The 113,402-nt window shown below is 74.8% G+C and carries 102 protein-coding genes, 3 pseudogenes and 1 riboswitch (2 of these 106 running past the window's edge); of the genes and pseudogenes, 57 read left to right on the top strand and 48 right to left on the bottom strand.

Annotation, left to right across the window (positions count from 1 at the left end; all coding sequences use genetic code 11):
* Together IF129_RS06545 and IF129_RS06540 are read left to right on the top strand one after the other, a co-directional pair.
* Positions 1-327, top strand: partial view of a DUF3224 domain-containing protein gene (locus tag IF129_RS06545; RefSeq protein ID WP_191208518.1) — the 3' portion only. Its footprint begins 84 nt before the window's first position; only the last 327 of its 411 coding nucleotides appear in the window; the start codon falls outside the window, past its left edge; the stop codon is at positions 325-327.
* Positions 328-597: 270 nt separating this feature from the next.
* The gene (locus tag IF129_RS06540) at positions 598-1,068 is read left to right on the top strand and encodes an ATP-binding protein (RefSeq protein WP_191208517.1); all 471 of its coding nucleotides are present in this window, start codon (positions 598-600) and stop codon (positions 1,066-1,068) included.
* Between the two features lie 28 nt (positions 1,069-1,096).
* On the opposite strand, the gene idi is transcribed toward IF129_RS06540, so the two are convergent.
* Both idi and IF129_RS06530 read right to left on the bottom strand, forming a co-directional pair.
* Complete coding sequence (gene idi, locus IF129_RS06535) at positions 1,097-1,657, bottom strand: isopentenyl-diphosphate Delta-isomerase (protein ID WP_191208516.1); 561 nt, start codon at positions 1,655-1,657, stop codon at positions 1,097-1,099.
* 89 nt (positions 1,658-1,746) lie between these two features.
* Positions 1,747-2,676, bottom strand: coding sequence for a cation diffusion facilitator family transporter (locus IF129_RS06530; protein ID WP_191208515.1), 930 nt, complete (start codon positions 2,674-2,676; stop codon positions 1,747-1,749).
* A 453-nt stretch (positions 2,677-3,129) separates the two neighbouring features.
* Here IF129_RS06530 and IF129_RS06520 point away from each other — a divergent pair, with 453 nt between their 5' ends.
* The 11 genes from IF129_RS06520 (at position 3,130) to IF129_RS06470 (ending at position 14,941) form a co-directional block, all read left to right on the top strand.
* Positions 3,130-4,929 carry a DUF5941 domain-containing protein gene (locus IF129_RS06520; protein ID WP_191208742.1) on the top strand — a complete coding sequence of 600 codons (1,800 nt, stop codon included), beginning with the start codon at positions 3,130-3,132 and terminating at the stop codon, positions 4,927-4,929.
* Complete coding sequence (locus IF129_RS06515; protein ID WP_191208513.1) at positions 4,926-5,675, top strand: phosphocholine cytidylyltransferase family protein; 750 nt, start codon at positions 4,926-4,928, stop codon at positions 5,673-5,675. Before IF129_RS06520 ends, IF129_RS06515 begins: the two co-directional genes overlap by 4 nt.
* Positions 5,663-6,724: an iron-containing alcohol dehydrogenase family protein gene (locus tag IF129_RS06510; RefSeq protein WP_191208512.1), complete on the top strand. Its 1,062-nt coding sequence runs from the start codon at positions 5,663-5,665 to the stop codon at positions 6,722-6,724. The genes IF129_RS06515 and IF129_RS06510 overlap by 13 nt, the downstream gene beginning before the upstream one ends.
* Positions 6,702-7,484 (top strand): CDP-alcohol phosphatidyltransferase family protein, encoded by a 783-nt coding sequence (locus tag IF129_RS06505; RefSeq protein WP_191208511.1) that lies wholly within the window; start codon positions 6,702-6,704, stop codon positions 7,482-7,484. Before IF129_RS06510 ends, IF129_RS06505 begins: the two co-directional genes overlap by 23 nt.
* Positions 7,481-8,380 (top strand): glycosyltransferase family 2 protein, encoded by a 900-nt coding sequence (locus IF129_RS06500; RefSeq protein WP_191208510.1) that lies wholly within the window; start codon positions 7,481-7,483, stop codon positions 8,378-8,380. The genes IF129_RS06505 and IF129_RS06500 overlap by 4 nt, the downstream gene beginning before the upstream one ends.
* 63 nt (positions 8,381-8,443) lie before the next feature.
* A complete protein-coding gene (locus tag IF129_RS06495; RefSeq protein ID WP_191208509.1) occupies positions 8,444-9,388 on the top strand; it encodes an ABC transporter permease in 945 nt (314 codons plus the stop codon).
* Positions 9,375-10,190, top strand: a complete 816-nt coding sequence (locus IF129_RS06490) for an ABC transporter ATP-binding protein (protein WP_191208508.1) — start codon at positions 9,375-9,377, stop codon at positions 10,188-10,190. The genes IF129_RS06495 and IF129_RS06490 overlap by 14 nt, the downstream gene beginning before the upstream one ends.
* 212 nt (positions 10,191-10,402) lie before the next feature.
* On the top strand, positions 10,403-11,383 hold the full coding sequence (gene hpnC / locus IF129_RS06485) for a squalene synthase HpnC (RefSeq protein WP_191208507.1): 981 nt from the start codon (positions 10,403-10,405) through the stop codon (positions 11,381-11,383).
* On the top strand, positions 11,380-12,393 hold the full coding sequence (gene hpnD, locus IF129_RS06480; RefSeq protein ID WP_191208506.1) for a presqualene diphosphate synthase HpnD: 1,014 nt from the start codon (positions 11,380-11,382) through the stop codon (positions 12,391-12,393). Before hpnC ends, hpnD begins: the two co-directional genes overlap by 4 nt.
* Positions 12,390-13,871: a hydroxysqualene dehydroxylase HpnE gene (gene hpnE, locus IF129_RS06475; RefSeq protein ID WP_191208505.1), complete on the top strand. Its 1,482-nt coding sequence runs from the start codon at positions 12,390-12,392 to the stop codon at positions 13,869-13,871. The genes hpnD and hpnE overlap by 4 nt, the downstream gene beginning before the upstream one ends.
* Positions 13,868-14,941 (top strand): polyprenyl synthetase family protein, encoded by a 1,074-nt coding sequence (locus IF129_RS06470; RefSeq protein ID WP_318153588.1) that lies wholly within the window; start codon positions 13,868-13,870, stop codon positions 14,939-14,941. The genes hpnE and IF129_RS06470 overlap by 4 nt, the downstream gene beginning before the upstream one ends.
* Before the next feature lie 79 nt (positions 14,942-15,020).
* On the opposite strand, the gene IF129_RS06465 is transcribed toward IF129_RS06470, so the two are convergent.
* The gene (locus IF129_RS06465; protein ID WP_191208503.1) at positions 15,021-15,827 is read right to left on the bottom strand and encodes a tyrosine-protein phosphatase; all 807 of its coding nucleotides are present in this window, start codon (positions 15,825-15,827) and stop codon (positions 15,021-15,023) included.
* A 92-nt stretch (positions 15,828-15,919) separates the two neighbouring features.
* On the opposite strand from IF129_RS06465, the gene IF129_RS06460 reads away from it, so the two are divergent.
* From IF129_RS06460 to IF129_RS06445, 4 genes are all read left to right on the top strand, one after another.
* On the top strand, positions 15,920-16,558 hold the full coding sequence (locus IF129_RS06460) for an alpha-ketoglutarate-dependent dioxygenase AlkB family protein (protein ID WP_191208502.1): 639 nt from the start codon (positions 15,920-15,922) through the stop codon (positions 16,556-16,558).
* A gap of 232 nt (positions 16,559-16,790) precedes the next feature.
* Positions 16,791-18,515 carry a sensor histidine kinase gene (locus IF129_RS06455; protein ID WP_191208501.1) on the top strand — a complete coding sequence of 575 codons (1,725 nt, stop codon included), beginning with the start codon at positions 16,791-16,793 and terminating at the stop codon, positions 18,513-18,515.
* A gap of 46 nt (positions 18,516-18,561) precedes the next feature.
* Entirely contained in the window at positions 18,562-18,978 is a 417-nt protein-coding gene (locus IF129_RS06450) for a roadblock/LC7 domain-containing protein (protein ID WP_191208741.1), read from the top strand.
* A gap of 327 nt (positions 18,979-19,305) precedes the next feature.
* Positions 19,306-19,869, top strand: a complete 564-nt coding sequence (locus tag IF129_RS06445; protein WP_191208740.1) for a GAF domain-containing protein — start codon at positions 19,306-19,308, stop codon at positions 19,867-19,869.
* A gap of 24 nt (positions 19,870-19,893) precedes the next feature.
* On the opposite strand, the gene IF129_RS06440 is transcribed toward IF129_RS06445, so the two are convergent.
* The 3 genes from IF129_RS06440 to IF129_RS06430 form a co-directional block, all read right to left on the bottom strand.
* Positions 19,894-22,008 carry a putative bifunctional diguanylate cyclase/phosphodiesterase gene (locus IF129_RS06440; RefSeq protein WP_224754552.1) on the bottom strand — a complete coding sequence of 705 codons (2,115 nt, stop codon included), beginning with the start codon at positions 22,006-22,008 and terminating at the stop codon, positions 19,894-19,896.
* Between the two features lie 71 nt (positions 22,009-22,079).
* Positions 22,080-22,892 (bottom strand): SAM-dependent methyltransferase, encoded by an 813-nt coding sequence (locus tag IF129_RS06435; RefSeq protein WP_191208500.1) that lies wholly within the window; start codon positions 22,890-22,892, stop codon positions 22,080-22,082.
* Positions 22,893-23,208: 316 nt separating this feature from the next.
* Complete coding sequence (locus tag IF129_RS06430) at positions 23,209-23,841, bottom strand: D-glycero-alpha-D-manno-heptose-1,7-bisphosphate 7-phosphatase (protein ID WP_224754483.1); 633 nt, start codon at positions 23,839-23,841, stop codon at positions 23,209-23,211.
* Between the two features lie 87 nt (positions 23,842-23,928).
* On the opposite strand from IF129_RS06430, the gene IF129_RS06425 reads away from it, so the two are divergent.
* A complete protein-coding gene (locus tag IF129_RS06425) occupies positions 23,929-24,183 on the top strand; it encodes a DUF6480 family protein (protein WP_191208499.1) in 255 nt (84 codons plus the stop codon).
* A 62-nt stretch (positions 24,184-24,245) separates the two neighbouring features.
* Here the strand turns inward: IF129_RS06425 and IF129_RS06420 are convergent, their stop codons facing one another.
* The gene (locus tag IF129_RS06420; RefSeq protein ID WP_318153587.1) at positions 24,246-25,331 is read right to left on the bottom strand and encodes an NAD-dependent epimerase/dehydratase family protein; all 1,086 of its coding nucleotides are present in this window, start codon (positions 25,329-25,331) and stop codon (positions 24,246-24,248) included.
* Positions 25,332-25,485: 154 nt separating this feature from the next.
* Here IF129_RS06420 and IF129_RS06415 point away from each other — a divergent pair, with 154 nt between their 5' ends.
* The 3 genes from IF129_RS06415 to IF129_RS06405 all read left to right on the top strand — a co-directional run bounded on the left by IF129_RS06415 (position 25,486) and on the right by IF129_RS06405 (position 27,590).
* Positions 25,486-25,848, top strand: coding sequence for a DUF6343 family protein (locus IF129_RS06415; protein ID WP_191208497.1), 363 nt, complete (start codon positions 25,486-25,488; stop codon positions 25,846-25,848).
* 57 nt (positions 25,849-25,905) lie between these two features.
* Positions 25,906-27,081 carry an anhydro-N-acetylmuramic acid kinase gene (locus IF129_RS06410; protein ID WP_191208496.1) on the top strand — a complete coding sequence of 392 codons (1,176 nt, stop codon included), beginning with the start codon at positions 25,906-25,908 and terminating at the stop codon, positions 27,079-27,081.
* A 62-nt stretch (positions 27,082-27,143) separates the two neighbouring features.
* Positions 27,144-27,590: an SRPBCC family protein gene (locus IF129_RS06405; RefSeq protein ID WP_191208495.1), complete on the top strand. Its 447-nt coding sequence runs from the start codon at positions 27,144-27,146 to the stop codon at positions 27,588-27,590.
* 110 nt (positions 27,591-27,700) lie between these two features.
* Here IF129_RS06405 and IF129_RS06400 read toward each other — a convergent pair whose 3' ends face one another.
* The gene (locus tag IF129_RS06400; RefSeq protein WP_191208494.1) at positions 27,701-28,900 is read right to left on the bottom strand and encodes a zinc-dependent alcohol dehydrogenase; all 1,200 of its coding nucleotides are present in this window, start codon (positions 28,898-28,900) and stop codon (positions 27,701-27,703) included.
* Between the two features lie 177 nt (positions 28,901-29,077).
* On the opposite strand from IF129_RS06400, the gene IF129_RS06395 reads away from it, so the two are divergent.
* Positions 29,078-29,533 carry a hypothetical protein gene (locus IF129_RS06395; protein WP_191208493.1) on the top strand — a complete coding sequence of 152 codons (456 nt, stop codon included), beginning with the start codon at positions 29,078-29,080 and terminating at the stop codon, positions 29,531-29,533.
* 154 nt (positions 29,534-29,687) lie between these two features.
* On the opposite strand, the gene IF129_RS06390 is transcribed toward IF129_RS06395, so the two are convergent.
* The 5 genes from IF129_RS06390 to IF129_RS06370 all read right to left on the bottom strand — a co-directional run bounded on the left by IF129_RS06390 (position 29,688) and on the right by IF129_RS06370 (position 34,349).
* Positions 29,688-31,043, bottom strand: coding sequence for a transglycosylase family protein (locus IF129_RS06390; protein ID WP_191208492.1), 1,356 nt, complete (start codon positions 31,041-31,043; stop codon positions 29,688-29,690).
* 111 nt (positions 31,044-31,154) lie between these two features.
* On the bottom strand, positions 31,155-31,958 hold the full coding sequence (locus tag IF129_RS06385; protein WP_191208491.1) for a DUF6227 family protein: 804 nt from the start codon (positions 31,956-31,958) through the stop codon (positions 31,155-31,157).
* A gap of 247 nt (positions 31,959-32,205) precedes the next feature.
* The gene (locus IF129_RS06380; protein WP_191208490.1) at positions 32,206-32,433 is read right to left on the bottom strand and encodes a DUF2277 domain-containing protein; all 228 of its coding nucleotides are present in this window, start codon (positions 32,431-32,433) and stop codon (positions 32,206-32,208) included.
* A gap of 66 nt (positions 32,434-32,499) precedes the next feature.
* Positions 32,500-32,769 (bottom strand): DUF1876 domain-containing protein, encoded by a 270-nt coding sequence (locus IF129_RS06375; RefSeq protein ID WP_191208489.1) that lies wholly within the window; start codon positions 32,767-32,769, stop codon positions 32,500-32,502.
* A gap of 95 nt (positions 32,770-32,864) precedes the next feature.
* Positions 32,865-34,349, bottom strand: coding sequence for a glycine hydroxymethyltransferase (locus tag IF129_RS06370; protein ID WP_318153585.1), 1,485 nt, complete (start codon positions 34,347-34,349; stop codon positions 32,865-32,867).
* 29 nt (positions 34,350-34,378) lie between these two features.
* Positions 34,379-34,472: riboswitch (ZMP/ZTP riboswitch) on the bottom strand.
* A 188-nt stretch (positions 34,473-34,660) separates the two neighbouring features.
* Between IF129_RS06370 and IF129_RS06365 the strand changes: the two genes are divergently transcribed.
* A complete protein-coding gene (locus tag IF129_RS06365; protein WP_191208487.1) occupies positions 34,661-35,314 on the top strand; it encodes a TetR/AcrR family transcriptional regulator in 654 nt (217 codons plus the stop codon).
* Here the strand turns inward: IF129_RS06365 and IF129_RS06360 are convergent.
* A complete protein-coding gene (locus tag IF129_RS06360; protein ID WP_318153584.1) occupies positions 35,300-36,169 on the bottom strand; it encodes a MaoC family dehydratase in 870 nt (289 codons plus the stop codon). The two genes, IF129_RS06365 and IF129_RS06360, sit on opposite strands and share 15 nt — an antisense overlap.
* A gap of 5 nt (positions 36,170-36,174) precedes the next feature.
* Entirely contained in the window at positions 36,175-37,524 is a 1,350-nt protein-coding gene (locus IF129_RS06355; RefSeq protein WP_191208486.1) for a 3-oxoacyl-ACP reductase, read from the bottom strand.
* A gap of 163 nt (positions 37,525-37,687) precedes the next feature.
* On the opposite strand from IF129_RS06355, the gene IF129_RS06350 reads away from it, so the two are divergent.
* A complete protein-coding gene (locus IF129_RS06350; protein WP_191208485.1) occupies positions 37,688-39,601 on the top strand; it encodes an AMP-dependent synthetase/ligase in 1,914 nt (637 codons plus the stop codon).
* 56 nt (positions 39,602-39,657) lie between these two features.
* On the opposite strand, the gene IF129_RS06345 is transcribed toward IF129_RS06350, so the two are convergent.
* Positions 39,658-39,891 carry a hypothetical protein gene (locus IF129_RS06345; RefSeq protein ID WP_191208484.1) on the bottom strand — a complete coding sequence of 78 codons (234 nt, stop codon included), beginning with the start codon at positions 39,889-39,891 and terminating at the stop codon, positions 39,658-39,660.
* 199 nt (positions 39,892-40,090) lie between these two features.
* On the opposite strand from IF129_RS06345, the gene IF129_RS06340 reads away from it, so the two are divergent.
* A complete protein-coding gene (locus tag IF129_RS06340; RefSeq protein WP_191208483.1) occupies positions 40,091-40,513 on the top strand; it encodes an HIT family protein in 423 nt (140 codons plus the stop codon).
* Positions 40,514-40,522: 9 nt separating this feature from the next.
* Here the strand turns inward: IF129_RS06340 and IF129_RS06335 are convergent, their stop codons facing one another.
* Genes IF129_RS06335 through IF129_RS06325 form a run of 3 tightly spaced genes read right to left on the bottom strand, consistent with a single transcriptional unit; the run spans position 40,523 to position 43,902 of the window.
* Positions 40,523-42,088 carry an ATP-dependent DNA ligase gene (locus IF129_RS06335; RefSeq protein ID WP_191208482.1) on the bottom strand — a complete coding sequence of 522 codons (1,566 nt, stop codon included), beginning with the start codon at positions 42,086-42,088 and terminating at the stop codon, positions 40,523-40,525.
* Positions 42,089-42,143: 55 nt separating this feature from the next.
* On the bottom strand, positions 42,144-42,878 hold the full coding sequence (locus IF129_RS06330; protein WP_191208736.1) for an ABC transporter permease: 735 nt from the start codon (positions 42,876-42,878) through the stop codon (positions 42,144-42,146).
* A gap of 37 nt (positions 42,879-42,915) precedes the next feature.
* Positions 42,916-43,902 carry an ATP-binding cassette domain-containing protein gene (locus IF129_RS06325; RefSeq protein WP_191208481.1) on the bottom strand — a complete coding sequence of 329 codons (987 nt, stop codon included), beginning with the start codon at positions 43,900-43,902 and terminating at the stop codon, positions 42,916-42,918.
* 98 nt (positions 43,903-44,000) lie between these two features.
* On the opposite strand from IF129_RS06325, the gene IF129_RS06320 reads away from it, so the two are divergent.
* The 6 genes from IF129_RS06320 (at position 44,001) to IF129_RS06295 (ending at position 50,381) form a co-directional block, all read left to right on the top strand.
* Positions 44,001-44,771 (top strand): TetR/AcrR family transcriptional regulator, encoded by a 771-nt coding sequence (locus IF129_RS06320; protein WP_191208480.1) that lies wholly within the window; start codon positions 44,001-44,003, stop codon positions 44,769-44,771.
* Positions 44,758-45,249: a DUF309 domain-containing protein gene (locus IF129_RS06315; protein WP_191208479.1), complete on the top strand. Its 492-nt coding sequence runs from the start codon at positions 44,758-44,760 to the stop codon at positions 45,247-45,249. Before IF129_RS06320 ends, IF129_RS06315 begins: the two co-directional genes overlap by 14 nt.
* A gap of 422 nt (positions 45,250-45,671) precedes the next feature.
* Entirely contained in the window at positions 45,672-46,226 is a 555-nt protein-coding gene (locus IF129_RS06310; RefSeq protein WP_191208478.1) for a hypothetical protein, read from the top strand.
* An 80-nt stretch (positions 46,227-46,306) separates the two neighbouring features.
* Complete coding sequence (locus IF129_RS06305) at positions 46,307-47,707, top strand: hypothetical protein (RefSeq protein WP_191208477.1); 1,401 nt, start codon at positions 46,307-46,309, stop codon at positions 47,705-47,707.
* Positions 47,704-48,807 carry a DUF917 domain-containing protein gene (locus tag IF129_RS06300; protein ID WP_191208476.1) on the top strand — a complete coding sequence of 368 codons (1,104 nt, stop codon included), beginning with the start codon at positions 47,704-47,706 and terminating at the stop codon, positions 48,805-48,807. Before IF129_RS06305 ends, IF129_RS06300 begins: the two co-directional genes overlap by 4 nt.
* Positions 48,804-50,381: a helix-turn-helix domain-containing protein gene (locus IF129_RS06295; protein WP_191208475.1), complete on the top strand. Its 1,578-nt coding sequence runs from the start codon at positions 48,804-48,806 to the stop codon at positions 50,379-50,381. Before IF129_RS06300 ends, IF129_RS06295 begins: the two co-directional genes overlap by 4 nt.
* Here IF129_RS06295 and IF129_RS06290 read toward each other — a convergent pair.
* Together IF129_RS06290 and IF129_RS06285 are read right to left on the bottom strand one after the other, a co-directional pair.
* The gene (locus tag IF129_RS06290; protein ID WP_191208474.1) at positions 50,370-52,103 is read right to left on the bottom strand and encodes a hydantoinase B/oxoprolinase family protein; all 1,734 of its coding nucleotides are present in this window, start codon (positions 52,101-52,103) and stop codon (positions 50,370-50,372) included. The genes IF129_RS06295 and IF129_RS06290 overlap by 12 nt on opposite strands.
* Complete coding sequence (locus IF129_RS06285; RefSeq protein WP_191208473.1) at positions 52,100-54,142, bottom strand: hydantoinase/oxoprolinase family protein; 2,043 nt, start codon at positions 54,140-54,142, stop codon at positions 52,100-52,102. Before IF129_RS06285 ends, IF129_RS06290 begins: the two co-directional genes overlap by 4 nt.
* Before the next feature lie 503 nt (positions 54,143-54,645).
* On the opposite strand from IF129_RS06285, the gene IF129_RS06280 reads away from it, so the two are divergent.
* The 4 genes from IF129_RS06280 to IF129_RS06265 all read left to right on the top strand — a co-directional run bounded on the left by IF129_RS06280 (position 54,646) and on the right by IF129_RS06265 (position 58,060).
* Positions 54,646-55,224, top strand: coding sequence for a hypothetical protein (locus tag IF129_RS06280; RefSeq protein WP_191208472.1), 579 nt, complete (start codon positions 54,646-54,648; stop codon positions 55,222-55,224).
* Entirely contained in the window at positions 55,221-56,435 is a 1,215-nt protein-coding gene (locus tag IF129_RS06275; protein ID WP_191208471.1) for an MAB_1171c family putative transporter, read from the top strand. The genes IF129_RS06280 and IF129_RS06275 overlap by 4 nt, the downstream gene beginning before the upstream one ends.
* A gap of 105 nt (positions 56,436-56,540) precedes the next feature.
* Positions 56,541-57,524 (top strand): DNA-binding protein, encoded by a 984-nt coding sequence (locus IF129_RS06270; protein ID WP_191208470.1) that lies wholly within the window; start codon positions 56,541-56,543, stop codon positions 57,522-57,524.
* Positions 57,521-58,060 (top strand): DUF3574 domain-containing protein, encoded by a 540-nt coding sequence (locus IF129_RS06265; protein ID WP_318153583.1) that lies wholly within the window; start codon positions 57,521-57,523, stop codon positions 58,058-58,060. Before IF129_RS06270 ends, IF129_RS06265 begins: the two co-directional genes overlap by 4 nt.
* An 89-nt stretch (positions 58,061-58,149) precedes the next feature.
* Here IF129_RS06265 and IF129_RS06260 read toward each other — a convergent pair whose 3' ends face one another.
* Positions 58,150-58,710 carry a hemerythrin domain-containing protein gene (locus IF129_RS06260; protein WP_191208469.1) on the bottom strand — a complete coding sequence of 187 codons (561 nt, stop codon included), beginning with the start codon at positions 58,708-58,710 and terminating at the stop codon, positions 58,150-58,152.
* A 226-nt stretch (positions 58,711-58,936) separates the two neighbouring features.
* Between IF129_RS06260 and IF129_RS06255 the strand changes: the two genes are divergently transcribed.
* Positions 58,937-59,353 carry a DUF2795 domain-containing protein gene (locus IF129_RS06255; RefSeq protein ID WP_191208468.1) on the top strand — a complete coding sequence of 139 codons (417 nt, stop codon included), beginning with the start codon at positions 58,937-58,939 and terminating at the stop codon, positions 59,351-59,353.
* Here the strand turns inward: IF129_RS06255 and IF129_RS06250 are convergent.
* Entirely contained in the window at positions 59,310-60,479 is a 1,170-nt protein-coding gene (locus IF129_RS06250; RefSeq protein WP_191208467.1) for an SDR family oxidoreductase, read from the bottom strand. The two genes, IF129_RS06255 and IF129_RS06250, sit on opposite strands and share 44 nt — an antisense overlap.
* Positions 60,480-60,886: 407 nt before the next feature.
* Here IF129_RS06250 and IF129_RS06245 point away from each other — a divergent pair, with 407 nt between their 5' ends.
* Positions 60,887-63,169 carry a catalase gene (locus IF129_RS06245; protein WP_191208466.1) on the top strand — a complete coding sequence of 761 codons (2,283 nt, stop codon included), beginning with the start codon at positions 60,887-60,889 and terminating at the stop codon, positions 63,167-63,169.
* Positions 63,170-63,201: 32 nt separating this feature from the next.
* On the opposite strand, the gene pdxR is transcribed toward IF129_RS06245, so the two are convergent.
* Positions 63,202-64,719 carry a MocR-like pyridoxine biosynthesis transcription factor PdxR gene (pdxR, locus tag IF129_RS06240; RefSeq protein ID WP_191208465.1) on the bottom strand — a complete coding sequence of 506 codons (1,518 nt, stop codon included), beginning with the start codon at positions 64,717-64,719 and terminating at the stop codon, positions 63,202-63,204.
* A gap of 106 nt (positions 64,720-64,825) precedes the next feature.
* The gene (locus IF129_RS06235; protein WP_191208464.1) at positions 64,826-67,096 is read right to left on the bottom strand and encodes an MMPL family transporter; all 2,271 of its coding nucleotides are present in this window, start codon (positions 67,094-67,096) and stop codon (positions 64,826-64,828) included.
* A gap of 248 nt (positions 67,097-67,344) precedes the next feature.
* Here IF129_RS06235 and IF129_RS06230 point away from each other — a divergent pair, with 248 nt between their 5' ends.
* Positions 67,345-68,184: an AfsR/SARP family transcriptional regulator gene (locus tag IF129_RS06230; RefSeq protein ID WP_191208463.1), complete on the top strand. Its 840-nt coding sequence runs from the start codon at positions 67,345-67,347 to the stop codon at positions 68,182-68,184.
* 152 nt (positions 68,185-68,336) lie between these two features.
* Here IF129_RS06230 and IF129_RS06225 read toward each other — a convergent pair whose 3' ends face one another.
* Positions 68,337-69,746 carry a DUF2252 domain-containing protein gene (locus tag IF129_RS06225; protein ID WP_191208462.1) on the bottom strand — a complete coding sequence of 470 codons (1,410 nt, stop codon included), beginning with the start codon at positions 69,744-69,746 and terminating at the stop codon, positions 68,337-68,339.
* Between the two features lie 178 nt (positions 69,747-69,924).
* Here IF129_RS06225 and IF129_RS06220 point away from each other — a divergent pair, with 178 nt between their 5' ends.
* From IF129_RS06220 to IF129_RS06175, 10 genes and pseudogenes are all read left to right on the top strand, one after another.
* On the top strand, positions 69,925-70,896 hold the full coding sequence (locus IF129_RS06220; protein WP_191208461.1) for an MBL fold metallo-hydrolase: 972 nt from the start codon (positions 69,925-69,927) through the stop codon (positions 70,894-70,896).
* Between the two features lie 99 nt (positions 70,897-70,995).
* A complete protein-coding gene (locus IF129_RS06215) occupies positions 70,996-72,516 on the top strand; it encodes an ATP-binding protein (protein ID WP_224754482.1) in 1,521 nt (506 codons plus the stop codon).
* A pseudogene (locus IF129_RS06210) lies at positions 72,513-72,936 on the top strand (roadblock/LC7 domain-containing protein); the annotation flags it as partial. The gene IF129_RS06215 and the pseudogene IF129_RS06210, both read left to right, overlap by 4 nt.
* Positions 72,917-73,279: a DUF742 domain-containing protein gene (locus IF129_RS06205; RefSeq protein ID WP_191208459.1), complete on the top strand. Its 363-nt coding sequence runs from the start codon at positions 72,917-72,919 to the stop codon at positions 73,277-73,279. The pseudogene IF129_RS06210 and the gene IF129_RS06205, both read left to right, overlap by 20 nt.
* The gene (locus IF129_RS06200) at positions 73,257-73,880 is read left to right on the top strand and encodes a GTP-binding protein (RefSeq protein ID WP_191208458.1); all 624 of its coding nucleotides are present in this window, start codon (positions 73,257-73,259) and stop codon (positions 73,878-73,880) included. Before IF129_RS06205 ends, IF129_RS06200 begins: the two co-directional genes overlap by 23 nt.
* Entirely contained in the window at positions 73,877-75,070 is a 1,194-nt protein-coding gene (locus IF129_RS06195; RefSeq protein WP_191208457.1) for a cytochrome P450, read from the top strand. Before IF129_RS06200 ends, IF129_RS06195 begins: the two co-directional genes overlap by 4 nt.
* Before the next feature lie 245 nt (positions 75,071-75,315).
* Positions 75,316-76,275, top strand: a complete 960-nt coding sequence (locus IF129_RS06190; protein ID WP_191208456.1) for an SIS domain-containing protein — start codon at positions 75,316-75,318, stop codon at positions 76,273-76,275.
* Complete coding sequence (locus IF129_RS06185; RefSeq protein ID WP_318153582.1) at positions 76,268-77,266, top strand: ROK family protein; 999 nt, start codon at positions 76,268-76,270, stop codon at positions 77,264-77,266. Before IF129_RS06190 ends, IF129_RS06185 begins: the two co-directional genes overlap by 8 nt.
* Entirely contained in the window at positions 77,263-78,204 is a 942-nt protein-coding gene (locus IF129_RS06180) for a 1-phosphofructokinase family hexose kinase (RefSeq protein ID WP_191208455.1), read from the top strand. The genes IF129_RS06185 and IF129_RS06180 overlap by 4 nt, the downstream gene beginning before the upstream one ends.
* Positions 78,182-79,039: a class II fructose-bisphosphate aldolase gene (locus IF129_RS06175; RefSeq protein ID WP_191208454.1), complete on the top strand. Its 858-nt coding sequence runs from the start codon at positions 78,182-78,184 to the stop codon at positions 79,037-79,039. The genes IF129_RS06180 and IF129_RS06175 overlap by 23 nt, the downstream gene beginning before the upstream one ends.
* A 71-nt stretch (positions 79,040-79,110) precedes the next feature.
* Here IF129_RS06175 and IF129_RS06170 read toward each other — a convergent pair whose 3' ends face one another.
* Positions 79,111-80,556 carry a glyceraldehyde-3-phosphate dehydrogenase gene (locus tag IF129_RS06170; RefSeq protein WP_191208453.1) on the bottom strand — a complete coding sequence of 482 codons (1,446 nt, stop codon included), beginning with the start codon at positions 80,554-80,556 and terminating at the stop codon, positions 79,111-79,113.
* Between the two features lie 99 nt (positions 80,557-80,655).
* Between IF129_RS06170 and IF129_RS26895 the strand changes: the two are divergent.
* Positions 80,656-80,748 (top strand): annotated as a pseudogene (locus IF129_RS26895) (hypothetical protein); the annotation flags it as partial.
* Between the two features lie 41 nt (positions 80,749-80,789).
* Here IF129_RS26895 and IF129_RS06160 read toward each other — a convergent pair.
* Positions 80,790-82,316, bottom strand: coding sequence for a cryptochrome/photolyase family protein (locus tag IF129_RS06160; protein ID WP_191208452.1), 1,527 nt, complete (start codon positions 82,314-82,316; stop codon positions 80,790-80,792).
* A gap of 156 nt (positions 82,317-82,472) precedes the next feature.
* On the opposite strand from IF129_RS06160, the gene IF129_RS06155 reads away from it, so the two are divergent.
* Positions 82,473-82,889, top strand: coding sequence for an OsmC family protein (locus tag IF129_RS06155; RefSeq protein ID WP_191208451.1), 417 nt, complete (start codon positions 82,473-82,475; stop codon positions 82,887-82,889).
* Positions 82,890-82,959: 70 nt separating this feature from the next.
* On the opposite strand, the gene IF129_RS06150 is transcribed toward IF129_RS06155, so the two are convergent.
* From IF129_RS06150 to IF129_RS06135, 4 genes and pseudogenes are all read right to left on the bottom strand, one after another.
* Positions 82,960-83,859 carry a TIGR01777 family oxidoreductase gene (locus tag IF129_RS06150; RefSeq protein ID WP_191208450.1) on the bottom strand — a complete coding sequence of 300 codons (900 nt, stop codon included), beginning with the start codon at positions 83,857-83,859 and terminating at the stop codon, positions 82,960-82,962.
* A 172-nt stretch (positions 83,860-84,031) separates the two neighbouring features.
* Positions 84,032-84,608 (bottom strand): annotated as a pseudogene (locus IF129_RS06145) (Dps family protein).
* A 51-nt stretch (positions 84,609-84,659) separates the two neighbouring features.
* Positions 84,660-86,261: an NAD(P)/FAD-dependent oxidoreductase gene (locus IF129_RS06140; protein WP_191208449.1), complete on the bottom strand. Its 1,602-nt coding sequence runs from the start codon at positions 86,259-86,261 to the stop codon at positions 84,660-84,662.
* Positions 86,258-87,469 (bottom strand): lycopene cyclase family protein, encoded by a 1,212-nt coding sequence (locus IF129_RS06135; protein WP_318153579.1) that lies wholly within the window; start codon positions 87,467-87,469, stop codon positions 86,258-86,260. Before IF129_RS06135 ends, IF129_RS06140 begins: the two co-directional genes overlap by 4 nt.
* Before the next feature lie 146 nt (positions 87,470-87,615).
* On the opposite strand from IF129_RS06135, the gene IF129_RS06130 reads away from it, so the two are divergent.
* Positions 87,616-88,374, top strand: a complete 759-nt coding sequence (locus tag IF129_RS06130; RefSeq protein ID WP_191208447.1) for a class I SAM-dependent methyltransferase — start codon at positions 87,616-87,618, stop codon at positions 88,372-88,374.
* On the opposite strand, the gene IF129_RS06125 is transcribed toward IF129_RS06130, so the two are convergent.
* The 5 genes from IF129_RS06125 to IF129_RS06105 form a co-directional block, all read right to left on the bottom strand.
* Positions 88,347-89,348: a DUF5914 domain-containing protein gene (locus IF129_RS06125; RefSeq protein ID WP_318153578.1), complete on the bottom strand. Its 1,002-nt coding sequence runs from the start codon at positions 89,346-89,348 to the stop codon at positions 88,347-88,349. The genes IF129_RS06130 and IF129_RS06125 overlap by 28 nt on opposite strands.
* Positions 89,345-90,325 (bottom strand): phytoene/squalene synthase family protein, encoded by a 981-nt coding sequence (locus IF129_RS06120; RefSeq protein ID WP_191208446.1) that lies wholly within the window; start codon positions 90,323-90,325, stop codon positions 89,345-89,347. The genes IF129_RS06125 and IF129_RS06120 overlap by 4 nt, the downstream gene beginning before the upstream one ends.
* Positions 90,322-91,866, bottom strand: a complete 1,545-nt coding sequence (gene crtI, locus IF129_RS06115) for a phytoene desaturase family protein (protein WP_191208445.1) — start codon at positions 91,864-91,866, stop codon at positions 90,322-90,324. Before crtI ends, IF129_RS06120 begins: the two co-directional genes overlap by 4 nt.
* Complete coding sequence (locus tag IF129_RS06110) at positions 91,863-93,023, bottom strand: polyprenyl synthetase family protein (RefSeq protein WP_191208444.1); 1,161 nt, start codon at positions 93,021-93,023, stop codon at positions 91,863-91,865. Before IF129_RS06110 ends, crtI begins: the two co-directional genes overlap by 4 nt.
* Positions 93,024-93,285: 262 nt before the next feature.
* Entirely contained in the window at positions 93,286-93,525 is a 240-nt protein-coding gene (locus IF129_RS06105) for a hypothetical protein (RefSeq protein ID WP_191208443.1), read from the bottom strand.
* A 160-nt stretch (positions 93,526-93,685) separates the two neighbouring features.
* Between IF129_RS06105 and IF129_RS06100 the strand changes: the two genes are divergently transcribed.
* Positions 93,686-94,609, top strand: coding sequence for a MerR family transcriptional regulator (locus IF129_RS06100; RefSeq protein WP_191208442.1), 924 nt, complete (start codon positions 93,686-93,688; stop codon positions 94,607-94,609).
* Positions 94,610-94,864: 255 nt separating this feature from the next.
* Positions 94,865-96,565 carry a chitinase gene (locus tag IF129_RS06095; protein ID WP_191208441.1) on the top strand — a complete coding sequence of 567 codons (1,701 nt, stop codon included), beginning with the start codon at positions 94,865-94,867 and terminating at the stop codon, positions 96,563-96,565.
* Between the two features lie 71 nt (positions 96,566-96,636).
* Here IF129_RS06095 and IF129_RS06090 read toward each other — a convergent pair whose 3' ends face one another.
* Genes IF129_RS06090 through IF129_RS06065 form a run of 6 tightly spaced genes read right to left on the bottom strand, consistent with a single transcriptional unit; the run spans position 96,637 to position 104,290 of the window.
* Positions 96,637-97,302 (bottom strand): hypothetical protein, encoded by a 666-nt coding sequence (locus IF129_RS06090; RefSeq protein ID WP_191208440.1) that lies wholly within the window; start codon positions 97,300-97,302, stop codon positions 96,637-96,639.
* Positions 97,299-100,430: an amino acid adenylation domain-containing SDR family oxidoreductase gene (locus IF129_RS06085; RefSeq protein WP_191208439.1), complete on the bottom strand. Its 3,132-nt coding sequence runs from the start codon at positions 100,428-100,430 to the stop codon at positions 97,299-97,301. The genes IF129_RS06090 and IF129_RS06085 overlap by 4 nt, the downstream gene beginning before the upstream one ends.
* A 47-nt stretch (positions 100,431-100,477) precedes the next feature.
* Complete coding sequence (locus IF129_RS06080; protein ID WP_191208438.1) at positions 100,478-101,506, bottom strand: zinc-dependent alcohol dehydrogenase family protein; 1,029 nt, start codon at positions 101,504-101,506, stop codon at positions 100,478-100,480.
* A 1-nt stretch (position 101,507) separates the two neighbouring features.
* On the bottom strand, positions 101,508-102,305 hold the full coding sequence (locus IF129_RS06075) for a HisA/HisF-related TIM barrel protein (protein ID WP_191208437.1): 798 nt from the start codon (positions 102,303-102,305) through the stop codon (positions 101,508-101,510).
* Positions 102,306-102,308: 3 nt separating this feature from the next.
* Entirely contained in the window at positions 102,309-103,577 is a 1,269-nt protein-coding gene (locus tag IF129_RS06070; protein ID WP_191208436.1) for an FAD-dependent oxidoreductase, read from the bottom strand.
* An 8-nt stretch (positions 103,578-103,585) separates the two neighbouring features.
* Positions 103,586-104,290 (bottom strand): hypothetical protein, encoded by a 705-nt coding sequence (locus tag IF129_RS06065; protein ID WP_191208435.1) that lies wholly within the window; start codon positions 104,288-104,290, stop codon positions 103,586-103,588.
* A gap of 457 nt (positions 104,291-104,747) precedes the next feature.
* On the opposite strand from IF129_RS06065, the gene IF129_RS26890 reads away from it, so the two are divergent.
* Entirely contained in the window at positions 104,748-105,248 is a 501-nt protein-coding gene (locus IF129_RS26890) for a helix-turn-helix transcriptional regulator (protein WP_318153576.1), read from the top strand.
* A 15-nt stretch (positions 105,249-105,263) separates the two neighbouring features.
* Here the strand turns inward: IF129_RS26890 and IF129_RS06055 are convergent, their stop codons facing one another.
* On the bottom strand, positions 105,264-106,217 hold the full coding sequence (locus IF129_RS06055) for a methionyl-tRNA formyltransferase (RefSeq protein WP_191208434.1): 954 nt from the start codon (positions 106,215-106,217) through the stop codon (positions 105,264-105,266).
* 247 nt (positions 106,218-106,464) lie between these two features.
* On the opposite strand from IF129_RS06055, the gene IF129_RS06050 reads away from it, so the two are divergent.
* The 3 genes from IF129_RS06050 to IF129_RS06040 all read left to right on the top strand — a co-directional run bounded on the left by IF129_RS06050 (position 106,465) and on the right by IF129_RS06040 (position 108,618).
* Positions 106,465-107,817 carry a lysine N(6)-hydroxylase/L-ornithine N(5)-oxygenase family protein gene (locus tag IF129_RS06050; protein ID WP_191208433.1) on the top strand — a complete coding sequence of 451 codons (1,353 nt, stop codon included), beginning with the start codon at positions 106,465-106,467 and terminating at the stop codon, positions 107,815-107,817.
* Positions 107,818-107,900: 83 nt separating this feature from the next.
* Positions 107,901-108,110: an MbtH family protein gene (locus IF129_RS06045; RefSeq protein ID WP_191208432.1), complete on the top strand. Its 210-nt coding sequence runs from the start codon at positions 107,901-107,903 to the stop codon at positions 108,108-108,110.
* Positions 108,111-108,135: 25 nt separating this feature from the next.
* Positions 108,136-108,618, top strand: a complete 483-nt coding sequence (locus tag IF129_RS06040; RefSeq protein WP_318153575.1) for a GNAT family N-acetyltransferase — start codon at positions 108,136-108,138, stop codon at positions 108,616-108,618.
* 102 nt (positions 108,619-108,720) lie between these two features.
* Here the strand turns inward: IF129_RS06040 and argB are convergent, their stop codons facing one another.
* The 4 genes in view from argB to IF129_RS06020 are tightly spaced (each overlapping or abutting the next) and all read right to left on the bottom strand, a layout consistent with a single transcriptional unit that may run on beyond the window.
* Positions 108,721-109,626: an acetylglutamate kinase gene (argB, locus tag IF129_RS06035; RefSeq protein ID WP_191208431.1), complete on the bottom strand. Its 906-nt coding sequence runs from the start codon at positions 109,624-109,626 to the stop codon at positions 108,721-108,723.
* Positions 109,623-110,636 (bottom strand): 3-deoxy-7-phosphoheptulonate synthase, encoded by a 1,014-nt coding sequence (locus IF129_RS06030; protein WP_191208430.1) that lies wholly within the window; start codon positions 110,634-110,636, stop codon positions 109,623-109,625. Before IF129_RS06030 ends, argB begins: the two co-directional genes overlap by 4 nt.
* Complete coding sequence (locus IF129_RS06025) at positions 110,636-112,036, bottom strand: MDR family MFS transporter (RefSeq protein ID WP_191208429.1); 1,401 nt, start codon at positions 112,034-112,036, stop codon at positions 110,636-110,638. The genes IF129_RS06030 and IF129_RS06025 overlap by 1 nt, the downstream gene beginning before the upstream one ends.
* On the bottom strand, positions 112,033-113,402 hold the end of the coding sequence (locus IF129_RS06020; protein ID WP_191208428.1) for a non-ribosomal peptide synthetase. The gene runs 8,605 nt beyond the window's last position; 1,370 of the gene's 9,975 nt are visible here — the last part of the coding sequence; the start codon falls outside the window, past its right edge — the gene reads right to left on this strand; it ends in the stop codon at positions 112,033-112,035. Before IF129_RS06020 ends, IF129_RS06025 begins: the two co-directional genes overlap by 4 nt.

Here is a 113,402-nt window from a genome sequence, read left to right as displayed (position 1 = left end):
GGGGTGTCCACGATGGAGAAGCGGTTCGACGGCGAGGTGGCGGGGCGCTCGACCACGTTGTTCACCGCCGCCTTCGACGAGTCCACCGCGGTGGGCACGTACGTGGCGATGGAGTCCTTCGACGGGGCGCTCCACGGCCGGACGGGCCGCTTCAACTTCGCCCACGCCGCGACCACCCTGGGCGACGGCGGCCGTGCGGGCGAGTTCTTCGTCGTCGTTCCGGGCAGCGGCACGGGCGACCTGGCCGGCATCACCGGAGGCGGGGGCGTCGCGGTCGAGGCGGACGGCACGCACCGGATCTGGTTCGACTACGAACTCGGCCGGTAGCCCCCACCGCTCTCCGGGCGGACGGACCGGACTCGGGTACGAATCCGGGCATGCGGCCCGGAAAGCCGCAGAAACCTTTCAGGAGCCGTCGTCGTGCGGTCCCGCGCGATCCCGGTCCGTCGGCACACGTCGGAAGACGCCCAATTGCGTGCAGGTCCCTCCCCGGCGGCGGCCCGGGCCAACACTCGGGGGGAAGGAGGCCCCCCGACCTCGGTACGACGGCTGGGCGGGCCACGGACGCACGACGGACGAGGGCGGGTGCCGGTCACGATGGAGAGCAGCGGGAGAGCCCTGCAGCCACCGCCACGCGGCGCGGAGGCCCACCAAGGCGCCTGGCGGTTCACCGCCCCCGCGCTGGACACCTCCGTGCCGCAGGTGCGGCACGCGGTGCGGGACCTCATCCGGCGGCAGCGGGCCCCGGTCTCCCCGGAGATCCTGGACGGGCTGCTGCTCATCGTCTCGGAGCTGGTGACCAACTCCGTGCGCCACGCGGCGCTGCTCTCCCCCCGGCTCGGTGTCGAGGTCTCGCTCGGCGACGGGTGGGTGCGGGTGGCCGTCGAGGACGGCCACCCCTACCGACCGAAGGCGCTCGCCTCCGACCCCGCCGAGGAGCACCTCGGCGGGCGGGGGCTGCTCCTGGTGAAGGCGGTGGTCGCCGAGTCGGGAGGCGCCTGCGACGTGGAGCCGACCGCGACCGGGGGCAAGATCATCTGGGCCGCCCTGCCGCTCCTCGCGGCCTGACGGACGCCGCCACCGGGGCCTCGGCCGTCTACCAGCCGCCGAGGCCGCCGGTGGCGGCCCGGATCCCCGGACGCGCGGCGTCCAGCACCGTCATGAACCACGCGGAGAACACGTCCCTCTCGTGCCGCGCCTTGAGCTCCTCCGGGGTGACGAAGGCCGTCTCGGCGACCTCCTCCGGGTCCGGGGCCAGGGGCGCCCGGAGCAGTCCCGCGAAGAGGTGGTTGTACTCCTGCTCCACCAGCCCCGAGAGCGGGTCGGGGTGGTTGTAGGTCACCGTGCCCGCCTCCGCCAGCAGGGCCGGGGTCACGCCCAGCTCCTCGCGTACCCGCCGGGCGGCGGCGGAGAACGGCGGCTCGCCGGGGAAGGGGTGGCCGCAGCAGGTGTTGGACCACACACCGGGGGAGTGGTACTTGCCCAGCGCGCGCCGCTGGAGCAGCAGCCGGCCGTCCTCGTCGAAGAGGAAGACGGAGAACGCGCGGTGCAGGCGGCCCGGTGCCCGGTGGGCGGAGAGCTTCTCCGCCGTGCCGATCGTCGTGCCCTGTTCGTCGACGAGTTCCAGCATGATGGGGGCCGCGGTGTCGTTGCTCATGTGGTCTTTCTATCCGACGTGCCGCCACCGGACGGGACCGCGCCCCCCACACGTCGTCCGTCTCAGTGGCGGATCGGCGGATCGGCGGATCAGTGGCAGACCCTCGCCTCGTGTTCGGCGTGGCCGTGCGGTTCGAGCTGGAACGTGCAGTGCTCCACGTCGAAGTGGGTGCCCAGGCAGTCGCGCAGATCGTGCAGGACGCGTTCGTTCCCCTCGGTGTCCAGCACGACCTCGTCCACCACCACGTGGACCGAGAGGACGGGCATGCCGGAGGTGATCGTCCACACGTGCAGGTCGTGCAGGGCCTCGACCCCGTCGACGGCGAGGATGTGCCGGCGCACCTCGTCCAGGTCGACGTCCTTGGGCGCCGCCTCCAACAGGACGTCCAGCGCCTCACGCGCCAGCTTGACGGTGCGCGGCACGATCATCAGCGCGATGACCAGGGAGGCGATCACATCGGCCCGGGTCCAGCCGGTGACGATGATCACCACGGCCGCCACCACGACGGCCAGCGAGCCCAGGGTGTCCGCCAGCACCTCCAGGAAGGCCCCCCGGACGTTGAGGCTCTCCTTCTGCCCGCGCATCAGCAGACTCAGCGAGACGCAGTTCAGGGCCAGGCCGACGAGGCCGATGACGACGGTCGTCCCGCCCGGCACGTCCGCCGGGTCCTGGAACCGCTCCACGGCCTCCACGAGGATGTAGCCGCCCACTCCGAGCAGCAGCAGGCAGTTGAACAGGGCCGCCAGGATCTCCACCCGCGCGAACCCGAACGTGCGCCGGCCGGACGCCGGCCGGTTCGCGAAGTGGATGGCGGCCAGGGCCACGGCGATGCCCGTCGCGTCCGTCGCCACGTGACCGGCGTCGGCCAGCAGGGCCAGTGAGCCCGTCAGCCAGGCGCCGACGACCTGCACCCCGAGCAGGGTCACGGCGATCAGCAGCGCCGTGAGCAGCCTTCCCCGGTAGGCCGTGGACGCGGTCCCCTCCGGGGGTGGACCGCCGTGCTGGTGCCCCGCACCCATGTGAACTCCGCCTCCCACTCGCACCGAGCGCGCCGACGTGCCGCGCCGTGGACGATCGTTTCGCCGCCCACGGTCGTCCAGTGAACTACGGACGGGGGGTATGTGCAACGCGGCGCTGAAACCCGTTGTCATGTGCGCTGAGCTGGGCTTTTGTCGTCGTCCGCGCATGCGTCCCCGCGCCGCGCCCAGCCGTCGGCCGGAACCCCGGACCCCACCGCCCGGTCCCGGTCGCGGGCCGGGGCCACGCCGGGGCCCGCCGGGGCGGGGCACGTCACGGCGGCAAGTCCGGTCGGGTGAATGCGTGGTGAACAGCAGCTTCCGGCGATCGGATAGCCTCTGGCGAGGCGCTGCCCCCCGAACGGGCGATGGCGCGCCCCTGTGCGCTGCCCTGCCGTCGTCCGGAAAGGGCCGGACCTCCCCGGACGGGGACCGCTGACAAGGGAGTGAGTTCGTCTGTCGACCGCCATCCTCACCGGTCAGCCGGCCGTCGGCTCGCCGCTGGTAGCGGACCTGGGCTCCCTCGGGTTCACGGTGCACGCCGCCTCGGGGCCCGCCGACGTCCTCGCGCGGTTGGCCGACGTCCCCGCACCCGAGCGCGTGGCCGTCGTCGACCACCGCTTCACCGGGCACCCGCACAGCCTGCGCCTCGGCCTGACCGACCCGCGTCATCCCCTCGCCGCGCTCCCCGGAGCCGTCACCGCGCGGCCCGCCGCCCGGGCGCGGCTGCTCCGCGCGCTGGAGGCGGCCGGGTCGGACGGCGCGTCGCTGCCCGACCGCGCCGCCGAGCTGCTGGAGGCCGACGGGGTACCCGTGTACCGCCCCGAGCTGGGCGTCCTGGTCGCCACCGTGCCCGCCGACGCCGCCGAGCTGGCCGCCGCCCGCGAGCGCACCGGGGCCGTCGACGAGGAGGAGGTGCGGCTGCGCTCGGCGGTGAAGCCCCGCGACGGCTTCTTCACCACCTTCTGCGTCAGCCCGTACTCGCGGTACGTGGCACGCTGGTGCGCCCGGCGCGGCATGACGCCCAACCAGGTCACCACCCTCTCCCTGCTGACCGCGCTCGTCGCGGCGGGCTGCGCGGCCACCGGCACCCGGCCCGGCTTCGTCGCGGCCGGGGCGCTGCTCCTCGCGTCCTTCGTCCTGGACTGCGCCGACGGGCAGCTGGCCCGCTACGCGCTGCGCTACTCCACCCTCGGGGCCTGGCTGGACGCCACGTTCGACCGGGCCAAGGAGTACGCGTTCTACGCGGGCCTGGCCCTGGGCGCCGCGCGCGGCGGCGACGACGTGTGGGGGCTCGCGCTCGCCGCGATGGTCGTGCAGACCGTGCGGCACGTCGTGGACTTCTCCTTCGCCGAGGGGGACCACTACGAGCGGCCGCGGGACGGTGGGCGCCCCGAGGCCGCCGCGTCCGCGAGCCCCGCCGCCGCGCTCTCCGGCCGGCTGGACCGCGTCGGCTGGACGGTGTGGGCGCGCCGCATGGTCGTCCTGCCCATCGGGGAACGCTGGGCGCTGATCGCCGTCCTGACCGCTCTGACGACGCCGCGCCTGACCCTCACCGTCCTCATCGTCGGCTGTCTGTTCGCCGCCTCCTACACCACCGCCGGCCGGGTGCTGCGTTCGGTGACGCGGCGCACGCGGCGCACCCCGCAGGCCGCCCGCGCCCTGGGCGACCTGGCCGACACCGGGCCGCTGGCGGCCCTCGCCGCCCGGCTGCCGCTCCCGCTGCCCGCCCTCGCGGCGGCCGGGGCGGGCGCCGCCCTGGTGCTCGGCACCGCCCTGGCGGCACCGGTCGGCAGCGGGTGGCCGGCGCTCGCGGCGGGCGGCTACGCGCTCCTGTCGGGCGCGGCCGTGGCCCGTCCGCTCGCGGGCCCGCTCGACTGGCTGGTCCCGCCGCTGTTCCGGGCGGCCGAGTACGGCACCGTGCTGGTACTCGCCGCGCGCTCCGAGGTGAACGGAGCGTTGCCCGCGGCTTTCGGGCTGGTGGCGGCCGTCGCCTACCATCACTACGACACGGTGTACCGCATCCGCGGTGCGGCCGGGGCGCCGCCCCTGCTGCTCGTGCGTGCGGTCGGGGGGCACGAGGGCCGGACACTGGCCGTCGCACTCGCCGCCCTGTGGTCCACGGGGGCCACCTTCCCCGTCGCGCTCACGGTCCTCGCGGGGGTCGTGGCGCTCGCGGTGCTCGCCGAGAGCATCCGCTTCTGGGTGTCCTCCACGGCACCCGCACTACACGACGAAACAGGAGTACCCGCATGATCGGCCTCGTGCTGGCCGCCGGCGCCGGACGGCGTCTGCGTCCCTACACCGACACCCTCCCCAAGGCTCTGGTGCCCGTCGGTCCCGAGGGGGAGGCCGAGGCGACCACCGTGCTCGACCTGACCCTGGGCAACTTCGCCGAGGTGGGCCTGACCGAGGTCGCGATCGTCGTCGGCTACCGCAAGGAGGCCGTGTACGAGCGCAAGGCGGCGCTGGAGGAGAAGTACGGCCTCAAGCTGACGCTCATCGACAACGACAAGGCCGAGGAGTGGAACAACGCCTACTCCCTGTGGTGCGCCCGTGACGTCATCAAGCAGGGCGTGATCCTCGCCAACGGCGACACCGTCCACCCCGTCTCGGTCGAGAAGACGCTGCTGGCCGCGCGCGGCAAGGGCCGGATCATCCTCGCCCTGGACACCGTCAAGCAGCTCGCCGACGAGGAGATGAAGGTCGTCACCGGCGAGAACGGCGGCGTCGCGAAGATCACCAAGCTGATGGACCCGGCCTCGGCGACCGGCGAGTACATCGGCGTCACCCTGATCGAGGGCGAGGCGGCCGCCGACCTGGCCGACGCGCTGAAGACGACCTTCGAGCGCGACCCGGACCTCTACTACGAGGACGGCTACCAGGAGCTGGTCAACCGCGGCCACGTCGTCGACGTCGAGCCCATCGGCGACGTCAGGTGGGTCGAGATCGACAACCACGAGGACCTCGCCAAGGGCCGGGAGATCGCGTGCCAGTACTGACCCGGCTGATCCCCTCGCCGGTCGTCGTCGACATCCGGCCCGGGGCGCTGAACGACCTGGCCTGCGTCCTGGCCGACGAGCGCATCTCGGCCTCCGGGAAGCTCGCCGTGGCCATCAGCGGCGGGTCCGGCGCGGCGCTGCGCGAGCGGCTCGCGCCGGCGCTGCCCGGCGCCACCTGGTACGAGGTCGGCGGCGGCACCCTGGACGACGCGATCAAGCTGGCCGACGCCATGAAGTCCGGCCACTACGACGCCGTCGTCGGCCTGGGCGGGGGCAAGATCATCGACTGTGCGAAGTTCGCCGCCGCCCGGGTCGGGCTGCCGCTCGTGGCGGTCGCGACGAACCTGTCGCACGACGGCCTGTGCTCGCCCGTCGCGACCCTGGACAACGACGCCGGCCGCGGCTCCTACGGGGTGCCGAACCCCATCGCCGTCGTGATCGACCTCGACGTCGTCCGGCAGGCGCCGCCGCGCTTCGTGCGCTCCGGCATCGGGGACGCCGTCTCCAACATCTCCGCCGTCGCCGACTGGGAGCTCTCCCACCGGGTGACGGGGGAGAAGGTCGACGGGCTGGCCGCCGCCATGGCGCGTCAGGCCGGCCAGGCCGTCCTGCGGCACCCCGGCGACATCGACGACGACGGCTTCCTGACGGTCCTGGCCGAGGGGCTGGTCCTCACCGGCATCTCCATGTCCGTGGCGGGCGACAGCCGCCCGGCCTCCGGGGCGTGCCACGAGATCAACCACGCCTTCGACCTGCTCCACCCCCAGCGCGCCGCGAGCCACGGCGAGCAGTGCGGCCTCGGCGCCGCCTTCGCCATGCACCTGCGCGGGGCCGCGGAGGAGTGCGGGCTCATGGTCCAGGTCCTGCGCCGGCACGGCCAGCCCGTCCTGCCCGCCGACATCGGCTTCACCGTGGAGGAGTTCGTCAAGGTCGTGGAGTTCGCTCCGCAGACCCGTCCGGGGCGCTACACGATCCTGGAGCACCTCGACCTGTCCACCGACCAGATCAGGGACGCGTACGCCGACTATGCCAAAGCCATCGGTAGCTGAACTCCGCCCGGTCGTGCACCCCGAGGGGGTCAAGGACCGGCGCAGCGGTGAGCACTGGGCCGGACGCCTGTACATGCGGGAGATCTCGCTGCGGTGCGACCGGTACCTGGTGAACACCCGGATCACCCCCAACCAGCTCACCTACCTGATGGTGGTCGCCGGGGTGCTCGCCGGCGCGGCGCTGCTGATCCCCGGGCTGACGGGGGCGGTCCTCGCCGCCCTCCTGGTCCAGCTGTACCTGCTGCTGGACTGCGTGGACGGGGAGATCGCCCGCTGGCGCCAGCAGACGTCCGTCACCGGCGTCTACCTCGACCGGGTCGGCCACTACCTCGCCGAGGCCGCCCTGCTGACGGGGTTCGGCCTGCGCGCGGCGGACCTGTTCGGCACCGACGGCGAGGCGAACTGGATGTGGGCGTTCCTGGGCGGCATGGCCGCGCTCGGCGCCATCCTGATCAAGGCGGAGACCGATCTGGTGGACGTCGCGCGGGCCCGCAGCGGCCTGCCCGCCGTACAGGAGGCGGCGGCCGTCCCCCGCTCCTCCGGACTGGCCGTCGCCCGCCGGGCGGCGGCGGCGCTGAAGTTCCACCGGCTGGTCGGCGGCGTCGAGGCGTCGCTGTTCATCCTGCTGGTCGCGCTGGTCGACTTCGCCGTCGGCGGGCTGTTCTGGACCCGGCTGGGCGTGGCCGTGCTCGCCGCCGTCGCGGTGCTCCAGACCGTGCTGCACCTGGTGTCGGTCCTGGCCTCCAGCAGGCTGCGATGAGCGGCTCCGGGCGCTTCGCCCTCGGGGCGGTCGTCCTCACCATGGGCAACCGCCCCGAGGAGCTGCGCGCCCTGCTGGAGTCCGTGGCCCGGCAGGAGGGCGAGCCGGTGGAGGTCGTCGTCGTCGGCAACGGGGCCCCGCTGCCCGAGCTGCCGGAGCTCCCCGGCGGGCTGCGCACCGTCGAACTGCCGGAGAACCTGGGCATCCCCGGCGGCCGGAACGCCGGGATCGAGGCGTTCGGCCCCGGCGGGCGGGACGTGGACGCCATCCTCTTCCTCGACGACGACGGGCTCCTGCCGCTGACCGACACCGCCGAGCGGTGCCGGGAGGCGTTCACCGCCGACGCCCGCCTGGGGATCATCAGCTTCCGCATCGCCGACCCGGAGACCGGCGTCACCCAGCGCCGGCACGTGCCCCGGCTGCGCGCGGCCGACCCGCTGCGCTCCTCACCGGTCACCACCTTCCTCGGCGGGGCGAGCGCGGTGCGCACCGCCGTCGTCCAGGAGGTCGGGGCCCTGCCCGGCGACTTCTTCTACGCCCACGAGGAGACGGACCTGGCCTGGCGGGCCCTGGACGCCGACTGGGACATCGCCTACCGCGCGGACTGCGTCCTGCACCACCCCACGACGCAGCCCAGCCGGCACGCGGTCTACCACCGCATGGTGGCCCGCAACCGGGTCTGGCTGGCCCGGCGGCTGCTGCCCGCCGCCCTCATCCCGCTCTACCTGGGGGTGTGGGTGCTGCTGACGCTCGCCCGGCGGCCCTCGAAGGCCGCACTGCGCGCCTGGCTGGGCGGATTCCGCGAGGGCTGGGCGACGCCGTGCGGTCCCCGCCGCCCCATGCGCTGGCGTACGGTGTGGCGCATGACCCGGCTGGGGCGACCTCCCGTCATCTGACAAGCTCGGGTCTGAGACCATTCAGCTCCCGACCCCTCCACACAAGAGGACGAAAGTTTCCCCGTGAGCGAGTCAGCGCACGATCGTGCGGTCGTCGTGAACGCACCCCCCTCCCCGGATGACGGGCTGACCCCGGCCCAGCTGGCGGCCAAGTACGGCCTGACGGTCAGCGGGGCCCGGCCGTCGCTGCCCGCCTACGTGCGGCAGCTGTGGGCGCGCAGGCACTTCATCGCCGCCTTCTCCCGGGCCAAGCTCCAGGCCCAGTACAGCCAGGCCAAGCTCGGGCAGCTGTGGCAGGTCGCCACCCCGCTGCTCAACGCCCTGGTGTACTTCTTCATCTTCGGCGTGCTGCTGGGCGCCAGGGACGGTGTGCCCGGCGGGGAGCAGAACTACATCCCGTTCCTGGTGACCGGCGTCTTCGTCTTCACCTTCACCCAGCAGTCGGTGCTCTCCGGGGTGCGGGCGATCTCCGGGAACGTCGGACTGGTGCGGGCCCTGCACTTCCCCCGTGCCTCGCTGCCGATCTCCTTCGCCCTGCAGCAGCTCCAGCAGCTGATGTACTCGATGATCGTCCTGCTGGTGGTGCTGCTCGCGTTCGGGCAGGTCCCGGCGTGGTCCTGGCTGCTGGTGCTGCCCATCCTGGTGCTGCAGTTCGTCTTCAACACCGGCGTGGCCATGATCATGGCCCGCTTCGGCAGCCACACCCCGGACCTGGCCCAGCTCATGCCGTTCGTGCTGCGGACGTGGATGTACGCCTCGGGCGTGATGTTCCCCCTCCAGCACATGATGACCGAGCGGGCCTCGCTGCCCACCTGGGCGGCCGACCTCGCCGCCGCCAACCCGGCGGCGGTCTTCATGGACCTCATGCGCTTCGCGCTGATCGACGACTACACCTACGCCGATCTGGCGCCCTTCCCGTGGCTGCTCGCGCTCGGCTGGGCCCTGTTCGCCGGTGTGCTGGGCTTCGTCTACTTCTGGAAGGCCGAGGAGCGGTATGGCCGTGGCTGAAACGACACGTCCGACGGACACGGTGGGACCCGCGGCGGGCGACGGGCGCCGGCCGACGGTCATCGCCGACGACGTCCACATCGTCTACCGGGTCTACGGCGCGGGCGGCGGCCGGGGGAGCGCCACCGCCGCCCTGAACCGCATCGTGCGCCGCAGGCCGAGCGGCCGGGTGCGCGAGGTGCACGCCGTCAAGGGCGTGAGCTTCACCGCCTACCGGGGCGAGGCCGTCGGCCTGATCGGCTCGAACGGCTCGGGGAAGTCCACGCTGCTGCGGGCCATCGCCGGGCTGCTGCCGGTGGAGAGCGGCAAGGTCTACACCGACGGGCAGCCGTCCCTGCTAGGCGTGAACGCGGCGCTGCTCAACGACCTGACCGGCGAGCGCAACGTCGTGCTCGGCGGGCTGGCCATGGGCATGTCGCGCGAGGAGGTGCGGGAGCGGTACGAGGAGATCGTCGACTTCTCCGGCATCAACGAGAAGGGCGACTTCATCACGCTGCCGATGCGCACCTACTCCTCCGGCATGGCCGCCCGGCTCCGGTTCTCCATCGCGGCGGCCAAGCGGCACGACGTCCTCATGATCGACGAGGCGCTCGCGACCGGTGACAAGAAGTTCCAGAAGCGCTCGGAGGCCCGCATCCGCGAGCTGCGCAAGGAGGCCGGAACGGTCTTCCTCGTCAGCCACAACAACAAGTCGATCCGGGACACCTGCGACCGGGTGCTGTGGCTGGAGAAGGGCGAGCTGCGCATGGACGGTCCCACGGAGACGGTCCTGAAGGCGTACGAGGAGTTCACGGGCAAGTAGCCGCCGGTGCGTCGCGGCGTCCAGGCCCCCGTCCCGCGGGCGGGGGTCTTGACGCGTGCCGTCAGCCAGGTGGCGGGGCCTGTGCGGCGGAGGCCGACATACAACATATGGTGATCGGAGTCGTGCACCAATCTGGCGTGTCCGATATGACGATTATCTTGACGTCGGGTGAGAAACGGAGACGTGACGGCGATGGCGACGGGGAGTCCGTGATGACGGCGCAGGACCCGGCGGGCCCGCGCACCGCCGACGGCGACCATCGGCCCGGGGGCGCGCACCGCGACGGCACCCAGGAGACCCTGGCCAAGGCGGCCCGGGAGAACTTCCCCGTGGCGCCCCGCTTCCTCCCGGCCGCCTGGCGCGACGACCTCATGGCCGTCTACGGCTACGCCCGGCTCGTCGACGACATCGGCGACGGCGACCTGGCCCCCGGCGGCGACGACGCCCGGTGGCTGGGCGTCGCACCCGAGCACGCCGAGGACCGCACGGCCCTGCTCGACGCCGTCGAGGCCGACGTGCGGCGGGTGTGCGCCGCCGCCGATGCGCCCGGCGACGCGGAGCCGCCCCGGCACCCGCTGCTGCGCGCCCTGCGGCCCGCCGTCCGCCGCAACGGCCTGACGCCGGGACCGTTCCTCGCCCTCATCGAGGCCAACCGCCTCGACCAGCACCGCCGGACGTACGCCACCTGGGACGACCTGCTGGCCTACTGCGAGCTGTCCGCCAACCCCGTGGGCCACCTGGTGCTCGCCGTCACCGGCACCACCAGCCCCGAGCGCGTCCGCCGCTCCGACGCCGTGTGCACCGCGCTCCAGGTCGTCGAGCACCTCCAGGACGTGGCCGAGGACTTCGGCCGGGGCCGCGTCTACCTCCCGGCCGAGGACATGGACCGGTTCGGGGTGCGCGAGCGGGACCTGGCCGCGCCCAGCGCCTCCGCCGCCGTGCGGACGCTGGTCGCCTTCGAAGCGGAACGTTCCCGCGTACTCCTGGACGAAGGCGTCCCCCTGGTGGGCAGCGTCTCCGGACGGCTGCGTGTGCTGCTCGCCGGATTCACCGGCGGCGGCCGGGCCGCCCTGCACGCGATCGCCGCCGCCCACCACGACGTCCTGGCCGGTCCCCCCAGGGCCGGCCGCCTCACCCTGCTGCGCGAGATGACGGCGGTCCTGGCGGCCGCCCGGCGAGGAAGCCCACGATGACGCCACCGCCCACCTCCGACACGACGCACGCCAAGGCCGCCGCGAACCCCGCGAACCCCGCGGAGGACGCCCCCGCCGCGTCGCCCGCGGTGCTCGCCGCCTACGGCTACTGCGAGGCCGTCACCGTCCAGCAGGCCCGCAACTTCGCGTTCGGCATCCGGCTGCTGCCCCCGCCGCAGCGGCGCGCGATGTCGGCCCTCTACGCCCTCGCGCGGCGTGTGGACGACATCGGCGACGGCGAACTGGACGCGGACACCAAGACCGCCCGGCTGGCCGGCACCCGCACCCTGATCGCCCGCGTCCGCGACGGGGACGTCGCCGAGGACGACACCGACCCGGTGGCCGTCGCGCTGGCCGACGCCGCCCGCCGCTACCCCGTCCCGCTGGACGCCTTCGACGAGGTCGTCGACGGCGTGCTCATGGACGTCGGGGAACGCACCTACCGCACCTGGGACGACCTGCGCGACTACTGCCGCTGCGTCGCCGGGGCCGTGGGACGGCTCTCCCTCGGCGTCTTCGGCACCCGCCCCGGCGCCCCCGGGGCGGAGCGGGCCGAGGCCTACGCCAACACCCTCGGTCTCGCGCTCCAGCTCACCAACATCCTGCGGGACCTGCGCGAGGACGCCGCGTTCGGCCGAAGCTACCTGCCGTACGAGGAGCTGGTCGCCTTCGGTTGCGTGGGCGCCTTCCGCACCGCCACGCCACCGCCGGGCGCCGACCTCGCCGGGCTCGTCCACCACCAGGCCCGCCGGGCCCGCGAGCTGTTCGCCGAGGGGTACCGGCTGCTGCCGATGCTCGACCGGCGCTCGGGGGCCTGCGTCGCCGCGATGGCGGGCATCTACCGCAAGCTCCTGGACCGCATCGAGGCCGATCCGGCGGCCGTCCTGCGGGGCCGGGTCAGCGTCCCGGCCGGGCAGAAGGCGCTCACGGTCGTGCGCGGGCTCTCCGGCGTCGACGGACTCGTCGTGGGCCGGCGCGTGCGGCGGGAGCTGCGCGGGAGCGCCGGGTGACGCGCCCGGCCGCCCCGCCCGACCAGGGCACCCCGGAGGGACCGGGGACGCGGGGGCGCGCCACCGTCGTCGGCGGCGGTCTCGCCGGGATCACCGCGGCGCTCGACCTGGCCGACGCGGGGCTCAGGGTCACCCTGGTCGAGTCGCGTCCCCGGCTGGGCGGGCTGGCCTTCTCGTTCCTCCGGTCCTCCCCGGTGGGCGAGCTGAGCGTCGACAACGGGCAGCACGTGCACCTGCGGTGCTGCACCGCCTACCTGGCCCTCCTCGACCGGATCGGTGCGCGCGGGCTCGCCCCGCTGCAGCGACGGCTGGACATCCCGGTGCTGGACGTCGGCCGCGCCCGGCCCCGGCTGGGCCGCATCCGCCGCACCGCCGCCCCGGTGCCGCTGCACCTGGCCGCGGCCCTGGCCGCCTACCCCCACCTGCGCCCCGCCGAGCGCCTGGCCGCCGCCCGCGCCGCGCTCGCCCTGCGCGGCCTGGACCCGGCCGACCCCGCCCTGGACGCCGTGGACTTCGGCGGTTGGCTGCGCCGCCACGGCCAGTCCGAGCGCAGCATCGCGGCGCTGTGGGACCTGGTCGGGGTGGCCACGCTCAACGCCCGCGCCGAGGACGTCTCCCTCGCGCTGGCCGCGATGGTCTTCCGGACCGGTCTGCTCACCGCGCCCGGCGCCGCCGACCTCGGCTGGGCCCGGGTCCCGCTCGGCCACGTGCACGACACGCTCGCCCGCCGGGCCCTGGAGCGGGCCGGGGTCCGCGTGCGCACGGGCGTGCGGGTCGCGGAGCTGAACGCGGCGGCGGACGGGGGCTGGCAGCCGCTGACCGCGCGCGGCCGCCGGGCGGACGCCCCGCCACCGGCCGACACGCTCGTCCTGGCCGTGCCCCAGGACCAGGCCGCCGCGCTGCTCCCGCCGGGCGCGCTCGCGGACCCCGGGCGGCTGAGCCGGATCGGGACGGCCCCCATCCTCAACGTGCACGTCGTCTACGACCGGACGGTGCTGCACCGTCCCCTCCTCGCCGCGCTGGGCAGCCCCGTCCAGTGGGTCTTCGACCGTACCGAGGCGTCCGGCCTGCCGACGGGGGCCGGGCAGTACCTGGCGCTCTCCCAGTCGGCCGCGCGGGAGGAGATCGACGAGCCCGTCGCCGTCCTGCGCCGGCGCTACCTGCCGGAACTGGCGCGCCTGCTGCCCGCCGCGCGCGGCGCGCGGGTGCGGGACTTCTTCGTCACCCGGGAGCGGAACGCCACCTTCGCCCCGACGCCGGGCGTCGGCCGCCTGCGGCCCGCCACGCACACCAGTGCGCCGGGTGTATACCTCGCGGGCGCGTGGTGCGCCACCGGGTGGCCCGCGACCATGGAAAGCGCGGTACGCAGCGGCCAGACCGCTGCGCGCGAGGCTCTGGCACGCCTCGGGCAGCCGCACGGCGACGCCCCCCGGGGGTCGGCGTCAGTACGACCGCTGAACGCTAAGGAGACCTTGTGAACCCGGTGCAACCGGCTAGCGCTGGCATCGACACCGCGGGGGTGACCGCACTCCTCCACCGTGGCCGCACACTGCCGCAGGCCGAGCTGCGCTCGGCCGTGGCCCGCCTCGCCTCTCCCATGGACACCGTCGCCGCCTACCACTTCGGCTGGATCGACGCCGAGGGCCGCCCGGCCGACGGCGACGGCGGCAAGGCCGTCCGGCCCGCCCTGGCCCTGCTCTCCGCCGAAGCGGCCGGTGCCGCGCCCGAGACGGGCGTGCCCGGCGCCGTCGCGGTGGAGCTGGTGCACAACTTCTCACTGCTGCACGACGACCTCATGGACGGCGACGAGCAGCGCCGCCACCGCGACACGGTCTGGAAGGTCCACGGGCCCGCGCAGGCCATCCTCGTCGGCGACGCCCTCTTCGCCCTCGCCGGCGAGATCCTGCTCGAACTGGGCACCCCCGAGGCCGCCCGTGCCACCCGCCGCCTCACCGCCGCCACCCGCGCGCTGATCGACGGCCAGGCGCAGGACATCTCCTTCGAGCACCGCGAGCGCGTCGACGTCGCCGAGTGCCTGGAGATGGAGGGCAACAAGACCGGCGCCCTGCTGGCCTGCTCCGCCTCCATCGGCGCCGTCCTCGGCGGGGCGGACGAGACCGCCGCCGACGCGCTGCACGCCTACGGGCACCACCTGGGCCTGGCCTTCCAGGCCGTCGACGACGTGCTCGGCATCTGGGGCGACCCCCAGTCGACGGGCAAGCTCACCTGGAGCGACCTGCGCCAGCGCAAGAAGTCCCTGCCGGTGGTGGCGGCGCTGGCGGCGGGCGGCCCCGCGGCGGAGCGGCTCGGCGAGCTGCTGGCGGCCGACGCCAAGAAGAGCGCGGCGGAGTTCGAGGACTTCGACGAGGCGGAGTTCGCGACGCGGGCCGCGCTCATCGAGGAGGCCGGGGGTCGCTCCTGGACCGAGGCGGAGGCCCGGCGCCGGCACGAGGTGGCCGTGCGCGCGCTGGACGGCGTCGACATGCCCGCGGGCGTGCGGGCCCAGTTCACCGACCTGGCGGACTTCGTCGTGGAGCGCCGCCGCTGACCCGCGGCCGACGCGCCGGACCGGGCCCCCGCCCGGGTCCGCGTCCGGCTCGTCCCCGGCCTCACTCCAGGCCCCGGCCTCACTCCAGGAAGTGCTCGCGCAGGCGCCCGCGCGCCGCGTCGTCGAGGCCCAGCCCGGCGCCGAGGTAGGTGTCCACGTCGCCCCAGCCCTCGGCGATCGCCGCGTAGGCGGCGGCGAGGTAGGCCGGGCGCGCGTCGAAGAACGGCGCGAGCAGCTCCCGCACCTCGGGGTCGATGGCGCGCCGCTCGCCCTCCTCGCGGTCCGCGTCGCCCCGGTGCACCTTGTAGCGCCGGTGCGGGTCGTTGGACAGGAGGTAGTCCGCCTCGATGGCCTCCCGCTCGACGCCCAGCGCCAGCAGCGTGATCGCGACGGACAGGCCCGCGCGGTCCTTCCCGGCGGCGCAGTGCACGAGCACCGGCACGCTGCCCGCCGCCAGGTCGCTCAGGACGCGCCGGTGCTCGGCGGTCCGGTTGAGCACGATGTCGCGGTAGGACTCCTGCATCCGCACCACCGCCCGGCCGCCGGCCAGCTCCTCGCGCAGCCGCTCCACCGCACCGTCCCGCACCAGCTGCCAGAACTCCGCGCCGTGCGCGGGGTCGCTCAGGGGTATGTTCACGTTCCGCACGCCCGGCAGGGCCACGTCGAGCCCGTCCAGCGCCCGGTCGGCCTCGTTGCGGAAGTCGTAGACGGTGTGCAGTCCGAGCCCGCCCAGGAACGCGGCGTCCTCCTCGGTGGCCCGCGCGAGGTGACCGCTGCGGTACAGCATGCCGTGCCGCACCCGGCGGCCGTCCGTGGTCGGCAGGCCGCCGAGGTCGCGGAAATTGCGTACACCGGCGAGGACGGGCTCAAGGGCTTCGGACGTCACAGGCGCTCCTAACGGCTCGACGGGGGCGGCTCGTCCGACGATACGGCACCGGGTTACCGGCAGGTCAGACCTCGTGCGCCTAGGCTGGACGGGTGACCGGTGAGCTGTTCCCCCGCCCCGCCGCCCAGATCGCCCCGGGGGCCGTCCACCTGCCGGGCCTGCTGGGCTCGGAGGCGCAGCGCGAGCTGCTGGCGGCGTGCCGGGAGTGGGCGAGGCCGCCGGCCGGGCTGCGGACGGTGCGGATGCCGCACGGCGGGCGGATGTCGGTGCGGCAGCTCAGCCTCGGCTGGCACTGGTACCCCTACGGCTACGCCCGCACGGCCGTGGACGGCGACGGCGCGCCCGTCAAGCCGTTCCCGCCGTGGCTGGGGGAGTGGGCCCGCGAAGCGGTCACCGCGGCCTACGGACGGCCGGACGCGACCGGCTACGACGTCGCGCTCGTCAACGTCTACGACGCCGCCGCCCGGATGGGCATGCACCGCGACAGCGACGAGCGGTCCCCGGCGCCGGTGGTCTCCTTCAGCCTCGGCGACACCTGCGTCTTCCGGTTCGGCCGTCCCGAGGGGCGCGGCCGTCCGTGGACGGACGTGGAACTGGCCTGCGGCGACGCCTTCGTGTTCGGCGGCCCCGCCCGGCTGGCCTACCACGGCGTGCCGCGTACCCGTCCGGGCACCGCTCCGCCCGGCCTGGGCCTGCGCGGCCGGGTCAACGTCACGGTGCGGCAGCACTGAGACGCACGCCCCCGCCGTGACCTGAACCTGCTTCCGGCCGGTCCGAACAGCCGGGCGACGTTCTCACCCGTTCGGGGTTGGCGAGGGGTGGCGAATCCGCTGACCGGGCCCTTCACGGGCGGTGGGGCCCACTAGCGTGAGGCCCGCCGCTCCCCGGCGGGTGCCGCTCTCCCCGCCGGACCGGTATCCCCCCCGACCGCAGAGGACCGCGATGCCCGAACCCCCCAGCCGTGTGACGGAGAACAGAGGCGGAACCTCCCTCTCCGTTCTGTTCGCCGAACCGGAGTCCCGCCCACCGCACCCCGCGTCCGCCGAGGACACCGGACCGCCCCCCGGCGCGCCGCGCGGCAGCGGCACGGACGGGCCCGAGGCGCGCCGCCTGCTGCGCCTGGCGGTCCTGCCCGCCGGGCTCACCGCCGTCGTCGCCGCCGCCCTGGTCGGCTGGCTGCTGCGGGCGGGGGACGTCCTCACCGGACCGGCACGCGGCAGCGCGACGGTGGGGACGGTGCTCGCCACGGCGACCGCGCTGTGCTGCGCGATCGTGATGGGCGCCGCGTACGCGGCCTGGACGCAGGCGCGTTCCACCACCGCGCGCTACGCCGCCCTGCGCCGGGAGGCCGACCGCAACCAGGAGGCGCTGCGCGCGCTCCTGGCCCGGCTGGAGCGCGGCGACCCACCGGCCCGACCGGACCTTCCGCTCGTCCCCGAACCCGAGGGGGACGCCTTCGACCTGTTGGCCCACGCGTGCACGCTGGCGCAGCGCACCGCCGAGGCGGCCGTCGTCGAGGCCGCGTCGCTGGCGCGCGGGGGAGAGGTGGACGGCGAGGAGCGGGTGGAGGTCTTCGTCAACCTGGCCCGCCGTCTGCAGTCCCTCGTGCACCGGGAGATCGAACTGCTCGACGAGCTGGAGAACGACGTCGAGGACCCGGATCTCCTGAAAGGTCTCTTCCAGGTCGACCACCTCGCGACCCGGGTGCGGCGGCACGCGGAGAACCTGGCCGTGCTCGGCGGAGGCGTCTCCCGCCGCCAGTGGACGCGGCCGGTCCCGGCCACCGAGGTGCTCCGCTCGGCCATCGCGGAGGTCGAGCAGTACCCGCGGGTCAAGCTCGTCCCGCCCGTCCAGGGCACCGTGCGCGGCCACGCCGTGGCCGACGTCATCCACCTGCTGGCCGAACTGGTCGAGAACGCGACGGTCTTCTCCTCACCCCGGACGTCGGTGTCCCTGCGGGCGCAGTACGTCACGGCCGGGCTCGCGGTCGAGGTCGAGGACCGCGGCCTCGGCATGACGGGCGCCGAGCTCGCCCGGATGAACGCCCTCCTCGCCGATCCACGGCGGGTCAACGTCCGCGAACTGCTCGGGGACGGTCGCATCGGCCTGTTCGTCGTCTCGCAGCTCGCCCGGCGGCACGGCATCGCCGTCCGGCTCCAGGGCAACATCTACGGCGGCGTACAGGCGGTGCTCGTCCTCCCGAAGACGCTCCTGGGCGACCCGGCGGACGACGGGGCGGAGGCGGACGGTCTCCAGCCGGACGGCCTCCCCCCGGACGACGGCCCCGACGACCACCCGCCCGCACCGGACGGCTACGCCCCCGACGCCTCCTGGGCGCCGCCCGCGCTGCCCGGGAACGTTCCGCCGCCACCGGCCCCGCACGGGGCCACGCCGCTCGACGTCCCCGCACCCCGGGCGGCGCCCGCGCCGCCGTTCCCCTCGGGCGGGCCGTACCCGCACCCGCAGGACCGTCCGCAGCTGCCGCGCCGCCGTCGTCAGGAGCACCCGGTGCCCGAGCTGCGCGACCCGCCGCGGGGTTCCCGGGAGCACGACCACGATGAGCCCGAACCCGACCCCGGCCTCATCGTGGCGTACCGCCGGGGCACCGGCCTCGCCGAGGACCGGTCGACCGCCCGTCCGGTCGACCCCCTCGACGTCCCCGGCCTCTTCCCCGACGGCCTGCGCTGAGCCGCCCGCATCCCCGCCCGTCATGTCCAAGGAGACGAACCCCCTCATGGTGAGCGAAGCGCCAGCCGGGCCCCCCACCGACCTGTCCTGGCTGCTGGCCGGCCTCGTCGAGCGCGTACCGCACACCCGCAGCGCCCTGCTGCTCGCGGCCGACGGCCTGGTGAAGGCCGCGCACGGTCTGGAGGCGGACGTCGCCGACCACCTCGCCGCCCTGGCGTCCGGCCTGTACGCGCTCGCGCGCAACGCGGGCGTGCGGTTCGGTGGGGGCGGCGAGGTGCGGCAGGTACTCGTGGAACTGGACACCTCGCTGCTGTTCGTCTCCACCGCGGGTCGGGGCGCCTGCCTCGCGGTGCTGGCCGACCGGGAGGCCGACGCCGCCGTCCTCGGCTACGAGACGGCCATGCTCGTCAAGGGCGTCCGCCCCTTCCTGGCCACCCCCGCGCGGCAGCGGACGGGCGACTGAGCCGCCGTGCCCGCGGGAACGCTTCGGGTTCCGGCGGGACGGGCTGAGTGCCGGGGCGCTCGGCGCGGTCGTCCTCGCGGACACCCGCAGGCCGTCCGACCGCTTCCCGGCCGTGGACCTCTTCGACCGGCGGGGCCTCGGCCTCGTCGTGGCCGACGACGCGTGCGACGGAGGCCACCGCCGTCCGCCGCGGGAGGTCCACGCCGCCCTCGACCTCGGCCCGGAGGTACCGGTCACGCTGCGACGCGCGGCAGGGCGCCTCCGTCACCCGGGTCCTCGTCACCCTCGTCACGCATCCGCTCGCCACCCGGAGTACCCATGCCCCCGATGTCGTACGACCCGACCACACACCTGCTGCTCACGCCACGGGACGACGAGGCGCCCGCGCGGGCCGAGCGGCTGCGGGAGCTCGGACTGGGCGACTCCCCGCTGCCCGAGCTGGACGCGTTCGCGCGCCGACTCGCGCGCAGAACCGCCGCTCCGTACGCCATGGTCAACTTCATCGACCGGCAGCGGCAGTACTTCGCCGGCCTGTACACGCCCGCCTCCGACCGGGCGGAGGAGGCGGACGAGGCGCCGCCCGACTCCCAGGTCGGCCGCACGATGACCCGGGACCAGGGGTACTGCCCGCACGTCATCGTGCGCCGCAAAGCCCTGGTGCTCGAGGACGTCCGCGACTACCCGCGCTTCGCCGGGAACCCGGTCGTCGACGAGATCGGGGTCCGCTCCTACCTCGGCGCCCCCGTGATCGACCGGACCGGGACGGCCCTCGGCACCGTCTGCGTCGTGGACCGCGAGCCCCGGCCCTGGGGGCGGCCGGGCCTGGAGACCATCAAGGCCGTCGCCGCCGAACTCGCCGAGCGACTCCAGGTCCGCGAGGGCACCCGCTGACCGGCCGCACGGGCGGCCCCGGCGTCACTGCGCGGCGGCCAGCGGCAGGGGGACCGTGACCCGCTCGGGCGGCCCGGGGCGCGCGTAGTACCACCCCTGGGCCGAGTCGCAGCCCAGCTCCCGCAGATGGGCGGCCTGCGCCGCCGTCTCCACGCCCTCCACGGTCACCGAGAGGTCCAGCACGTGCGCCAGCGAGACGATGCCTTCCACGATCTTGAGGTCGACCGGGTCGGCCGGGTGCTGCTGGAGGCCCCGGGTGAAGGACCGGTCCAGCTTCAGCGTGCTCGCCGGCAGCCTGCGCAGGCTGGCCAGGTTCGAGTAGCCCGTGCCGAAGTCGTCCAGGGCGATGCCGACGCCCAGTTCGGCCAGCTGGCGCAGCGGTTTGAGCTCGGCGTCGTCCGCCCGGATCATCGCCGACTCCGTGACCTCCAGGCACAGCGACTCCGGCGGCAGCCCGGCGTTCTCCAGCACCGCGACGGTCTCCGACACCAGGTCGGGGTGGCTGAGCTGGCGCGGGGAGAGGTTGACGTTGACGCGCAGCGGGCGCGCGCCGCCGATACCGCGCACCTGCCACTCGCAGGCCTGGCGCACGGCCTCCTCCAGCACCCAGCGGCCCAGGGGCACGATGAGCCCGGTGTGTTCGGCCAGCGGGATGAACCGGTCCGGGCCGAGCACGCCGTGCCGGGGGTGCTCCCAGCGCACCAGGGCCTCGGCGCCCTCCACACCGCCGTCGCACATCCGCACCAGCGGCTGGTACTCGATGAAGAACTCGTGCCCCTCCAGGGCGGCGGGCAGCCGGTTGGTGAGGCTGTGCCGGCTGATGACCCGGGCGTCGGAGTCGGGGTCGGCCAGCTCGTAGCGGTTGCCGCCCTGGGCCTTCGCGCGGTACATCGTGATGTCGGCGCTGCGCAGCACCTCGGCCGCCGTCCGCTCGCCGGCCGGACCCTCCACGATGCCGATGCTGGCCCGCACCGGCAGCTCGCGGCCGTCCACCAGCACCGGGGTGGACAGCGCCTCCAGCGCGCGCTCGGCGAGATCGGTGATGTCCCGGGTGGAGTGCGGGTCGTTGATGAGGGCGACGAACTCGTCCCCGCCGATCCGCGCCACCAGCTGGCCCGGCCCCTTCACGCAGTTCTGCAGCCGCTCGGCGACGGCGACGAGCAACTGGTCGCCCACGGCGTGCCCCAGGCTGTCGTTGACGGTCTTGAAGCCGTCCAGGTCCAGGTAGCACAGGCCGAAGCGGGCCGCGTCGCCCTCCCGGGCGAGGGTCTGCTCCAGGCGCTCGAAGAACAGCGTGCGGTTCGGCAGGTCCGTCAGGGCGTCGTGCGTGGCCTCGTAGCGCAGCCGCAGATGCAGGAGCCTGCGCTCGGTGATGTCCTCCATCAGCGCCAGCATGAGGCGCGGCGTGCCGTCGGGGTCGCGCAGGAGCGAGACCGTCAGGTGGGTCCACAGTACGGTGCCGTCGGGCCGGTGGTACGGCTTCTCCGCCCGGAAGTGGTCGCGTTCGCCGCGCACGAGCTCGTCGTACAGGCGCCACACCGTGGGTCCGTCGTCGGGGTGGACCCAACTGGTGATGCGGCGGTCCCGCACGATCTCCTCGTTGCCCCCGAACATGCGGGTGAGGGCGCTGTTCACCTCGATCACCCGGCCGTCCAGGGTACCGATCCCGATGCCGATGGTGGCCCCCTCGAAGACGGCCCGGAACCGCGTCTCGCTCTCGTGCAGGGCCCGTTCGATCTCCGACTGCGCCTTCAGCGCCGCCCGGGAGAGGGCCTCCTGCTCCGCGCGGGTGCGCTCCTGGAGGGCGCGCGCGAACCCCGCCGCGATGGCGTGCTGGAGGCGCGCGCAGCGGGCCCGGCCCTCCTCGGCGGGCAGCCGGTCGGGGTCGGAGCAGTAGAGCAGCAGGTACGCGTCGACGACACCGAGGATCTGCGGGAGCGACTCCGGTGCGGTGCAGTGCGCCGCGACCAGCTCCTGCCCGACCGCGCGGGCCGGTACCGGGTCGAACGGACGGGCGTGCAGGGTTCGGCTCAGCAACTCCGCGAGCGGGACGAGGTGTTCCTCGAACTCCGCGCGCGTCATGCAGGTGGCCGTGGTCGGGTAGACGGCACGGCTCCAGATCGTCGCGAAGCGCCGCAGCCCGTCGGAGTGCGGGCCGGGACGGTGCGGGCGGGCGGCGCCCGGCCCGTCCGCGTCCTTCGGGGCTGTGTTCACGCTTTTCGTCCCACCCCTGCGAATCCGGTGAAGACCACCGGGTCCTCGTGCTCGGTCGACCCCTCCGGACGCCAGTTCGGCATGGCGACCAGACCCGGCTCGACCAGCTCGAACCCGTCGAAGAAACGGTCCACCTCGGCGGCCGAGCGCATCACCAGCCGGGAACCCACCTGCTTGTACACGTCCGAGATCTCCTGTCCCTGCCGGGCCGTGTGCGGACCCCCGTCGGTGGAGGCGTGCGTGAGGACGAGCAGGGAACCGGGCGCCAGCCGCTCCCGCAGCTCGGCGAGGGCCTTGTCCGGCTCCTCCTCGTCCTTGATGAAGTGCAGCAGCGCCACCAGCAGCAGGGCGACCGGCCGGTCCAGATCGAGCAGCCGGCCCACCGGTTCACTGGTGAGCACCGCCTGCGGGTCGCGGAAGTCGGCGGCCACGATGTCGGCCCTGTCGTTGCCGTCCAGGACCGCGCGGCTGTGCGCGACGGCCACGGGGTCGTTGTCGACGTAGACCACACGGGCCTCGGGCGTGGCGGCCAGGGCCACCTCGTGCACGTTGCCGAACGTCGGGATGCCGGAGCCGATGTCCAGGAACTGGGTGATGCCCCGGTCCACCGCGTACCGCACGGCCCGGCGCATGAAGGCCCGGTTCGCCTGCATGAGTTTCGGCAGGCCGGGGAACACCTCGATGGCCCTGCGCGCCGCCTCCCGGTCCACCTCGAAGTTGTGCGATCCGCCGAGGTAGTAGTCGTAGATCCGGGAAACACTCGGCATCGACAGGTCGATGCCCTGCGGTGCCCAGGAGGGACGTTCCATCAAAGACTCCTCATCACGATCGCCGGCGCATTGACGTTCGAGGGATGAGGCTACTGACCTGACGTGGGTGGGAGTAAGGAAACGGAGACTCAACCTCCCGATACTGTCCTGATGTTGAGGTATATGCCCGGTTCGCGGAGGTGAAATCCTCCGGACGTGCGCCGTGTTCCCCTTCCGTGCCTCCCGCCACCGCGCCGTTTCCCGCCGGAGGCTCCGGGTACCCCTCCGGCCGCACCACCAGGGAGGTGAGCACCGTGCCCGCACCGGGAGCGCTCCCCCCGACCCCGCGCCGCCCGCCCGGGCGGGGCCGGTGCCTTCAGGTCCGCTCTCCCAGGACGGCGCGGACGGCGCTGAGGAGGTCCGGTGCCACCATCGGCGCGGCGGCCACGTCCTCGGCCGAGGTCTGCGCTGTGGGGACCAGGACGGACGGGGCACCGGCCGCGCGGGCCGCGGCCATGTCGGATCCGATGTCCCCGATGACCGCGCACTCCTGCGGGCGCACACCCAGCCGCCGGGCGGCCTCGATCACGAGCCCGGGCCGGGGTTTGCGGCAGCGGCAGCCGAAGTCGCGGTCGTGCGGGCAGACGACCCAGGCGTCCAGCGGGCCGAGCAGTTCCTCCACCCGCGCGTTGATGCGGCGCAACTCCGGCCACCGCAGCCCGCCGCGCCCGAGGGCCGACTGATTGGTCACCACCGCCGTCCGCAGCCCGCGGACGCGCACCCGCTCCAGCGCCTCCCGCGCGGTCGGCATGGGCTCGACCCGGCGCCAGTCGGTGTTGCCGGGAACGTCCGCGACCAGGGTGCCGTCCCGGTCGAAGAGCACCGCGCGCACGCGGACCGCCTCTCCGGGCCGCCGGGCGGCTCCTCCGTCGCGCAGAGGTTCTTCCGCCCGCGCCGGACGAGGTCCCCCGGTCACCACGGCCCGGCGCATGTCACGCAACCTCGCCATCGAGCTCTCCTTCCGTCGTGCCGCCCGCCCGGAAGCGGATCGGCCGCGCGATGTGTAGGTTCCCGATCGGCGTGCACTCGCTGGACCATGAGCGACAAGACCTTCCCGACGCCCGAACCGGAACCGAGCCGCGCCGCCGGCGAGCACCCCACTCCCGGTGAGCGGGGCGGCAGCGGTGTCCCGCCGCTGGAGACACCGCCCGTGGAGGGCTCGACGTCCGGGGCCGGTCCCCGGGAGACGTACAACCCGAGCAGGGGGTGGGCCGTCGGCCCGCTGATCGTGGTCGCGCTGATCGTGATCGTCTTCGCCGGGTACTTCATCGCCCGGATCTTCGTGGCCTGAGCGGGGTTCCCCGACGGACCTGCTGGAAAACGCGGCTCACCGGCCGGTCGGTTCGGCCACGCTCAGGGGCGGCCGCGTACCAGGGCCGCCAGCTCCCGGAGCCGTCCGCCCGGCAGCGCGGGGCGCAGCGGCGGCGAGTCCATGCCCTCCCCGTGCCGGAACGCCGCGAGGAACTCCGTCAACGTCCCGGTGGCCGACGCCTTCGGCTCCCACTCCAGCTCCCGGCGGGCGCGCAGGGTGCTCATCAGCGGCAACCGCAGGAACGCGTCGAACAGGTAGGGGGAGGACGGCACCAGCCGCAGGTGCCAGGCCAGCGAGACCGCGGCCCGCAGGGGCGGCGCGGGCACCCGCACCGGCCGCGCCGAGAGCAGCCCGGCCAGCACACCGGCGTCCACCACCGGCTCGGCGGCGAGGTTGAACGCACCGGAGACCGGGCGCACGACGGCCCGCACGAACGCGTCGGCGGCGTCGGCGGTGTGCAGGACCTGGAACCGCAGCCCCGGCACCTCGGGGACGACGGGCAGCAGCTCGGGCCGGACCAGCGCGTTCGGGACCACCGGACCGCCGAACAGCCGCCGCTGCTCCATGGCGGACTCGCGCTTGAACATGAACGCCGGCCGCATGCGCACCGTGCGGATGCCGGGGTGGTCGCGCTCGAAGGTGTCCAGCAGCCGCTCGACGTACGCCTTCTCGCGCGAGTAGGCGGCCTCCGGCCAGCCGTGCGTGGGCCACGCCTCGTCGACGCGGGCCCCCGGGTCGTCCGAGGGCCCGGGGGCGTAGGCCCCGACCGAGGACGCGTACACCAGCGCGGGCACCCCGGCCGCCGCCATGGCCCGCAGCAGCCGCTCCGTGCCCCGCACGTTGGTCTCCCACGTGATCTGCGGGGCGTGCGTGGGCTGGATCAGCCACGCGAGATGGACGACGACGTCGGCGCCCCGCAGGAGGCCGGTGAGTTCGGCCTCCGACTCCGGCCGCCCGAGGTCCGCGCCCGCCCACCGCGCGCCCCCGGGCAGACCGCCCGGTTCCCGGCGGCTGATCCCCAGCACCGAGGCGACGCCCGGCTCCTCGGCGAGCCGTGCGAGCACGCTCGTCCCCACGTTGCCGGTGGCGCCCGTGACCACCACCCGGAGTCCGTCCGTCCCGCTCACGCTGTCCCCTTCCGCCGCAGGAGCGGCCGGGTACCCGCCGGGGCCTGAAGGAAAACGGCCCCCCGGCCGTCCCCGGCGTGCCCGGTACCCCGCGTCCGGGGGTTTCCTCCTCCCGGACGCCGGGTACCGCGCACGGCACAGTGAAAGGCGGACCATGCAGGAACCCGATCCCCGGCGTGACCGCGCCCCCGACCCCGAGCGTGAGGGCCTGCTCGGCCGCGTCTCGCCACGGACCGGCACCGAACCACTGCGGGCCCGCAGCCCCCTGCGGCTGCGGCTGCTGCTCGGCCTGCTCTTCACGCCGCTGTTCATCGCCGGAGCCCTGCTCTTCTGGTCCTGGTCGGCGGCGTCCGGCCCGCAGGACGTGCCCACCGACGCCTCCCTGCGCATCGTGGCCGTCGTCTTCAGCCTGCTGGCCCTCTTCTCCCTCGTCGACCTGCTGATCGTCCAGCGCAGGGTGCGCCGGGCACGGCGCCGCGCCGCGTGGGAGCACCGGGGCGGCCGGGGCGACACCTGAGCGCGGCACGTGCGGCGCCTGCGCCGCCCCTCCCGGTCGGCGGCGCACAATGCGGGCATGCGCGTGATCGGCATGCTCAGCGGCACCTCGTGCGACGCGGTGGACGCCGCGCTCGCCGACCTGACCTGTGACCCGGACGGCGAACTGACCCTGTGCCGCCGGGGTCTGCTCAGCGTCCCCTTCCCGCCGGACCTCCACGCCGAGCTCGCGTCCTGCCTTCCGCCCGCCGAGCCGACCTGGCGCCAGGTCTGTCGGCTGGACGCCGAGCTGGGCCGCTTCTTCGGAGCCGCCGCCGCCCGGGCCGACACCGAACTGGCCGGCGGTACGGCCGACCTCGTCGTCTCCCACGGCCAGACCTGCTACCACCTGACGCAGGGACCCCGGGCGCTCGGCACCCTGCAACTCGGCGCGCCCGCCTGGATCGCCGAGGCCACCGGGCTGCCCGTCGTCTCCGACCTGCGCACCCGGGACCTCGCCCGGGGCGGTCAGGGCGCACCGCTCGCCGCCACGTTGGACGCCCTCCTGCTCCCGCACGAAGGCCGCCCGGCCGCCCTCAACCTCGGCGGCATCGCCAACCTGAGCTTCCGGGACGGGGACGGGCAGGTGCTGGCCTACGACCTCGGCCCCGCGAACGCCCTGATCGACGCCGCCGCCCGCCACGTCAGCGGCGGACGCGCGCGCAGGGACGACGGCGGAGCCCGCGCGGCGCGCGGCAGCGTCCGGCCGGAGCTGCTCGCCGCCCTCCTGGCCGATCCCTACTACCGGCTGCCACCGCCGAAGTCGACGGGGCGGGAGCACTTCCACACCGCGTACCTGCTGCGGCACCTGCCCGAGCCGCCGCCCCCGGCCGACGACCTGCTGGCGACGGTCACCGAACTCACCGCGCGGCTGGTGGCCGACGCCTGCCGGCGCCACGGCCTGACCGCGCTCACCGTCTCCGGGGGAGGGGTGCGCAACCCCGTCCTGATGGCGCGCATCCGCACGCTGACGCGGCCCCTGCCCGTCGCCGACAGCTCCCTGGCCGGTCTCCCGGCGCAGGCGAAGGAGGCGTACCTCTTCGCGCTGCTCGGCTTCCTGACGGTGCACGGCGTCCCCGGGAACGTCCCCTCCGCCACCGGCGCCCGGGGCCCGGCGCTGCTCGGCTCGCTCACCCCCGGTGCCGGACCGCTGCGGCTCCCACCGCCCCTGCGCCGCGCGCCCACACGGCTGCGCGTCACCACGTCGGGGGAGTGAACCCCGAAGAGCCGGGTACGCGGCAGCGCAGTCCCCCACAAGATCGTTCATCAGGAGGCGCCATGTCGCACATCGAGGAATCCATCGAACTCGACGTCCCGGTCCGTGCCGCGTACAACCAGTGGACCCAGTTCGAGGACTTCCCGCACTTCATGGACGGCGTGGAGCGGGTCGACCAGGTGACGGACGCGTCGACGCACTGGGTGACGAAGATCGCCGGTGTGGAGCGCGAGTTCGACGCCGACATCACCGAGCAGATCCCCGACGAACGGATCGCCTGGACGAGCGTCAGCGGCCCCAAGCAGGCCGGCGTGGTCACCTTCCACCACCTCGGCGCCGACCGCTCCAAGGTGATGCTCCAGATGGAGTACGCCCCCGAGGCGTTCGCCGAGGCCGTGGGCGACACCCTCGGTCTGGTGCGCCGCAAGACCAAGGGCGACCTGGAGCGCTTCAAGACGTTCATCGAGAGCCGCGGCGCCGAGACGGGCGCCTGGCGCGGCGAGGTCTGACGCCGCGAGGGCGCGGTGAGGTCAGACACCGCGCCGCGACACGGGAACGGGACCGGGCGGATGCACCCGGTCCCGTTCCCGTGGGCCGTGCTCCTCCCATTGGCTCACGGTCAGGGCCGAAGCACCACCTTCACCGCACCGTCCTCCTTCTTCTGGAACATGGCGTAGGCCTCGGGGGCGCGGTCCAGCGGCAGGTGGTGGGTGGCGAAGTCGTCCACGCCCAGGGGGTCCCCGTTCTCCAGCAGCGGCATGATCTCCGGGATCCACCGCTTGACGTTGGCCTGTCCCATCCGCAGCTGGACCTGCTTGTCGAACAGCACGAGCATCGGCATCGGGTCCGTCATCCCGCCGTAGACGCCGGAGAGCGAGACGGTTCCCCCGCGCCGCACCATGTCGACGGCGAGGTAGAGCGCGCCCAGCCGGTCCACGCCCGCCTTCCGCACCAACGTGCCCGCCCACTTCTGCGGCAGGAAGCCGGTCATGTCCTGCATGGCCTTGGCGGCACCGGACCCCGTTCCGCCGTGCGCCTCCATGCCCACCGCGTCGATCACCGCGTCCGGCCCGCGCCCCCCGGTCGCCTCCCGGACCGCGTCGGCCACCTGCTGCCGGTCGTCGAAGTCGTTCAGATCGACCGTCTCCACGCCGCGCGCCCGGGCGCGTTCCAGCCGTTCGGGCACCAGGTCCACGCCGATGACCTGCGCGGCGCCCAGGTGCGTGGCGACACGGCAGCTCATGTCGCCGATCGGCCCGAGCCCCAGCACCGCCACGCTGCCGCCCTCGGGCACGTCCGCGTAGCGCACGGCCTGCCAGGCCGTCGGCAGCACGTCGGAGAGGAACAGGTACCGGTCGTCCGGCGGACCGTCGGGAATCCGCACCGGCCCGTACTGCGCCTGCGGCACCCGCAGGTACTCGGCCTGGGCGCCCGGCACGGCGCCGTAGAGGTTCGTGTAGCCGAACAGGGCCGCGCCCATCTTCTGGTCCCTGACCTGAGTCGTCTCGCACTGCGTCTGGAGTCCCTGGTCGCACATGAAGCAGTTCCCGCAGGCGATCTGGAACGGCACGACCACGCGGTCGCCCGGTTTCAGCGCGCTCACGCCGTTGCCGACCTCCTCCACGACGCCCATCGGCTCGTGGCCGAGGATGTCGCCGGGGTTCATGAGCGGGCCCAGCACCTCGTACAGGTGCAGGTCCGAGCCGCACAGGCCGCTGGACGTGATCCGCACGATCGCGTCCGTCGGCCTGACCAGTTCGGGATCGGGTACCCGCTCCACCCGCACGTCGCGCCTGCCGTGCCACACGAGGGCCTTCACGCCGCTCACCTCCGTCGTCGGCGGGTCGTCCCGGAAGTCTCCGGAGCCGGGCCGGGTACCCGGCCACCACCGGCCCAGTCGTCCCCGCCCGGCACGGCCGACCGGGTGTTTCCCCGCCCGGCTCAGGGGTACGCGACCGGCGGCGCACCCCGACCCCGTGCTGGAGGGAGACCGGTGATGACCGAGCCGAACGACCCCGGACGCCACCCCGAGGAGGAGGGCATCCCCGACCTCCAGGACGGTTCGCCGGAGGCCCGGCGGGCCGAGGATCCACAGCGGATGCCGGTGCCCGGCGACCGGCCGGTGGCCGCCGACCAGCACGGGACCACCGTCGCCGAGCAGCGCGAGGGCGAATCGCTGGACGACCGGCTCGCGCAGGAGGTGCCGGACGTCGGCGCGGACGGTGCCGCCGGCCCGCCGGACCCCGAGGCGGGTCGCCTCGACGACGCCTCGCCGCCCGGCCTTCCCTCCGGCGACCACGTCGTCGGCCGGGTCGGCGATAAGGCGACGCCCGCGGCGGGCCTGTCGGCGGAGGAGTCCGCCGTGCACGTCGAGCCGATCGACGAGGCCGACGCGCCGCCCCCGGACCCGGAGGAGAACCCGCCCGGCGGCGAGGACCGTCCGCCGGGCTAGGCCCGTTCGTCACCCGGACGCCCTGCTCGCGACGCCTCGCACGGCACCTCGCCGCGTGGTCGGAGTCGCCCGGGCACACCCGGTACGAGGGCGCTCCCGCGCCTTGCGAAGCACCGCACCGGACGCCGCTCGCGGACGGACGCCGCTTTGACGATCAGATGCCGACGCCGTGGTGACGCAGGTAGGCCACGGGGTCGATGTCGGAGCCGTAGCCGGAGCCGGTGCGTATCTCGAAGTGCAGGTGGGGGCCGGTGGAGTTGCCGGTGTTGCCGGAGCGGCCCACGCTCTGCCCGGCGTCGACCCGCTGGCCCGCCCGCACGGTGAGGGCGGAGAGGTGCGCGTACTGGCTGAAACGGCCGTCGTCGTGCTTGAGGACCACCTGGTAGCCGTAGGCGCCGGCCCAGCCCGCCGAGACCACGGTCGCCCGGGTCACGGCCTTCACGGACGTGCCCGTGGGCACCGGGAAGTCCACCCCGGTGTGGTATCCGGACGACCAGGAACTTCCCGTCACGCGGTAGGCGGTGCCCGGCGCGGCACCGGGCAGGGGAGAGCTGTACGCAGCCTGCGCCGACCGCTTCGGGGCCTGGCGGGAGGCTTCCGCGTCCTCCTTCTGCCGGGTCTTCTCGGCCTTCTTCTCCGGCTTCTCGGCCTTCTCGGTCTTCTCCGGCTTCTCAGCGGCGGGCTTCTTCGCCGTCGCCCGCTCCTGGCGGGGTGCCTCCGGCTTCTTCTCCGGCTTCTCCGTGCCCTCGCGCTCGGCCGCGGACTCCTTCTGTGCGGCGTCCGACGGCGCCGACTCCGGCTGCTTCGGGCCGTCGTCGGGCGTCGCGGGCGGGGCGGGGTTCAGGTGCAGGCGCTGCCCGGGAAGGATGAGGTCCGGGTCTGCGCCGACCGTCTCCCGGTTGCGCTCGTACAGGTGCGGCCAGCCGCCCCGGACCCCGTGGTCGGCGGCGATCGAGGACAGGGTCTCGCCCCGGACGACGGCGTGCGTCTCGTTGCCCCGCCGATGCTCCTGCCCGGCCGGGTCCTCCGTGCGCGGCTGCTCGGGAAGCCGCTGAGCCACCGAGCGCTCGGTGAGCGCCTCCCGTTGCGACTGGGGGCGCGGGGCGGACCGCGTGGCGCGGTCCTCGGCCGTCTCGCGGGTGAGGCCGGCCTCGGCGGAACACGTCGGCCAGGCGCCGGGGCCCTGTCCGGCGAGCACCTTCTCGGCCACCGCGATCTGCTCTTCCTTGGACGCCTGGTCCGCGCGCTCGGCGTACCGCGCGCCACCGAAGGCGAGCCAGGTCGACTGCGCGAACTGCAGCCCGCCGAAGTACCCGTTGCCGGTGTTGACGTTCCACCGGCCGCTGCTCTCGCAGGCGGCGACCTTCTCCCAGGTGTCCACGGGGGCTGCCTGGACGTGGCTGACGCCGATGAGCGGGAGGGCGATGCCCGCGCCCCCGGCGGTCACGGTGAGCGAGGCGCGGGACACCGGACTGGGCCGGTGACGACGGTGGCGACCACGCGGTGCCATGGGTTCCCTCCCCTACCTGCTGCACGGACTCCAACCATTCCCGTCGGGAAGGGAGTTGACGAGCGCGTCAAACGTAGAGCGGGTCGGCCGGACCCGGCAAGCGCTTCCGGATTATTCCCCGGTCCGGCCGCCCGCGCCATGGGCCGTCACATGTCGCTCGGCCGCGCGGTCCGCCGTCGCGGCGTCGGCGTACACCTCGCACACCAGACGACGGTCCTCGGTGAAGTCGTGCTCGAGTTCGTACAGGTTCACCTCCTTTCCGTCCGCCAGCAGGAAGGCGTGCTCGTAGACCGAGCAGAACGCGTTCGGCCCCGCCGGGCCGAACGGCTGCGGCACCCGGGAGATCTGATGGCGGGTCGCCGTCCTCAGCAGGTCCAGCGTCCGCGCGCCGGGACGGTCGGGGTTGACGGCCCGGCGCAGCAGCCGCCGGGCGTGGTCGGCCGAGTCGCGCTCGGTGTAGCTGTGCTGCCCGCCGCGGGGAGCGGGCAGGCCGAACCCGGGCCGTTCGACGCGGGTCCGCGCCCGTCCGGCGTCCCCCGCCCCGACGGGTGCCTGGGGCAGGGCCCCGCCCATGCGCTGGTGCACGCGGCTCTCCGCCTCCTGGAGCGCGGCGAAATCCGGGTAGACCTCGCACGTCACCTGCCCCTCCGCCTCGGTGTCGTGGCGTAGTTCCCACAGGTCCAGGACGCTGTGGTCGGCGAAGGTGAAGGTGTACTGGTAGGTCGAACAGCGCAGCCCGGGAGGCGGGTTCCTGTGCTGGCGGAAGGACCGGAGTCGAACGTCGCACCGGACGGCCGTGGCCAGCCGGTCGGTCAGCGGTTCGCTGATCTCGAAGGGGTTGCGTGCGCGGGCTATGAGCAGGGCCAGGTGGTCGCCCGGCGCCGGCCCGCCCGGGCGCCGCGCCGTGTCGTTCATCGGGTGCCTCCACGTGAGCAGGAGCGGAATCTCCCCGTCCACCCGTTGAATACCCAAAGTAGCGGCTGCGCGTCACCCGGTGCGCATATTGGCTGACATGTGCGGTTCGCGTGGCTCATGTGAGCCGCTTTGCCGGTCCGCGGCCCCCGCTTCGTCACGGTGAGTCAACATCCCCGTTCCCCTTCCGTGCGCCCGGGAGGACGCAAGGTGCGCGCCGGAAGCCCGCGGGGGCTTGCGGCGCGCGGCGTCACGGCTTCCTCGGCGCGGTCCCGCCCCGGACGCTCAGCGAGGCCAGCAGCTCCTCGGTGGCCGCCGTCACCTCGTCCACGGCACGCTCGAACGCCGCCGCGTTGTGCGCGGCGGGGTGACGGAAGCCGGACACCTTGCGGACGTACTGCAGCGCGGCGGCGCGCACGTCCTCCTCCGTGACCGCCTCGGTGTACGGGGGACGCAGCGTCTTGATGCTTCGGCACATACCTCGACGGTACGCCGCCGGTCGGACACCCGGGGCGCGGCGGCCCGGGGCGCCGACCGGCGCGGCTCAGCGCGTCAGGTGCGCCGGCTGGTGCGTGACCGACTCGATCTCGTGGCCGGCCTTGGCCAGGAGCTGGTGGGAGAGGTCCCGCAGGGCCCGGGCCGCCGCGATCTCCTCACCGACCCGCTGCTGGGCCGGGTCCGAGGGGTAGCGGTCGGCGCGGCCGTGGGACTTCAGCTCCGTGCCGTCCTGCAACCGCATCAGGCAGGACGCCCGCGTCTTGTCGCCGTCCTCCCAGAACTCCATCTCGACGTTCATACCGACGATCGTCTCCATGGCACTCACCTCTCACCGTGGCTTCTTCCAGGGTGCCCCCAGGGCGTGCGGGAAGCGACTTCGCGGCGGGCCCGCCGGGCGTCGGGTCGCCGTGCTCAGCCCAGGTCGACGCCCGGGTACAGCGGGTGCCTGCCGAGCAGATCGGCCGAGCGGCTCCGGATCTCCTCGGCCACGCCGTCGGCCAGCACGTGGCGGGCCTTGGACGCCGCGCCGGAGGGGGTGGTGCCCGGCGTCGTGCGGCTCAGCACCGTGTGCGTCAGGTCGGCCACCTCGTCCATCTCGGCCGCTCCGAAACCGCGTGTCGTCAGCGCCGGTGTGCCCATCCGCACGCCGGAGGTGTACCAGGCCCCGTTGGGGTCCTGCGGGACCGCGTTGCGGTTGGTGACGATGCCGGCCTCCAGCAGGGCCGCCTCCGCCTGCCGGCCGCTCAGCCCGTACCCGGACACGTCGAGCAGGACCAGGTGGTTGTCGGTGCCGCCGGTGACCAGCCGGCCGCCCCGGCTGCGCAGGCCCTCGGCCAGGGCCCGCGCGTTGTCCACGACGCGCTGGGCGTAGTCGCGGAACTCCGGCCGCCGCGCCTCGGCGAGCGCGACCGCCTTGGCGGCCATGACGTGCGGCAGCGGACCGCCCAGCACCATCGGGCAGCCCCGGTCGACCTGCTCGGCCAGGGAGTCGTCGCACAGCACCATGCCCCCGCGCGGCCCGCGCAGCGACTTGTGGGTCGTGGTGGTGACGATGGCGGCGTGCGGCACCGGGTCGAAGTCGCCGGTGAGGACCTTGCCCGCGACGAGCCCGGCGAAGTGGGCCATGTCCACCATGAGGGTCGCCCCGACCTCGTCGGCGATCTCCCGCATCATGCGGAAGTTCACCAACCGGGGGTAGGCGGAGTAGCCGGCGATGAGGACGAGCGGACGGAACTCCCGCGCGGCGGCGGCCACGGCGTCGTAGTCGAGCAGGCCGGTCGCCGGATCCGTCCCGTAGCTGCGCTGCTCGAACATCTTGCCCGAGATGTTGGGCCGGAATCCGTGGGTGAGGTGGCCGCCGGCGTCCAGCGACATCCCGAGCATCCGCTGGTTGCCCAGCGCGCGCCGAAGTCGCCCCCAGTCCGCCTCGCTCAGGTCGTTCACGTGGCCGGCCCCGGCCTCGGCCAGGGCCGGCACCTCGACCCGCCGGGCGAGCACGGACCAGAAGGCCACGAGGTTGGCGTCGATGCCGGAGTGCGGTTGGACGTAGGCGTGCCGCGCGCCGAACAGCTCCCGGGCGTGCTCGGCCGCCAGCGCCTCGACGGTGTCCACATTGCGGCAGCCCGCGTAGAAGCGGCGCCCGACGGTGCCCTCGGCGTACTTGTCGCTGAGCCAGTTGCCCATGGTCAGCAGGACGGCGGGCGAGGCGTAGTTCTCGCTCGCGATGAGCTTCAACGAGGCGCGCTGGTCGGTGAGTTCGGCGCCGATCGCGTCGGCGACCCGGGGCTCGACGCCCCGGATGACCTCCAGCGCGCTGCGGTAGGCGACGGTCTCCGGCGTCGGCCCGGCGGTGCGGGGGCCGTCGGACGGGGTGGGGTGCGCGGTCGGCTGGGCCACGGGGACCTCCTGGAGGCGGCGGGGTGTGTTCCGGCGGCCCAGGCGCGCGGCGGTGCATCGTCGTCGATGGAGCCGCTCCCCGATGGTCGGTCCCATCTTCTCGCGCCAGTCACGACTCGCGGCGAGGGTATCAAGACGTCGGCGGCGTGCGGGGCGGAGACGGCCGAGTCCGCCCGTGGTGCGGCCGCACCAGGACGTTCGCCGGGTCCCCGAGCCCCGGCCCGTCACGCGAGCTGGCAGAGGGCGGTGCTTACTGCAAAGTAATTTTACTGACGGGTAAGATCGGTGACGGGGTGAGTAGGCTGGCGAGGGTGACGGAGAAACGCAGGCGCCGGGTCCCCCGGCAGGTCCGGGAACAGCAGATGATCGACGTGGCCATCCGGGTGTTCGCCAAGCGCGGCTACCACGCCGCGTCGGTCGACGAGATCGCCGACCTCGCCGGGGTCTCGAAGCCGATGGTCTACCTCTACCTGGACTCCAAGGAGAACCTCTTCGTCGCCTGCGTGCGGCGCGAGTCCCAGCGCCTGGCCGGGGCCTTCCAGCAGGCGGCCCGCGAGAAGGCGAGCCCCGACGAGCGGCTGCGCGCCGGGCTGGCCGCCTTCTTCGGCTTCGTGCACGAGCACCGGGACAGCTGGGTCGTCCTGCACCGCCAGGCGTCCGAGCTCTCCGAGCGGATCGCCGCCGAGGTCTCCGCCGCCCGGCGGATGGTGATGGCCGAGGTGGCCGGACTGGTCCGGGACGGCATCGCCGAGAGCCCGAACCCGGCCCGGCTCGGCGAGGACGACGCCGACTTCGTCGCGCACGCGCTGGTGGGCGCCGCCGACTCGCTCACCGACTGGCTGGAGAACCACCCCGACGAGTCCCCCGAGCGCGTCACGCTGCGGCTGATGAACATGGCCTGGGTCGGCATGCGCAACGTGCTCGGGGGAGAGGTGTGGGCGTCGCCCGCGTCAGCGAAGCGGTGAGACCCGGCCGCGCAGGTGCTCCCGCGTGCCGTCCGCCGAGCGCACCGCGAAGGCGTGGCCGTCCCCGCGGGCGACGGCGCTGAACCGCGCCCGGGTCGGCAGCAGGACGGGGGAGCGGAAGTCCACGGTGACGCGGCAGGCGTCCGGGAGGACGTCGGCGAGCGCGGCCAGGGCCCGCGCCTTGGTCCACATGCCGTGCGCGAGGGCCCGGGGAAAGCCGAGCAGGCGGGCCGTGAGCGGATACAGGTGGATGGGGTTGCGGTCCCCGGAGACGGCGGCGTACGCGCGGCCGGTCGAGGCGGGCAGCCGCCAGCTCTCCGTGCGGTCGGGGCGTTCGACGTCCGGCAGCGCGTCGCCCGGCGCCTCCCCGGTCGGCCGTCCGCGCCGCAGGTAGGTACTGGTCGAGCGCCACACCACGTTGCTGCCGTCCGACGCCTCGGCGAGCATCCGGAACGCCGTCCCCCGGGGGTGGCCGACGCGGTCGCCGGTGCGCACCCGGTAGGTCAGCGCCTCGCCGGGGGCGAGCGGACGCGCGCACTCGACCTCGTTGGCGAGGTGCACCAGACCGAGCAGCGGGTACGGGAAGTCCCGTGCGGCCATCAGCTCCATGGCGAGGGGGAAGGCCACCAGGTGGGGGTAGGTCGGCGGCAGTGGCCCGCCGGTGGGGAAGCCGCAGACCTCCGCGTACCGGCGCACCCGCACCGCGTCCGCCCGCGCGGTCACCACCAGTTCCCGGCGGGGCGGCGGGCCGTCCCCGCCGCTCTTGGGCAGCACGGCACGGGCGTAGAGCGGCACCAGCGCGGGCACCGTGCGCAGTTCGCGGGTCGTCAGTGGCGATCGGGGGGCGGACGTCACGGCGCTCACGCTCCCAGCAGGGCCTGGCCGCACACGCGCAGCACCTGCCCGCTGACCCCGGCACTGCCCGGGGAGGCGAGGAACGCGACGGCCTCGGCCACGTCCACCGGCTGCCCACCCTGCGCGAGGCTGTTCATGCGGCGTCCGGCCTCCCGGACGAACAGGGGCACGGCCGCCGTCATCCGCGTCTCGATGAAGCCGGGCGCGACCGCGTTGACCGTGATCCCCCGGTCGGCCGTGAGCGGTGCCAGCGCCCGCACCAGCCCGATCAGCCCCGCCTTGCTCGCCGCGTAGTTGGTCTGCCCGACGTTCCCGGCGATGCCGGAGATGGACGACGTGCACACGACCCGCCCGCCGTCCCGCAGCACCGGGGCCTCCCCGGCCAGGAGCTCCTCCGTCATCCGCTCCACCGAGGTCAGGTTGACGGCCATGACGGCGTTCCAGCGGTCGGCGTCCATGCGGCCGAGCGTCCGGTCGCGGGTGATGCCCGCGTTGTGCACGACGACGTCCACCCCGCCGTGCTCCGCGCGCAGACGGGCCGCCAGGGTGCCCGGCGCCTCAGGCGCGGTGACGTCGAGTTCCAGCGCGCCGCCGCCGCACCGGGCCGCCACGGCGCGCAGCGCCTCGCTCTGTCCGGGGACGTCCAGACAGACGACGTGGGCTCCGTCACGGGCGAGCGTCTCGGCCACGACCGCGCCGATGCCGCGTGAGGCCCCCGTCACCAGGGCCACCCGCCCGGCGAGCGGCCGCTCCCAGTCGCCCGGTACGGGGACGCCGCCCGCCCCCTCGATCCGGAGCACCTGCCCGGAGACGTACGCCGAGCGCGGGGAGAGCACGAAGCGCAGGGTGGACTCCACGGCGTCCTCGGCCCCCGGCGTGACGTGCAGCAGGTGAGCGGTCGCGCCGCGCCGCAGCTCCTTGCCCGCCGAGCGCACGAAGCCCTCCAGGGCGCGCTGCGCCGCCGCGGCGCCCGGCGTACCGGCCCGCTCCGGGGGCGTCCCGACGACGACGAGCCGTCCGCACGGGGCGAGCGCGCGGACGCGCGGGTGGAAGAAGGCGTGCAGCGCCGCCAGGTCGGCGCTCGCGCCGATGCCGGTGGCGTCGAAGACGAGGGCGCCGGGCGGGTCGCCGCGCTCCGCCGTCGGGTCGAGCACGGGGACACCGATCGCGTCCAGCACCTTCCGCAGCGGCTGCCGGGCCCGCCCGCCGTCGGCGCCCCCGAGGACGACGGGCCCGACGGCGACGGGACCGCCCGGCTCGTGCCGCCGCAGGGTCTCCGGGCGCGGCAGCCCGAGCCGGCGGGCGACGAACGCCCCCGGCCCGGAGGCGGTCAGCCGCTGGTAGCGATCGGCCATGGATTTTCTCCTTACGCACAAGTAAGTTTACCCAAGAGTAAGAACCGTGTTCCCGGATCACAAGGAGAACCGTCCATGACGTCCCCCGGACGCCGTGTCGCCCTCCTCGAACGCTGAGCGTCCCCCACCCCCCCCACCCGACCTTCGCGAACAGGAGCCGTCCATGGGCGTACGCAAGGACCTGAAAGCAGCGAGCAGCCGCCGCGACCTGGCCACCCGGGTGTCGGTCGACGTCATCCGCGAGGGGGGCGTCGTGCGGGAGGCCCGCACGTCCCCCTTCGCCACCGCGCCGGTCGCCGGGAGCACGGCCGACATCCCCTTCACCAACGCCCGTGAGGCGCCCGACGCCGTCGTGGTCAAACGCAGGCGTGGGAAGACCTGGCACCCCGTCACCGCCGCCGAGTTCGCCCGGGAGGTCACCGGCGTGGCCAAGGGGCTCGTCGCGGCCGGTCTGCGCCCCGGGGACCGGATCGCGGTCATGTCCCGGACCCGCTACGAGTGGACGCTCCTGGACTTCGCGATCTGGGCGGCCGGCGGGCAGAGCGTGCCCGTCTACGCGACCTCCTCCGTGCACCAGGTCGCCTGGATCCTCCAGGACTCCGGCGCCCGGTTCGCCGTCGTGGAGAACGCCGAGAACCGGGAGACCGTCCTGACGGCCGCGCGCACGTTCGGCGGCGACCCGCGCGTGTGGCGGTTCGACGCGGGGGCGGTCGCCGAGCTCACCGAGGCCGGCCGGGACGTCCCCGACGACGCCGTCACGAAGCGCCGGTCCGCCCTGACCCCCGACACGGTCGCCACGGTGTGCTACACCTCCGGCACCACGGGCCGTCCCAAGGGGTGCGTCCTCACCCACGGCAACCTGCACGCCGAGGCGCACAACACCGTCCAGCTCCTGCACCCGGTCTTCCAGGCCGTCACCGGGCAGACGGCGTCGACCCTGCTGTTCCTGCCGCTCGCCCACATCCTCGGCCGGGTCATCCAGATCGCCTGCATGACGGCACGCATCGAGGTGGGCCACTGGCCGAGCATCACACCGGACGAACTACGGCCCGAACTGCGCAGGTTCCGCCCCACGTTCGTCGTCGGCGTCCCCTACCTCTTCGAGAAGATCCACGACACCGGGCGGGCGACGGCCGAGCGGATGGGACGCGGCTCCTCCTTCGACCGCGCCGACCGGGTCGCCGTGCGGTACGCCGAGGCGGCCATCGACGAGTTCCTCGGCCGGGGCAAGGGCCCCGGGCCCGGCCTCACCCTCGCCTGGGGCCTCTACGACCTGCTCGTCTACCGACGTGTGCGCAGGGAACTGGGCGGCCGGCTGCGGTACGCGATCAGCGGCGGCTCACCCCTGGACCGCGACCTGAACCTCTTCTTCGCGGCCAGCCGCATCATGGTCTACGAGGGCTACGGCCTCACCGAGACGACCGCCGCCGCCACCGTCATCCCGCCGCTCGGGCCCCGCCCCGGCACCGTCGGGCAGCCGGTCCCCGGCACCAGCGTCCGCATCGCGGACGACGGCGAGGTGCTCATCAAGGGGAGCATCGTCTTCACGTCCTACTGGAACAACGAGGCCGCCACCCGCGAGGCCCTGAACGACGGCTGGTTCGCCACCGGCGACCTGGGGGCCCTCGACGAGGACGGCTACCTCACCATCACCGGCCGCAAGAAGGACATCATCGTCACCCGCGGCGGCAAGAACGTCTCCCCGGCCGTGCTGGAGGACCGACTGCGCAGCCGCCCGCCGGTGGCGCAGTGCGTGGTCGTCGGGGACGACCGGCCGTGCGTCGGCGCGCTCATCACGCTCGACCCCGAGGCCGTGGAGCACTGGCTCGCCGTCCGCAAGCGGCCCCGCGACACCCCCTTCGCCGTCCTGCGCGAGGACCCCGAACTCCTCGCCGACGTCGGCCGGGCCGTCGACCACGCCAACGAGGCCGTCTCCCGGGCGGAGTCCATCCGCACCTTCCGGCTGGTGGAGGGGGAGTTCACCGAGGAGAACGGGATGCTGACACCGTCGCTGAAGGTCAAGCGGCAGGTCGTCCTCGCCCGCTTCGCCGAGGAGGTCGACGCCCTCTACGGCTGAGCGCCGGGTGTCCGGCCGTCAGGCGCCCGCCGGCGGGCCGGGCGGCCGGTCCGCCGTCAGGCGTGGTCGACGAGCTGGGCGTGGCCCTGGACGCGGGCGCAGTGCGCACAGCAGAAGAACCGGCCGTCCGACTGGACCCCGTGTCCGAGGATGCGGCACGAGCAGTTCTCACAGATGGGCGCCATCCGCTGGGCCATGCACTCCAGGCTGTCGAACACGTGGACCGCGCCCTGCGCGTGCACCTCGAAGGACATGTCGTACTCGTTGCTGCACACTTCGCACACGGCCACGGCTGCTCACTCCCACGCTGTTTCGACGGTGGCGGGTCCTCACGACGCCCGCCGCCGGGCCAGCATCGCCCCCGCCGGGCGGGCGCGGTCCCGCGACGCGAGGGGCCCGTCCGTCCGGCCGACCCGGGATCACCCGCGCGGACGACGCCGGTACCCCCGGCCGTGGGCGCCGCACCCGACGACACGCTTGACTGGGGGCATGAGCTGCCTCTTCTGCGCCGTCGTCGCCGGACGAACCCCCGTGCACCGGGTCTTCGAGGACGAGGTGGCCGTCGCGTTCCTGGACCACCGGCCGGTCTTCCCCGGCCACGTGCTCGTCGTCCCGCGCGACCACCACGAGACGCTGACCGACCTGCCGACCGATCAGATCGGCCCCTACTACCTGCGGGTGCGCCGGATCGCGGGCGCGGTCGAGCGGGGGATGCCGGCGGCGGGCACGTTCGTCGCGGCCAACAACCGGGTCAGCCAGTCCGTGCCGCACTTCCACACGCACGTCGTCCCGCGCAACCGCAAGGACGGGCTGCGGGGCTTCTTCTGGCCGCGCACCCGGTACGCGGAGGACGCCGAGGCGGCCGGCGTCGCCGCACGGCTGCGCGCCGCCCTGGACGCGGACGGGTCGTGACGGTGCGTCTCAGGACCTCCCGGGCTCCTCGCGGCCGTGCAGGGCCCGCACGGCCGCCACGGTGTCGGCCTCCTCCGGCCGTTTGTCCTCCCGGTACCGCAGGACCCGCGCGAAGCGCAGCGCCAGCCCCTCCGGGTAGCGCGACGAGCGCTGGACGCCGTCCAGGGCGATCTCCACGACCAGTTCCGGGCGCACCCGCACCCCCCACGGCTCGTGCGCCACGGCCAGTTCCGACAGCCGTTCCGTCTGCCAGGCCAGCAGGGCGTCCGTCAGTCCCTTGAAGGTCTTGCCGAGCATGGCGAACGTGCCGTCGGCGCGGCGTGCCCCCAGGTGGAGGTTGGACAGGGTGCCGGTGCGCCGCCCGTGGCCCCACTCGGCGGCCAGCACCACCAGGTCCAGGGTGTGCACGGGCTTCACCTTCAGCCAGGCCGCACCGCGCCGCCCGGCGCTGTAGGGGGAGTCGAGGGCCTTGACGACGACGCCCTCGTGGCCCCGCTCCAGCACGTCCTCGGTGAAACGGCGGGCCTCGGCGCGCTCGCGGTCGTCCGCCGGGTCGGACACGGCCAGCCGCCGGACGCGTAGCGGCTCGGGGACCACGGCGGTCAGCTCGGCGTGCCGCTCGCGGGCCGGCAGGTCGAGCAGGTCGCGGCCGTCCACGGACAACAGGTCGAAGAAGACGGCGGACAGCGGCAGCGCGGCACGGGCCGTGGCCACGTCCGTGCGGGAGCCGACCCGGCCCGCGACGTCCTGGAACGGTCGTGGCCGCCCCGTCGCGTCCAGGGCGATGACCTCCCCGTCCAGCACCGCCGAGCGGCACGTCAGCTCCCGGGCCGCCGCGACGACTTCGGGGAGCCGGTCGGTGATCTCGTCCAGCGTGCGCGTGTGGACGGCCACGTGGTGGCCGTCCCGGTGCACCTGCACCCGGATGCCGTCCAGCTTCTCCTCGACGGCGCACGGCCCCAGCCGCGTCAGCGCCTCCGCCACGTCCCGCGCGGTCTGCGCGAGCATCGGCTGCACCGGTCGGCCCACGGTGAGCCGGAACCGGTCCAGCGCGCGGGGGCCGTCGGCCAGCAGCGCCTGGGCCACGGCACCGAGCGAACCGCCCAGCATCACCGCCCGCCGCACCCGCACGGCCGCCACCCCGGCCGCCGCCGCCAGTCCCTCGACCGCGAGGGCGTCCAGGGCCCCCTGCCGCAGCTCACCGGTGAGGAGCCGGACGAGGAAGTCCCGCTCCCGCGCGGTGGCCGCGCCCAGCAGCCCGCGCAGCAGCCGCCCGCGTTCGCCCTGGGCCCCCTTGCCGGCGACGGCCGCGATCGCGCCGAGGGCCGCGTCCGTCTCCGCGACGGTCAGCGTCGCCGCCGTCCCGGTGGGCGTCGCCTCCACCGCGTCCCTGAGCGTCCGCCAGCCCACGCCGATGCGCCGCTGCGGCAGCCGTCCGGCCAGATAGGTGACGGCGACCGGGGCCTCGGCCGGCTCGGTGGAGCGGAACAGGTCGGCGAGGAGGGCCACCTTGGCCGAGCGGGCCGAGGCGGCGGCGACGGCGTTCGACGTCCGGGCGAGGTCGGCGAGCAGCATGCGTCCATCCTCACCCGCCCGCCCCCGGGCCGCAGCGCCACGGGGGCGGGCGGCGTCAGGCGGTGCGCCGCCGGAAGGCGAGGGCGCACAGCGGGAGGGCCAGGGCCGTCAGGCCCGCGCTCCACGCCAGCGCCGGCCACAGGGCGTCCCCGACCGGCCGGTCCAGCAGCAGCGCGCGCATCGACTCGATCACGGGGGTGACCGGCTGGTGCTCCGCGAAGCCGTGCAGCCAGCCCGGCATCGTGTCGATCGGTACGAAGGCGCTGCTCGGGTAGGGCAGGAAGAGGATGAAGAACGTGAAGCCCCCCGCCGCCTCGGCGGAGTGCGCGAGCAGTCCCACGACGGCGGCCAGCCACGCCAGGGCCACGACGTAGGCCAGCAGGACGCCCAGGGCGGCGAGCCAACGGGCCGGATCGGCCGTCGGCCGGAAGCCGATGGCGAGGGCGACGGCCAGTACCGCCGCCGTCGCCGCGAGGTTGCGCACGGTGCTGGCGACCACATGCCCGGTGAGGACGGCGGTGCCGCCGACGTCCAGGGAGCGGAAGCGGTCGATGACGCCCTCCGCCATGTCCCGGGTGACGCTGACGGCCGTCATCGACGCGCCGTACCCGGCACACAGGATGAGCACGCCGGGGGCGACGTAGGTGACGTAGTCCCCGTGAGATGCCCCGGTGTCGATGGCGCCGCCGAAGAAGTAGACGAAGACCAGCATCAGCATGACGGGCAGCACCAGGGAGACGAGGACCGCGTCGACGTTGCGGGCGGAGAGCCGCAGGGAGCGGTCGACCATGGTCAGGGCGTGGCCCGCGCCGCGGGCCGGGGCGAACTCAGCCACGGACGGGCTCCTCGCGGTGTGAGCCGGCCGCGTGGGCCGGGGCGGTGGGGGGCGTACCGGTGAGGGTCAGGAAGACGTCGTCCAGGGTGGCTCCGCGCACTTCGAAGCGGGTCACCTCACCGCGCGTGGGGTCGACCTCGTCCAGCAGGGCCCGGACGTGGGCCGCGCCGCCGTCGGTGGCGAGCTCGACGGTGCGGTGTTCCGGGTCGCGGTGGACGGCCCGGGGGCCGAGCGCGCTCACCAGCCGTGTGTAGGCGTCCGCGTCGCGCAGCGCCAGGTGCAGCCGCCGCCCGCCCACGCGTGCCTTCAGCTCGGCCGGGCCGCCCTCGGCGACGACGCGCCCGCCGTCGACGACGGCCAACCGTCCGGCGAGCTGGTCGGCCTCCTCCAGGTACTGCGTGGTGAGGAGGACGGTGACGCCGCCCGAGGCGAGTTCCCGGACGACGTCCCAGAGGGTCTGGCGGCTGCGCGGGTCGAGCCCGGTGCTCGGCTCGTCGAGGAAGACCACCTCGGGAGTGCCCACCAGGCAGGCCGCGATGTCCAGCCTCCGCCGCATGCCTCCGGAGTAGGTCGCGACGCGTCGCCCGGCCGCCCCGCCGAGCGCGAACCGTTCGAGCAGCTCGTCGGCGCGGCGCCGGGCCGCGCGCCGCGGATGACCGGCGAGGCGGGCCGTCAGGCGCAGGTTCTCCGCCCCGGTCAGCATCTCGTCCACGGACGCGTACTGGCCGGTCAGGCTGATCCTCCGGCGGACCAGGGACCGTTCGCGGCGCACGTCCGCGCCGGCGACGACGGCCCGGCCCGCGTCGGCCTGCGCGAGCGTGGCCAGGATGCGCACGGTCGTCGTCTTGCCCGCGCCGTTCGGCCCCAGGAGGGCGAACACGCCGCCGCGCGGGACCGACAGGTCGATTCCCCTCAACACCTCCACGGAGCCGTAGGACTTCCGCAGCCCCTCGGCCTCGACGGCCGTCGTACCACGCATGGTCTCCCCTTCCCCTTCCGCCGCCGCGCCGGGCAGAGCTTATGACATACACAGATGTTTATGCCGTAAACAGTAGTGTGTATGTTAGACACGGGTCCATGGGAGAGCGCAAGGAGACGCCGACGACGGGGCTGCCACCGGGCGTCGAGGCCGCCTGGGGGCTGCGGGAACGGCCCGGCCGGGGGCCGCGCCGGGGGCTGAGCACCGAGCGGATCGTCGGCGCGGGCATCGAACTGGCGGTGGCCGAGGGGATCGAGGCCGTCTCCATGGCCCGGGTCGCCGCGGAGCTCGGCGTCTCCGCCATGGCGCTCTACCGCTACGTCGCGGCCAAGGACGAGCTCATCGTGCTGATGGAGGACGCCGCCGTCGGGCCGCCGCCCGACCCGCCGGAGGTCTCGGGCTGGCGGGCCGGGCTGACCGCCTGGGCCCGGGCGCACCGGGCCGTCCTCCACCGGAACCTGTGGCTCCTGCGGCTGCCGATCAGCACGCCGCCGGCCACCCCCCACTCCGTCGCGTGGATGGAGCAGGGGCTGCGCCACCTCTCCGGGACGGCCCTGGACGCGGGGGAGAAGCTCGGGGTGCTCGGCCTCGTCGGGGGGTACGTGCGGACGGAGGCCGCCCTGACGGCCGACCTCGCCTCCGCCGCGCGCCGGTCGGGCGGCACCGTGGAGGACGCCTCCGCCGCCTACGGCCGCCTGCTCGCCCGGCTGGCCGACCCCGAACGGTTCCCCGAGGTGCGACGGGTGGTCGACTCCGGGGTGCTGACCGCCGGACCGCAGGCGGAGGACGAGGAGTTCGAGTTCGGCCTCGCCCGGGTCCTGGACGGTGTCGAGGTGATGGTGAGGGAGCGCGGCGATGCGGGATCGTGACGAGGAGGGCCGGGCCCGAAACGCCCGGCCCCGCGACGGGCTCGGTCGGCCGCTGCCGTACGGAGCGCCCGGCGTCGAGCGGCAACCCGAAGGCGTCGTGCGGAGCCCGGGGGAGTCCCTGACGGAGGCCCAGCGACTGCTGGACCGGGGCAGGCCGTTCCACGCGCACGAGGTGCTGGAGGACGCCTGGAAGTCCGGGCCGGAGGGCGAGCGGGAGCTGTGGCGGGGTCTGGCCCAGCTGGCCGTGGGGGTGACGCACGCCGCCCGGGGCAACGCGGTGGGCGCCGCGGCGCTGCTGCGCCGGGGCGCGCGCAGCGTCGGCCCGTACGCCGCCGAGCCCCCGCACGGGGTCGACGTGGCCGGGCTCGTCGCGTGGGCGGAGGCGCTCGCCGGGGAGCTGGGCGCCGCCGGAGCCGTTCCCCCGGCCGCTGCGATCGCGCCACGACTGCGGGGTCCGAGCGGCTCGTTTCGGCCGTGACGGGAGCGCGCGCCCGGCGCCCTATGGCGTCCGCGTGGCGCCGGTCACGGAATGCGGGCGCGGCTTCGCGCTGTGTGCAACCGTCGGTAACCCATCGACATGCTGCGCTCATGTCCGAGGCAGGGGCGGCGTGGCCCGGTGAACCGTGCGCGGGGCACAGTGCGCCGAGGGGTGACTGTGCACGGTGCACAGGGGCAACCTGTGGTGCCCCACTAGCGTCCCTTGCGACCGTGTACCACGTCACGCAGCGCCCCCGGCCGACCGACCGGGGTCCGGTGCTGTGCTCGCCGCTGGGGGGCAGCCATGCAAAGGATGGTTGAGCTGTCAACATACAACCGTCCCTGTCGGGATGGAAGAGGTGTACCCCGGACGGGGGGAGCGTCCGAGGCCGTTCACCGGGTCGCCGCGCGAGGGGAGCGACCATGATCGACGCCGTCCGGTTACCGTGGCTCGTCAGTTTCGGTGAGACCGCACCGCCCGAACTGAGCAGACATCAGGGGAGCGTGGTGCAGGCGCCCCGCCGCAGCGCCGTGGAGTCGCTGTCGACGATGCGTCAGCAGGGCTTTCCGGTGGGAGCGGTCCTCATCTGCCTCGTGCACGAGCTCGCCCACGTCCCCATCGGCCCCGACGACGGACCCTGGCAGTGGCCGCCGCCCAGCGCCCTGTGCCGGCGGCGCACCACGCGGTGCGGCTCCCCCGACGGCGGCGGGCCCGACTACCGGCCGTGCGCCGCGCGCTTCTGGCTGCTGCCGCCCGAGGGCGGCGACCTGCTCACCGACGGCGTCGCCCTCTACGACACGCTCTGCCGGGTCCGCTCACTGCGCAGGCACGGTGCGGACCGGTTCGCCGCGACCCTCCCCACGGAGGCCCCGCATCCGGAAGAATCACCACCGGAAGCCCATCCGTCACCTTACGCACCGCAGGAACCACACCCACCGCAGGAGGCGGCCGACCTGTACTACCGCTGGACTTCGTGAGCGAACCGGCCGCCCCTCCTCGGCGCCGCGCGCTCCGCACCACGGCAAGCACAGCACCACGCACCGCACGAAGGGAACGCATGCGCATCGGGGTCCGGCTGGGCACCCGGGAGATCCACGCCGCACTCCTCGACGGCGAACGGATACTCGGTGCGGCGACCGCGCCGCTCGACGTCTTCGCCCCCCTCGGTCCCCGGGAGACGGCCGAACGGGTCCTGCGCACCCTGGTCGCCGCCGCGCCGTCCGGGGTCGACTCCGTCACCTGGGACGTCGCGGACGTACTCGAAGCCTCCCTCACGCGGACGACCGCCCCCGGACCGGAGGGTGAGGCTCCGGCGGCCCGCGTCGCCTCCTGGCTGCCCCGCGCACGGCCCGTCGCCGCCCTGCGGCTGGTGCCCCGGCCGCCCGCCGTGGCCGGGGCGGGCCGCCATCCGGCCGCGCTGATCCGCTCGCTCGTCGGCTGGCGCGGCACCGCGCCGGGTGGCCACGACCTCTTCGGCACCGAACTCGCCGAGGCCGACGTGCGCGCGGCCCAGCGGTGCGCGGACGCCGTCACCGAGGCCGGGATCTCCACCGTCGCCGTCACCGCCACCGGGGCCACCGCCTGCGCCGACCACGAGGTCCGGGCCGCCGCCGCCATCCTGGAGCGCCACCCGGACCTGCACGTGTGCCTCTCGCACGAGACGGGCGGTCTCGGCCTCCTGGAACGGGAGGCCACCACCGTCGTCAACGCGGCCCTCCTCGCCCCGGCCGACCACCTCATCGCCTGCTGCGAACTGACCACCGCCGCCCTCCCCGGCGGGCCGGCCTGCTGGTTCGCCACCGGCGACGGCGGACGCGTCTCGGCCCGCCGACTGTGCTGGCTCCCCGTCCTGGGGCTCGGAGCCACCGCGGCCACCGCGCTCGTCGCCGCGGCCCGCCAGTCCGGCACCGCCGACGCGCTCGTCGTCCTCGTCCGAGACGGCACCGTGACCGTCGGTCAGGTGCGGGACGGGCTGCCGCACGTGGAGGCCGACCTGCCCGGAGTGGGCGGGGTCCGCGTGGTCACCCCGCAGCCCGTCCTGACCGCCGCGCCCGTCCGCAGCCCCGGCACGACGCTCACCGCCGTCCGCAGCCGCCACACCGCCGACGTGGTGGCGGCCCTCGACGCGCCGGGCCGGGAGACGGCCGAGGAGATCGCGCGGCTGGCCGGGCGCGGCACCGTGCTCCTCACGCCCGAGGCCGACCTCGCCGCCGCCGGCGCGGCGGGCACCGAGCCGGGCGCCTGGCTGGACCTGCTCGTGCCGGTCGGCACCGGGCAGACGCTGGAGGAGGTCCAGAGCCAGGCCGAACACCGCGCGCTCGCCCTCGTCGCCGCCCACGGGGCCGAACCCGGCACGGCCGCCGTGGTGCGCTCCTCCGCGACGGCCGTGGGGTACCTGAGCATCTACCGGCTCCAGATCCGGGCCGGCAGCCGTCCGGGAACGGAGGCGCGACGGTGAGCCCCGAGCCGCTGCGCCACATCGCAGCCGCCGACCTGCCCGTCCTCGTCGCCGGGAACGAGCTGCTCAGCTCCGGCCGGGGCGCCGCGGGGCTCGACGGCCTGACGGTCTGCGTCGCCGCCCTGCTCGAACAGTACGGCCCTGTGCCGCTCGTGCCCCTGGACGCGCTGCCGCCCGAGGCGCGGTGCGTCGCCGTCGGCGCCGTCGGGGGGTTCGCCCCCCTGATCGAACTTCCCTTCAGCGGAGACGAGTTCGCCGGAGCCGTCCGAGCCCTGGAGGACCGCGTCGGACACCGCTTCGACGCGGTCGTCGCCCTCAACTCCGCCGGCCCCAACGCCCTGGTGCCCCTCGCCGCGGCCGCCGCCCTCGGGCTGCCCCTGGTCGACTGCGACGGCATGGGCCGTATCCTCCCGCTCATCCACCAGACGACCTACGCGCTCGCCGGACTGCCCGTCGGCCCGCTCGCCGCCATGAGCGCCGCCGGGGACGCCGTCGTGCTCGACACCTCCACCGCCCGGGCCGACCGGCTCCTGCGCGGCGTGGTGGACGCCTCCGGCGGACTGATGGCCTGCGCCATGTACCCGGCGACGGCGGCCCGGCTGCGGCACGCGGCCATCCGCGGGGCCACCGGCCGCATCATGCGGATGGGTGAACTGCTGACCACCCAGAACCGCCACGCCGCCGTCCTGGCCGGACTGGCCCGCACGGTCGGGGCCCGGCTGCTGGCCAGCGGCCGGGTCGTCGCGCTGGACCTGCCCGGCCCCACGGCGGGAGCCCGCCGGTACCCGTCGATGCCGACCAGCATCGTCGTCTCCGACCCGGCCACCGACGGCCCCGTGGTGCGGCTGGAGGCCCAGAACGAGATCCTGCTGGCGCTCGTCGACGGCGCCGTCGTCGCGGCCGTCCCCGACGTCGTGTGTCTGCTGGACCGTCAGGAGCTGCGGCCGGTGGGCCTGGAGGGCGTCGCCGTCGGGGACCACGTCGACGTCCTGGTCGTCCCGGCGGCACCCATGTGGCACACCCCCGAAGGACTCGCGCTCGCCGGGCCGCGCGCCTTCGGCTTCCCCGTGCGTCATCCCAACGAGGAGGGCAACCGATGAGCCCTAGCCGCCCGTCCGGCCCGCTGACGGTGGCCGAACTGGTCCGCTTCGGCCCGCTCAGCGGCGCCCAGGTACGCGCCGGCAGCAGGCTCGACCGGCCGGTGACGGGCGTCAGCCTCATCTCCGACCTCGACCAGGCCCGGCGCTGCGCCCCCGAGACCGCCATGGTCCTGCACCCGGCCGCCGCGCACGGCAGCTGGGCGCTGGAGGCGGCGATGCGGTTCGCCTGGGAACGCAACGCCTCCTGCGTGGTCGCCCCGGCCTCCGTCGCGGTGACCGGCTCCACCCCGCAGCTCGCCGAGCGGCTGCGGATGCCGCTGCTGTCCGTCGCCGATCCGGCCCGGCTCGCCCTCGACCTCGCGGTCGCCGTCGCCGACACGGAGGCCGCGAGAGCCCGGCTCATCGCCCGGTGCGCCGTGCTGTTCAGCGAACGGCACAACCTGCGCGACATCGTCGGGGCCATCAACGCCGAGGTGCCCGGCGCCCTGGTCGCGCTGCTCACCCAGGAGGGCCACCTGCTGGCCGGTCGGGCCGCGGCGGGCCGGGGCGACGATCAGACGGGCGCGCACGACCGGCGGGTCCGCGTACCCGTGCCCGGACCCGACGGAGGTCCGTGGGCCGTGCTCGTCGCCCAGCTCACCGAGGCGTCCCCCTCCTGGGCCGACACGGTCACCACCATCCTCAAGCTCGCCCGGTCCTCGATCACGGCGGCCGGGGCCGGACTCCGGATGTCCCTCTCCCACCAGGCCGGACGGGACCGCCTGCTCCTGGAGACCCTCCTGCGCACCGGGCCCGGCTCCGCCCCGACCGCGCCACCGCCGCCCGGCGGGGCCGTCGGCGAGGAGCCCGGCGCCGTGGAACCGGAGGCCGAACAGCTGGCCCGGGAGGCCGGCTGGCCCGTGGACGGACGGCACGTGGCGGTGCGGCTGCGCCCCGCCGAGCCCGCCGCGGCCGACCTCGACGGCGCGGCCGCCGGCGTCATCGCGGCCTGGCAGACGGGCCGGTTCGCCGCGCCGCTCGTGCCGCAGAACGGGGGCTGGACGACCTGGTTCACCGGCACCGAGCCGGGACAGGTGTCCCGGCTCGTGGGGCGCAGGCTCGCCCAGGCGCGCATACCGCTGCCCCTGACGGCCGGGGTCGGCGAGCCGGGGGAGGGGCTGGACGGCCTGCGCGACTCCGTGGCGCAGGCGGAGCTGGCCGCCGTCGCGGCCAGCCGCCGCGCCCCGGGCACGGTGGAACGGTACGCCGAACTGGGGCCGCGCGCCGTCCTCGCCCACCTGCCCGTCGCCGAACTCGCGGCGGCGGCGCGCACGCTGCTCGCCCCGCTGCTGGCCGACGCCAAGGCCGAGGTCCTGCTCGTCACCCTCGCCGCACTCCTGGACTGCGCGGGCTCCACGGGGCAGACGGCGGCCCGACTCGGCGTCCACCGCAACACGGTCCTCGGCCGCCTGGAACGCATCCGGGCGCGGGGCGTCGACCCGGACGCGCCGGACGGCCGCCTGGCGCTCCACCTGGCCTGCCACGCCCTGCTGAGCACCGAGCCGTTCGCCACCGGACGGCCGTCAGCCCTGTGACGCGCCCGGCGTCCCCCCGGCGGACGCGTCCGCCACCCGTCCGTACGTCGCCGCCGCGTGGGCGGGGGAGACCTGGCCGTCCAGCACGTCGGCCCGCACGGCCCCCGGATCGCGACCGGCGGGATCGCCGTACCCGCCGCCGCCACCGGTCATACAGCGCACGACGTCCCCGGCGCGCAGCGCCACGCCGTTGCACTTCAGCATCCGCCGCTCGTCGGGGCGCCCCGGGTTGACCACCACCTCGGGCGGCACGGCGTCGTGGCCCCCGGCCAGTCCCCAGGCGGGCGTCACCGAGCGCTCGAACCACAGCGACACGGTGCAGTCGGCGAGCGCCACGTACTCCCGCACCACGCCGTTGCCGCCGCGCCAGCGCCCCGCTCCCCCGGAGTCCGGACGGATGCGGTACCGCGTGACGCGCAGGGGGTAGCGGGCCTCCAGGACCTCCACCGGCAGGTCCTTGAGCGAGCCGTTGACGTTGTTGATGAGGGCGTCCTGACCGTCGCCGCCGCGCCATGCGCCCCACCCGCCGAGCGTGGCCTCCAGGCTCACGTAGGGGCGCGCGACCCGGGGGTCGGTACCGGCGAACATCACCACCATGGAGTCGCCGTGGCTGGCCGCCGCGACCCGGTCGGGCAGCACCGGCGCCAGGGCCTTCGCCACCAGGTCGATGAGCAGCCCCAGGTGCGAGAAGTACCACTGGCAGGCGGCCGGGGGAAGCGCCCCGAAGACGGAGCCCTCCCGGACCCGGACCGCCAGCGGCCGGAAGGAGCCGCCGTTGCCGGGCACGTCCGGGCTGACCAGCAGCTTGTACCCCACTCGGCACGCCGAGACGGCCTGGGCCGCACCGCAGTTGACCGGCCCGGTGGTCTGGTCGGCGGACTCCGTCACGTCGAACTCGACGTCGGAGCCGGAGACGGTGATCCGCAGCCGCACCGGGACGGGGGTGGCGAGGTCGATGCCGTCGTTGTCGAGGAATCCCTCGGCGGTGTAGACGCCGTCGGGGACGCCCTCGATCACGGCGCGTTCGAGGCGTTCGGTCTGACGGAAGATCTCGTCGCGCGCCGCGCGGAGCGTCGCGAGCCCGAAGCGCGCGACGATCTCCGCCAACCGCCGCTGCCCCGTGCGGACCGTGGCGACCATGGCGTTCATGTCGCCTGTGGTGGGGTAGGGGAAGCGCACGTTGGTGGCGATGGTGTCGAGCACCCCGGGGACGTCCGCGCCGCCCTCGACGAGCTTCTGCGGGCCCATGCGCAGGCCCTCCTGGAAGATGCTCACGGAGTCCATCGACCCGCCCGGGTCCTTGGAGCCCACGTCGATCCAGTGGGCCCGGGTGGCGGTGAAGCCCGCCAGCTCCCCCTCGACGAAGACCGGGCCGAAGATCGTCACGTCGTTGAGGTGCGTGCCGCCGAGATAGGAGTCGTTGAGGATCCAGACGTCGCCGGGCCGCCACACCGAGCGGCCGAAGCGTTCCTCGGTGGCCCGGGTGCAGCTCTCCAGGTTGCCCAGGAAGATGGGCAGCCCGGCCGACTGCCCCAGCACCTGGTGCTCGTCGTCCAGCAGCGCCACGACGCAGTCACCGCACTCGTAGATGATCGGGGTGTAGGACGAGCGCATGAGCGTGGCGTTCATGTCGTCGGCGGCGGAGATGACGGCGTTGCGGATGATCTCCACGGTCACCGGGTCGACGGCGTCCTCCGGCCCCGCGGCGGTGGTGGGCCTCATTCCCGCTCCCCGGTGACGACGAGTGCGCCGGAGCTTTCCACCGCGACCCGGTGGCCGGGCGGGACGACGGTGGTGGCGGTGTCCTCGGTGATGACGGCAGGTCCGCCGAACGTGTGGCCGGGGCGGAGGTCCGAGCGGGCCACGACGCGCGTCCGGTGCTCGCGCCCCGCGAACACGACGGCCCGCTCGGCGGCGGGGACGTCCGCGTCCTCGGCCGGCGGCAGCACCTCGGGCCGCAGCCGGCCGAGGTCGCCGAACGCCGTCACGCGCAGCGCGGTGAACTCGATCGGAGCCCCCGGGTTCGCGTGCCCGTACCGGCTGCGGTGCACGGTGGCGAAACGATTCGCCACCGTGGTCCGGAAGTCCGCGTCCAACGGCTCCCGGGGACCGGTGAGCGGCACCGTCAGGGTGTACTCCTGCGCCGCGTAGCGGATGTCGACGGCCGCCTCGGCCCGCCGCGCGTCCTGGGGGACGCCCTCGCTGTCCAGCGAGGCCAGCGCCCGGTCGGTGACCTCGCTGAGCCGCGCGGCCAGGGCCGCGCCGTCCAGGTCGGCGTCCAACCGGAAGTACGGTTCGGCGAAGTCCCGCCGGATCTCGGTCTGGAGCATGCCCCAGGCGGAGAGCGCGCCGGGGAACCGCGGCACCACGACCTCCTCGATCCCCAGCTCCCGGGCGAGGAAGACGCTGTGCATCGGCCCGGCACCACCGAAGGCGACGAGGGTGAAGCGGCGCGGCTCGATGCCCCGGGAGACCGTGATCGTGCGGATCGCCTGCGCCATCTTGGCGTTCGCCACGTCGCAGACGCCCTCGGCCATCGCCCGCGTTCCCAGCCCCAGGGTGCCGCCGAGCCGTGCGAGCGCCGCGGTGGCGGCGCGGGTGTCCAGGGGCAGCCGGCCCCCGGCGAAACCCCGCCCGTCGACGCGGCCCAGCACGAGGTTGGCGTCCGTCACCGTCGGCTCGCTCCCGCCCCGGCCGTAGCAGACCGGACCCGGATCGGCGCCCGCCGAGCGCGGGCCGACGCGCAGCCCGCCCGCCTCCGTCCGCGCGACCGAACCGCCGCCCGCGCCGATGGTGTGCAGGTCCACCACGCTCATCAGAATCGGCAGGCCCTCCAGCCGGGCCTCGGCCGCCACGTCCGGGCGGCCGTCGACGACCAGGGACACGTCGAAGGACGTCCCACCCATGTCCACGCAGACGAGGTCCGGCCGGCCCAGGAGACGGGCCAGCTCCACGCCGCCCATCGTGCCGCCGACCGGACCGGACAGCAGGGTCTGCAGGGGCCTGCGGCGTGCCGACTCGGCCGTGATGACGCCGCCGGAGGACTGCATGACGTGCAGCGGCGCCGTCACCCCCCGCGCGGCGAGCGCTCCCGTCAGACCGGTGAGGTAGCGCCGCACCACCGGGCCGATGTACGCCTCCGTCACCGCCGAGGAGGTCCGCTCGTACTCCCGCCACTCGTTGGCCGCCTCGTGGGACAGGGAGAGCGTCAGATCGGGGCCCAGCTCCTCCAGGAGGATGTCGCGGGTGCGCCGTTCGTGCGCGGGGTTGACGTGGCTGAACAGGTAGCCGACGGCGACGGCCGTGAATCCCCCGGTGCGCAGGCGCGTCGCCGCCGCGCGCACGGCGGCCTCGTCCAGCGGCTCGATCTCCCGCCCCTCGGCGTCGATCCGACCGCCCACCGGGACGATGTCCCGCAGCGGCACCAGCGGGTCCGGCTTGCGGTAGTGGAGGTCGTACAGCCGGGTGCGCGGCCCCCGCGCGATGTGGTACGTGTCCGCCGCGGCCGCCGAGGCGAGCAACAGCACCCGCGCGCCACGCCGTTGGAGGAGGGCGTTGAGGCCCTGCGTCGTCCCGTGCACGAGGAAGGAGATGTCGGCCTCGGAGTCCACGACGGCCCCCAGGGCGCTGAGCACCCCCTCGCTGAGGTCGCCGGGCGTGGTCGAGGCCTTGGCCGCCCGGTAGCGCCCGGTCCGTGCGTCGTGGACGACGACGTCGGTGAACGTGCCCCCGATGTCCATCGCCACCCGTAAGTCACCCATCAACGTCCTCGCCGTCGGTTGCCGGTGGCCTGACGGGCCCAGGCTAGGCCAGCGGGAACGCTCCCGGGCCGGAACGCCCCGATCCGCCCTCGCGGCGCGGATCCGGGGGAGCGTGCCGCCCGCACCCGGCGGACGCCTCCCGCCAGGCCGCGTAGTCCACGAGCGCGGCCCATTCGGGGTCGACCCGTCCCGGAACGGTTCGTCGTGCCGCGGCCCACTGCTGTCGCAAGGCGCTGTAGATGGGCGTGGTGCCGGGTGGGGGAATCGTTTCGTCAGCGGCGGGGAGCGGCGGGGTCCGCAGCGCCCGCCACGCGGAGCCGGAAGGAGCGGAGCCGGAAGAAGGCGTCATATGACGCCAACGTCCCACCCACGGGTGAGGTCACGCGGCGCGGGCAGGGGTGCCCGGGAGAGTGACGACGCCACTACTCTTGACTCACACGGGCCAACCCGAGGAGTCCGCCCCCCACCGCCCGGCCACCGGGTCCTCACCCACGGAGTACGTGATGAACGCCGCCTCTTCCCGCCCGAACGCGCGGCAGCGGCGAGGCCGTCACCTCAAAGCCCTGCGCCGGGGATGCGAGGACATCCTCACCGCGCTCGACGTCGGTGACCCGCCCGACGTCTTCGCCCTCTGCGCGCAGGTGGGCCGCAGCCGCGGCCGCTCCGTGCGCACCGCGCCCGTGGACCTGCGCGACTCCGGGGTCTACGGGCTCTGGATCGCCACCCACGAAGCCGACTTCGTGCTCTACGAGGCCCGTACCAGCCGCCTCCACCAGGAGCACATCGTCGCCCACGAACTCGCCCACATCCTCTGCGACCACCACGGCGGCGGCGACCTGGACGACGCGACGATCGGCACCCTGTTCCCGCACCTGGAGCCGTCCACCGTGCGCGGCATGCTGGGGCGGTGCGGCTACCTGGCGGCCGAGGAGCAGGAGGCGGAGGTGATGGCCTCCATGCTGCTCACGCGCGTGCGGCGCCGGCCCGCGGAGGCCAGTTGGCCCGTGCCCGCCGAGGCGGCGCAGACCCTCGCCCGCATCGAGAACGTCGTCGGACCGGACGTCCAGGGGGAGCGACCGTGACCACGTTCTACCAAGTCCTCTCCTGGGCCTGCGCGCTCGGCGGTCTCGTCGCCCTGCTCTACAAGCTGCCCGCCCTGCCCCGGCACCGCGGCGACGTCGCGTACCTCGCCCTGTGCCTGTACTTCCTCTGTTCCAGCCTCAGCTTCTTCGTCGAACTCGACCAGATCCGCGACGACATCGCCCGGCTGCTGCACTACCCCAGCATCACGACGTTCCTGTGCCAGGCCGCCGTGGTCGTCCTGACGGCCGCCCAGCAGGTCGTCCTCGTGCACTGGTCCCACGCGCCGGAGCGGGCACGGACGAAGGCGCGCAACAGGACGCTCGGGTACGCCGCGGCCCTCGCCGTCCTGGCCGTGCTCTTCTTCTTCGTCAACCCGCCCGGCCGGCACGGCTCGGCCGAGGTCGTCGTCCTGATCAACCTGGAGAACCCCGGCTACGCCGCCTACTTCGCCTTCTACCTCGCGATCTGCGCCGTCGGGCAGGTCGAGACCGTGCGGCTGTCGCTGCGCTACGCGCAGATCGCGCACCGCTCCTGGCTGCGTTCGGGCATGTGGGCGGTGGCCGTCGGCGGCTCGCTCATCCTCGTCTACTGCCTGACGCGGTACCTCCAGATCGCCGGCCTGTACACCGCCCTCCCCGAACCGTGGCCCGACCTGTACTGGATCGCCGGGAGCATCGGCTCGCTGCTCCAGGTCTTCGGCTGGACCGTGCCGTCCTGGGGGCCCCGGCTCTCCGAAGCGGTCCGGTGGTGCGGCCACTACCGCTCCTACCGGCGGCTGCGTCCGCTGTGGTGGGCCCTGTACCGGGCCCACCCCGGCATCGCTCTGGACGACCCGCCCTCGCGGCTGTACGACCTCGTCCCCCGACGCGACCTGGAGTACCGGCTCTACCGGCGGGTGATCGAGATCCGGGACGGCCAACTGGCCCTGCGTCCCTACATGGACCCCACCGCGCTCCGGCAGGAGGCCCGGCGGCTCGGCCTGCCGGAGGCCGCCCCGTCGACGGCCCACGAGGCACTGCTGCTCCGGGGCGCGCTCGACGCCCGGGAGGCGGGTGCGGCGCCGTCCGGTGGTCCGGTCGAGGCGTTCACGCACGCACCCGACGGCGACATCACCGAGGAGATCGCCTGGCTGACCGAGGTGGCCGGGCACTTCCGCCGCCTTGCCGGGCACCGCACCCCGGCCGGGGACCGCGCCCCGACGGGTTCCTGAACGGCCGTCCGGCCCGTACGGTCCCCCTGCCGTTCCCGTTCGCCCGCCCCGCCGCCACGAGGGCACGAGGGCACGTACCACTCCCGGCACCGAAGGAGCCCGCCCATGGAGCCCGGCAGACCGCCGCTGACGGCGGAGGAGTTCGCCCGCCGCGTGCGCGCGGCCACCGGTGCCGTGCTCGCGCTGGAGGCCCGCGCCGGCGCGGTGGCGGCCGGCCCCGAGGCCGCCCGCCGGGCCGGCCGCGCCCTCGCCCTGCGGCGTCACCTCGGCGACCGGGCCGCAGAGCCCGGCGGCGGGGCGGACGCGGCGCTGGCCGAACTGGCCCAGGTCGCGGGGTGGCTGCTGTTCGACGCCGAACGGCACCGGGCGGCACACCGGTTCAGCCGACTGGCCCTGACCCTGGCGCGCGGCTGCGGCGAGCGATCCGTGGAGCACCTCGTCCTCGCGACCCTGAGCATGCAGGCCGCGCACCTCGGCCGTCCCGACGCGGCCCTGCGCCTCGCGCGGGACGTGCTGGACGGACCCCGCCTCCCCGCGCGGGTCGCCGCCGTCTTCCGGCTCCGGGAGGCCGGCGCGCACGCCCTGGCCGGGCGGCGGCCGGACGCTCTGCGGGCCCTCGGCCGGGCCGGCGCCCTCGTCGCGGAGGGCCCGGGGCCCCGCGACCCCGCCTGGGCGTGGTGGGTGGACGAGGACGAGGTCGCCGGACACGCGGGCCTCGTCCACGCCGGGCTCGGTGCGTGGGGCCGGGCCGTCGACACCCTCACGGCGGCGCCCGGCGCCCCGGCCGGGACGACGGGGTTCCGGGCGCTGTTCGACGCCCAGCTCCTCACGGCCCAGCTGCGCGCGGCGGCCTGGCACGACGCGACGGAGCTCGCCACCCGGCTCAGCGGGCACGCGCACGTCATCGGATCGGCCCGCGCGACGACCCTGCTGGAGCGGGCCGCCCGGACGGCCGCCGCCGACCCGCGCCCGCCCGGACCGCTGCGGGACGCCGCGCGGCACCTGTGGACCACCCTGCCGTCACCGTACGACGGCGGGACGTCGGGCCCGTGCCACACGGGTCCCGCAGAAGGGAGCCCGCTCACGTGAGGAGCACCTCCGGCGCGTCACCGCGCCGACCGCACGGAACGACCGCCAGGACCGCCATGGCCCTGGCCGCACTGGTCACCAGCGCCTTCGCCCTCCTCCTCGTCGCGCTCGACCGGGAGGGGAGCGGGGCCGTCCTGCCCGCCCACACACCGGCCGCGCAGACGGCGGACGTCGCACCGGCCGCCGGGCGCGGCCGGGAGCGGGGGGACCGGTACCTGGAGACGCGGCTGTTCTTCGGGACCGGCCGCCACCACGGGAATCCGCCCATCACCGAGGAGGAGTTCCACGCGTTCCTGGACCGCGAGATCACCCCGCGCTTCCCCTCCGGCCTCACCCTTCAGGAGGGGTACGGACAGTGGCGCGACCGCGAGGGCGACATCAACGGCGAACGGTCCTACGAGCTGATCCTGCTCTACCCGGCCGACACCGCGCGGCGCAGTGACGCGGCGATCGAGGAGATCCGCCGGGCCTACACCAGCCGCTGGGACCTGGAGTCCGTGGGCCGGGTCGACCACTACGTGCGCGTCGACTTCTGACACCGCCTCACCGCACCTCCCCGCGTGCGACGGCCGTGGCACCCGATCTCCCCGCCGGGGACCGGGTGCCACGGCGCCGGGCCGCCGCCTCAGGGCCGGCCGCGGCCCGAGAGGGCGTCGCGCATCCGGTCGACCATGCCCGCCGCCGGCCCGAGCAGCTTGTCGCCGGGCGGGGTGTCGGGGGCCGAGGGGTGCGGGCGGGTGGGCGCGGTCCTCTTGGCCCGCCGCACCTTCTCGCCCAGCTCGTCCAGGACGTCGGGGGTGGTGGAGGCGCGCAGGGCGGGGAAGAGGTTCTGCTCCTCGTCGGCCACGTGCCTGCGGACCTCGTCCATGAGCCGGGACATCAGCCGGTCGAAGTCCGCGTCCCCGGGTTCGCTGCCCTCCAGGTCCTTGAGGATCCGCTCGGCCTCGGCGTGGTCCGCGAGCTCCCGGTCCGCGATGCGGTCGCCGCCGGGCACGTACCTGCGCACGGCCGGGTAGAGGTACTCCTCCTCGGCGACCGAGTGGCGCACGAGCTCGATGGTCACCTGGTCCGCGTAGTGCTTGCGTCCGCCGTCACCCTTCGGCAGCGCGTCGATGCGGCCGAAGAGCTCCTCGACCTCGCGGTGGTCGGTGGTGAGCTCGTCGATGACGTTTCCGCCGTGACCCATGGTGGGCCCTCCTTGACCGGGGCTGTGAGACGTGAACGTGCCGGGGCCCTGCCGGGCCCGAAGCGCGGCGGGTTCCCCGGCGTGCGCCGTGTCAACCCCGCGGTGGCGATCGTTTCGGCGGGCCGGGCCGGGGTACTCCGCGCCGTCACCACGCCGCACGGCGGACAGACGGCCCGGCCGGCACCTGACGCCGACCGGCTCGCCGCTTCCGGAGGAGAGAGGCCCGATGACCACGGAGCACGGACCAGGCAAGCGCGGGGCGATGAGGGACGACGCGGCCAAGGAGGCGCTGCGGGGAGAGCTGCGGGCCGGCCGATCCCCGCGCGCGGACGAGTCGCGCGAGGCGGAGCCCTCCGGGGAGGACCAGCCCGAGACCGACCGGGCCCCCGGCACCACCCTGACCGGCGGCACGCCCCCCGGCATGGGCGCGGACGACGTCGAGCTGCGCAACGAACTGGCGCGGCACCTGGGTATCAGCGTCTATCCCGCGGAGCGCGACGCCGTCCTGCGCACGCTCCGCGGGAACAACGCCCCGGACCGCCTCGTCGACCTCGCCGCCCGGCTCCCGGCGGGGCACACCTTCGGCAACGTCCAGGACATCATGCGCGCCCTCGGCCTCGGCACCGAGCAACGCCGGACCTGACCGGCCCGTCCCGCGACCCGCACCGGGTGCTCCGGGCCCCGCCGCGCCGATCACCACCGGCGCGGCGGGGCCCGAGGCGCTTCCTCGGGCCCGCGCCGCGCCCGCCGTCGCGCCCGCCCGGACCCGTCAACGGCTCAGGGCCCGCCCGCCCGCCGCTGCGGAGGGCCCGCCCGCCCGCCGCTGCGGCCCACAGCACCGCCGTCACGAGCGCGGCCCGGCGCACGGCCCTGCGCCGGCGACCGCGCCAGCCGCCGGACACCGCGCCCTCCCCGGCGGCCGGCTGGTACAGGTTCCCGTGTCCGGCGTGGACCGTCCGCCGCCGGGACAGGTGCCGTCGGTCGACCTGGCGGGCCATCAGCCGTTCGGCCCGGGCCGGGCGCCGACGCGCGCCGCGCACCGCGGAGCGGGCGGACGCCCCGACCACGAGCTCCCGGCGCGGCTTCGCCGCGAGGCTCACGATGGCGCGGGCCACCCGTTCGAGGCTGTGGACCGGGGGCATGGCCAGCACCTCGCGGCCCGTGTAGTTCGCGGCGTGCTGGAAGAGCGGCGTGTCGACGGTCGGGGGCAGCACGGTGCACACGTGGACGTTCGCCTCCCCCTCCAGCAGCAGCTCCTGGCGCAGGCTCGCACCGAGCGAGCGGACGGCGGCCTTGGACATGCCGTAGGCGTGGGTGTAGGGCCGGCTCACCTCGCCCACGACGGAGGAGACGTTGACCAGCGTCCCGCCGCCCTGCTCCCGCATCACCCGCAACGCCGAGCGGGCGCCGTGCACGCACCCGAGGACGTTGACGTCCAGCACCGTGCGCAGGTCCCGCAGCGGCACCTCCTGGAACGGCCCGAAGACGGAGACGGCGGCGCAGTTCACCCACACGTCGATGCGGCCGAACTCCTCCAGCGTCCGGTGCGCCAGCCACGCCACCTCCTGGTTGTCGGTCACGTCGGTGGGCACGACCAGGGTGCGCGCACCGCGCCGCCGCTCGCACTCCTCGGCCGCCGCCCGCAACGCCCGGACGCGCCGGGCGGCCAGCACGACGTCGCACCCCCTTCGGGCGAACGCCTTGGCCGTGGCCCGGCCGATGCCGCCGGACGCCCCCGTCACCACCACCACGGAACCGCGAACCCGCATGCTCGAACCTCCTTGACCCGCACGTCCACGCGGGCCCCTCGGCCCGCGGACCACGGCGGGTACCCGTGGCCGGCCGGGCCAAGCGCCCGATTCGTCCGGTCGTGGCGCTCCGCGGCGGAGCCGGAGAAATCGAGTGGTTTCCCCCCGCACGTTCGGAGTCACCCTCCGGGGGAGGTGGAACGACGCGCGTCGCTGCGGACCGTACGGCGGGAGGCACGGCGCCGCCGTCCCGCCCGGAGGTTCGGCAGTGAGCCTCACCGCCGTTGGCCCGGACGCGTCCGGGCCAACGGTGCGGTCCTGCGCGGTCCGGACCGCTTCGCCCGGGTGAGATTCCCCTCCACCCGGTTTCGGCTCCCTGGCCCCCGGTCACTTGGAGTGCCGTCGCTGTACCGAGGTGCGGAGGAACGATGGACCAGCCGAATCCCGTGAAGGCCGCTGCGGACAAGGCGGCCGAGAAGGCGCGGGCCGCCGTGCGCCAGGTCGCCGGGGACGACGAGATCCCCGGTCGGCCGGCTCCCGAGCCGCCGTCGCCGCAGGAGCCGACCCGCCCCCGCGGCCCGCTGCCGCCGAAGCCCGACCAGCGCGGGCCGAAGACCGTCAGTCCCACCGGCGAACCGACCGGCGTGGATCCGGCGGCCGTGGCCCAGCGCGGCGAACGCCTGACGACAGCCCAGGGACTGCGGCTGCCGGACACCGACCACTCGCTGAAGGCCGGACCGCGCGGCCCGGTCCTGCTCCAGGACCACCACCTGCGGGAGAAGATCACCCACTTCGACCACGAACGCATCCCCGAGCGCGTCGTCCACGCGCGGGGCGCCGCCGCCCACGGGTTCTTCCAGGGGTACGGCACGGCCGCGCACCTCACGAAGGCGGCCTTCCTCGGCAAGGGCGTGGAGACGCCGGTGTTCGTGCGCTTCTCCACCGTGCTCGGCTCGCGCGGTTCGTCCGACACCGTGCGCGACACGCGCGGATTCGCCACGAAGTTCTACACCGGCGAGGGCGTCTTCGACCTGGTGGGCAACAACATCCCGGTCTTCTTCATCCAGGACGCCATCAAGTTCCCCGACGTCATCCACGCCGGAAAGCCGCACCCGGACCGGGAGATCCCGCAGGCCCAGAGCGCCCACGACACCTTCTGGGACTTCGTCTCCCTGCACACGGAGGCCACGCACCACACGCTGTGGAACATGTCCGACCGGGGCATCCCCCGGTCCTACCGGATGATGGAGGGCTTCGGGGTCCACACCTTCCGGTTCGTGAACGCCGAGGGCGCGACGACGCTGGTGAAGTTCCACTGGAAGCCGAAGCTGGGCGTGCACTCCCTGGTGTGGGAGGAGGCCCAGCTCATCAACGGCGCGGACCCCGACTTCCACCGGCGGGACCTGGCCGACGCCATCGAGGCGGGTGCCCACCCGCAGTGGGAGCTGGGGGTGCAGGTCTTCCCCGACACCCCCGAGCAGACCTTCGAGGGCATCGACCTGCTCGACCCGACGAAGATCGTGCCCGAGGAGCTGGCGCCGGTGCAGCCGATCGGGCTGCTCACCCTCGACGCCAACCCGACCAACTACTTCGCCGAGACCGAGCAGGTCGCCTTCCACCCCGGCCACCTGGTGCCGGGCATCGACGTCACGGACGATCCGCTGCTCGCGGGCCGCCTCTTCTCCTACATCGACACCCAGATCACCCGGCTGGGCGGTCCGAACTTCGCGCAGATCCCGGTCAACCGCCCCCACGCGCCGGTCAACGACATGACCCGCGACGGGCTGCACCAGGACGCCGTCCACCGGGGGGTCGCGCCCTACCGTCCGAACTCGCTCGACGGCGGCTGCCCGTTCCTCGCCGGCCCCGAGGCCGGGGGCTACGTCGAGGTCCCGGTGCCGATCGCCGAGTCGTCGAAGGTGCGCGCGGCCCCCGCGTCCTTCAACGACCACTTCAGCCAACCGCGCCGCTTCTGGCTCAGCCTCACGCCCGTGGAGCAGGAGCACGTCATCGCCGCCTACTCCTTCGAGCTGGGCAAGTGCTACGAGAACGCCGTGAAGGAACGCGCTCTGCGCACGCTCGCCTCCATCGACCCCCGGCTGTGCGCGGAGGTCGCCAAGGGACTCGGCATGCCGGTCCCCGAACCCTCCGAGCCACCGGCGTCCGTCGAGCCGAGCCCGGCGCTCTCCCAGGTCGGCGGGGAGTGGCCGGTGACCGGACGCGTCGTCGGGATCGTCGCCGATGCGGGAAGCGACCTGGCGGGCGTGCGGGCACTGCGCCGGGCCGTGTTCGACGCGGACATGGTGCCGCTCGTCATCGCCCCCACCGGAGGGGAGCTCACCGACGGCGACGGCGACCCGATCACCGTGCAGCGCACCTTCGCGACGGCCCGCTCGGTGGAGTTCGACGCCGTCCTGCTCGCCGGGAACCCGGCACCGGGCGAGGACGCGCACGGAGCCCGCGACGCCAAGGCGGGCGACGGCGGCCGGGCCGCCACCGACCCGCGCGTCCTGCTGCTGGTCGCCGAGGCGTACCGGCACGCCAAGGCCGTCGGCGGCTGGGCCGACGGCGAGGAGGCCCTGCGGGCGGCCGGTGTCACGCCGGGCGGGCCCGGCGTGGTCACCGGCGGCGATCCGGCCGACGTCCTGTCCGAGATCACCCGGCTGCTGGCCCGGCACCGCGTCTGGGACCGCTTCCCCGCGACCGTGTGACCGGCCCGGGCCGGGACGGGCCCCGGCCCGGTTCAGGTCCCGGCCCGGTTCAGGTCCCGTACCACGCCCGCGAGCACGGCGACGCCCTCGCGGATCTCCGTCGCCGTGCACGCCGCGTAGCCGAGCACCAGCCCCGGTCCCGTCGGCCGTATCGCGTGCCACGCCAGGGGCTGCGCCTTGACGCTGCGCACCAGCGCCTCCGCCGCGACGTCCGTGTCGCGGACGCGGCCGTCGAACGTCACCAGGAGGTGCAGCCCGGCCGCCGTGCCGTGCACGACCGCGCCGGGCAGATGCGCGGCCAGCGCCTCGATCATCACGTCCCGCCGCCGCCGGTGCCGTCGGCGCAACGCCCGCAGGTGCCGTTCCAGGTCGCCCGACTCCATGAGCCGGGCGAGGACGAGCTGCGGCAGCAGGGCGTTGCCGAGGTCCGTCAACCGCTTGGCGGCGACGACGTCGTCGTGCAGGTGGCGGGGCACCAGGAGCCAGCCCACCCGCAGCGCCGGGGCCAGCAGCTTGGAGACGCTCCCCGTGTAGCAGACGTGGTCCGGAAGCAGGGAGCGCAGCGCCGCCACGGGCGGGCGGCCGTAGCGGTGCTCGGCGTCGTAGTCGTCCTCGACCACCAGCCCGCCGTCGGCGGCCCACTCCACGAGCTGCCCCCGGCGGTGCCCGCTCAGGACCACGCCGGTCGGGAACTGGTGGGCGGGTGTGACCAGGACGGCGCGCGCTCCCGACCTGCGCAGGGCGTCCACCCGCAGGCCGTCCGCGTCCACGGGCACCGGGGGCGTGGCGATGCCCCACCCGGACAACTGCTGCCGGACGCCGAGCGAACCCGGATCCTCCACCGCCACCTCGGCCGTGCCCCGGGCGCGCAGCACCCGCGCCAGCAGGGCGAGCGCCTGGGCCACACCGCCCACGACGACGATCTCCTCGGGCTCCGCCCGGACGCCCCGGTTGCGGGCCAGCCAGTCGGCGACCGCCCGGCGGAAGCGCGGGGCACCGTGCGGATCGCCGTACCCCAGCTCGGGCGCGGCGAGCCCGCCGAGCAGGGCGCGCTCGGCGCGCAGCCAGGCGGCCCGGGGGAAGGCCGCCAGGTCGGGCCGGCCCGGTGAGAGGTCGATCCGGACGGGAACGGAACGGAGGGTCTCGAAGACCTCGGGGCCGGGCGGACCCGCGAAGAGGGCGTGGGGCGAAGGCGGCCGCGGTAGGGGAGCGGGCCGGGGGTCCGCCGTCGTGGCCGGGCCGGGCACGCCGACCGGCGCGGCCACGATCACGGTGCCGTTGCGTCCGCGCCCGGCGGCGTGGCCGTCCTCGACCAGCCGCCGGTAGGCCTCCGTCACCACGCCCCGCGAGACCCGCAGCTCCCCTGCCAGCACGCGCGTGGGCGGCAGCCGCCCGCCCACCGGGAGCCGGCCGTCGCGGACCGCCTGGCGCAGCCGGGCGGCCAGCCAGTCGGCCAGTCCGCCCGGGGGCGCCTCCCCGGCGTCGAGCTGGAGGAAGTCCGCGGTGCCCGGTTCGGCCCCCTGGCCCGGGGTGTCCTTGGACCTGTCCACGGGACCATTGTGGCAGCGAGGCCGACGACTGCGAGCCGACGCCCCGCGGCCCCGCACCGCGCGTCCCGGCGGAACGCCCCCTTCACGTTCCTCACGGCCCGTGCGGTCAGCCCTTCCTGACCGTGGGCGCCTCAGCCGCCGGCGGCGCTGCCGCGACCTCCGCCGGCGCGGTCGCGGTGTGGCCGAACCGGGCGGGCAGCGCGCGCAGCGGCCGCGGGGCCCACCAGTTCGCGCCCCCGGCCAGCCGCATGAACACCGGGACCAGCACCGCGCGGATCAGGGTGGCGTCGACGAGCAGGACGACGACCATGCCCACCGCCAGCATCTTCAGGAAGACGATCCCCGAGGCGGCGTAGGTCGCGAACGACGCCGCGAGGACGACGGCCGCCGCGGTGATGAGCGGACCGGTGCGTTCCAGCCCGGTCGCCACGGCGTGGCGCGTGTCCCCGGTGGCGTCGTACTCCTCCTTGATCCGGGCCAGCATGAAGACCTCGTAGTCCATCGACAGGCCGAAGGCCGTGCAGAACATCAGGATCGGGATGCTCGGCTCGACGGTGCCGGTGGCCGTGAAGCCGAGCGGTCCCGCCAGGTTCCCCTCCTGGAACACCCACACCAGCGTGCCGAACATCACCCCCATGCTGAGGAGGTTCAGCACCATGGCCTTGACCGGCAGCAGGACACTGCCGGTCATCAGGAACAGGAGCGCGAAGGTGGTGGTCAGCACGAGCCCGAGCACCCACGGCACCCGGTCCGTCAGCTCGGCCCGGAAGTCGTCGAGTTCGGCGGGATAGCCGCCGATCCGGACGGTTTCGCCGGGCGTGGCGGCGCGGACGTCGGCGAGCAGGTCGCCCACGTCCCCGCTCAGCGCCGCGTGGCCGGGCACCACCGAGTACCAGGTCATGCGCGGAGAGGCGAAGCGCTCGGCGGAGCGGCCGGGATCGCCGATCTTCCGGCCGTCGGCGTAGGAGCCCGTCAGGGCGTCGACCTGGTACACGCCCTCGATCCGGGACAGTGCCAGGGAACGTGCCGCGATCTCCGCGCGGTTGGCCCGTGTTCCCGCCAGTTCCGGGTGGACCACCTGGAGCGCGTCCATCTCCTCGGCGGCGAAGCGGTCGCGGATGTCCTGCTGCACGAGTCGGCTGGAGGTGTGCTCGGGCAGCACCCGGTCGTCCGGGACCCCGAAGGTGAGCCCGAGGACCGGGGCGGCGACGACGAGCAGCACCGCCAGGGCCGGTACGCCGTAGAGCAGCGGGCGCCGCATCATCCGCAGCGCGGTGCGGTGCCACCAGCCGCGCGCAGGGCCGCGTGCCGCCCCGTCCCCGGCCCGCGTCACCCGGTGGCCGAGCCGGGCGAGCGCGGCGGGCAGGACCACCAGCGCGGCGAACACGGAGGTGAGCACGGTGCCGATGCCCGCGTAGGCGAAGGACCGCAGGAAGGGGAACGGGAAGAGCAGCAGGCAGGCCAGTGACACGGCGACCGTCACGCCGCTGAAGACGACCGTGCGCCCGGCGCGCGCCACGGCCGTGCCCACGGCCGCCCGCACCTCGGCCCCCACGGCCAGTTCCTCCCTGAAGCGGTTGATGACGAACAGGCTGTAGTCGACGCCCAGACCGACGCCCATGACGAGCGTGAGGTTGGCCGCGAACGTCGACACGTCCGTCACGTACGTCACGCCCCGGAGCAGGGCGAGCGTCGCCACGACGGAGAACAGGCCCATCGCCAGTGTCAGCGCGGCGGCCGACCAGCGCCGGTAGAGCACGAACAGCAGCAGCAGGACGAGCGGGAAGACGATCAGCTCGGCCCGCAGGAAGTCCGTCCGCGCCTGCTCGGCCGCCTGGCGGAAGACCTCGTCCCCGCCGCCGACCCGGACGCTGACGACATCGCCCGCCCGCGTGAAGTCGGGGGAGAGGTCGCCGAGCGCGGCACGCGCCTCGGTGACGGTCCCGCTCAGACGCGCGATGACGAGGGCCTGGCCGCCGTCCTCGGCCCGCATGGCCGGGGAACCGCCCCTGGACCAGTAGGACGCCGTCTCGGCCACGCCGTCGCGCGCGGCCAGCTCGGCCTCCAGCGCGCGTCCGGCCGCCGCGACGCGGGGGCCGTCCACCGTGCCGGTCTCGGCGGTGACCAGCAGCAGTGCGCTGGGCGTGCCGGTGCCGAACTCCTCGCGCAGCACCTCCCTCGTCCGCACCGACTCCGAAGCCGGGCTCTCGAACCGGCTGAGCACCAGCCGGTCCATCGTGCCCGCGGCGAGCGCCGCCGCCAGCACGGTCAGCAACACGCTCAGCCAGACCACGCGCCGGGGGCGGGCGGCGACGGCGTCCCCCAGGGCGCGCAGCGCGGGACCACGGCGGGGAACGGGACGGACACGCGGGGACATCGAGCCTCCTGGACGCTGCGGGACGTGGCCACCACCCTGAGCGCCGCGCCTTCTCCGACCGCTGGAACGACGGCTGGAACGACCGCTGGACCAACCGCTGGACGCCGACCCGACCGCGTCGCTCCGGGCCGTCTCGGCACATGGACTCCTCCGTGCGGAGGTTGGGACCGCGGGCCGACACGCCGTAGGCTCGCCGGGGGCCCTCGCAGCCGGGTGCGGCGGCCCGACCGGTCGGGGGAGGACCGCTGATGTCCGGAAGTCTGCTGCGGCACCGCCACACTCCGGAGCGCCGCGACGCCGACCGCGTCCACGTCACGCTCTTCGGCCCGCTGGAAGTGCGCCGAGGGGCCGGCGACGCCGTCCGGCTCGGCCCGCCCCGGCAGCGGGCCCTGCTCGCCGTGCTGCTCCTCAGGTCGACCCCGGTCGGCGCCGATCAGCTCATCGCCGCCCTCTGGGGCCAGGAACCCCCCGCCTACGCCCGCAACCTCGTGCAGAAGTACGTCAGCGGGCTGCGGAGCGCGCTGCGCGACCACGGCACGGCCATCGACTGGTCGGACTCCGGCTACCTCCTGGACCCGGGCGCGGCCCAGGTCGACGTCTACGTCTACGAGCGCCTCACCACCGAGGCGGCCTCGGCCGTCGCCGCCGGGCGGACGGCCGAGGCCGCCGCCCTCCTCGACGAGGCCCGGCAGCTGCGCACCGGGCCGCTCGCCGAAGGGCTGGAGGCGCCGCTGCTGGAACGCCAACGGGTCTTCGCGGAGGCACGCCGGCTGGCCGACAACGAACTGCGCACGGAGATCGCCCTGGAACTGGGCGAGCACCGCGAAGTCGTGCCGTACCTGCGGTGCCTGCTGCACGAGCACCCACTGCACGAGCGCCTGGTGTGGCTGCTCATGACGGCGCTGTACCGCTCCGACCGCTCCGGTGAGGCGCTCGCCGTCTATCGGGAGCTCCGTCGCCGCACCGGGGACGAGCTCGGTGGCGAACCCGGCCCGGCACTTCGGGAGCTGCACGTGCGGGTGTTGCGGCAGGACCCGGAACTGCTGACCATGCGCGTCTTGGCCGCGCGCCGCCACGTGCGGGTGTGAGGCGCGCGGGTTTCTGGCTCACTTTCCGTGCGGCGTGCACCGTGAGTGATCACTGACGCTCGGATAGCCGCTGGAACGTCACCCGAGACCAGTCACCGGTGACCTCGGTACGACCCTGCGGCTGAAGGTACTGCTGCTCCCCCCCCGGGGCCTCACACCCCCAGTTCGGCCGCCAGCCGGCCGCTCTTGATCGCCGCCACCAGGTCGGCGTGGTCGGCCTCCGTGCGGTTCGCGTAGGCCACGGCGAAGGCGGTCACGGCCTCGTCCAGCTCCTCGTTCTTTCCGCAGTAGCCGGCCAGCAGCCGGGGGTCGGCGCTGTGGGCGTGGGCGCGGGCCAGCAGGGCGCCGGTCATCCGCCCGTAGTCGTCGAGCTGGTCGGCGGTCAGGGCCGCCGGGTCGACGCTGCCCTTGCGGTTGCGGAACTGCCGCACCTGGAAGGGGCGTCCGTCGACCGTCGTCCAGCCCAGGAGGATGTCGCTGACGACCTGCATCCGCCGCTGCCCCGCCACCACCCGGCGCCCCTCGTGGTCCACCTCCGGCACGGCGAACCCCGCGTGCGCCAGATGCGGCACCAGGGCCGAGGGGCGGGCCTCCTTCACCTGGAGGACCAGGGGCTCACCCCGGTGGTCGAGCAGCAGCACCACGTAGGACCGCGTGCCCACGCTTCCCGTGCCCACCACCCGGAACGCCACGTCGTGGACGCGGTGCCGGGCGAGCAGCGGCAGGAACTCCTCGGCGACGGTCTCCAGGTACGCGCCCAGTGCCGTCGTGACGGCGGCCGCCTCCGCGTCCGGCACCCGCCGCAGCACCGGAGGGGCGTCCACGAACCGCCGCCCGCCGCCCGGGTCCTCCTCGGTGGACCGTGCGGCGAACCGGGCGCTGGTGTTCCGGCGCGCCTTGCCGGCCACCCGTTCCAGGGTGCCGAGCAGGTCCCGGGCGTCGGTGTGCGAGACGAGTTCCTCGTCGGCGATCGCGTTCCACGCCTCCAGCGCGGGCAGTTTGGCGAGGAGCCGCATGGTCCGCCGGTACGCGCCCACGGCGTCGAAGGCCGCCGCCCGGCAGGCGTCCTGATCGACGCCGCCGGCCCCGCCCGCGAGCACGAGCGAGGTGGCCAGCCGCTTGACGTCCCACTCCCAGGGGCCGACGACGGTCTCGTCGAAGTCGTTGAGGTCGATGACGAGGCCGCCCCGTGCGTCGGCGTAGAGGCCGAAGTTCGCCGCGTGCGCGTCCCCGCAGAGCTGTGCGGCCACGCCGGTCACCGGTGTGGCCGCGAGGTCGTGCGCCATGAGCCCCGCGGAGCCCCTCAGGAACGCGAAGGGGGACGCCGCCATGCGTCCGACCCGGATCGGCGCCAGCTCCGGCACGCGGCCCCGGCTCGACTCCTCGACCGCCCGCACCGCGTCCGGCCGCGCGCCGTCGAGCACACGGGCCCCGACCGTTCCGTGGGCGGCGCGGGGCACGCGCTCGCGCAGCGCCTTGCCCGCCTCCTTGGGCGACGGCCCCGCCCCGGCACGCCCCGCGAAGCCCTCCACCGCCGGAATCCGCCCGCCGAAAGCCGTCATCCCGGCCACCCCCTGTTGCCCCTGTACGCCCTGTGCATGTGTGCGGCTCCGACCGTACCGTCCGTGTCCGGCCGGGTGAAGCGGCCGGGAGCGGCCGTCCGTGGCGCCGACCGTCGATCTGAGACTGGTTGGCGGCTCCGTATCCTCAACTGATCACAAGGAGGCCATAATTGCCCGCATGACGACTTCCGCAGCTCATCTGGAGCGACTCGACGACGCGCTGTACGCCTGGCTCCCGCCCCGGCGGGGGTGGGGGCTGGCCAACTGCGGGCTGCTCGTCGGTGACGACACCGCGCTGTGGATCGACACGCCCTACGACCGGACCCGGGCGGCCGAGTTCCTCGCCGCGAGTCGCGACCTGCTGCCGCCCGGGGCCGACGTCGACCGCGTCGTCGTCACCCACGCCAACGGCGACCACTTCTGGGGTGCGGGCATCGTCCCGGACGCCGAGCTGATCGCCACCCGTGAAGCCCTGGAGCACACCCACTTCGAGCCCGACCCGCGGCAGCAGCACGCCCTCGTGCGGGACAGCGACCCCGCCACACCGCTGGGCGCCTACCTCAAGGCGCACTTCGGTGTCTTCGACTGGTCCGACACCGATCCCGTGCGGCCCACCACCCTGTTCCGGGGCGAGCTGGAGTTCCGCGTCGGCCCGCACGAGGTGCGACTGACGGCGCTGCCGCCCGCCCACACGACCGGCGACCTCATGGTCCACCTGCCGGGGCAGGGAACCGTCTTCTGCGGAGACGTCGTCTTCGCCTCCACGGACCGGCGGCCGGGCGACCACGCGGTGCACTGGGCCGGACCGCTCAGCAGCGTCGTCGACGCCTGCGAACGCGTCCTGGCCACCGGTGCCGAGACGGTCGTGCCCGGCCACGGACCGGTGCTGGACCGGGCCGGTGTGCGCGACCACATCGGCTACCTCGAGTACGTGCGCGAGCGGGCCCACGCCTTCCACAAGGAGGGGGTCCCGGCGCTCGAGGCCGCCCGCCGGGTCGTGGCCGAGAACCGATTCCCCGAACTGGCCCTGCCCGAACGTCTGGTCATCACCATCGGTACCGAATACCGTCACCTCGGTCCGGCCGAAACGCCCAACGTCCTCGACCTGTTCGGTGAGGTCGCGGCGCTCGCCGCGGAGCTGGAGACCTGACCGGGACCGCGGCCCGGGAAGCGCGGGAGAACCCCGACCCGGACCGAAGGAACAGCACGGACAGCACGGCCCCCGCAGGGCCGGTTCAAGGAAGTGTTCATGACTGAGATCGCGCTGGCCACGGCGTCGGCCGTCGCCCTGGCCGCCGTCCTCGCCGCCCTCGGCCTGGCCCGGGCGCGGCAGCACGCGCTCCGGCGGGCGGCGGCGGCGGAGGCGTCGGCCGCGCGGCACGCCGCGCAACTGGCCGAACAGGAGCACCGGTTCGCCGGTCGGCAGGCCGCTCTGACGCGTGCGGAGGAACGGGCCGCCGCCGCCGAGCGGACGAGCCGGGAGCTCACGGAGGAGCTGGGGCACCTGGCCGCCGAACGTGTACCGGCCGCCGCGCTCGCCCTGGTCCACCCCGACCTCGCGCCGCCCGGCCCCCTGCACCGCGACCGGCTCGGTGCGGAGGCGGGCCGGGCCATGGAGGCCGTGCTGACCGCCTGCACCACGGCCGTCCTCGACGAGCGCGCCCGGGTGGACGCGGCGGCGCGGGCGTCCATGCGCGGCGCCACCGCGAAGGTGCAGACCCTGCTGCACCAGGCGCAGAACCTCCTGACGCGGCTCCAGCACGAGCACGACGACCCCCGGCTGCTGGAGCTGGACTTCCGCAACGAACTCGCCCTGCGCCGCATCCAGGCGACCGCCGTGCTGTGCGAGGCGTGGCCCGGCCTCGCGCGGACCGACTCCCCCCTCGTCGAGACGCTGCTCGGCGCCCAGTCCCGGGTTCCGGGGTACGGGCGCGTCAAGATCGCCAACCATCTGCGGGAGCAGCGGCTCGCGGTCGCCGCCCGCGCCGCCGAACCCCTCGTCATCACCTTCGCCGAGCTCCTCGCCAACGCGACGGCCTACTCCCACCCCGAGACGGAGATCCCCGTGACCGTCCAGCAGGGCGGACAGGGCGCGGTGGTGGTCATCGACGACGCGGGCATCGGCATCGACACCGACCAGCTCGACCGGGCCCGCCGCCTGCTCGACGGCCCCTCCGGGGTCCTGCTCACGGAGCTGGGCAACCCACCGCAGACCGGCTTCGCCGTCATCGGCAAGCTGGCCCGGCAGTACGGCTTCGCCTGCCACGTCGAGCCCTCGCCCTACGGCGGGGTCCGGGCCATCGTCCGCGTGCCCGACCATCTGCTCACCCTGGTGGACACCGAGCACGACCTCTCCGTCCTCACGCCCGAGCCCGTGCGGCCCGCCCCCGTCCGGCGGACCCCCGACCCCGGGGACGGCCCCGAGGACGCGCCGGCCACCGCGCCGGCCGAGCCGGCGAGGGCTTCCGGGCCGGGCGCCGAGGCGCCGCCCGAGGCGCCGTCGGCGGACCCCTCCGCCCCCCTGCCCACGCGTCGACGCCGTTCGCCCCGCCCCGCCGTCGCCTCCGGGCAGGTCGGGACGGGGGCCGAGGGCACCGTACCCGCCGCCCGTACCCCCGAACAGGCGGCGGCCCGTTGGGCGGCGCTCCAGGAGGGCACGGCGGACGGCCGCAGCGCCGCCGGTACGGGCGCCGAGGCCACGGAGGACACCGGTGCGGCCCCCGGCGCCGCACCGATCAGGCACAGCCACGAAGGAGACGACGAGCGTTGAGCGCGACCGGCGAGATCAGAGAAGACCTGTCCTGGGTGCTGGAGCCGCTCCTGGAACTGCCCGGAGTCCTGCACGCCGTGATCGCGACCGGTGACGGCCTGGTGGAGGGCGCGTCCGCCTCACTGGACCGTGCGGCCGGTGAGCGCGTCGCCGCCATGGGAGCCACCCTCCACGCGGCCGCCCGCGCGTTCACCACCGCCTTCACCGGGCAGGAGGCACCGCGGCTGGCGCAGACGGTGGTGGAGTCGGAGCACGGTTTCGCCATCATCGTCCCGGCGGGCCGCAACACGTCGCTGGCCGTGTACGCCGGCCCGGAGGCCCAGTTGGGCAACATCGCCTACCACATGCAGGTCCAGGTGGCGGCGATGGCCAGGGCGCTCGGCGCACCGGCCCGGGAGCGGTGAAGCCGCCGCCCGGCCGTCGGCTGGTCCCCGCCTACCTGGTGACCGGCGGCCGGGCCGCGCCGGCCGACCGCCGGGCGGCGGGGTACGACCGGCTGGCGATCCTCACCCGGTCCGACAGCACGCCGTCGGACCGGTTCGGCCAGGAGCACCACCGGCTGTGGCGGCTGCTGCGACCGGGGCCGCTGACCCTGGTCGAGTGCGCCGCGCACCTGCGGCTTCCCGTGAGCGCGGCCGTCTTCCTGGCGGCCGACCTCGTCGAGTCGGGCCACCTGCACATCCGTCCCCCCGTTCCGCCCGCGCAGCGCATCGACCGCACGCTCGTCGAGAGGCTCCTCGTTGGACTCCGCGCCCTCCACTGACCGCATCGGCTACCTGCCCGACCGGGACCAGACGCTGATGAAGATCGTCGTCACCGGTCCCTTCGCGGTGGGCAAGACGACGTTCATCCGCACCCTGTCGGAGATCCCCACGCTGCACACCGAGGAGGTGATGACGCAGGCGAGCGCCCCGCACGACGACCTCGTCGGCGTCCCGGGCAAGACCACCACCACGGTGGCCACCGACTTCGGCCGGCTCACCCTCGCCGACGACCTGGTCCTCTACCTGTTCGGCACCCCCGGCCAGCACCGCTTCCTGCCGCTGTGGCAGGACATCGCGCGCGGTGCCCTCGGCGCCCTCGTGCTGGCCGACACCCGTCGCCTGGACCACTCGTTCGAGGTGATGGACCTGGTGGAGGAGCAGGGTCTGCCGTACGTCGTGGCGGTGAACACCTTCCCCGAGTCCCCCCACCACCCCGACGAGGTGCTGCGCAAACACCTGGACCTGCACCCGGGCACCCCCCTCCTCCAACTCGACGCCCGGGAGCGGTCCGGATGCGCGCGGGCCCTGGTCGCCCTCAGTGAACACGTCCTGGCGCGCCTGCCCGAGGACGACCGGACCGCCCCGGAGGACCGACCGTGACCACGGAGACCGCACCGCTCGCCCTCTACGGGCCCGCCTTCGCCGCCGACCCGCACGGCCACTACGCGCGGCTGCGGGCCCAAGGGCCCCTCGCGCGCGTCGCGCTGAGCCCCGGGGTCGAGGCGACCCTCGTGGTGGACTACCAGACGGCACTGGACCTGCTGCGCGACGAGCACCGCTTCACCCGTGACCCGCGCCGCTGGCAGTCGACGCTGCCTGCGGACTCGCCCATCCTGCCCATGCTCGGCTACCGCCCGACCGCCCTGTTCAGCGACGGCGAGGTCCACACGCGCTACCGCCGTGCCATCAACGACACCCTGGCGTTCATCCAGCCGCACGTGTTGCAGTCCCAGGTCACCGAGGTGGCCCGGCAGCTCGTCGCACGCTTCGCCGCCACCGGGACCGCCGACCTCATCCACGGCTACGCCCGGCAGCTGCCACTGCACGTGTTCAACACGTGGTTCGGTGTGCCGCCCGAGGACAGCGAACGCCTGGTGGCCGGCATGGCGGGGATGCTGGAGTCACGGGAACAGGCCGCCGCGGCCTACGCCGACCTCGTCGCCGTCGTCACCGACCTGGTGGCCGACCGCCGTGCCGCCCCGCGCAGGGATCTGACCTCGTACTTCCTGCGGCACCGCGCCGACCTGGACAACGACGAGACGGTCCGCCAGATCACGCTCACCATGAGCGCGGGGCACGAACCGACCACGAACCTCATCGGCAACGCCCTGTTCCACCTGCTGAGCAGCCCGCAGGCCGCCGGTTCCGTTCTGGGCGGCGCGACGACGGCGCGCGAGGCGATCGACGACGTCCTGTGGAGCGATCCCCCGCTCAGTTCCTTCTCGGCCCACTACCCCCGCCACGACCTGGAGTTCCACGGCCACCTGCTGCGGGCCGACGAGCCCGTGCTGGTCTCGTACGCGGCGGCCAACGCCGAGGCCGCTCCCGGCGCCGGCGAGCGCGACGTCCGGTCGGGCCAGAGTGCCCACCTGGCCTGGGGCGCGGGTCCGCACCGCTGCCCCGCGCGGCAGCCGGCCCTGCTCATCGCCATGACGGCCGTCGAGCAGCTCACCGGCCAGCTGTGCGACATGGAGCTGGCGGTGCCCGGCGACGAGCTGATCTGGCGCCCGGGCCCCTTCCACCGGGCCCTGACCCACCTTCCGGTCCGCTTCACGCCGCTCGCCGTCTGACCGTCCCGGGGCGTTCGACGCGGGGCCGTGTCGTGCCGCGCGGCGGCCTCGGCATGCCCGGACGCCGTCCGGGGGCCCGCACCACGCCTGCGCGTCGACGGGGCGCAGACCGGTTCCTTCCACTGGCGTGCTCGGTTATGCTCGAAACAAGCTAGCTTCGAGCAGAAACAATCGATGAACGTGCGTCGGGCTGCTCCCGCAGACACGACAGCGGAACGAACCGGCCTCCCAAGGAGTCTCCCCGTATGACCATCGCAGCCTCCTCCCGCACGGCAGAAGAGATCGCCTCCCAGCCCGGCACCTGGCGCCGGGCCGCAGCCCTCGCACCCCGGTGCGCCGACGTGCTGCCCCGCAGGGGCGAGCGGGTGGCGGTCGTCGGCTGCGGCACCTCCTGGTTCATGGCCCAGTCCTACGCCGCGCTGCGCGAACAGGGCGGGCACGGGGAGACGGACGCCTTCGCCGCCTCCGAGTTCCCCCACGGTCGGAAGTACGACCGCGTCCTCGCCCTCACCCGCTCCGGCACCACCACCGAGGTGCTGGACCTCCTCGCCCGTCTGCGGGGCGGCACGCCGACCGGCGCCGTCACCGCCGATCCGGCGACGCCGGTGCGGCGGGCCGCCGACGCCGTCGCCGTGCTGGACTTCGCCGACGAGGAGTCGGTCGTGCAGACCCGGTTCGCCACCTCCGCCCTCGCCCTGCTCCGTGCCCACCTGGAGGTCGAGGACGCCCTGCCCGCCGGGGTGCGCCCGCTCGACCGCGCGGCGCGGGACGCCGAGCGGGCGCTCGCCGACCCGCTCGACGGCCTCCCGGCCGGCGGCACCGGCCTGGAGCAGGTCACCTTCCTGGGGACGGGCTGGACCTACGGGCTCGCCCTGGAGGCCGCGCTCAAGATGCGCGAGGCCGCGGGGGAGTGGACCGAGGCGTACCCGGCGATGGAGTACCGGCACGGCCCCGTGAGCATCACCGCCCCCGGCCGCGCCGTGTGGACGTTCGGCCCCCTGCCCGGCGGCCTCGCCGACGACGTCCGAGGTGTCGGGGGCACCCTGGTGGCGGCCTCCGGCGACGGCCCGGAGGACCTCGACCCCCTCGCCGACCTCGTCCGCGCGCAGCGTCTCGCCGTCGCCTGCGCGGTCGCCCGGGGCCAGGACCCCGACCGCCCCCGCAACCTGACGCGCTCGGTCGTGCTCGGGCCCGGCCGTGGCTGAGCCGCCGAGCGCCCGGGCCCTGCCCGGCGACTGCGTCATCGCCCTCGACGTCGGCGGCACCGGCATGAAGGGCGTCCTGCTGGACCGGGCACTGGTGCCGCTGGCCACCGTGCGCAGGTCCACCCCCCGGCGGCAGGGCCCCGACGCCGTCGTCGACGCGGTCGCCGCCACCCTCCGCGAACTGGACGTCCTGGCGCGCTCCGCCGCGCGGACGGTCCGCCACGCCGGGGTGGTCGTGCCGGGGATCGTGGACGAACCGGCCGGCCGTGCCCTGCGCGCCGTCAACCTCGGCTGGCGCGACGTGCCGCTGGCCGCGGTGCTGACGCGGCGGACCGGGCTGCCCGTCATCCTCGGCCACGACGTCCGGGCCGCCGGGACGGCCGAGGCCCTCGTCGGCGCGGCCCGGGGCGCACGGGAGGTCCTGTGCGTCGCGGTGGGCACGGGCGTCGCGGCCGCCGTGATCTGCGACGGCCGCCCCCTGACGGGTGCGGGTCTCGCCGGGGAGCTGGGCCATCTCGTCGTCGCTCCGGACGGCGACCCGTGCGCCTGCGGGGGCCGCGGATGCCTGGAGACGGTCGCCTCGGCCGCCGCCGTCGAGGCCGCGTACGCCGCCCGCGCCGGGCGGGCCCCGGCGGGGGCGGCCGAGGTGGCGGCACGGGTGGCCGGCGGCGACCCGGTCGCCCGCGCCGTGTGGGAGCGCGCGGCGGACGGGCTCGCCACGGCACTGGCCGCCGCGACCACGCTGCTCGGCACCGAACTGGTCGTCCTCGGCGGCGGACTCGCCGAGTCCGGAGAACTCCTGCTGGCCCCCGTACGGGAGGGGCTCGCGCGCCGGCTCACCTTCCAGCGCGTGCCGCGGGTCGTCCGCGCCGAGCTGGGCGAGGCCGCCGGACGCGTCGGTGCGGGCATCGCCGCGTGGCGGGCCGCCGACGGCGTGCCCCTCGCGCCCGTCCCGCTCGGCCGCGGGCCGGTGGGGGTGGCGTCGCGGTGATCCTCACGGTCACGCTCAACGCGGCACTCGACGTCACCTACCTCGTCGACCGGCTCCGCCCCCACACCTCGCACCGGGTGGACACCACCCACCGCAGGGCCGGGGGGAAGGGCGTGAACGTCTCCCGCGTCCTGGCGGCCCTGGGACGGGAGACGGTCGTCACCGGACTGGTCGGCGGACCGACCGGCGACCTCCTCCGCGCGGATCTGGCCACGGCCGGGCTGCGGGACGAACTCCTCACCGTGGCGGGGGAGTCCCGGCGCACCCTCACCGTGGTGTCGCGGGAGGACGGCGACGCCACCGTCTTCAACCAGCCGGGCCCGCCGGTCGCACCGCGGGAGTGGGCGGCCTTCCGCGCCCACTTCACGCGCCTGGCCGGGCACGCCGAGGTCGTGGTGCTGTCCGGCAGCGTCCCGCCGGGGCTTCCGGCGGACGTCTACGGACGGCTGCTGAGTACGGCCCGTGCGGCCGGTGTCCCCACCGTGCTGGACACCGGCGGGACCGCCCTGCGGGCGGCGCTGCCCGCCCGGCCCGACGTGGTCAAGCCCAACGCCGCCGAACTCGCCGCCGCCACCGGCACTCCCGCCACCGACACGGCCGCCGCGGTGGACACGCTGCGCGCGGCGGGCGCGCGGTCCGTCGTGGCCTCCCTCGGGCCCGCCGGTCTGCGCGCCCACACCCCGGACGGCGCCTGGCGCGCCGTCCCGCCCGAGCACCTCGGCGGCAATCCGACGGGCGCCGGTGACGCCTGCGTCGCGGCCCTGGCCGCCGGTCTCGCGGACGGGCGGCCGTGGCCGGACGTGCTGCGGGACGCCGTCGCCCTGTCCGCCGCCGCCGTCGTGTGCCCCGTGGCCGGGGACGTCGACACCACCACCTACCGCCGTCTGCGGACGGCCGTACGCCTGGAGGACCTCCATGCCCCTGACACCCACCGGTGACCTCGTCCGTTCCGCCGCCGAGGAGGGGGCGGGCGTCGGGGCGTTCAACGTCGTGCAGATCGAGCACGCCGAAGCCATCGTCGCGGGCGCCGAGGCGGCGGGCCGCCCGGTGGTCCTGCAACTGAGCGAGAACACCGTCCGCTACCACGGGGCGCTGGAACCGCTGGGCGGTGCGACGCTGGCCATCGCCGCCGCCTGCGACGTGCCGGCCGCCGTCCACCTCGACCACGCCGAGTCGCCCGAACTCGTACGGGCGGCCGTCGAGCTGGGCTTCACGTCCGTGATGTTCGACGCGGCGAAGCTGCCCTACGCCGCCAACGTGGCGGCGACCCGCGAGATCACGGCGCACTGCCACGGCCGGGACGTGTGGGTGGAGGCGGAGCTCGGCGAGATCGGCGGCAAGGACGGCGCGCACGCTCCGGGCGTGCGGACCGACCCCGGCGAGGCGGAGGCGTTCGTCCACGCGACCGGTGTGGACGCCCTGGCCGTCGCCGTGGGCAGCTCGCACGCGATGCTCACCCGCGACGCCGTACTCGACTTCGCCCTCATCGCCCGCCTCGGTGAGGCCGTTCCCGTGCCGCTGGTCCTGCACGGCTCCTCGGGCGTGCCGGACGACGACCTCAGGAAGGCCGTCGCGACCGGGATGCGCAAGGTGAACATCTCCACCCACCTCAACAAGACGTTCACCCGGGCCGTGCGCGCGCACCTCCAGGAGCACCCCGCCGTCGCCGACCCGCGCCGGTACCTCGGCCCGGCCCGGGACGCCGTCGCGGCCGAGGTGGCCCGGCTGCTGGCCGTACTCGCCGACCCGGCCCGCGTCCCGGCCGTGTCCTGACGCCGCCGGGCGCCCCCGGACGTGCCGGCGCTCCGTCGCGGAACGCCGGCGGTCCGGGGGGGGGGGCGCGGTCAGGTCGCCGGGGCCGGGTAGGTGGGGTACTCCACGCCGGAGACGTGCTGGACGACGCGGACGACCTGGCACGAGTAGCCGAACTCGTTGTCGTACCACAGGTAGAGGATGGCGTTGTCGCCCTCCACCTTCGTGGCCCCCGCGTCGACGATCGAGGCGTTGCGCGAGCCGATGAAGTCGCTGGAGACCGCGTCCGGTGCGCTGATGAAGTCGATCTGGCGCTTGAGGGGCGAGGTCAGGGACACGTTGCGGAGGTAGTCGAGCACCTCGTCGCGGGAGGTCTCCCGGGCGAGCTGGAGGTTCAGGATCGCGATCGAGACGTCCGGCACCGGCACGCGGATGGAGCTGCCGGTGATCTTCGCGTCGAGGTCGGGCAGTGCCTTGGCCACGGCGGAGGCCGCACCGGTCTCGGTGATGACCATGTTGAGCGGCGCGGACCGGCCCCGGCGGTCGGAGTTGTGGTAGTTGTCCAGCAGGTTCTGGTCGTTGGTGAACGAGTGGACGGTCTCCACGTGGCCGCGCAGCACGCCGTACTCGTCGGCCATCGCCTTCAGCGGCGGAACGATCGCGTTCGTCGTGCAGGACGCGCAGGACAGGATCTGCTCGTCCGGCTTGATCATGTCGTGGTTGACGCCGTGCACGATGTTGGGGACGTCGCCCTTGCCCGGCGCGGTGAGCACCACCTTGGCGATGCCGGGGCGCAGGTGCTGGGAGAGGCCCGCGCGGTCGCGCCACCGGCCGGTGTTGTCGATGAGGATCGCGTCCTTGATCCCGTAGGCGGTGTAGTCCACCGAGGTCGGGTCGTCGGAGTAGATCACCCTGATCTCGTTGCCGTTGGCGACGATGGTGCTGTTCGCCTCGTCCACGGTGATCGTGCCCTGGAACTGGCCGTGGATGGAGTCGCGGCGCAGCAGCGAGGCGCGCTTGACGAGGTCCTGTCCGGCGCCCTTGCGGACGACGATGGCGCGCAGGCGCAGGCCGTTGCCGGAGCCCGCCTTCTCGATCAGCAACCGGGTGAGCAGGCGGCCGATGCGGCCGAAGCCGTAGAGGACGACGTCGCGCGGTTCGGGACGCTCGATCTTGCCCTCGCCCGTGGCGCCCGCGACGGCCTCGGTGGTGAACTCCTCGACCGACAGCCCCCGGTCGTCGCTCTTGTACAGCGCGGCCAGCATGCCGATGTCGATCTGGGACGGACCGAGGTCGAGGGTGGCCAGGGTCTGGAGGAAGGGCAGCGTCTGGGTGACCGACAGCTCCTCACCCGCGATCTGCCGGGCGAAGCGATGGGTCTTGAGGATGCTCACGACGGACTTGTTCACCAGGGAACGGCTGTGCAGCAGGATCGTGACGTCCCGCTCCCGGTGCAGCCTCCCGATGATCGGAATCATCGATTCCGCGATCTCTTCGCGGTGCTTCCAGTTGGTGAACGAGTCCACGGTGACAGTCACAGATCCATCTTTCGAGCTAGGCGGTGCTCACATGTTAACCGGCCATCATGATGATCGTTCATTCGGTGCCCCCTGCGACCGCCGCCCCCGTCGCTCTGTGTGGTGTGCCGTTTTCCGGCGGAGGAACCTGACCGGCACATCGTAAAGCTGAGGCGCACCGAGCGGTCCGACCTCAGCGAGGACGACCGCGCCCACCTGCGCGAGGTCGCCGGCCACATCCGCCGCCAGGTCGCTCAGGGCGCGTCGTCCGGGCCGCGTTCCCCCGCGGCGCGCAGCACGTCGTCCAGGTCCGGCAGCCGTTCCATCTGCCGCACGGCGCGCACCGTCCGGTGGTTGCCGGCCAGCCGCTCGCGGTGCCGGTGCACGAACTCCCAGTACCCCGCGGTGTAGGGGCACGCCCGCTCCCCGGTGCGGTCCCCGGGCCGGTGGACGCACGGGCCGCACAGGTCGCTCATCCTGTTGATGTAGGCGCCCCCCGACGCGTACGGCTTCGTGGTGATGCGGCCGCCGTCGGCGTACTGGGACATCCCGATCACATTGGGCAGCATGACCCAGTCGTAGCCGTCCACGAAGCACCGGTGGAACCAGTCCGTCACCGCCCGGGGGTCCCAGCCCCGCTGCAGCGCGTGGTTGCCGAGGACCATCAGCCGGGGGATGTGGTGCACCCAGCCCCGGTCCCGCACCTGCGCCAGGGCCGTCGACAGGCAACGCGCCTCGACGGCCCCGGCGTCCAGCGAGGTGAACCACTCCGGCAGCCGGCCGTGGTGGCCGAGCGCGTTGTGCCGCCGGTAGCCGGGGCCGAAGTGCCAGTACAGGTGCCACATGTACTCGCGCCACCCGGCGACCTGCCGCACGTAGCCCTCGACCGAGTTGAGCGGGGCCCGGCCCGCCCGGTAGGCCCCCTCGGCCGCCTCGACGCACTCGGCCGGATCCAGCAGCCCGAGGTTCATGGGAGCGGAGAGCAGACTGTGGCTCATCGCCCAGTCCTCGCCGAGCATGGCGTCCTCCCAGCGCCCGAACGTGGGCAGTCGTCGCTCGACGAACGTGCGCAGGGCGCGGCGCGCCTCGGCCCGGTGGGCGGGGAACAGGCGCGGCCCGTCCCGGCCCACGAAGGAGACCAGCCCCTCCCGCTCCCAGCGGTCCAGGTCCTCGCGGACTTCGGCGTCGATGGCGTCCTCACGCGGCCGGTACGGCGCGGGCACCGGAAGGACCTCGACGTCCCTGGGCGGGCCCTCGCGGTTGTCGGCGTCCAGGTTCCAGCGCCCGCCGACGGGCCGGTCCCCTTCCATCAGCAGCTCGTGCGTGCGCCGGACGGTGCGGTAGAAGTCCTCCATGCGCAGCCGTCCGGCACCGGTGGAACCGGCCCACCGGCCGAACTCCTCGAAGGGGACGAGGAACCCCCGCGCCGGCAGCACCCGCACGCCCGGCAGCGACCGCACGAACCGCAGCGCGGCGTGCGAGGTGGGGTGGTGCACCGTCACCGGCGCGTCGCCCACCGCCCGGTCCAGCCCCTCGCGGTAGGTGTCGGCCCGGACGTACCGCACCCGGTCGCCGAGCTCCGCCGCGCGGTGGCGCATCGCGGACAGCAGCAGATGGGCCTTGGCCCGGTGGAACCGGCGCCGCCGGAACACCGCCCGGGACTCAATCATGACGACGGTGGCACCGGGCCGCAGGAAGTGCGGTCCCAACTGGTCCCCGAACAACCAGTGGAAGGCCGCGTCCTGCGATCCGTCCGCCCCGTCCGGCTCGTCCGTGTGCACGTGGGCCCTCCGCTCCTGTGGTCACCGGTCAGTGTCACGCGTCGGGGCGGGTCGTCCGCCGCGACGCGCGGAGGGTTTGCGCGCGGTGGTGCCACGGTAGGTGTGAGGGCCTGCGCCAACCCCACCGGACGGTGGCCTACGGGAGAGAGCCGGACCATGTCGACGTCCTCCGAGAGCACGCTGTACACCGCCTCCGTGGCTTCCGCGGGAGACCTGGTGCGGATCGAGACCGACGGGCGGACCCTGCCCGTCAGCGCACCCCCGGCGTTGAACAGCGCTGACAGCGCCGCCTGGAACCCGGAGCAGTTCTACGCGGCCGCCGTGGCGACCTGCCTGCACCAGACGCTCGGCGTCGTCGGCAGCGAGATGGGCGCGGACCTCGGGGGCAGCAGCGTCACGGCGGAGGTCTCGCTGCGGCACGACGGCGCGATGCGCTTCTCGTTCAGCACGCGGGTCGCCGTCGACCTGCCGGGGGTGGACGACGACACCCGCGAGCGCGTCGTGCGCGAGGCGATGAGCTCGTGCCCGGTGGCCACGGCCGTGTCCACCGTGGAGACGGCCGCGCCGCACTGACCCCCGGCCCGCCGCCCCGAGCCTCCGCCCCGGGGCGTCGCCCGGGCCCACGGGCGCCCGCGCGAGCGCGTCACCGGCGCGTGGCGGCGGCGCGCACGGCGTCCTCGATGCCGGGGTGGGCGAAGGTGAACCCGGCGTCCAGCAGCCGGGCCGGCACCACCCGGGTGCTGGCGAGCAGTTCGTCGGCGAAGTCCCCGAGGGCCAGGCGCAGCGCGGGAGCGGGCGCGGTGAACACCGCGGGGCGGCGCAGGACCCGCCCCATCACGGCCGTGAGTTCGGCGTTGGTGACGGGCCGGGGGCCGGTGACGTTGACGGGCCCGTCGAAGCGGTCGTCCGCCAGCAGCCGGCGCAGGGCCGCGACGTGGTCGCGCAGCGAGATGAAGCTCCAGTACTGTCGCCCGTTGCCGACCCGGCCGCCCATACCGGCGCGGAAGAGCGGCATCAGCCGCTGCCCCCAGGCGCCGCCGTCACCCGAGACCACCATGCCGGTGCGCGCGAAGACCGTGCGCACCCCCGCCGTGCGCGCGGGTTCGGCCGCCGCCTCCCACTCCCGGCAGACGTCGGCCAGGAACCCCGAACCACCGGGGGCCTCCTCGTCCACCGGGCGGTCCCCGGTGTCCCCGTAGTAGCTGATGCCGCTGGCGCACACCAGCACGCGGGGAGGCGCGGGGAGGGCGGCCACCGCCTCGGCGAGGGTGGTCGTCCCGTGGACGCGGCTGTCCCTGATCCGCCGCTTGTACGCGTCCGTCCACCTGCGGTCGCCGATCCCCGCACCGGCCAGGTGCACCAGCCCGTCCAGCCCGTCGAGCGCGGCGGGGTCTACCCGCCCGCCGGACGGGTCCCACCGGACCTCGTCCGGCGCCGTCGGCCGCTGCCGCACGAGCCGGACGACCTCGTGGCCGTCGGTCCGCAGCGAACGCAGCAGCGCGGAGCCGATGAGCCCGCTGGAACCGGTGATCGCGATGCGCACGGTGCCCTCCCTGGTGCCCGGTCTCGGACGGCGGGCCCCGCGCGGCGGTGGCGGCGTTCCCGCGTCGACTGACGCCACCGTCCCCGCCCCCGCCGCCGGAACGCAAGCCGCACCGGTTGCGCATCGATTCGCCGTCGGACGTCGGACGTCGGACGGCGGGCGCAGCCGCGGCTCAGGGCTCGTCGCGCGCCCCTTCGGCGGCCTGGCCGGCGGCCTGGCCCTCGGTGGCGGCGCCCGCCGTGCTCAGCGATCCGCCCGCGCTCTCCAGGTGGGCGCGGACGAACCACTGGAACAGTTCCAGCTGGCGCAGGTGTTCGATCAGCATGTCCTGGGTGACGAGGTCGAGGTCGTCCGTCGTGGTCATGGCGTGCCGGTGGTCCTCGATGAGGCCCGTGTACACGAGGTCGAGGGCGCCGAGGTGTTCGATGGCCCCGGCCCGTCCGACGGCGTAGTCGTCCCACCTGCGCTCGGCCACCAGGACGCCCGGCGTTCCGGGGGGGCGAGCCGCCGAGGGTGGCGATGCGTTCGGCGGTGCTGTCCGTCATCTCCCGCACGGCCTCGACCTGCGGGTCGAGCATCTCGTGGACGGCGATGAAGTGGGGTCCGACGACGTTCCAGTGGACGTGCTTGAGGGTGAGGGCCAGGTCGTTGAGCGCGTGCAGACGCCCGCGCAGCAGCTCGATGACCCGCTGCCCCGCCTCGTTCGTGAGGCCGGGAACGGTGTACCGGGGCGTGGGGGGATGCGTCATGGGGGTCCTTCCTTCAGGGGCGTCGGCCGGGTGACGGCAGGGGTCGGTGGGTCAGGGGCGGGGGAGGTCCGGGGCGGAGTGGCGCGCGGTGGCGGGGGAGAGGGCGCGGGCCAGGGAGCGCAGGAGCACCGAGCGCCCCGCGCGGGGGACGGTCAGCAGCGGGTGCCCGCGCACCCGCCAGGTGGCCAGCAGGGCGTTGGCGGCCTCGAAGCCGGTGGTGGCCGCGCGTTCCATGAGGGCGACCGGAGCGCCGGTGCGCACCAGGTCCCCGGCCAGGACGAGCCGGGGGTGCGGCGTGCGCACGCCGGGACGGTCCTCGTAGCCCCCGGGGGCGAACAGCGGGCAGTCCTGCCGCCACGCGTGCCGTTCGTCGACCGCGACCGCGCCCGCGGTCTCCGGGTAGACGCGGGCCAGTTCCCGGCGCAGCCGCTCCTGCACCCCGGTCCGGTCGGCGGCCGGATCGACGGCGTACGCGTGCAGTTCGACGACGCTGCCACCGGTGCGCCGCGCCCAGCGCGCCGCCTCGCCCTCGTAGCGGTCCAGCACGCTGACGTTGTCCAGCGGCCCGTACCCGCTGGTGCCCAGGAAGCCGGGGCGCCGGTCCGCCACGGGCCGGTCGAACCAGTAGCGCGAGACGCAGAACGGAGGTGCCGTGCGCAGGTTCTCCACGCGCTTGCGCCACCCGGGGGACCCCAGGTCGGGCGAGGCGGCGGTGAGCGTCCGCAGTCCGCCGCCGTCCAGGGCCAGCACCACGGCGTCGTACCCCTCGGTGACCAGCTCGGTCGACGGGCCGGTGACGGTCAGCTCGAAGCCGCCGTCGTCGCGCGGTGCCACCCGTTCCACCCGGCGGTGCGTGCGGACGCGGGCCCCGAGCCGGTCCAGATGCGCGGCGAGCGGGTCCCACAGGGCCGTCGGGAAGGGCTCGGTGGGCACGTCGAAGAGCAGCCCCTCGGCGGAGCCCAGGAAGTAGATGTGGAACATCAGGGCCAGCTCGGCGGCCGACAGCTCCCGGGGATCGGCGAAGAAGCTCCGGGAGAAGACCTCGAAAGCCAGGTGCCGGGCCGGCTCGGGGAAGCGCACCGCGTCCAGGAACTCCGCCGCGCTCCGCCGGTCCAGCCGGTGGTAGACGTCCGTGGGGTGCACGTCGAGCAGCGGCAGCGCGGCACGCGCGTTGAGTCCGGCCAGCCCGGCGGCGGTGAAGGTGGGGCTGGTGGCGGCGAAGGCGAGCACGCTCCACGGCGGAGTGCGTGGAATGTGCGCGAAGCGGTCCCGGGCGCCGTCCGCGTGCTGGAGCGGGTAGTCCGGCAACGGGGTCAGCATCGACAGCGTCGGGTCGGCGCGGCGCAAGAGGTTGCGCAGGTTGTAGTACTGGCGGAAGAAGGCGTGGAAGCCGCGGCTCATCGTGACGTCCGTGCCGTCGGTCAGCGTGGTGCCCCAGCCGCCGACCCGCCCACCGAGCACCGGTTCGCGTTCCAGCAGCTCCACCCGCACGCCGCGTTCGGCCAGGCCGACGGCGGCGGTCAGCCCGGCGATGCCGCCGCCCACCACGGCGGCCCGTACCGGCCCGCGCGGGCGGGGTGCGCCGGGCGGCGCGGGCCGGTGGACGGCGCGCCGGTCACGGGCCAGCCGGGGACGGCCGGGAGCACGGATCATCGGGAAGCCTTTCGCAGGGGCCGGGGATGGGGGAGGGGAGCGGTCCGGCGGGGCAGGAAGGGCAGCTCGGCCAGGGAGCGGGCCATCGGCCCGACCGGGCAGCGCAGCCCGAGGGCGACGTCGCCGACCGGCCCGGAGGTGCCGTCGAGGAAGTCCAGGACGCGGCGGGGCGGGTTGCGGGCGAAGAGCCGTGTGAAGAAGGCGGCCCCGTCGATGCGGCCGGCGGCCAGGGCACGCAGCCAGGCGGCGTCCATGGCCAGGTGGCGGCGTGCGTGCGGACGCGGCGGCACGGGCGTGCGGCCCGCCCGCAGTGCGGCGGCGACCGCGGCGGCCTGACGCTGGATGGCGGCGAAGGTGTATCCCGTGGCCGGACGCGTCGCCCCGCCGGCGGCGCCGAGCGCGAGGACCGAATCGCCGAGCCGCCGGGGGAAGTGGCCGTCCGTCATGGGGATGACGCCCTGCTCGGTGCCGGTGACCGTGTGGGGCCCGAGCGGCCGGACGCGGCGCGTGTAGTGCTCCAACGCCTCCCGGTACCCCGCGTCGTCCAGCGGCGCCGGACCGAACTCGGTGTACTCCACCAGCGCGTCGCGGGGGCCGAGGGGGAGCACGTAGACGAAGGACAGCCCGCCCGGCGGCTGCGGGGTGCGGAAGTCCATCAGTTCCGCGACGCCCGGGTCGAAGCGGTCGGTCGCGGTGCGCACGAACCAGCCCCGGAAGTGCTGGAACAGCGTGGTGCGGGCGGGCGGCAGCCGGCGCGGCGGACGGGAGTCGAAGACCCACCGTCCGCGCAGGGCGACCGCCCGCCCGGCCGCGTCCACGCCGGTGACCCGGGCTCCGTCGGGGCCGTCGTGCACGCCGGTGACGGTCGCGGTCACCAGGTGCACCCGCCGGTCGGCGGCCAGTTCGGCCGTGACGGCGGGCAGGAAGTCGGCCGAGCGGATCATCTTGTACCGGACGCCGTCCCACCCGTCACCGGTCACCACGCGGCCGTCGGTCCCCCGTACGAGGAGTCGGCCCCAGGAGCGGTGGACGAACTCCTCCAGTTCGCCGTCGCCGTGCTCCCAGAAGCACCAGGTGCGCGGCGGACTGCTGACCGGCCCCGACGGCGGCTCGACGACCGCGACCGTCGGCGCGGGTCCGGGCTCGGCCGTCACGTGCCGGGCCAGCGACAGCCCGGCGGCGCCCCCGCCGACCACCACGGCATCCACGTCGAGGCCCCTCACAGGCACCCCCGCCGGGCCGTACCGGGCGGGCCACCACTCCGATGGCCGGGGGAGAAACCGCCCGGACGGGGTACCGGCCTGGCCGGAGCCGCACACCGGCGGCTCCGCCGTCCGAACGAAAGGCGCCCTCCGTGACCCTGCTCCGCGACGGCGATCTCGCCACGGCCTTCGACCGGGCGTCCGGTGCCTACGACCTGCTCGTCGGCGCCAGCCCGGGCTACCACACCCAGCTCAGGCGCTCCGCGCGGCGGCTGCGGCTGCCGGACGCCGGGCGCGGTCAGCGGGTCCTCGACCTCGGCTGCGGCACCGGTGCCTCCACCCGTGCCCTGCTCGACGCGGCCCCCCTGGCCGAGATCGTCGCGGTCGACGCCTCGCCGGGGATGCTGCGCCGTGCGGCGGACAAGCGCTGGCCGCCGCAGGTGCGGTTCGTCCACGCCCCCGCCGAACGGCTGGCACCCGCCGGGGTCACCGGCCCCTTCGACGCCGTGTTCGCGGCCTACCTCGTGCGCAACCTCAGCGCCCCGGCACCCGTCCTGGACGCCGTCCGCGCCCTGCTGCGCCCCGGCGGCAGGCTCGCCGTCCACGACTACTGCCTCTCCGGCGCGCGGCGGCACCGGCTGCTGTGGGAAGCGGTGTGCCGGGCCGTGATCATTCCGGCCGGGGCGCTCGGGCCCGGCGGCGCTGACCTGTACCACCACCTGCGGCGCAGCGTCCTGGACTTCGACACGGTGCCCGGGCTCGTCGCCCGGTTGTCGGGCGCCGGGTTCGACCAGGTGCGGGCGGCGCCCGTCCCGGGCTGGCAGCACGGCATCGTCCACACCGTCCTCGCCCGGCGTCCGGCGAACGCCGGGGACGGTGCCGCTCACGTCGCCCCCGGGAACCGGCCCTGACCACGCAGCTCCCGGCGTCGTTCGGCGTACGCCAGGTCGTCGCGCCACAGCCGGGCCGCCGCCCGGCGCATCAACGGCCGCAGCAGGGGCGCGGCGGCCCGGGCGGCCGCGAACCCGGGGCGCCGCGACGTGGCGAGCACGGCCTCGACGACGGCGGTGCGCGGCTCGGCCGCCCCGGGCGCCGTCAGGGGCGTGGCGTGCGTCTCCACCACCGAGCCCGCGCCCTCCCCCTCGACGATGTGCATCACCACCGTGCGCGGTTCCGGCGCGGTGAAGACCGCCCGGACGGGCACGGCGGCCCGCGTACCGAGCCGGTAGGCGACCTCCACCACGAACCGGTCGCCGTCCTCGGGACGCGGCTCCTCGACGACGGACAGGTGGGTGAAGGCGTACGGGTGGAACCATGCGCCGTGCCACGGGTCGAGCCGGTTGGCGATGACGTCCTCGGGCTCGCAGGAGCCCACCACGGTCGTGACCGCGTCCACCGACGCGGCGCGCTCCGGCCGGGGCGGCACCCGGGGCGCGGGGAGCGGCGGCTCCCCGCCCACGTCGTCCAGCCGCACCCAGGCGAGCACGCCGTCGTCGTGCACCGGGAAGGGCTCCCAGCCCGGCCCGCCGCGCGTGGTGAGAGCGAGTCCGTGCCAGTGGCACACCAGCCGTCCGTCGGTCACCGCCCCCTGGCACAGGGGTGCTCCCAGATGCGGGCAGGCGCCGGGACCGGCGGTGAGCTCCCCGGACTCCCCGCGCCAGAGCACGATCTCCCGCCCGGCCACCGTGCGTCCGTGCGGCCGGCCCGGCACCACCTCTCGACTGGCCGCCAGAACGTACCAGTTGCCGGCCGGACGGGCCTCCGCGCGCTTCAGCGCGTCGGCGATCAGCTGCGGCTTCGCGGCCCGCCAGGTGGGCTCCTGGGCACTCCACGGCGGGGCGGGCAGCAGCCGCAGGGGACTGCGCCAGGACAGCGTCCGCCTCACGCCGGAACTCCTTCCTCCGCGGCCCCCCGCCCGGCCGGTACGGCGGAACCGCGCACCCGCCCGGCGACGATCGAGGCCAGGCCGCCCAGGGCGATACCGGCGCGGTGCCGGCGCGGCACGATCGCCCGGTGGTCGATGACGGCGCAGTCCACCGCCTCGATGCGGCGCAGGATCGCCTCGTAGAGGATGAACGCCGTGCGCACGCAGGGCCGGGAGACGCCGTCCAGCATCGGGATGCCCGCCGCCGCGTGCCGGTAGATGCCGCGCGTGATGTGGATCATCTCCCGCAGGGCGGCCCGTACCCGGTGGTCGGTGTGCCCGGTGGCCCGGCACCACGTCAGCAGCGAGCGGTCCACGCCGTGTGCGGCCAGCAGGTCCAGCGGGAGGTAGACGCGGCCCCGGTCCAGGTCCTCGCCCACGTCCCGGAGGAAGTTGGTGAGCTGGAAGGCCACGCCCAGGGACGCCGCGTGCGGCGCCGCCTGTTCACGCGGTACCACGGTGCCGAGGACGGGCAGCAGTTGCAGGCCGATCACGGCGGCCGAGCCGTGCGTGTAGACCCGCAGCGCCCGCAGGGTCGGGTACTCGGTGATGTGCAGGTCCATCCGCATGGAGTGCATGAAGTCGGTGAAGTGCGTGGGCTCGATGGCGTAGCGGGCCGCCGTGTCGGCGAGGGCCGCCAGGACGGGGTGGTCGCTGTGCCCGGTGGCCAGGGCCCGGCGCACGGTGGTGTCCAGGTCGTCCAGGGCGCGGGCCCTCTCGGCCGCGTCCGCGTCGGCGTCCAGGTCGTCGACGATGTCGTCGGCGTACCGGGCGAAGCCGTACAGCGCGTGCACCGCCGGGCGCTGGCGTGCCGTCAGCAGCCGGGTGGCCAGGAAGTACGTCGCGCCGCCGCGGGCGTTGATACGGCGGCAGCGGGCGTAGGCGGCGCGCAGCGCGTCGCCGTGGACACCCGCCGCGTCCAGTTCGCGGGCCGTCATCGCGCACCTCCCGTGCCGACCGTCGTGAACGCGGGCGCGTCCGCGCCGCCCCGGCGCGGACGGCGGGGGCCGCCGGTGACCCGGGCCGCGGCCAGCTTGCCCGAGACGACGGCGGTGGGCACGCCCACGCCGGGCGTCGTCCCGCAGCCCGCCAGGACGACGTTGTCCCACCCCCGCGGCAGGTTGCGCGGGCGGAACGGCCCGGTCTGGGCGAAGGTGTGGGCGGCGGAGAACGGTGTGCCCGCCGCCAGGCCCTGGCGCGCCCAGTCGGCCGGGGTGACGACCTCCTCGAACTCCGGCGCGTCCCCGAAGCCGGAAAGGCCGCGCCGCTGGAGCTCGGCGCAGATCGCGTCGCGGTAGCGGGGCGCCAGCCGGTCCCAGTCGCGTGGGCCGCGGTGCAGGTTGGGGCACGGGGCCAGCACGTAGTGCAGGTGCCGTCCGGCCGGGGCCAGATCGGGGTCGGTGGCCGTCGGGCGCGTCACGAGGAGCGAGGGGTCCGTCATCAGTGAGCCCGTCCGGGTGAGTTCGTCGAAGGTGCGTTCCCATGCGGCGCCGAAGGACAGCGTGTGGTGCCCCAGCTCCGGCCACGTCCGCTCCCCGCCCAGGTGGAGGACGACGGCCGAGGGCGCGTAGCGCAGCGCCAGCGGGCGCCGGGGCGCCCCGCCCAGCAGGCGGTGCGTGACGGGCAGGTCGCAGGTGAGGACGACGGCGTCGCAGGCGATGCGGCCCCCGTCCGCCGTCCGTACGGCGGCGGCGCGGCCCCCCGCCCGTTCGAGCGCGGAGACCTCGGTGCCCAGGAGGAGCCGGGCCCCGGCCGCCTCCGCGGCGTCCGCCATGGCCCGGGGCACGGCGTGCATTCCGCCCCGGGGGAACCACACCCCGGCCACGGTGTCCATGTAGGCGATGACCGCGTACGCGGCCAGGGCCCGGGTCGGGGGGACTCCGGCGTACAGCGCCTGGAACGAGAAGATCCGCCGCAGCCGCTCGTCGCGCACGAAGCGCGCCACCCGACCGTGCCACGAACCGAATCCGCCGAGTGCGGCCAGCCGCGCCAGGTCGGGACCGAGCAGCCCGAGGGGGGAGTCGAAGTTGGCGTCGATGAACGTCCGCATCTGCACCCGGTACAGCCGCTCCAGCCAGTCGCGCAGCCGCCGGTAGCCCCCGACGTCCGCCGGGGTGGCGACCCGCAGGATCTCCGCCTCCATGGCCTGCGCGTCGGTGTGCACGTCGACGTGCGAGCCGTCGGCGAAGCGGGCCCGGTAGGCCGGGTCGAGCCGGTGCAGTTCCACCCGGTCGGTGAGCCGTTCACCCACCGCGCCCATCGCCTCGTCCACGAGGTCCGGCATGGTCAGCACCGTCGGTCCGGTGTCGATGCGGTAGCCGGCCGCCGACCGGCGACCGGCCCGGCCCCCCGGCTCCTCGTCCCGTTCCACCACCGTCACCGACCGCCCGGCCGCCAGCAGGTGCAGCGCCGCCGAGAGGCCGGACAGCCCGGCTCCGACGACGACCACGTGGTCCGTCGCCCCCTTGACCGTCCTCACGCGGCATCACCCCGCCGCGCACCGCGACCCGCGCGGGACCCGGTGTCCTCCCCGGGCCGCCCGGCGGCCCCCGGCCGGTCCGGCGCGGTCAGCGGGGCCCGTACGACGTCCTCGATCACCTGGTTCAGCTCCCCTTCCACGACGTCGTCCAGACCGGCTTCGGCGATGGCGTTCCGCGCCTGCCCGGTCAGCTCCTCGATGTGCCGCTCCACGACACCGCGCGCGCCGACCCGGGCCACGGCGGCGCGCACGCGCTCCAGTCCCGCCTCGTCCAGCGACGCGTCGCCCAGCGCCTCGGTGAGGACCCGCTCGGCGTTCCGGTGCCCACCGGCACGGGCCCGTTCCATGGCGACGGCCATCAGGTACGTCGGCGTCCCCCGCCGGACGTCCTCACCGGCCGGCCGGCCCGCCGACGACGGCTGCCCGTAGAGGTCCGAGAGGTCGTCGAGCAGTTGGAAGACCACGCCCACGGCCTGCCCCGCCCGCTCCAGCGCCTCGCGCGTACGACGCCCCGCCCCGGCGATCGCGGCACCCAGCCCGAGGGGCCGCTGCACGGTGTAGAGCCCGGCCTTGAGATGGGCGACCCGCAGCGTCTCCGGCGGTGACCAGGAGCCCGCGGCCTGCCCGTACAGGTCGAGGTACTGCCCGGCCACCATCTCCGTGCGCATCGTTCGCCACAGCCCCCGGCCGCGCCGCCGCGCGGTGGCGGACAGTGCCGTCTCCTCCCACAGGTCCTGTGCCCACACCAGCGCCAGATCCCCCGCCAGCAGCGCGGCCGAGGCGCCGAAGCGCGCCGGGTCACCCGACAGCGTCCGCGCGCGGTGGAGCGCGGTGAACGCGGCGGGCGTCGAGGGGCTGCCGCGCCGCACGGGCGAGCCGTCCATGAGGTCGTCGTGGATGAGCGCGCACCCCTGGAGCAACTCCAGTGCGGCGCCGATCCGCAGGACGTCGCCCTCGGTGGCCCCCGTGCCGCCTCCCGCCCGCCAACCGCACCACAGGAAGGCCGGCCGCAGCCGTTTGCCGCCGCCGAGCAGGAATCGGGTGAGATGCCCGACGACGTCGTCGGTGAACCGGGCACCCACGGTTCCGCTCTCGGCGGCACGCTCGGCCAGGTACGCGCTCAGCACCTCCTCGACCGCCGCGGCCACGTCGGTCACGGTCCCCACCGAGCCGTGGGCCGAGGGGCCCCGTGGCTCCGTCAGCGCGGGGGCGGGGACGGGGCGTTCCGCTCTCTTCGCGGTGACGGCCGGACGCGTCGTGGCGGGGGTGGGGGCCCGGTGCCGCACAGCGGCTCCCTTCGGCGGAATCGGCGAACTGGCTGGACGTCCGCACGCGGCGTCGCTCCGCCGGGAGGCGGGCGGACGGGCGGCGCGGCGCGGTGTGCGGCGGCCCCGAGGGGGCGGGGGCCCCGCGCCCGCGTCACTGCGCGTCGAGGGTCCCCTCGATCTGCTCGTACTGGGAGAGCGCGACCCCGAGGCCGAAGAAGGTCGGTGCCCACTCGCCGATGAAGATTCCCCACCGGTCCGCGCGGTCGACCCCGGCGTGCTCGGTCCTGTTGGACGTCATCCAGGTCACCAGAGCGCCGCCGATGGACACGAACGCGGCGAAGTAGGCGTGCTCGCTGCGTACACCCGCTTCATGCATCTTCTTGACGATCATGCTGTACCTCTTCCACGTGCGGGGGGGGGCTGACCGCCAGAGCGGTCGGACCCGACATGGGTAGCCGGACCCCGGGCACGCCAAACCTCGACGGAAGTTGTGCACCTGCTTGCCGTAGGGAGGTTTGCGCCGCATGCCGCGACGGCCGGACCATGGCGCCATGCGGCCCGACCCCCCACCCCTCCGCCCGGCGGTGCCCCGGCCCGCCGAGACACCGCCGGTGCTGCTCCCCGTGGGCGCCGCCGCCAAGCGGCTGCGGACCAACGCGGCCACGCTCCGGGCCTGGGAACGCCGATACGGTCTCGGCCCCTCGGGGCGCAGCAGCGGCGGACACCGCCGCTACTCCCCGGACGACCTCCAGCGCCTGCGGCGCATGCTCGACCTGCTGCGCCAGGGCGTCGCCGCCGCCGACGCGGCCCGCGTCGTGCGGACGGCCCCGGCCGCCGACCCCACGCCGCCCGACGTCGCCGTCGGCGACCTCCTCACCGCCATGCGCGCCCTCGACGCACCCGCGCTCACCCGCCTCGCGGGCGCGGCGCTGCGCCGGCACGGTGCCGCCGGGGCCTGGACGGCCGTCTTCGCGCCCGCCCTCGTGGCCGTCGGCGACCACTGGGACGCCACCGGGTGCGGCGTCGAGACCGAGCACCTGGCCAGTGGCATCCTCGAAGCGGCCCTGCGCGGGCACCTCGCGGTGCTTGCGGCCGAAGGCCGGCGCCCACCCGTCCTGCTGGCCACCGCGCCCGGGGAGCACCACACCCTGCCCATGACGGCTCTGGCCGCCGCGCTCGCCGAGCGCGGCCAGTCCAGTGTCCTGACCGGCTACCTCCCCGGCCGCGCGCTCGCCGACGCCGTCGCCACCGTCCGCCCGCACGCGGTGGTCCTGTGGGCGCGGCGGGCCGCCACGGCCGACGTCGCCCTGCTGGCCCGCACGGCGAGGGCGGGTCCGGCGCCGGTGCACCCGGCGGGCCCCGGCTGGCCCACGCCGCCGGCCGACGCGGCGTGCGCACCTCTCCTCGCGAACCTGCCCGACGCCGTACGCGCCCTGACGGTCCGTGCTCCGGCCCCCCGGAGCGGCCCGGCGTGAGGTGAGGGGCGCCGGCCGGGCCAACCGCCGTGCGCCACGCACCGGTTCGCCCGGCCCCGGCCGACGTGCGGCGGAGCCGGCGGTCGCGGACGGCGCCCGCGCACGCCCGGGACGTCGTCCCGGCGGGATTCCTGTCGGAAGCCTTGACAACGCAATTGGTCTGGACCAGCTTGTACGACCACGGTGGCCACCGCACCCACGGAGCCGGAAGCCCCTGCCCCGGCACCTCTCCCGATCCCCCACCGGAGGACGCAAGTGGACCGCAGCACACCCGCCCGCAGAGGGCTGGGAGCAGGGCTCGCGCTCGCCCTCGGCGCCGGACTCTGCCTCATGGGAACGGCCGGAACCGCGCAGGCCGCGGACGTCAACGTCGTCAAGAACGCCGGATTCGAGTCCGGCCTCAGCAACTGGTCCTGCTCCGCCGGCAGCGGTGCGGCCGTCTCCTCACCCGTCCGCACCGGCGCCGGCGCGCTCAAGGCCACGCCCGCCGGACACGACAACGCCCGGTGCACCCAGACCCTCAAGGTCAAGCCCGGCTCCACCTACACCGTCAGCGCCTGGGTGCAGGGTGGTTACACCTACCTCGGAGCGACCGGGACGGGCACCACCGACGTGTCCGCCTGGACGCAGGGCAGCGGGTCCTGGACCAAGCTCTCCACCAGCTTCACCACCGGCGCCAACACCGACTCGGTGACCGTCTACACCCACGGCTGGTACGGCACGGCCGCCTACCACGTCGACGACGTCAGCGTGTTCGGACCGGACGGAGGCGGCGGCACCGACCCCGACCCCGTCGTGCCCGACGCACCCGGCGCCCCCACCGTCGGCACCGTCACCTCCTCCTCGATCGCGCTGAGCTGGGCCCCGGTCACGGGGGCCACCGGCTACAACGTCTACCGCGACGGCAGCCGGGTCCAGTCCGTCAGCGGCACCTCCACCACGGTGAGCGGGCTGGCCGAGGACACGGCGTACGCCTTCCAGGTGACGGCGACCAACACGGCAGGCGAGTCCGGGAAGTCGACCAGCGTCACCGGGCGCACCGCCAAGGGCGGCACCTCGCCCGGCAACCCGGCGGTGCCCAAGCACGCCCTCACGGGGTACTGGCAGAACTTCGACAACGGCGCGACCGTGCAGAAGCTGCGGGACGTGCAGGACCAGTACGACATCATCGCGGTGGCCTTCGCCGACTCCACGCGCACGCCCGGTGAGATCGTCTTCAACCTCGACCCGGCCCTCGGCTACTCCTCCGAGGCCGAGTTCAAGTCCGACATCGCGGCCAAGCAGGCCGCCGGCAAGTCCGTGATCATCTCGGTCGGCGGCGAGAAGGGCAACGTCCTCATCAACAGCGACGCCGCCGCCACCGCCTTCGCGAACAGCACCTACGCCCTGATGCGGGAGTACGGCTTCAACGGGGTCGACATCGACCTGGAGCACGGCATCAACTCCACCTACCTCACCAAGGCGCTGCGTCAGCTCTCCGCCCAGGCCGGTCCCTCCATGGTGCTCACCATGGCACCGCAGACGATCGACATGCAGAACACCGGTACCGAGTACTTCAAACTGGCGCTCGCCGTGAAGGACATCCTCACGGTCGTCAACATGCAGTACTACAACAGCGGTTCGATGCTCGGCTGCGACGGTCAGGTCTACTCGCAGGGCTCGGTGGACTTCCTCACCGCGCTGGCCTGCATCCAGCTGGAGGGCGGGCTCGACCCCTCCCAGGTCGGCATCGGCGTCCCGGCGTCCACCCGGGGCGCGGGGAGCGGCTACGTCTCCCCGACGATCGTCAACAACGCCCTGAACTGCCTGACCCGCGGCACGAACTGCGGCAACTTCCAGCCGTCCACCACGTACCCGTCCCTGCGCGGCGCGATGACCTGGTCGACGAACTGGGACGCCACGGCGGGCAACGCCTGGTCCAACGCGGTCGGACCGCACGTCCACAACCTGCCGTAACGACGGGACGCCACCGAGGGGCCGCGCCATCCGCACCGGCGGGTGGCACGGCCCCTCAGGGCGTCACGGGATCACGTCGCGAACGCCGCCGTGCTCCAGATGGCCCCGATGCCCTCCTCGACGCGGCGGGCGTGGAACACCGCCTCGTCCGGGTCGTCGCCGCGACGCAGACCCTCCTGGGCCACGTCCAGGGCCAGGTCGCGCATGGCGCCGTCGCCCGTGTCGTCGTAGTAGTCGACGAACGCCTCCGGAACGTCGGCACCGGCCTCGCGCAGCCGGTGGGCCACGGCCGCTCCACCCGCGAAGTACGTGACCATGTCGGAGTGAGAGGCCAGTGCGGCGGCCGCCTGACCACCGGTCAGCGCCACCCAGGACAGGGCCTCGTTGAACGGTGCGGCCCCGGGGTCGCCGCAGCGGCGGGTCAGCTCGGACTCCCGCAGGCCCAGCACGCGGCCGGCCTCGCGCAGCTTCGGGGTCGCCTCGTGAACGAGCCGACCCAGCGCGAGCCAGAGCTCCGTGGCGCGATCGCCGTGGAAGCGGGTGAGCAGGACACCGTAGGCGGCGAGTTCCGCCGTGTGGCACTGAGCCTCGATGGTGACCAGACGGCGCAGCTGAACGGTGGGGTCCCCGCTGCGGGCCAGGGCCTCGGGGAGAGGGTTGTCCACCGGGCGGAGGTCGCGGAGGCGTTCGAGCTCGGCGACGGCCGTGCGGACGTCGGTGCGGTGCGTGGTGCTCATGTGCGTCCCTTCTCTCGCGGGGCGGGTCGCCGCCCCCGCGGCGGGGGCAGGTAGCCGACGTCGCGGAGGTGGCGCAGGTTCAGGTCGATCATCCCGGCGTCGACCGGCGGGCACGGGGGCCCGCCGCCGGCCATGGCCCGTGCGGTGTTGTGCCGGTCGAACTCCGGGAAGGTGCCGGCGAAGTACATCTCCTTGACCGACATCGCGGAGTCGTGGGCCGGCTCGGTGAACATGGGGATGTACGGGGCCATGGGATGCTCCGGGTCGCGCGCCGTCCACCCGGCCACCGCGTCCACCCAGGTGTCGTAGGGCACCTTCTCGATCTGGTAGCCCATGACGCGCAGCCGCTCGACGAGCAGGTCCAGCAGAGCGGCTTGGGGGTTGGTGATGTGGTAGACGCGTCCGTCCGGCTTCTCGTGCGTGATGACCCGCGTGACGACGTCGGCCGTGTAGTCCACGGGGACGAAGTCGAGCGGGAGCGGGATGTCGGGGGCGAGACCGCTCTCGGCGATCGTGCGGAACAGCGCGCACATCATGGTGTCCGTGTTCCACACCCCCCGGTCCGTCGTGCCGGTGATCTCGTAGGGGCGGTGGATCGCCACGGGCAGGCCCCGTTCGGCGGCCTGAGCGACCAGCCGCTCGGCCACCCACTTGGTCTCCATGTATCCCAGGGAGAACCGTTCGGGGTGGTCGAGGGGGGTGTCCTCGCCGACGTGGCGCACGCCGGCGGCGCCGAAGCCCGCGATGACGCCGATCGTGGAGAGGTGGTGGACCGCCTTGAGACGGTGTGTGCCCGCCAGTTCGAGCACCGTGCGGGTGCCGCCGACATTGGCGGGGGCCAGGGCGTGGTACGGATAGGCGAAGTTGACGCTGGTGCCGGAGTGCACGATGAGGTCGCAGGCGCGGGCCAGCGCGTCCCAGGCCGCCTCGTCCAAGCCGAAGCGCGGTTCGGTCAACTCGCCGGGAACGGGTACGACGCGGTCCTCGCACGTCGAGGCGTCCAGACCGTAGCGGCGCATGCGCGCGGCGATGCGGCGGGCACCCTCCTCGGCGTCCCGGGCCCGGGTCAGGCAGTACACCCGCTCCGCTCCCGCCCGTACGAGCCGGTCGATCAGGTGGACACCGAGGAAGCCCGTTCCGCCCGTCAGAAGGACGCGGCCCGGTGTCCGGCCGGACGCCTCGGGCGCGGTGAAGGTCAGTGCCGGGTCCAGCCGTGCCTCGGCGCGGAAGTCCGGCCGCTCGCCGTGGTCGGTCGGCCGTGCGCCCGGAGCGGCCAGCTCGCGGGCCCGGGCTGTGAAGGTGGCGAGCGTGGCCCCGTCCAGCAGGCTGCGGATCAGCTCCGTGCTCCGCCGCGCGGGTATGCCGAAGTGTCGCCGGGTGGCGGCGGCGACCTGGGTGGCCAGCAGGGAGGTACCGCCGAGCGCGAAGAGGTCGTCGTTCCGCGCCACCGTCCCGACATCGAGCCGATCGTGCCAGATGCGGGCCACGGCCTCCTCGTCCTCGCCCCGGGGAGGCGGGCCACCGGACGCGGTCGTCCGCCGTCGCGCGACGAGGGCCAGCAGGCGGTCCCGGTCGGCCTTGCCGCTCGTGGTCAGCGGCAACTCCGCCGTGGCGACGATCCTGGTGGGCACCATGTACGCCGGGAGCCGGTCGCGCGCGTGCGCGTGGAGCCGCCGCACGAGGGCTTCGGCATCCGTCCCCGGAGCACAGGCCACGGCCGCGCCCAGCTGTTCGCCGCCGCCCGCGCCGAGGACGTCGACGACCGCCTCCCGTACGTCGGCGTGGGCGCTCAGCACGCTCTCGATCTCGTCGAGTTCCACGCGGAAGCCGCGTAGCTGCACTTGGCGGTCCCGGCGGCCGAGGAACTCCAGGACGCCGTCGGCGCGCCGACGCGCCATGTCGCCGGTCCGGTAGAGACGTCCTTCCGGATCCTCGCCGAAGCGGTCGGGTACGAAACGTTCGGCCGTCATCTCGGGCGCGTTGAGGTAGCCCAGCGCCACACCGTCGCCCCCGAGCCACAGCTCACCCTCCTCGCCCACGGCGGCGGGTCGCCCGTCGCGGCGTACGACGTAGGCGGTGGTGTTGGGCAACGGGGTGCCGATGGGAACATGCTCGGCGTGTGGGGAGAGCGCCTCGATGACGTGGCTCGTGCTGATCACGGCGTTCTCCGACGGCCCGTACCCGTTGACCAGGAAGCGGGGCCCGCCCCGGCGGAGCACGGCCCGGACGGCGGAGGGGCTCAGCGTGTCCCCGCCCGCCATGAGGCAGCGCAGACCGGCGAACATGCCGGGTGCGGCCTGCGCGTGCTGGTGGAACAGCCCCGCACTCAGCCAGGCCACCGTGATCCCCTCCTCCCGCAGCGTGGCCTTGAGGGACTCCGTGTCCAGCGGGGCGTCCGGCTCCGGCAGGACCAGGCAGGCGCCGTTGAGCAGGGTGCAGAAGACCTCGTAGCAGGAGACGTCGAACGCCGGGTTGGTCGTGGCGAGCAGTCGTTCGCCCGGGCCCGGAATCGCGGGATGGTCGGCCGCGGCGAACCGGACCAGCCCCCGGTGCGTGCAGACCACGCCCTTCGGGGCGCCGGTCGACCCGGAGGTGTAGACGACGTAGGCGGCATCGGTCGCCCGTCGCCCGTCGGTCCACCGGGTCCCGCGCGGCGGGAGCGGGTGTCCGGCCGCCTCCTCGGCCGTGACGAGAACCGCGGTGGTGGCCTCGGGCAGGTCGGCGCCCGGTGCGGCCACCACGTGACCGGCCCCGGAGTCCGTCAGGATCGCGGACAGCCGTGCCTCCGGGTGGGCCGGGTCGAGGGGAAGGTACACACCCCCGGCCTCCAGGATGCCGAGCGCCGCCACGACGGCGTCCGGGGACCGCTCCAGGAGCATCGCGACGGTGTCGCCGTCACCCACGCCCCGGTGGCGCAGGTGCGCTGCCGTCCGGCGCACGCGTTCCCGGAGTGTGTGGTAGGTCCAACGTCCGCCCGACCACACCAGGGCGAGAGCGTCGGGGTCGCGTTCGGCCCGCTCGGTGAAGAGCCCCGGCAGCAGGGCGTCGCGCGGGTAGTCGGCAGCCGTGGCGTTCCACCGCCGGACGTGTTCGGGGACGGGGCGGGCAGGGGAGTCGAGAGGACACATGAGAAGGACCCTTCGGTGAGGATGATTGGGCGGAGGGCGGTGTCGGGTCAGCCGGTGAGCAGGACTTTTCCGGTGCCGCCGCCCCGCAGCGCGTGCTCCAGGGCCCGGGGGTGTTCCCCCAGGTCGTAGTGGGCGGCCACCTCGAAGCCCGGCAGACCCGCGACCACCGCACCGCGGACGTCGTCCCGCAGCCGGCCGACCGCGTCCGCTCCGGTACGGTCCAGCTCCTCCAGGCGCTCGGGCAGCCAGAATCCGGACACACGGATCCCGCGGAAGATCAGCTCCCCCGGCGGGACCGGCAGTGGGTCGCCGGAGAGGAGGCCGTAGGAGACGAACCGTCCACCGGGGCGAACGCAGGCCAGCGCGGCCCCACCCACGCTTCCCCCCACGGCGTCCAGCGCGGCGTCCACCCCGTGGCCCCCGGTGGCCTCCCCCACACGTGCCGACAGCTCGGCGGCCGTGCGGGCGTGCAGCGGGAGCGCACCGCTTCGGCGCAGCCCGGGGCAGGCATCGGCCCGCCGAACGGCGGCCAGGCGGCGCAGACCCCGACGACCGGCGAGCCAGACGAGCATGCGGCCGACGGCGGACGAGCCGGCCGTCAGCAGCACGGTCCCGCCCTCCCCCAGCGCGAGGTCCTCCAGCAGGAGGTGAGCCGTGGGCGGGTTGACCGTCAGTTGGCACCCGGTGTCCGGTGAGACGCCCTCGCCCAGGGGCAGCACGTCCGTCGCCGGTACACAGAGGTATTCCTGCCAGGTGCCGTCGGCGGCGACGGCCACGCGCGCTCCGGGCGGTGGCCCCACCGTCCGCGGACCCAGGGCGTCGACCAGCCCGGCGCCCTCGAAGCCCGCGATGGCGAGGGCGGGGTCGTCCTTCGGACGCGTCGAGGTGCTCCCACGGGGTGCGAACCGGGCGGGTCGGCCGTAGCGGCCCTGAACGGACAACAGGTCCGAGGGGTTGACCGGGCGCGTGGTCAACCGCACGCGCACGTCCCCGGGTCCCGGTTCCGGCACCGGGATGTCGACCTGCCGGAGCACCCGGGCGGGATCGCCGTGTCGGGCGAAGGCCAGCGCCCGCACGTCAGTCCGCCTCGGCGGGCCGGGTCGCGGCCAGCTCCGCACCGAGGGAGGCGAGCGAGGCACGCCCGGAGTGGACCAGCTTGTTGACCAGTACGTGGGAGGCGCTTCCCGCCTCCAACGCGGCGGCCAGGTGCCCGGCCTCACCCGCGCCGCCGGAGGCGATCACCGGAAGGCCGGACGCCCGGGCGACCGTCTCGGTCAGGGCCAGGTCGTACCCGGCCGAGGTGCCCTCCCGGTCGACGCTGTTGGCCAGGACGGCCGCCAGTCCCAGGTCGCCGTACCGCCGTGCGACGTCCGTGGCGCACAGGCCGGTGGACGTCGCGCCGCCGTGGACGAGCACGCGCCAGCCGCCCACTTCGTCGGCCGCGCAGTTGAGAACCCCCAGCAGGCGGTGGCCGCCCAACTCGGCGGCACTCGCGGCGACGAGGTCGGGTTCCTCGGCCATGCTGGTGCTCACCGAGACCTTGGCCGCACCGGCCGCGAGCAGCGTTCGGCACGCCGCGGGGGAGGTCAGTACGCCCTGCTGGACGGAGACGAGCAGGGTGAGCCCGGTCCTGTCCAGAGCACGCAGCAGGTCCGGCAGGTAGCCGACGTCGTCCCACGCGTCGACGACGTCCACGAAGAGCGTGCTCGCCCCGTCGCGCGCGTAGCCACGGGCGATCTCGACGACGTCCCGGGGATCGGCGAGATCGGGACGGCCGGCCGGTTCCGTGGCCAGCCCCCCGGCCACGTCGACGCACGGGATCACCGCTTCGGACCAGCGGGACCGGGCGCGGGGCGTCATGTGCTCATGAGTCATCGGTCAGGTGCCTTTCACGTCGTGGTGGAGCCGCCGCAGCCGGTCGGCCTCCGGCGCCAGTCGTGCGGCGACGGTGACGGCGGAGGCCATGGCGGCCTCCTGGGTGTCGATCGGCGTGGTGCAGTGGCCCGCGAAGAAGAGCCGCGCCCTGCCGCCGCCCGCGGCCAGCCGATGCCGGGCCCGTGTCGCCCCCGGGGTGGGCAGTGCGGTCCGGTAGGCGGCCCGGGCCAGCTCGCGTCGCGGCCGGTGGAGCCGGTGTGTGAGCTGGCTGACGAACAGGTCCGTGCCGAGCGACGGCCCGTACCATGTCGTCGTCTCGCTCCAGCCCTCATGCACGGAGGTGTTGGTCGTCGACCACGCCGCGCGGTCGTCGGGCATGCCGAACGGGTCGTCGTGCAGCGCGTAGGTGAGGGTCCGGTAGGGGATCGCGCCCAGCGTGCCGCGGACGTCCTCGGTGTCGGTCAGCGGGACGAGCGCCTCGCGCGCCCGGTCGGCGGGCAGGGCCAGAACCACGGCGTCCACGGTGTGCACCCCGCCGACCGCGTCGATCAGGCGAAAGCCCGCCCCATGGGCACTGACGGCACGCAGTGGTGTTCCGACCCGCAGGGTGGCTCCTGGTGTCGCCTCGGCCAGCGCCGTGGGCAGGGCCGCCGCACCGTCGCGCAGAGAGGTGGTCTCCGGTGTCTCCGCTCGCTCCGCGTGCGCGAACGGCGCACCGGCGGCGCGTGCGGACAGGCCGCGCGCCTCCTCGATCCCGCAGCCGTGCAGGGACGCGGGCAGAGCGAACAGCAGGTCCTCCTGGGCTCGGACGGGCGCGGGCCACTGCTGTGCCGCCTCGTCCAGCGTGACGTCCCAGCTCATCTCCTCCGCCTGCCAGCGCGCGGCCTCGGCGGCGAAGTGGTCCAGCGCCCACCGAGCCCGGCCGTGCCCCGTCACCGGACGGGCGCCGGGCACGGGCCCGGCCGGTGACACCCACACCGGCGCCGCCTCTCCGGACCGCAGGAGTGTGCGGGTGGCGCGTGAGGTCACCAGGTCGTCGGCGCTGAAGCCGAGTTCGGCGGCGACGTGGCGCCACACCGGGAAGGCGCCGGGCGCGGTCTCCCGCACGCCGAGGTCCACCGCGCAGGTGCGTCCGCCGCTGCGGACGGACAGCGATTCGGCGTTGCCCCCCAACCGAGGCCGCGCTTCCAGGAGCACGATGTCGTGGTGGCCGTCCAGCAGCCAGGCCAGCGTCAGGCCGGCGAGCCCGCCTCCGGCGATGCCGATGCGCATCGGGCCCCCTACCCGGCCGCCGGGGCGGGTGATCCGGCCCCGCTCCGGAGCGCCGACGGCCCGTGCGCCGCGAACTGCCAGAACCCGTCCAGGCCGGCCCGCAACAGGTCGGCCACGGCTGTCGCCGTGTCCGCCGCGTCGCCGTGCCGCAGTCCGTCCTCGACCACCTCCGCCGCCAGGTCGAGGAGCTCCGAGGGCGGCGGGGTGTCGTAGCACCTGCGGAACTCCTCCGGAACGTCGGTCCCCGACGCGTCGAGGAGTCGCACCAGCTCCTGGCAGAGCGGGAAGTAGGCCGCGAAGTCGGTGTGTATCGCCAGGGCGGCGGCGGCCCGATCGGCGTGCAGGGCCACCCACGAGACGGTGCCGGGAAAGGCGAACGCGTCGAACGTGCGGGGCTGGTAGGGGGGACCGGACCGATTCACACTCAACACATCGGCGCAACGCTCCAGTTCGGGCAGCCGTGAGCGCAGTGCGTCGTTGAGCCGGATGAACAACTCGGAGCTCGGGGCGTCCGGGAAGCGTGCCAGCAGGGTCGCGTACGCGACGGTCTCCGCGCGCAGGCACAGGAGATCGGCCTGGACGAGCCGACACAGCACGTCGGTGTCGACCTGTCCCCGCCGGGCGCGTGCCAGCAGGATATTCGGCCGCTGAAGGTGCTTTTGGTGCTGAGCCCGGATGAGGAGATCCGCTCGGCGCGCTGATCCGTTATCCACGGGAGATCACCTTCCCGATGATGTTTGGGGAATGAATTCGAGCATGCGTGACCGGGTTCCCGAGCCCATCGGCCGCACACCGAGAGAAGGCCGGTACCTTGGGGCGGGTCCCGAAGTACCGGTGTTTCGTCAACCTTCTGTCCGCCGGGCCCGGGTGGCACCGGGGGCGGCGGAGAAAGGGGACCGCACCGACCGAACACCGCCCGGTCCGGGCTGCGGGGACCAAGGGGCCGGTGGGGTGTCCAGGGGGTGCGGATCCGGGTGTTGGGGCGCTGTCCCGGTCCGGGGAAGCCCTGAGCGGGCCGGGACTTCGCCGGTGCTTTCGCCGCCGAGAATTCCGGGTAGGACACGGACACACGCAGACCGTCGGTCGACTTCCGGGCGCGGCCACACCTGTGCTCATGGAAGGGCTCATCACCTGCGCCGCATTTCGGCGGGCGCGGAACAGGAGGCATGCGTGCCCGACGAGCAATTCGGTCCCGGTGATCAGGTGCCGCTGGATTCTCTGCGGGAAATTCTCGCGGTATTACGGGAGATCCAGCGCCTGCTCGAAGCGGTGCTGCGGCTGCTGGAGAGAAGGGGCGACGGGGGCCCGGTGCCGTCCGCCTCCCCCCGGCCCGGCACCCGGGGGGAGCGCCCGTCCCGAACTCCCGTGCAGCGCGGGACCGGACGGCACCGTGGCCTGACCCCGCGCGAGAGTGAGATCCACGCCCTGTTGCTGACGGGGGTGTCCAATCGGGTGATCGCCCGGCGGCTGGGCATCGCCGAGCGCACGGTCAAGAACAACCTGCACGCCGTCTACCGCAAACTCGGAGTCAGCGGCCGGGCTGAGGCCATGGCCCGCTTTCTCCCGAGTGCGCCGGAGACCGGCGCGGCGGACGGGGCGGGTGCCCCGCCTCTCGGCGGAGCCACCGACCCCGGGGCGTCCCCCGGCCGCCGCCCGTCCTCGGCCGGGTGAGGGGCGCCGCCGCCGTCACGCCTGCGGGTGGGAGGTGAGGTAGCCGCCCATGGAGGTGAAGTACTCGGTCGCGGGCAGCTCGCGGCCGTCCTCGGTGCGGACGCGGGTGATGGCGAGGCCGTGGTTGCGGCCCGAACGGGCGTCGGCCCCGGCGACGACCACCACGCCCTCGCCCTCGCGGTAGAAGATGCGGCCGGGCGTGCCGCCGTAGCGGCCCTGCGACACGACGGCGGAGAGGATGTCCAGCCGCCTGCCCCGGTGGAAGGTGAACGCGGCCGGATAGGGCGCGGACTGCGCACGGATCAGGCGTCCGAGGTCCGCCGCCGGCCAGTCCCAGTTGATCCGGATGTCCTCCTCCGCGCGCTTGTGGAAGAAGGTGGCCTGCGAACGGTCCTGCGGGGTGAACTCCGTCCGCCCGGAGGCGATGAGGTCGAGTGCCCCGATCGTCACGGGTGCGATGAGGTCGACGGTCTTGTGGAAGAGGTCGGTGGCGGTGTCCGTCGGTCCGACGGCGACCGCGCGCTGCACGACGATGTCCCCGGCGTCGAGCTCCTCGTCCATCATGTGCGCGGTCACACCGACCTCGCTCTCGCCGTTGACGAGGGCCCAGATGAGCGGCGAGAAGCCGGCGTACTTGGGCAGCAGCGAGTCGTGGACGTTGAGCGTGCCGTGTCGGGGGAGGGTGTAGACGCGCGGGGGTATCCACGTCCGCCAGTTGTTGGCCACGATGAGATCCGGATCGGCGTCCTTGAGCCGTGCGAACAGCTCGTCGTCGTCGGGCCGGTTGCGGATGATCACGGGGACTCCGTGGCGTTCCGCCAGGTCGGCGACCGAGTCGCTCCAGATCTTCTCGTAGGCGTGCTCGCTCCTGGGGTGGGTCACGACCGTCACCACGTCGTGCTCGGAGTCCAGGAGCGCTTGCAGGGTGCGGTGGCCCCAGGTCTGGTATCCGAACATGACGACCCGCATGGAGGTTCCTCCTCGAAGAGCGATGGACGGTTGCCAGTAAAGCAAGGCTAACCTAACTAAGCAACGCCGTTCGGTACTCCGGTTCCTGCCCCGCGCGCACGGCGGCCGTGCTCCCGGTGTCATCGACAGTGGCGATCAAATTAGGTTAGCTTTACCTAAGTTGCGCTCGGCCGTCCGTCGTCAGCGGTGTGCCGTGGCGCCCCGATTCCGCGCCTGACAGGCGGCTGCACCGCACGATGGGAGTGACATGTCTCAGGTTCTTCTTGGCGACACGCCCGTGATCCATGACCTCATAGGCATCGGCTTCGGGCCGTCCAACGTGGCCATGGCCATAGCGCTCAGCGAGCACAACGCGCGCGTCGGCAGGCGGGAGGCGGTCACCGCGCACTTCTTCGAGCAGCAGCAGGGCTTCGGCTGGCACCGCGGCATGCTGATCGACGACGCCACCATGCAGGTGTCCTTCCTCAAGGACCTGGTGACCCTGCGGAACCCGGCGAGCCGGTTCAGCTTCCTGTGCTACCTGCAGAGCAGGGGGCGGCTGGTCGACTTCCTCAACCAGAAGAACCTCTTCCCCCTGCGGGTCGAGTTCCACGACTACCTGGAGTGGGCCGCCGCCCAGGTCGACGACATGGTCTCCTACGGCCACGAGGTCCTCGCCGTCGAGCCCGTGGAGGTCGACGGCGTGGTGGAGTACCTCGACGTCACCGCCCGTTCGGGCCCGGAGACGGTGGTGCACCGGGCCCGCAACCTCGTCATCGGCACGGGCCTGCGGCCCCGCATGCCGGAGGGGATCGACCGGACGGACCGGATCTGGCACGCCTCCGACCTGCTGCGCAAGGTGGACGGCCTGGACGACGCGCGTCCCTCCCGCTTCCTCGTCGTCGGCGCCGGGCAGAGCGCGGCGGAGAACGTCGCCTACCTGCACCGCCGCTTCCCCGAGGCCGAGGTGTGCGCCGTCTTCTCCCGGTACGGCTACAGCCCCGCCGACGACAGCAGCTTCGCCAACCGCATCTTCGACCCCGGCGCCGTCGGCGACTACTTCTCGGCTCCCGACGCCGTCAAGAGCAAGCTGATGGAGTACCACGGGAACACCAACTACTCCGTCGTGGACGTCGACCTCATCGACGACCTGTACCGCCAGGCGTACCGGGAGAAGGTCCTGGGCACCGAGCGGCTGCGCTTCCTCAACGTCTCCCGGCTGAGCGCGGTGGAGCCCGGCCCGGACCACGTCCGCGCCACCGTCACCTCGCTGGTCACCGGAGAGGAGACGCACCTGGACGCCGACGTCGTCGTCTTCGCCACGGGATACCACCCCGCCGACCCGCTCGCCCTGCTCGGCCGGGTCGCCGGCCACTGCCACCGGGACGCCGAGGGCCGCGTCCGGGTCGAGCGCGACTACCGCATCGCCGCCGATCCTGTGCTCCGCGGCGGTCTGTACGTCCAGGGCGGCACCGAGCACACCCACGGCATCACCTCCTCCCTGCTGTCCAACGTCGCCGTCCGCGTCGGGGAGATCCTGGAGTCGATCGTCGACCGGGGCAGGACGGCCGTCGGCGACGGGCCCGCCCTCGTCGACGGGATCGGTGCCTCGCCGCGCTGAGGCGGTGACCGCAGCGTTGAGGCGTACCCGCCGAGGAAACCCGCAGAACCGCTCACCTTCGTGTGCACAAGGAGTGATCCCCCATGGCCATCAACCCGTTCGACGATCCGGAAGGCCGCTTCCTGGTCCTGGTCAACGACGAGCGGCAGCACTCGATGTGGCCCTCCTTCGCCGACGTACCGGACGGCTGGCGTCCCGTCTTCGGCGAGGACACCCGCGAGGCCTGCCTCGCCTACGTCGAGTCGCACTGGACCGACCTGCGCCCCGCGAGCCTGACCGGACGGCCCGGCTGACGACATCGCACCCGCGCACCCCGCCGTGCCCACGTCCCTTTGCCCCCGGTCCGCGTGCCGCGCGGACGCCGCCGCGCTGGAGGCCCTGTCCCGGCCCTTCGTCCGGTCGGGGGCGCTGCGCCCCCGACCGGGAGCCGTCTACGCGGCGCACGCGGCCGACTTCCTGGTGGCCGAGTCCCCAGGTCCGGACGGCGGCATCGACGGCTGCCTGGCCCTGGCCGTGCACCCGCCCGACCCTGCGCGCGGGCGGGGCCCGGCGGGCGTCCTGTACAACTTCTGCGTCGCGCCGCACCGGCAGGGGAGGGGCCTGGGCGCGCTGCTGCTGGAGGCCGCGCTCGACCGTGCGGCCGAGGCCCCGCTCGGCACCCTGTTCACCGCGACGACCGGGAGCGGTGCGCTCTTCCTCCGGTACGGCTTCACCCCGGTGAGCCCGGGGTCCGCGCCGGCGGCCTGGGCGCGTGCCATCGACCCCCGGCGCGGGGCGCGCGTCCTCGGGCGCACGGTGTGACGGCCGCACGGCGGCGGGGGTGGCCCGGAACCATGGGTTCCGGGCCACCCCCGCCGCCGTCTGTGCGTTCCGTCCCCGCGTCACCGGGCGGCGACGGCGTCGTCACCCGCCCTGATCCGCCGTCACCACGGTGCCGGGCCACGAGCCCCCGGTACCGAAGACGGCCTTCAGCACCGCGTGCGGCGCGCGCCCGTCCAGTACGTGCGCCGTGCGCACGCCCCCGCGGACGGCCCGCAGGCACCCTTCCATCTTGGGCCGCATCCCGCTCGACAGGGCGGGCAGCAACTGCTCCAACTCCCGCGCCGTCAGGCTCGGGACGACCTCGGAGCTGTGCGGCCAGCGTGCGTACAGCCCCTCGACGTCGGTGAGCATCACCAGCCGGTCGGCTCCCAGAGCCGAGGCCAGCGCGGAAGCGGCCAGGTCGGCGTTGACGTTGTACACCCGGCCGTCGGCTCCGCGCGCGAGGGGCGAGACCACCGGGACGCGGCCCTGGTCGAGCAGGGCCCGCACCGCACCGGTCCGCACCGCGACGACCTCGCCGACCAGCCCGAGGTCCACCGGTTTCCCGTCGATCACCGTCTCGCGCGGGACGGCGGTCATCGTGTGGGCGTCCTCGCCCGTCATGCCCACCGCCCACGGCCCGTGCCGGTTGAGGTCGCCGACCAGGTCCCGCTGGAGCCGACCCGCCAGCACCATCCGCGCCACGTCGAGGATCTCCGGGGTGGTCACGCGCAGCCCCGCCACGAAACGCACCTCCAGGCCCAGACGCGTGAGCAGGGCGTTGATCTGCGGGCCGCCACCGTGCACGACCACCGGGCGCAGGCCCGCGCGGGCCGACTCCACCACGTCCCGCGCCAGCCCGCGTCGCACCGCCTCGTCGGTCATGGCGCCGCCGCCCACCTTGATGACGGCGATCCGGCCTCCGACGTCCCTCCGCCGGGCGGGTTCCCGGGCGGGAGGGCGCGCGGGCCCGGCCGCCGGAACCGCCGCCGTGCTCGTGTCGCTCATCGTCCGGCGCGGTGGGCCGCCAGCGCGAGCGACTCCAGCAGCGGGGCGGTCCGGGACCAGCCCAGGCAGGCGTCGGTGACGCTGAGATCCGGACGGAGCGGTTCCGCCGTCAGGTCCTGCCGGCCGTCGGACAGGTAGGACTCGATCATGACCCCGGCCAGCACACGGTCGCCGCCGGCGATCTGCCCGGCGAGGTCGGCGACCACGGCCGGCTGGCGGTTGTGGTCCTTGCCGCTGTTGCCGTGTGACGCGTCGACGACCAGCCGCGCGGGCAGGCCCGCCGCCGTGAGGGCGTCCCGGGCCCCCGCGACGGACCACCGGTCGTAGTTGGGCACGGGGCCGCCCCGCAGCACCAGGTGGGCGTCGGGGTTCCCGGTGCTGCGCAACGCGGTGACGCGCCCGTCGGGGGAGGTGGCGGTGAGGACGTGCGGGTGCGCGGCGGCCCGCACCGCCGCGATGGCCGTGTCCAGTCCGCCCGAGACGCAGTTCTTCATCCCGACGGGCATGGGGAGCCACGAGGCCAGGTGGCGGTGCGGCTGACTGGCGACCGTCCGCGCGCCGACGGCGCCCCACGCGACCGTGTCGGACACGTGCGGGGCGAGGGCGGGGTCCACGAACTCGTACGCCAGGGGCAGGCCCGTGGCGGCGGCCTCGGTCAGGAAGGACCGGCCCAGGCGCAGGCCGGCGGCCAGATCACCCTTGTCGTCGAGCGTGGGCGCCGCGAGCAGGCCGGTCCAGCCCGTGACGGTGCGCGGCTTCTCCAGATAGGCGCGGAGCACGACGACCAGGTCGTCGGCCAGGCGCTCGGCGGCGGTCGCGAGGAGGCCCGCGTACTCCAGCGCGGCGGCGGGGTCGTGGACGGAGCAGGGCCCCACGACCACCAGGAGGCGCCGGTCGCGGCCCGCGAGGACGGCGGCGATCGTCTCCCGGTGACGGGCGACGGCCTCGGCCGTCGTCGGCGCCAGCGGATGGAGGGCGGCCAGTTCGGCCGGGGTGGGCAGGGGACGCATCACGGCTTCCTAGCGGGAGTGCGGGGCAGTCTGGTGGCCCCGGCGGCGGCGACCAGGCAGAAGCCGAGCACCCACCAGAAGGTGTCGGCGTAGGCCTGGGAGAGGTCAGTGCCCCGGGCGGTCAGCCGCTCCTGGAGAACCACGGCGAGGACCGCCGTGCCGACCGAGCCGCCGACGGTGTTGAGCAGGTTGAGCGCTCCGGACGCCCGGGGCAGATGTGCGGGCTCGATCCGGCTGTAGACGATGTTCATCACGGGTGCGCCGATCATCGCCATGCCCACGCCCCGGACCGCGAGGGCCGAGGCGATCACCGCGTCCGATGGCGCGTGGCCGAGCTGGGTGAACGGCACCGTGCCGAGCAGGATCAGGGCGATCCCGCCGACCACGAGCGTCCGCGGGGCGACCTTGTCGATGGTGCGGCCCACCAGGACCGACCCCGCCAGCGCGCCCACCCCCTGCGGGGCGAGCAGCAGCCCGGCACCCCAGGCCGAAAGCTCCCGGCCGGTCTGGAAGTACAGCGGCAGCAGGAACATCGTCCCGAAGACCGAGGCGCCCAGGACGAGCAGCGCGAGCGCGGCCGCGCCGAAGGGCGGCCGGGTGAACAGCCGGGGATCGATCAGCGGCGTGCGGCGCGTCCGCAACCCGTGCACGAGGAAGCCCGCCAGCATCGCCAGCCCCGCCGACACCCCGATCACCGCCGGGAGGTGGCGGCCGTGCGCCACCTCCGTGAGCCCGAGCACCAGCACGGCGAGGCCGGGGGAGAGGAGCAGGGCGCCCCGCAGGTCGAACGCCGTCCGCCCGGGCGAGGGCGCCACCACCGGCACGTGGCGCCGGGCGAGCAGGATCGCCAGCACCCCGACCGGCACGTTGACCAGGAACAGCCACGGCCAGGGCGCCACCTGGAGGATCGAGCCGCCGGCCAGCGGGCCGAGGACCGGGGACAGCAGGGGGACGACCGCGACGACGCTGATCACCCGGCCGGTGCGGCCGGGCCCGGCCACGCGGGCGAGCAGCGCCTGCCCGGTGGGCGGCAGCAGCCCGCCGCCCAGGCCCTGGAGCACCCGGAACGCGATGAGGCTCGGCAGCGACCAGGCCAGCGCGCACAGCACCGACCCGAGGACGAAGACCCCGACGGCGAGGAGCCACGTCCGCCGGCCGCCGAACCGGTCGGCGAGCCAGCCCGAGGCGGGCACCGCGGCGACGACGGCCAGCAGGTAGGCGGTGGTGACCCACTGGACCCCGGCGACCCCGGCGTCGAAGTCGTCGGCCAGCGTCTCGATGCCGACGCTGACGATGGTGGCGTCCACCGACGCCATGAAGGTGCCCAGCACCAGGATGAACGCCACCCGCAGCAGCCGGGCGTCGACCCGCTCGGCCGGTGGCGCGGCCGGGGCGGTCATCGCCGCTCCAGCAGGGCGCGCACGTCGGTGTCGAGGTGGCCGTCGAGGGCGCGCAGCACGGCGAGCAGCTCCTCGGCGAGCCCGTCGACGTCCACCCCGGCCCGGTGGGCGAGGACACCGGTCCAGCCGTCACCGTCGGGCATCACGGTCAGGGTCACCGGGTGGTGGGTGGCCTCGCGGAACCGGGTGCCGACGACCGTGAGCCCCGGAGCGGGCTCACGCAGCCGGTCCGGGTCGACGGGGTAGTTCTCGAACACGACCAGGCTGTCGAAGAGCCGCTGCCGTCCCGTCAGCCGTTCCAGGTCGGTCAGGGCGACGTGGTGGTGCTCGACCAGGGCCCGCTGCCGGGCCTGGAGCGCGGCGAGGGTCTCGGCGAGCGTGCCCGAGAGCCGGGCCCGCACGGGCACGGTGTTGGCCAGCAGCCCGATGATCTCCTCGACGCCCGCCACCTCCGGGGGACGGCAGGCGACCATGGCGCCGAAACAGACGTCCCGGCGGCCCGAGCGCCGCGCGAGCAGCACCGCCCACGCGCCCTGCACGAGCGTGTTGGGGGTCAGCCCGCGCTGAGCGGCGAGCCGGGTGAGCCCCGCCACCAGCGCGGCGTCGAAGGTGAGGAGCGTCGGCTCCTGCCAGGCGGGGCCCGGTTCCCCCCGGCTCAGGTGGTCGCCCTCGGGCAGCCCCTCCAGTTCGGCGGCCCAGGCACCGAGGTCGGGCTCGTGCGTGGCGCGCCAGTCCAGGTAGGCGTCGAACGGGACGGGGCCGGGCAGTCGCGGCGGCTCGCCGTCGACCCGCGCCGTGTACAGCGCGAACAGCTCGGTGAGCATGCGCGGGGCCGACCACCCGTCGGAGAGCACGTGATGGCTGGTCATGACCAGATCCGCGCGCTCCGGCCCGTGGTGCAGCACGGTCAGGCGCAGCAGGGGGCCTTCGGCGAGGTCGAACGGCTCCGCCAGGTCGGCCGCCAGCACCTCCTCCACCGGTCCCTCGGACTCCCGGCAGTCCGGCCGCGGGGAGACGGGCAGGACCGCCAGGGCGGCGGGGAACACGGCTCCCAGGTTCGGGTGGCGGGCCAGCAGGTCGGCCCCCGCCGCGTGCAGGGCCGCGACGTCGAGGGGACCGGCGAGCGAGAACACCGACTGCACGGTGTACGGGTCGGGCCGCTCGGTGCGCGAGTGCCGCAGCATCACCTCCTGCAGGGGCGTGAGCGGTCGCACACCCGCGATCGGCCGGTCGCCGTCCAGCGCGCTGATCTCGGGGGCGGCGGCGGTGTCCAGCAGCGCGGCCCGCAGGCGCGCGCCCAGCTCCTCGATCTCGTCGGGCGTGAACAGCGCGGAGGGCCAGGTGATCCGGACCCCGAGCGCGTCGT

The sequence above is a fragment of the Streptomyces chumphonensis genome (assembly GCF_014779715.1).
Lineage (GTDB): Bacteria > Actinomycetota > Actinomycetes > Streptomycetales > Streptomycetaceae > Streptomyces > Streptomyces chumphonensis.
This window is presented reverse-complemented; position numbering and strand designations above follow the sequence as displayed.

Coding starts and splice junctions, on each gene's coding strand:
- IF129_RS06105 (WP_191208443.1), bottom strand. CDS start 93,525: ATGATCGTCAAGAAGATGCATGAAGCGGGTGTACGCAGCGAGCACGCC.
- IF129_RS06085 (WP_191208439.1), bottom strand. CDS start 100,430: ATGTGTCCTCTCGACTCCCCTGCCCGCCCCGTCCCCGAACACGTCCGG.
- IF129_RS06500 (WP_191208510.1), top strand. CDS start 7,481: ATGAGCGGCTCCGGGCGCTTCGCCCTCGGGGCGGTCGTCCTCACCATG.
- IF129_RS06515 (WP_191208513.1), top strand. CDS start 4,926: ATGATCGGCCTCGTGCTGGCCGCCGGCGCCGGACGGCGTCTGCGTCCC.
- IF129_RS06230 (WP_191208463.1), top strand. CDS start 67,345: ATGTCCGGAAGTCTGCTGCGGCACCGCCACACTCCGGAGCGCCGCGAC.
- IF129_RS06295 (WP_191208475.1), top strand. CDS start 48,804: ATGAGCCCTAGCCGCCCGTCCGGCCCGCTGACGGTGGCCGAACTGGTC.
- IF129_RS06140 (WP_191208449.1), bottom strand. CDS start 86,261: ATGATCCGTGCTCCCGGCCGTCCCCGGCTGGCCCGTGACCGGCGCGCC.
- IF129_RS06305 (WP_191208477.1), top strand. CDS start 46,307: ATGCGCATCGGGGTCCGGCTGGGCACCCGGGAGATCCACGCCGCACTC.
- IF129_RS06315 (WP_191208479.1), top strand. CDS start 44,758: ATGCGGGATCGTGACGAGGAGGGCCGGGCCCGAAACGCCCGGCCCCGC.
- IF129_RS06540 (WP_191208517.1), top strand. CDS start 598: ATGGAGAGCAGCGGGAGAGCCCTGCAGCCACCGCCACGCGGCGCGGAG.
- IF129_RS06120 (WP_191208446.1), bottom strand. CDS start 90,325: ATGACGGCCCGCGAACTGGACGCGGCGGGTGTCCACGGCGACGCGCTG.
- IF129_RS06310 (WP_191208478.1), top strand. CDS start 45,672: ATGATCGACGCCGTCCGGTTACCGTGGCTCGTCAGTTTCGGTGAGACC.
- IF129_RS06335 (WP_191208482.1), bottom strand. CDS start 42,088: ATGCTGCTCGCCGACCTCGCCCGGACGTCGAACGCCGTCGCCGCCGCC.
- argB (WP_191208431.1), bottom strand. CDS start 109,626: ATGAGCGACACGAGCACGGCGGCGGTTCCGGCGGCCGGGCCCGCGCGC.
- IF129_RS06325 (WP_191208481.1), bottom strand. CDS start 43,902: ATGCGTGGTACGACGGCCGTCGAGGCCGAGGGGCTGCGGAAGTCCTAC.
- IF129_RS06215 (WP_224754482.1), top strand. CDS start 70,996: ATGACTGAGATCGCGCTGGCCACGGCGTCGGCCGTCGCCCTGGCCGCC.
- IF129_RS06505 (WP_191208511.1), top strand. CDS start 6,702: ATGCCAAAGCCATCGGTAGCTGAACTCCGCCCGGTCGTGCACCCCGAG.
- IF129_RS06415 (WP_191208497.1), top strand. CDS start 25,486: ATGCAGGAACCCGATCCCCGGCGTGACCGCGCCCCCGACCCCGAGCGT.
- IF129_RS06380 (WP_191208490.1), bottom strand. CDS start 32,433: ATGTGCCGAAGCATCAAGACGCTGCGTCCCCCGTACACCGAGGCGGTC.
- IF129_RS06175 (WP_191208454.1), top strand. CDS start 78,182: ATGCCCCTGACACCCACCGGTGACCTCGTCCGTTCCGCCGCCGAGGAG.
- IF129_RS06055 (WP_191208434.1), bottom strand. CDS start 106,217: ATGCGGGTCGTCATGTTCGGATACCAGACCTGGGGCCACCGCACCCTG.
- IF129_RS06395 (WP_191208493.1), top strand. CDS start 29,078: ATGACCGAGCCGAACGACCCCGGACGCCACCCCGAGGAGGAGGGCATC.
- IF129_RS06450 (WP_191208741.1), top strand. CDS start 18,562: ATGGTGAGCGAAGCGCCAGCCGGGCCCCCCACCGACCTGTCCTGGCTG.
- IF129_RS06410 (WP_191208496.1), top strand. CDS start 25,906: ATGCGCGTGATCGGCATGCTCAGCGGCACCTCGTGCGACGCGGTGGAC.
- IF129_RS06220 (WP_191208461.1), top strand. CDS start 69,925: ATGACGACTTCCGCAGCTCATCTGGAGCGACTCGACGACGCGCTGTAC.
- IF129_RS06390 (WP_191208492.1), bottom strand. CDS start 31,043: ATGGCACCGCGTGGTCGCCACCGTCGTCACCGGCCCAGTCCGGTGTCC.
- IF129_RS06025 (WP_191208429.1), bottom strand. CDS start 112,036: ATGACCGCCCCGGCCGCGCCACCGGCCGAGCGGGTCGACGCCCGGCTG.
- IF129_RS06070 (WP_191208436.1), bottom strand. CDS start 103,577: ATGCGCATCGGCATCGCCGGAGGCGGGCTCGCCGGCCTGACGCTGGCC.
- IF129_RS06190 (WP_191208456.1), top strand. CDS start 75,316: ATGACCATCGCAGCCTCCTCCCGCACGGCAGAAGAGATCGCCTCCCAG.
- IF129_RS06445 (WP_191208740.1), top strand. CDS start 19,306: ATGTCGTACGACCCGACCACACACCTGCTGCTCACGCCACGGGACGAC.
- IF129_RS06030 (WP_191208430.1), bottom strand. CDS start 110,636: ATGCGTCCCCTGCCCACCCCGGCCGAACTGGCCGCCCTCCATCCGCTG.
- IF129_RS06235 (WP_191208464.1), bottom strand. CDS start 67,096: ATGTCCCCGCGTGTCCGTCCCGTTCCCCGCCGTGGTCCCGCGCTGCGC.
- IF129_RS06090 (WP_191208440.1), bottom strand. CDS start 97,302: ATGAGCACCACGCACCGCACCGACGTCCGCACGGCCGTCGCCGAGCTC.
- IF129_RS06405 (WP_191208495.1), top strand. CDS start 27,144: ATGTCGCACATCGAGGAATCCATCGAACTCGACGTCCCGGTCCGTGCC.
- IF129_RS06255 (WP_191208468.1), top strand. CDS start 58,937: ATGACCACGGAGCACGGACCAGGCAAGCGCGGGGCGATGAGGGACGAC.
- IF129_RS06225 (WP_191208462.1), bottom strand. CDS start 69,746: ATGACGGCTTTCGGCGGGCGGATTCCGGCGGTGGAGGGCTTCGCGGGG.
- IF129_RS06100 (WP_191208442.1), top strand. CDS start 93,686: ATGCGGCCCGACCCCCCACCCCTCCGCCCGGCGGTGCCCCGGCCCGCC.
- IF129_RS06385 (WP_191208491.1), bottom strand. CDS start 31,958: ATGAACGACACGGCGCGGCGCCCGGGCGGGCCGGCGCCGGGCGACCAC.
- IF129_RS06435 (WP_191208500.1), bottom strand. CDS start 22,892: ATGGAACGTCCCTCCTGGGCACCGCAGGGCATCGACCTGTCGATGCCG.
- IF129_RS06075 (WP_191208437.1), bottom strand. CDS start 102,305: ATGACTCATGAGCACATGACGCCCCGCGCCCGGTCCCGCTGGTCCGAA.
- idi (WP_191208516.1), bottom strand. CDS start 1,657: ATGAGCAACGACACCGCGGCCCCCATCATGCTGGAACTCGTCGACGAA.
- IF129_RS06425 (WP_191208499.1), top strand. CDS start 23,929: ATGAGCGACAAGACCTTCCCGACGCCCGAACCGGAACCGAGCCGCGCC.
- hpnD (WP_191208506.1), top strand. CDS start 11,380: ATGACGCCACCGCCCACCTCCGACACGACGCACGCCAAGGCCGCCGCG.
- IF129_RS06245 (WP_191208466.1), top strand. CDS start 60,887: ATGGACCAGCCGAATCCCGTGAAGGCCGCTGCGGACAAGGCGGCCGAG.
- IF129_RS06530 (WP_191208515.1), bottom strand. CDS start 2,676: ATGGGTGCGGGGCACCAGCACGGCGGTCCACCCCCGGAGGGGACCGCG.
- IF129_RS06330 (WP_191208736.1), bottom strand. CDS start 42,878: ATGGTCGACCGCTCCCTGCGGCTCTCCGCCCGCAACGTCGACGCGGTC.
- IF129_RS06050 (WP_191208433.1), top strand. CDS start 106,465: ATGTCTCAGGTTCTTCTTGGCGACACGCCCGTGATCCATGACCTCATA.
- IF129_RS06290 (WP_191208474.1), bottom strand. CDS start 52,103: ATGAGGCCCACCACCGCCGCGGGGCCGGAGGACGCCGTCGACCCGGTG.
- IF129_RS06285 (WP_191208473.1), bottom strand. CDS start 54,142: ATGGGTGACTTACGGGTGGCGATGGACATCGGGGGCACGTTCACCGAC.
- IF129_RS06340 (WP_191208483.1), top strand. CDS start 40,091: ATGAGCTGCCTCTTCTGCGCCGTCGTCGCCGGACGAACCCCCGTGCAC.
- IF129_RS06250 (WP_191208467.1), bottom strand. CDS start 60,479: ATGCGGGTTCGCGGTTCCGTGGTGGTGGTGACGGGGGCGTCCGGCGGC.
- IF129_RS06260 (WP_191208469.1), bottom strand. CDS start 58,710: ATGGGTCACGGCGGAAACGTCATCGACGAGCTCACCACCGACCACCGC.
- IF129_RS06355 (WP_191208486.1), bottom strand. CDS start 37,524: ATGGCCGATCGCTACCAGCGGCTGACCGCCTCCGGGCCGGGGGCGTTC.
- IF129_RS06320 (WP_191208480.1), top strand. CDS start 44,001: ATGGGAGAGCGCAAGGAGACGCCGACGACGGGGCTGCCACCGGGCGTC.
- IF129_RS06280 (WP_191208472.1), top strand. CDS start 54,646: ATGAACGCCGCCTCTTCCCGCCCGAACGCGCGGCAGCGGCGAGGCCGT.
- IF129_RS06490 (WP_191208508.1), top strand. CDS start 9,375: ATGGCCGTGGCTGAAACGACACGTCCGACGGACACGGTGGGACCCGCG.
- hpnC (WP_191208507.1), top strand. CDS start 10,403: ATGACGGCGCAGGACCCGGCGGGCCCGCGCACCGCCGACGGCGACCAT.
- IF129_RS06270 (WP_191208470.1), top strand. CDS start 56,541: ATGGAGCCCGGCAGACCGCCGCTGACGGCGGAGGAGTTCGCCCGCCGC.
- IF129_RS06045 (WP_191208432.1), top strand. CDS start 107,901: ATGGCCATCAACCCGTTCGACGATCCGGAAGGCCGCTTCCTGGTCCTG.
- IF129_RS06155 (WP_191208451.1), top strand. CDS start 82,473: ATGTCGACGTCCTCCGAGAGCACGCTGTACACCGCCTCCGTGGCTTCC.
- IF129_RS06350 (WP_191208485.1), top strand. CDS start 37,688: ATGGGCGTACGCAAGGACCTGAAAGCAGCGAGCAGCCGCCGCGACCTG.
- IF129_RS06375 (WP_191208489.1), bottom strand. CDS start 32,769: ATGGAGACGATCGTCGGTATGAACGTCGAGATGGAGTTCTGGGAGGAC.
- IF129_RS06430 (WP_224754483.1), bottom strand. CDS start 23,841: ATGGCGAGGTTGCGTGACATGCGCCGGGCCGTGGTGACCGGGGGACCT.